116 protein-coding genes, 1 tRNA gene and 2 riboswitches (2 of these 119 cut by a window edge) are annotated in these 112,059 nt (G+C 75.1%); of the genes, 55 read left to right on the top strand and 62 right to left on the bottom strand.

What is annotated here, in order from left to right; translation table 11 throughout:
- The 6 genes from JD78_RS19955 to JD78_RS19980 all read left to right on the top strand — a co-directional run.
- Window positions 1-718, top strand: partial view of a LacI family DNA-binding transcriptional regulator gene (locus tag JD78_RS19955; RefSeq protein ID WP_153360290.1) — the 3' portion only. It extends 305 nt beyond the left edge of the window; only the last 718 of its 1,023 coding nucleotides appear in the window; its start codon lies beyond the left edge, outside the window; it ends in the stop codon at window positions 716-718.
- A 166-nt stretch (window positions 719-884) separates the two neighbouring features.
- Complete coding sequence (locus tag JD78_RS19960; protein ID WP_153360292.1) at window positions 885-2,561, top strand: circularly permuted type 2 ATP-grasp protein; 1,677 nt, start codon at window positions 885-887, stop codon at window positions 2,559-2,561.
- On the top strand, window positions 2,555-3,505 hold the full coding sequence (locus JD78_RS19965) for an alpha-E domain-containing protein (RefSeq protein WP_153360294.1): 951 nt from the start codon (window positions 2,555-2,557) through the stop codon (window positions 3,503-3,505). The genes JD78_RS19960 and JD78_RS19965 overlap by 7 nt, the downstream gene beginning before the upstream one ends.
- 4 nt (window positions 3,506-3,509) lie before the next feature.
- Window positions 3,510-4,400, top strand: a complete 891-nt coding sequence (locus JD78_RS19970) for a transglutaminase family protein (protein WP_153360296.1) — start codon at window positions 3,510-3,512, stop codon at window positions 4,398-4,400.
- Between the two features lie 89 nt (window positions 4,401-4,489).
- Complete coding sequence (locus JD78_RS19975) at window positions 4,490-5,134, top strand: dihydrofolate reductase family protein (RefSeq protein WP_153360298.1); 645 nt, start codon at window positions 4,490-4,492, stop codon at window positions 5,132-5,134.
- Window positions 5,135-5,182: 48 nt separating this feature from the next.
- Window positions 5,183-7,039 carry an ABC-F family ATP-binding cassette domain-containing protein gene (locus JD78_RS19980; protein ID WP_153360300.1) on the top strand — a complete coding sequence of 619 codons (1,857 nt, stop codon included), beginning with the start codon at window positions 5,183-5,185 and terminating at the stop codon, window positions 7,037-7,039.
- A 105-nt stretch (window positions 7,040-7,144) separates the two neighbouring features.
- On the opposite strand, the gene JD78_RS19985 is transcribed toward JD78_RS19980, so the two are convergent.
- On the bottom strand, window positions 7,145-7,855 hold the full coding sequence (locus tag JD78_RS19985) for a hypothetical protein (protein ID WP_153360302.1): 711 nt from the start codon (window positions 7,853-7,855) through the stop codon (window positions 7,145-7,147).
- 187 nt (window positions 7,856-8,042) lie between these two features.
- Here JD78_RS19985 and JD78_RS19990 point away from each other — a divergent pair, with 187 nt between their 5' ends.
- From JD78_RS19990 to JD78_RS20030, 9 genes are all read left to right on the top strand, one after another.
- Entirely contained in the window at window positions 8,043-9,212 is a 1,170-nt protein-coding gene (locus JD78_RS19990; RefSeq protein WP_153360304.1) for a sensor histidine kinase, read from the top strand.
- Window positions 9,209-9,868 (top strand): response regulator, encoded by a 660-nt coding sequence (locus tag JD78_RS19995; protein WP_153360305.1) that lies wholly within the window; start codon window positions 9,209-9,211, stop codon window positions 9,866-9,868. The genes JD78_RS19990 and JD78_RS19995 overlap by 4 nt, the downstream gene beginning before the upstream one ends.
- Before the next feature lie 141 nt (window positions 9,869-10,009).
- On the top strand, window positions 10,010-12,898 hold the full coding sequence (locus JD78_RS20000) for a Na+/H+ antiporter subunit A (RefSeq protein ID WP_153360307.1): 2,889 nt from the start codon (window positions 10,010-10,012) through the stop codon (window positions 12,896-12,898).
- Window positions 12,895-13,422, top strand: coding sequence for a Na(+)/H(+) antiporter subunit C (locus JD78_RS20005; RefSeq protein WP_153360309.1), 528 nt, complete (start codon window positions 12,895-12,897; stop codon window positions 13,420-13,422). The genes JD78_RS20000 and JD78_RS20005 overlap by 4 nt, the downstream gene beginning before the upstream one ends.
- Window positions 13,419-15,212 carry a Na+/H+ antiporter subunit D gene (locus JD78_RS20010; protein WP_153360311.1) on the top strand — a complete coding sequence of 598 codons (1,794 nt, stop codon included), beginning with the start codon at window positions 13,419-13,421 and terminating at the stop codon, window positions 15,210-15,212. The genes JD78_RS20005 and JD78_RS20010 overlap by 4 nt, the downstream gene beginning before the upstream one ends.
- The gene (locus JD78_RS20015) at window positions 15,209-15,793 is read left to right on the top strand and encodes a Na+/H+ antiporter subunit E (protein ID WP_228395155.1); all 585 of its coding nucleotides are present in this window, start codon (window positions 15,209-15,211) and stop codon (window positions 15,791-15,793) included. Before JD78_RS20010 ends, JD78_RS20015 begins: the two co-directional genes overlap by 4 nt.
- Complete coding sequence (locus JD78_RS20020; RefSeq protein WP_153360313.1) at window positions 15,790-16,137, top strand: monovalent cation/H+ antiporter complex subunit F; 348 nt, start codon at window positions 15,790-15,792, stop codon at window positions 16,135-16,137. Before JD78_RS20015 ends, JD78_RS20020 begins: the two co-directional genes overlap by 4 nt.
- Window positions 16,134-16,622 (top strand): monovalent cation/H(+) antiporter subunit G, encoded by a 489-nt coding sequence (gene mnhG / locus JD78_RS20025; protein WP_153360315.1) that lies wholly within the window; start codon window positions 16,134-16,136, stop codon window positions 16,620-16,622. The genes JD78_RS20020 and mnhG overlap by 4 nt, the downstream gene beginning before the upstream one ends.
- Window positions 16,623-16,672: 50 nt before the next feature.
- Entirely contained in the window at window positions 16,673-17,623 is a 951-nt protein-coding gene (locus JD78_RS20030) for a serine hydrolase family protein (RefSeq protein WP_153360317.1), read from the top strand.
- Window positions 17,624-17,641: 18 nt separating this feature from the next.
- Here the strand turns inward: JD78_RS20030 and leuA are convergent, their stop codons facing one another.
- Window positions 17,642-19,375 carry a 2-isopropylmalate synthase gene (gene leuA / locus JD78_RS20035; protein ID WP_153360319.1) on the bottom strand — a complete coding sequence of 578 codons (1,734 nt, stop codon included), beginning with the start codon at window positions 19,373-19,375 and terminating at the stop codon, window positions 17,642-17,644.
- A 204-nt stretch (window positions 19,376-19,579) separates the two neighbouring features.
- Window positions 19,580-20,218: a helix-turn-helix domain-containing protein gene (locus JD78_RS20040; protein WP_166521353.1), complete on the bottom strand. Its 639-nt coding sequence runs from the start codon at window positions 20,216-20,218 to the stop codon at window positions 19,580-19,582.
- Between the two features lie 395 nt (window positions 20,219-20,613).
- On the opposite strand from JD78_RS20040, the gene JD78_RS20045 reads away from it, so the two are divergent.
- Window positions 20,614-21,882, top strand: coding sequence for an aspartate kinase (locus JD78_RS20045; RefSeq protein WP_153360323.1), 1,269 nt, complete (start codon window positions 20,614-20,616; stop codon window positions 21,880-21,882).
- Window positions 21,879-22,910 carry an aspartate-semialdehyde dehydrogenase gene (locus JD78_RS20050; RefSeq protein ID WP_153360325.1) on the top strand — a complete coding sequence of 344 codons (1,032 nt, stop codon included), beginning with the start codon at window positions 21,879-21,881 and terminating at the stop codon, window positions 22,908-22,910. The genes JD78_RS20045 and JD78_RS20050 overlap by 4 nt, the downstream gene beginning before the upstream one ends.
- A gap of 11 nt (window positions 22,911-22,921) precedes the next feature.
- On the opposite strand, the gene JD78_RS20055 is transcribed toward JD78_RS20050, so the two are convergent.
- The 9 genes from JD78_RS20055 to JD78_RS20095 form a co-directional block, all read right to left on the bottom strand.
- Entirely contained in the window at window positions 22,922-23,755 is an 834-nt protein-coding gene (locus tag JD78_RS20055) for an ABC transporter ATP-binding protein (RefSeq protein WP_153360328.1), read from the bottom strand.
- Between the two features lie 79 nt (window positions 23,756-23,834).
- Window positions 23,835-24,887: a FecCD family ABC transporter permease gene (locus JD78_RS20060; RefSeq protein WP_153360330.1), complete on the bottom strand. Its 1,053-nt coding sequence runs from the start codon at window positions 24,885-24,887 to the stop codon at window positions 23,835-23,837.
- Window positions 24,884-25,873: a FecCD family ABC transporter permease gene (locus tag JD78_RS20065; protein WP_208104163.1), complete on the bottom strand. Its 990-nt coding sequence runs from the start codon at window positions 25,871-25,873 to the stop codon at window positions 24,884-24,886. Before JD78_RS20065 ends, JD78_RS20060 begins: the two co-directional genes overlap by 4 nt.
- Before the next feature lie 50 nt (window positions 25,874-25,923).
- Window positions 25,924-26,958 (bottom strand): iron-siderophore ABC transporter substrate-binding protein, encoded by a 1,035-nt coding sequence (locus tag JD78_RS20070; RefSeq protein WP_153360332.1) that lies wholly within the window; start codon window positions 26,956-26,958, stop codon window positions 25,924-25,926.
- A 156-nt stretch (window positions 26,959-27,114) separates the two neighbouring features.
- A complete protein-coding gene (locus JD78_RS20075; RefSeq protein ID WP_153360334.1) occupies window positions 27,115-28,920 on the bottom strand; it encodes a S9 family peptidase in 1,806 nt (601 codons plus the stop codon).
- Between the two features lie 4 nt (window positions 28,921-28,924).
- Entirely contained in the window at window positions 28,925-30,016 is a 1,092-nt protein-coding gene (locus JD78_RS20080; protein ID WP_153360336.1) for a hemolysin family protein, read from the bottom strand.
- Window positions 30,013-31,389 (bottom strand): hemolysin family protein, encoded by a 1,377-nt coding sequence (locus JD78_RS20085; protein ID WP_153360338.1) that lies wholly within the window; start codon window positions 31,387-31,389, stop codon window positions 30,013-30,015. Before JD78_RS20085 ends, JD78_RS20080 begins: the two co-directional genes overlap by 4 nt.
- Window positions 31,390-31,487: 98 nt before the next feature.
- Window positions 31,488-31,564: transfer RNA gene (locus JD78_RS20090), tRNA-Pro, on the bottom strand.
- A 40-nt stretch (window positions 31,565-31,604) separates the two neighbouring features.
- Complete coding sequence (locus JD78_RS20095) at window positions 31,605-32,516, bottom strand: metallophosphoesterase (protein WP_153360340.1); 912 nt, start codon at window positions 32,514-32,516, stop codon at window positions 31,605-31,607.
- A gap of 69 nt (window positions 32,517-32,585) precedes the next feature.
- Here JD78_RS20095 and JD78_RS20100 point away from each other — a divergent pair, with 69 nt between their 5' ends.
- Entirely contained in the window at window positions 32,586-33,038 is a 453-nt protein-coding gene (locus JD78_RS20100; protein ID WP_153360342.1) for a GatB/YqeY domain-containing protein, read from the top strand.
- Window positions 33,039-33,102: 64 nt separating this feature from the next.
- Here JD78_RS20100 and JD78_RS20105 read toward each other — a convergent pair whose 3' ends face one another.
- The 4 genes from JD78_RS20105 to bagA all read right to left on the bottom strand — a co-directional run bounded on the left by JD78_RS20105 (window position 33,103) and on the right by bagA (window position 38,953).
- Complete coding sequence (locus JD78_RS20105) at window positions 33,103-35,328, bottom strand: transglycosylase domain-containing protein (RefSeq protein WP_153360344.1); 2,226 nt, start codon at window positions 35,326-35,328, stop codon at window positions 33,103-33,105.
- A gap of 109 nt (window positions 35,329-35,437) precedes the next feature.
- On the bottom strand, window positions 35,438-36,577 hold the full coding sequence (locus tag JD78_RS20110; RefSeq protein WP_153360346.1) for a fatty acid desaturase: 1,140 nt from the start codon (window positions 36,575-36,577) through the stop codon (window positions 35,438-35,440).
- A gap of 148 nt (window positions 36,578-36,725) precedes the next feature.
- On the bottom strand, window positions 36,726-37,964 hold the full coding sequence (bagB, locus tag JD78_RS20115; protein ID WP_228395156.1) for an ATPase BagB: 1,239 nt from the start codon (window positions 37,962-37,964) through the stop codon (window positions 36,726-36,728).
- A complete protein-coding gene (gene bagA / locus JD78_RS20120; RefSeq protein WP_228395157.1) occupies window positions 37,961-38,953 on the bottom strand; it encodes an ATPase BagA in 993 nt (330 codons plus the stop codon). Before bagA ends, bagB begins: the two co-directional genes overlap by 4 nt.
- Window positions 38,954-39,071: 118 nt before the next feature.
- Between bagA and sp36 the strand changes: the two genes are divergently transcribed.
- The 3 genes from sp36 to JD78_RS20135 all read left to right on the top strand — a co-directional run bounded on the left by sp36 (window position 39,072) and on the right by JD78_RS20135 (window position 40,668).
- The gene (gene sp36, locus JD78_RS20125) at window positions 39,072-39,242 is read left to right on the top strand and encodes a Sp36 family protein (protein WP_166521355.1); all 171 of its coding nucleotides are present in this window, start codon (window positions 39,072-39,074) and stop codon (window positions 39,240-39,242) included.
- A 7-nt stretch (window positions 39,243-39,249) separates the two neighbouring features.
- On the top strand, window positions 39,250-39,717 hold the full coding sequence (locus JD78_RS20130; RefSeq protein ID WP_153360350.1) for a RidA family protein: 468 nt from the start codon (window positions 39,250-39,252) through the stop codon (window positions 39,715-39,717).
- A 147-nt stretch (window positions 39,718-39,864) separates the two neighbouring features.
- The gene (locus JD78_RS20135) at window positions 39,865-40,668 is read left to right on the top strand and encodes an NUDIX hydrolase (RefSeq protein ID WP_153360352.1); all 804 of its coding nucleotides are present in this window, start codon (window positions 39,865-39,867) and stop codon (window positions 40,666-40,668) included.
- Between the two features lie 68 nt (window positions 40,669-40,736).
- On the opposite strand, the gene JD78_RS20140 is transcribed toward JD78_RS20135, so the two are convergent.
- On the bottom strand, window positions 40,737-41,411 hold the full coding sequence (locus JD78_RS20140) for a Crp/Fnr family transcriptional regulator (RefSeq protein WP_153360354.1): 675 nt from the start codon (window positions 41,409-41,411) through the stop codon (window positions 40,737-40,739).
- Window positions 41,412-41,559: 148 nt separating this feature from the next.
- The gene (locus tag JD78_RS20145) at window positions 41,560-41,853 is read right to left on the bottom strand and encodes a hypothetical protein (RefSeq protein WP_228395158.1); all 294 of its coding nucleotides are present in this window, start codon (window positions 41,851-41,853) and stop codon (window positions 41,560-41,562) included.
- Window positions 41,854-42,011: 158 nt separating this feature from the next.
- Between JD78_RS20145 and nth the strand changes: the two genes are divergently transcribed.
- The 5 genes from nth to JD78_RS20170 are packed head-to-tail and all read left to right on the top strand — an operon-like array spanning window position 42,012 to window position 45,787.
- A complete protein-coding gene (nth, locus tag JD78_RS20150; protein WP_153360356.1) occupies window positions 42,012-42,812 on the top strand; it encodes an endonuclease III in 801 nt (266 codons plus the stop codon).
- Window positions 42,809-43,387 (top strand): TlpA family protein disulfide reductase, encoded by a 579-nt coding sequence (locus JD78_RS20155; protein WP_153360358.1) that lies wholly within the window; start codon window positions 42,809-42,811, stop codon window positions 43,385-43,387. Before nth ends, JD78_RS20155 begins: the two co-directional genes overlap by 4 nt.
- A complete protein-coding gene (locus tag JD78_RS20160; RefSeq protein WP_153360360.1) occupies window positions 43,384-44,130 on the top strand; it encodes an NUDIX hydrolase in 747 nt (248 codons plus the stop codon). The genes JD78_RS20155 and JD78_RS20160 overlap by 4 nt, the downstream gene beginning before the upstream one ends.
- Entirely contained in the window at window positions 44,127-44,609 is a 483-nt protein-coding gene (locus JD78_RS20165; RefSeq protein ID WP_153360362.1) for a cupredoxin domain-containing protein, read from the top strand. The genes JD78_RS20160 and JD78_RS20165 overlap by 4 nt, the downstream gene beginning before the upstream one ends.
- Window positions 44,606-45,787, top strand: a complete 1,182-nt coding sequence (locus tag JD78_RS20170; protein ID WP_153360364.1) for a MarP family serine protease — start codon at window positions 44,606-44,608, stop codon at window positions 45,785-45,787. The genes JD78_RS20165 and JD78_RS20170 overlap by 4 nt, the downstream gene beginning before the upstream one ends.
- A 15-nt stretch (window positions 45,788-45,802) precedes the next feature.
- Here the strand turns inward: JD78_RS20170 and JD78_RS20175 are convergent, their stop codons facing one another.
- The 3 genes from JD78_RS20175 to acs form a co-directional block, all read right to left on the bottom strand.
- Window positions 45,803-46,732, bottom strand: a complete 930-nt coding sequence (locus JD78_RS20175) for an alpha/beta fold hydrolase (protein WP_153360366.1) — start codon at window positions 46,730-46,732, stop codon at window positions 45,803-45,805.
- A gap of 4 nt (window positions 46,733-46,736) precedes the next feature.
- Entirely contained in the window at window positions 46,737-47,240 is a 504-nt protein-coding gene (locus JD78_RS20180) for a phage holin family protein (RefSeq protein WP_228395159.1), read from the bottom strand.
- A 225-nt stretch (window positions 47,241-47,465) separates the two neighbouring features.
- A complete protein-coding gene (acs, locus tag JD78_RS20185) occupies window positions 47,466-49,442 on the bottom strand; it encodes an acetate--CoA ligase (protein WP_153360370.1) in 1,977 nt (658 codons plus the stop codon).
- A gap of 151 nt (window positions 49,443-49,593) precedes the next feature.
- Between acs and JD78_RS20190 the strand changes: the two genes are divergently transcribed.
- Complete coding sequence (locus JD78_RS20190; protein ID WP_228395160.1) at window positions 49,594-50,307, top strand: (2Fe-2S)-binding protein; 714 nt, start codon at window positions 49,594-49,596, stop codon at window positions 50,305-50,307.
- Window positions 50,308-50,310: 3 nt separating this feature from the next.
- Here the strand turns inward: JD78_RS20190 and JD78_RS20195 are convergent, their stop codons facing one another.
- The 14 genes from JD78_RS20195 to JD78_RS20260 form a co-directional block, all read right to left on the bottom strand.
- Entirely contained in the window at window positions 50,311-51,534 is a 1,224-nt protein-coding gene (locus tag JD78_RS20195) for a serine hydrolase domain-containing protein (RefSeq protein WP_208104164.1), read from the bottom strand.
- Window positions 51,535-51,664: 130 nt separating this feature from the next.
- On the bottom strand, window positions 51,665-51,925 hold the full coding sequence (locus tag JD78_RS20200; RefSeq protein ID WP_153360374.1) for a helix-turn-helix transcriptional regulator: 261 nt from the start codon (window positions 51,923-51,925) through the stop codon (window positions 51,665-51,667).
- A complete protein-coding gene (locus JD78_RS20205; protein ID WP_153360376.1) occupies window positions 51,922-52,776 on the bottom strand; it encodes an ABC transporter permease in 855 nt (284 codons plus the stop codon). The genes JD78_RS20200 and JD78_RS20205 overlap by 4 nt, the downstream gene beginning before the upstream one ends.
- Window positions 52,773-53,699, bottom strand: a complete 927-nt coding sequence (locus JD78_RS20210; RefSeq protein ID WP_166521356.1) for an ABC transporter ATP-binding protein — start codon at window positions 53,697-53,699, stop codon at window positions 52,773-52,775. Before JD78_RS20210 ends, JD78_RS20205 begins: the two co-directional genes overlap by 4 nt.
- 71 nt (window positions 53,700-53,770) lie before the next feature.
- Window positions 53,771-54,322 carry a dihydrofolate reductase family protein gene (locus tag JD78_RS20215; RefSeq protein WP_153360378.1) on the bottom strand — a complete coding sequence of 184 codons (552 nt, stop codon included), beginning with the start codon at window positions 54,320-54,322 and terminating at the stop codon, window positions 53,771-53,773.
- 82 nt (window positions 54,323-54,404) lie between these two features.
- Entirely contained in the window at window positions 54,405-55,643 is a 1,239-nt protein-coding gene (gene cobA, locus JD78_RS20220) for a uroporphyrinogen-III C-methyltransferase (RefSeq protein WP_153360380.1), read from the bottom strand.
- The gene (cobC, locus tag JD78_RS20225) at window positions 55,640-57,046 is read right to left on the bottom strand and encodes an Rv2231c family histidinol phosphate aminotransferase CobC (protein WP_228395161.1); all 1,407 of its coding nucleotides are present in this window, start codon (window positions 57,044-57,046) and stop codon (window positions 55,640-55,642) included. Before cobC ends, cobA begins: the two co-directional genes overlap by 4 nt.
- Entirely contained in the window at window positions 57,043-57,888 is an 846-nt protein-coding gene (locus tag JD78_RS20230; RefSeq protein ID WP_153360382.1) for an energy-coupling factor ABC transporter ATP-binding protein, read from the bottom strand. The genes cobC and JD78_RS20230 overlap by 4 nt, the downstream gene beginning before the upstream one ends.
- Window positions 57,885-58,616, bottom strand: coding sequence for a cobalt ECF transporter T component CbiQ (gene cbiQ / locus JD78_RS20235; protein ID WP_153360384.1), 732 nt, complete (start codon window positions 58,614-58,616; stop codon window positions 57,885-57,887). Before cbiQ ends, JD78_RS20230 begins: the two co-directional genes overlap by 4 nt.
- Entirely contained in the window at window positions 58,613-58,927 is a 315-nt protein-coding gene (locus JD78_RS20240; protein ID WP_153360386.1) for an energy-coupling factor ABC transporter substrate-binding protein, read from the bottom strand. The genes cbiQ and JD78_RS20240 overlap by 4 nt, the downstream gene beginning before the upstream one ends.
- Window positions 58,924-59,715: an energy-coupling factor ABC transporter permease gene (locus JD78_RS20245; protein ID WP_153360388.1), complete on the bottom strand. Its 792-nt coding sequence runs from the start codon at window positions 59,713-59,715 to the stop codon at window positions 58,924-58,926. The genes JD78_RS20240 and JD78_RS20245 overlap by 4 nt, the downstream gene beginning before the upstream one ends.
- A complete protein-coding gene (locus JD78_RS20250) occupies window positions 59,702-61,099 on the bottom strand; it encodes a cobyrinic acid a,c-diamide synthase CobB (protein ID WP_228395162.1) in 1,398 nt (465 codons plus the stop codon). Before JD78_RS20250 ends, JD78_RS20245 begins: the two co-directional genes overlap by 14 nt.
- Window positions 61,096-61,710 (bottom strand): cob(I)yrinic acid a,c-diamide adenosyltransferase, encoded by a 615-nt coding sequence (gene cobO, locus JD78_RS20255; protein WP_153360392.1) that lies wholly within the window; start codon window positions 61,708-61,710, stop codon window positions 61,096-61,098. The genes JD78_RS20250 and cobO overlap by 4 nt, the downstream gene beginning before the upstream one ends.
- Before the next feature lie 73 nt (window positions 61,711-61,783).
- On the bottom strand, window positions 61,784-63,904 hold the full coding sequence (locus tag JD78_RS20260; RefSeq protein ID WP_153360393.1) for a putative cobaltochelatase: 2,121 nt from the start codon (window positions 63,902-63,904) through the stop codon (window positions 61,784-61,786).
- A 62-nt stretch (window positions 63,905-63,966) separates the two neighbouring features.
- Window positions 63,967-64,039, bottom strand: a riboswitch (cobalamin riboswitch).
- 103 nt (window positions 64,040-64,142) lie between these two features.
- Here JD78_RS20260 and JD78_RS20265 point away from each other — a divergent pair.
- From JD78_RS20265 to JD78_RS20285, 5 genes are all read left to right on the top strand, one after another.
- A complete protein-coding gene (locus tag JD78_RS20265) occupies window positions 64,143-64,604 on the top strand; it encodes a hypothetical protein (RefSeq protein WP_153360395.1) in 462 nt (153 codons plus the stop codon).
- The gene (locus JD78_RS20270) at window positions 64,601-64,894 is read left to right on the top strand and encodes a transcriptional regulator (RefSeq protein WP_153360397.1); all 294 of its coding nucleotides are present in this window, start codon (window positions 64,601-64,603) and stop codon (window positions 64,892-64,894) included. Before JD78_RS20265 ends, JD78_RS20270 begins: the two co-directional genes overlap by 4 nt.
- 34 nt (window positions 64,895-64,928) lie before the next feature.
- Window positions 64,929-65,993: an AbrB family transcriptional regulator gene (locus tag JD78_RS20275; RefSeq protein ID WP_153360399.1), complete on the top strand. Its 1,065-nt coding sequence runs from the start codon at window positions 64,929-64,931 to the stop codon at window positions 65,991-65,993.
- 62 nt (window positions 65,994-66,055) lie between these two features.
- Window positions 66,056-67,120: an AI-2E family transporter gene (locus JD78_RS20280; protein ID WP_166521357.1), complete on the top strand. Its 1,065-nt coding sequence runs from the start codon at window positions 66,056-66,058 to the stop codon at window positions 67,118-67,120.
- Window positions 67,121-67,264: 144 nt separating this feature from the next.
- The gene (locus JD78_RS20285; RefSeq protein ID WP_153360403.1) at window positions 67,265-67,477 is read left to right on the top strand and encodes a hypothetical protein; all 213 of its coding nucleotides are present in this window, start codon (window positions 67,265-67,267) and stop codon (window positions 67,475-67,477) included.
- Window positions 67,478-67,480: 3 nt separating this feature from the next.
- On the opposite strand, the gene JD78_RS20290 is transcribed toward JD78_RS20285, so the two are convergent.
- Window positions 67,481-67,981, bottom strand: a complete 501-nt coding sequence (locus JD78_RS20290) for a type II toxin-antitoxin system PemK/MazF family toxin (protein ID WP_153360404.1) — start codon at window positions 67,979-67,981, stop codon at window positions 67,481-67,483.
- Between the two features lie 228 nt (window positions 67,982-68,209).
- Between JD78_RS20290 and JD78_RS20295 the strand changes: the two genes are divergently transcribed.
- Entirely contained in the window at window positions 68,210-68,407 is a 198-nt protein-coding gene (locus JD78_RS20295; RefSeq protein WP_153360406.1) for a hypothetical protein, read from the top strand.
- 1 nt (window position 68,408) lies between these two features.
- Here JD78_RS20295 and JD78_RS20300 read toward each other — a convergent pair whose 3' ends face one another.
- On the bottom strand, window positions 68,409-69,032 hold the full coding sequence (locus JD78_RS20300; protein WP_153360407.1) for an MSMEG_1061 family FMN-dependent PPOX-type flavoprotein: 624 nt from the start codon (window positions 69,030-69,032) through the stop codon (window positions 68,409-68,411).
- Between the two features lie 24 nt (window positions 69,033-69,056).
- On the opposite strand from JD78_RS20300, the gene JD78_RS20305 reads away from it, so the two are divergent.
- Window positions 69,057-69,434, top strand: a complete 378-nt coding sequence (locus tag JD78_RS20305) for an acyl-CoA thioesterase (protein ID WP_153360409.1) — start codon at window positions 69,057-69,059, stop codon at window positions 69,432-69,434.
- Between the two features lie 51 nt (window positions 69,435-69,485).
- On the opposite strand, the gene JD78_RS20310 is transcribed toward JD78_RS20305, so the two are convergent.
- The 5 genes from JD78_RS20310 to JD78_RS20330 all read right to left on the bottom strand — a co-directional run bounded on the left by JD78_RS20310 (window position 69,486) and on the right by JD78_RS20330 (window position 75,414).
- On the bottom strand, window positions 69,486-71,003 hold the full coding sequence (locus JD78_RS20310) for a cobyric acid synthase (RefSeq protein ID WP_153360411.1): 1,518 nt from the start codon (window positions 71,001-71,003) through the stop codon (window positions 69,486-69,488).
- Window positions 71,000-71,665, bottom strand: coding sequence for a lysophospholipid acyltransferase family protein (locus tag JD78_RS20315; protein WP_153360413.1), 666 nt, complete (start codon window positions 71,663-71,665; stop codon window positions 71,000-71,002). Before JD78_RS20315 ends, JD78_RS20310 begins: the two co-directional genes overlap by 4 nt.
- Before the next feature lie 111 nt (window positions 71,666-71,776).
- Entirely contained in the window at window positions 71,777-72,520 is a 744-nt protein-coding gene (locus JD78_RS20320; protein ID WP_153360415.1) for a PAS and ANTAR domain-containing protein, read from the bottom strand.
- Between the two features lie 219 nt (window positions 72,521-72,739).
- A complete protein-coding gene (gene yczR / locus JD78_RS20325; RefSeq protein ID WP_153360417.1) occupies window positions 72,740-74,188 on the bottom strand; it encodes a MocR-like transcription factor YczR in 1,449 nt (482 codons plus the stop codon).
- 263 nt (window positions 74,189-74,451) lie between these two features.
- Entirely contained in the window at window positions 74,452-75,414 is a 963-nt protein-coding gene (locus tag JD78_RS20330; RefSeq protein WP_153360419.1) for a cobalamin biosynthesis protein, read from the bottom strand.
- A 45-nt stretch (window positions 75,415-75,459) separates the two neighbouring features.
- Here JD78_RS20330 and def point away from each other — a divergent pair, with 45 nt between their 5' ends.
- The 3 genes from def to cobM all read left to right on the top strand — a co-directional run bounded on the left by def (window position 75,460) and on the right by cobM (window position 78,051).
- Window positions 75,460-76,017, top strand: a complete 558-nt coding sequence (def, locus tag JD78_RS20335; RefSeq protein WP_153360421.1) for a peptide deformylase — start codon at window positions 75,460-75,462, stop codon at window positions 76,015-76,017.
- Window positions 76,014-77,216, top strand: coding sequence for a precorrin-6y C5,15-methyltransferase (decarboxylating) subunit CbiE (gene cbiE, locus JD78_RS20340; RefSeq protein ID WP_208104165.1), 1,203 nt, complete (start codon window positions 76,014-76,016; stop codon window positions 77,214-77,216). The genes def and cbiE overlap by 4 nt, the downstream gene beginning before the upstream one ends.
- Window positions 77,217-77,310: 94 nt before the next feature.
- On the top strand, window positions 77,311-78,051 hold the full coding sequence (cobM, locus tag JD78_RS20345; protein ID WP_153360422.1) for a precorrin-4 C(11)-methyltransferase: 741 nt from the start codon (window positions 77,311-77,313) through the stop codon (window positions 78,049-78,051).
- Here the strand turns inward: cobM and JD78_RS20350 are convergent.
- Window positions 78,048-79,130, bottom strand: coding sequence for a cobalt-precorrin-5B (C(1))-methyltransferase (locus tag JD78_RS20350; RefSeq protein ID WP_153360424.1), 1,083 nt, complete (start codon window positions 79,128-79,130; stop codon window positions 78,048-78,050). The two genes, cobM and JD78_RS20350, sit on opposite strands and share 4 nt — an antisense overlap.
- A 17-nt stretch (window positions 79,131-79,147) precedes the next feature.
- Between JD78_RS20350 and JD78_RS20355 the strand changes: the two genes are divergently transcribed.
- Window positions 79,148-79,909, top strand: a complete 762-nt coding sequence (locus JD78_RS20355; RefSeq protein ID WP_153360426.1) for a cobalt-precorrin-6A reductase — start codon at window positions 79,148-79,150, stop codon at window positions 79,907-79,909.
- On the opposite strand, the gene JD78_RS20360 is transcribed toward JD78_RS20355, so the two are convergent.
- Window positions 79,872-80,270, bottom strand: coding sequence for a hypothetical protein (locus JD78_RS20360; protein WP_153360428.1), 399 nt, complete (start codon window positions 80,268-80,270; stop codon window positions 79,872-79,874). The genes JD78_RS20355 and JD78_RS20360 overlap by 38 nt on opposite strands.
- A gap of 30 nt (window positions 80,271-80,300) precedes the next feature.
- Here JD78_RS20360 and JD78_RS20365 point away from each other — a divergent pair, with 30 nt between their 5' ends.
- Window positions 80,301-80,987, top strand: a complete 687-nt coding sequence (locus tag JD78_RS20365; protein WP_153360430.1) for an HAD hydrolase-like protein — start codon at window positions 80,301-80,303, stop codon at window positions 80,985-80,987.
- Window positions 80,988-81,070: 83 nt separating this feature from the next.
- Complete coding sequence (locus JD78_RS20370; RefSeq protein WP_228395163.1) at window positions 81,071-81,721, top strand: maleylpyruvate isomerase family mycothiol-dependent enzyme; 651 nt, start codon at window positions 81,071-81,073, stop codon at window positions 81,719-81,721.
- A gap of 180 nt (window positions 81,722-81,901) precedes the next feature.
- Here the strand turns inward: JD78_RS20370 and JD78_RS20375 are convergent, their stop codons facing one another.
- From JD78_RS20375 to JD78_RS20395, 5 genes are all read right to left on the bottom strand, one after another.
- A complete protein-coding gene (locus tag JD78_RS20375) occupies window positions 81,902-82,492 on the bottom strand; it encodes a TetR/AcrR family transcriptional regulator (protein WP_153360434.1) in 591 nt (196 codons plus the stop codon).
- Between the two features lie 237 nt (window positions 82,493-82,729).
- Window positions 82,730-83,086 carry a putative quinol monooxygenase gene (locus tag JD78_RS20380; protein ID WP_153360436.1) on the bottom strand — a complete coding sequence of 119 codons (357 nt, stop codon included), beginning with the start codon at window positions 83,084-83,086 and terminating at the stop codon, window positions 82,730-82,732.
- A gap of 365 nt (window positions 83,087-83,451) precedes the next feature.
- Window positions 83,452-84,186: a DUF6518 family protein gene (locus tag JD78_RS20385; RefSeq protein WP_166521358.1), complete on the bottom strand. Its 735-nt coding sequence runs from the start codon at window positions 84,184-84,186 to the stop codon at window positions 83,452-83,454.
- Between the two features lie 134 nt (window positions 84,187-84,320).
- Window positions 84,321-84,878, bottom strand: a complete 558-nt coding sequence (locus JD78_RS20390; protein WP_166521359.1) for a DUF6226 family protein — start codon at window positions 84,876-84,878, stop codon at window positions 84,321-84,323.
- A 70-nt stretch (window positions 84,879-84,948) separates the two neighbouring features.
- Window positions 84,949-85,614, bottom strand: a complete 666-nt coding sequence (locus JD78_RS20395; protein ID WP_153360440.1) for an SDR family NAD(P)-dependent oxidoreductase — start codon at window positions 85,612-85,614, stop codon at window positions 84,949-84,951.
- Between the two features lie 53 nt (window positions 85,615-85,667).
- Here JD78_RS20395 and JD78_RS20400 point away from each other — a divergent pair, with 53 nt between their 5' ends.
- From JD78_RS20400 to JD78_RS20410, 3 genes are read left to right on the top strand one after another with little or no spacing between them, the layout of a single operon-like run.
- Window positions 85,668-86,036 carry a VOC family protein gene (locus JD78_RS20400; RefSeq protein ID WP_153360442.1) on the top strand — a complete coding sequence of 123 codons (369 nt, stop codon included), beginning with the start codon at window positions 85,668-85,670 and terminating at the stop codon, window positions 86,034-86,036.
- Window positions 86,037-86,065: 29 nt separating this feature from the next.
- Window positions 86,066-87,751, top strand: a complete 1,686-nt coding sequence (locus JD78_RS20405; RefSeq protein WP_166521360.1) for a GTPase family protein — start codon at window positions 86,066-86,068, stop codon at window positions 87,749-87,751.
- Entirely contained in the window at window positions 87,748-89,334 is a 1,587-nt protein-coding gene (locus JD78_RS20410) for a GTPase (RefSeq protein WP_166521361.1), read from the top strand. The genes JD78_RS20405 and JD78_RS20410 overlap by 4 nt, the downstream gene beginning before the upstream one ends.
- Window positions 89,335-89,397: 63 nt before the next feature.
- Here the strand turns inward: JD78_RS20410 and JD78_RS20415 are convergent, their stop codons facing one another.
- The 6 genes from JD78_RS20415 to JD78_RS20440 form a co-directional block, all read right to left on the bottom strand.
- Complete coding sequence (locus tag JD78_RS20415; protein ID WP_153361352.1) at window positions 89,398-89,796, bottom strand: VOC family protein; 399 nt, start codon at window positions 89,794-89,796, stop codon at window positions 89,398-89,400.
- A gap of 39 nt (window positions 89,797-89,835) precedes the next feature.
- The gene (locus JD78_RS20420; protein ID WP_153361351.1) at window positions 89,836-91,074 is read right to left on the bottom strand and encodes an MFS transporter; all 1,239 of its coding nucleotides are present in this window, start codon (window positions 91,072-91,074) and stop codon (window positions 89,836-89,838) included.
- A gap of 140 nt (window positions 91,075-91,214) precedes the next feature.
- Complete coding sequence (locus JD78_RS20425) at window positions 91,215-92,714, bottom strand: precorrin-2 C(20)-methyltransferase (RefSeq protein ID WP_153361350.1); 1,500 nt, start codon at window positions 92,712-92,714, stop codon at window positions 91,215-91,217.
- A gap of 37 nt (window positions 92,715-92,751) precedes the next feature.
- Window positions 92,752-93,372, bottom strand: a complete 621-nt coding sequence (locus tag JD78_RS20430; RefSeq protein ID WP_153361349.1) for a precorrin-8X methylmutase — start codon at window positions 93,370-93,372, stop codon at window positions 92,752-92,754.
- Window positions 93,372-94,547, bottom strand: a complete 1,176-nt coding sequence (cobG, locus tag JD78_RS20435; protein WP_153361348.1) for a precorrin-3B synthase — start codon at window positions 94,545-94,547, stop codon at window positions 93,372-93,374. Before cobG ends, JD78_RS20430 begins: the two co-directional genes overlap by 1 nt.
- A 74-nt stretch (window positions 94,548-94,621) precedes the next feature.
- Window positions 94,622-95,341, bottom strand: coding sequence for a DUF4383 domain-containing protein (locus tag JD78_RS20440; RefSeq protein ID WP_153361347.1), 720 nt, complete (start codon window positions 95,339-95,341; stop codon window positions 94,622-94,624).
- A 210-nt stretch (window positions 95,342-95,551) separates the two neighbouring features.
- On the opposite strand from JD78_RS20440, the gene JD78_RS20445 reads away from it, so the two are divergent.
- Entirely contained in the window at window positions 95,552-95,899 is a 348-nt protein-coding gene (locus JD78_RS20445) for a tetratricopeptide repeat protein (RefSeq protein ID WP_153361346.1), read from the top strand.
- A gap of 70 nt (window positions 95,900-95,969) precedes the next feature.
- On the opposite strand, the gene JD78_RS20450 is transcribed toward JD78_RS20445, so the two are convergent.
- Window positions 95,970-97,580, bottom strand: a complete 1,611-nt coding sequence (locus tag JD78_RS20450) for an alanine/glycine:cation symporter family protein (RefSeq protein WP_153361345.1) — start codon at window positions 97,578-97,580, stop codon at window positions 95,970-95,972.
- On the bottom strand, window positions 97,580-98,017 hold the full coding sequence (locus JD78_RS20455; protein ID WP_153361344.1) for a universal stress protein: 438 nt from the start codon (window positions 98,015-98,017) through the stop codon (window positions 97,580-97,582). The genes JD78_RS20450 and JD78_RS20455 overlap by 1 nt, the downstream gene beginning before the upstream one ends.
- 223 nt (window positions 98,018-98,240) lie before the next feature.
- Between JD78_RS20455 and JD78_RS20460 the strand changes: the two genes are divergently transcribed.
- From JD78_RS20460 to cobN, 5 genes are all read left to right on the top strand, one after another.
- Window positions 98,241-98,741 (top strand): FKBP-type peptidyl-prolyl cis-trans isomerase, encoded by a 501-nt coding sequence (locus tag JD78_RS20460; RefSeq protein ID WP_153361343.1) that lies wholly within the window; start codon window positions 98,241-98,243, stop codon window positions 98,739-98,741.
- 56 nt (window positions 98,742-98,797) lie between these two features.
- Window positions 98,798-99,181 (top strand): VanZ family protein, encoded by a 384-nt coding sequence (locus tag JD78_RS20465; RefSeq protein WP_228395264.1) that lies wholly within the window; start codon window positions 98,798-98,800, stop codon window positions 99,179-99,181.
- Between the two features lie 90 nt (window positions 99,182-99,271).
- A complete protein-coding gene (locus JD78_RS20470) occupies window positions 99,272-100,012 on the top strand; it encodes a siderophore-interacting protein (RefSeq protein WP_153361341.1) in 741 nt (246 codons plus the stop codon).
- Entirely contained in the window at window positions 100,009-101,253 is a 1,245-nt protein-coding gene (locus JD78_RS20475) for an MFS transporter (RefSeq protein WP_208104166.1), read from the top strand. The genes JD78_RS20470 and JD78_RS20475 overlap by 4 nt, the downstream gene beginning before the upstream one ends.
- 79 nt (window positions 101,254-101,332) lie before the next feature.
- A riboswitch (cobalamin riboswitch) is annotated at window positions 101,333-101,409 on the top strand.
- Between the two features lie 54 nt (window positions 101,410-101,463).
- Window positions 101,464-105,096, top strand: a complete 3,633-nt coding sequence (gene cobN, locus JD78_RS20480) for a cobaltochelatase subunit CobN (protein ID WP_208104167.1) — start codon at window positions 101,464-101,466, stop codon at window positions 105,094-105,096.
- 129 nt (window positions 105,097-105,225) lie between these two features.
- Here cobN and JD78_RS20485 read toward each other — a convergent pair whose 3' ends face one another.
- The gene (locus JD78_RS20485) at window positions 105,226-105,672 is read right to left on the bottom strand and encodes a MarR family winged helix-turn-helix transcriptional regulator (protein ID WP_153361340.1); all 447 of its coding nucleotides are present in this window, start codon (window positions 105,670-105,672) and stop codon (window positions 105,226-105,228) included.
- A 59-nt stretch (window positions 105,673-105,731) separates the two neighbouring features.
- Here JD78_RS20485 and JD78_RS20490 point away from each other — a divergent pair, with 59 nt between their 5' ends.
- The 3 genes from JD78_RS20490 to JD78_RS20500 are packed head-to-tail and all read left to right on the top strand — an operon-like array spanning window position 105,732 to window position 107,520.
- Entirely contained in the window at window positions 105,732-106,106 is a 375-nt protein-coding gene (locus tag JD78_RS20490; RefSeq protein ID WP_153361339.1) for a VOC family protein, read from the top strand.
- A 53-nt stretch (window positions 106,107-106,159) separates the two neighbouring features.
- Entirely contained in the window at window positions 106,160-107,239 is a 1,080-nt protein-coding gene (locus JD78_RS20495; RefSeq protein ID WP_153361338.1) for a WD40/YVTN/BNR-like repeat-containing protein, read from the top strand.
- Window positions 107,236-107,520: a ubiquitin-like small modifier protein 1 gene (locus tag JD78_RS20500; RefSeq protein WP_153361337.1), complete on the top strand. Its 285-nt coding sequence runs from the start codon at window positions 107,236-107,238 to the stop codon at window positions 107,518-107,520. Before JD78_RS20495 ends, JD78_RS20500 begins: the two co-directional genes overlap by 4 nt.
- Before the next feature lie 3 nt (window positions 107,521-107,523).
- Here JD78_RS20500 and JD78_RS20505 read toward each other — a convergent pair whose 3' ends face one another.
- From JD78_RS20505 to JD78_RS20515, 3 genes are read right to left on the bottom strand one after another with little or no spacing between them, the layout of a single operon-like run.
- Complete coding sequence (locus tag JD78_RS20505) at window positions 107,524-108,288, bottom strand: adenosylcobinamide-GDP ribazoletransferase (RefSeq protein WP_153361336.1); 765 nt, start codon at window positions 108,286-108,288, stop codon at window positions 107,524-107,526.
- On the bottom strand, window positions 108,285-108,848 hold the full coding sequence (gene cobU, locus JD78_RS20510) for a bifunctional adenosylcobinamide kinase/adenosylcobinamide-phosphate guanylyltransferase (protein WP_153361335.1): 564 nt from the start codon (window positions 108,846-108,848) through the stop codon (window positions 108,285-108,287). The genes JD78_RS20505 and cobU overlap by 4 nt, the downstream gene beginning before the upstream one ends.
- Complete coding sequence (locus JD78_RS20515; RefSeq protein ID WP_153361334.1) at window positions 108,845-109,408, bottom strand: histidine phosphatase family protein; 564 nt, start codon at window positions 109,406-109,408, stop codon at window positions 108,845-108,847. Before JD78_RS20515 ends, cobU begins: the two co-directional genes overlap by 4 nt.
- A 46-nt stretch (window positions 109,409-109,454) precedes the next feature.
- Here JD78_RS20515 and JD78_RS20520 point away from each other — a divergent pair, with 46 nt between their 5' ends.
- From JD78_RS20520 to JD78_RS20530, 3 genes are read left to right on the top strand one after another with little or no spacing between them, the layout of a single operon-like run.
- The gene (locus JD78_RS20520; protein WP_153361333.1) at window positions 109,455-109,850 is read left to right on the top strand and encodes a cupin domain-containing protein; all 396 of its coding nucleotides are present in this window, start codon (window positions 109,455-109,457) and stop codon (window positions 109,848-109,850) included.
- Window positions 109,851-109,883: 33 nt separating this feature from the next.
- On the top strand, window positions 109,884-110,681 hold the full coding sequence (locus tag JD78_RS20525) for an oxidoreductase (protein WP_153361332.1): 798 nt from the start codon (window positions 109,884-109,886) through the stop codon (window positions 110,679-110,681).
- A 48-nt stretch (window positions 110,682-110,729) separates the two neighbouring features.
- Complete coding sequence (locus JD78_RS20530; protein WP_153361331.1) at window positions 110,730-111,719, top strand: aldo/keto reductase; 990 nt, start codon at window positions 110,730-110,732, stop codon at window positions 111,717-111,719.
- A gap of 22 nt (window positions 111,720-111,741) precedes the next feature.
- Here the strand turns inward: JD78_RS20530 and JD78_RS20535 are convergent, their stop codons facing one another.
- Window positions 111,742-112,059: the end of an HAD family hydrolase gene (locus JD78_RS20535; RefSeq protein WP_153361330.1), read on the bottom strand. The gene runs 537 nt beyond the window's last position; only the last 318 of its 855 coding nucleotides appear in the window; the start codon falls outside the window, past its right edge; the stop codon is at window positions 111,742-111,744.

The following is a 112,059-nucleotide window of genomic DNA, read 5'->3' on the forward strand; positions in this document are numbered from 1 at the left end:
CGACCTCAACCTGGTGCTGCTGACCGCCCGCGACGAGCGTGAGCAGCAGAAGATCGGCCGGTACGCCCGCCAGGGCCACGTCGACGGCGTGATCCTGATGTCGGTGCACAGCAATGACCCGCTGCCGGAGATCCTCGAGGAGGCCGGCATCCCGCTGGTCCTGTGCGGTCGCCCCTTCGACGGCCGGGACCTCGCCTACGTCGACGCCGACAACTCCGGCGGCGCCGAGCTGGCCGCCCGGCACCTGCTCAGCACCGGCCGGCGGCGCATCGGCACGGTCACCGGCCCGCTGGACATGATCGCCGGCGTCGACCGGTTGCACGGCTGGCGCTCGGCGCTGCAGGCCGCCGGCGTGGAGGCCGCACCCCGGATGGTGGCCGAGGGCGACTTCACCGAGGCCGGTGGGGCCCGGGCGATGGCCGAGCTGCTGGAGGATGCCCCCGACCTCGACGCGGTGTTCGTCGCCTCCGACCCGATGGCCGTCGGTGCGCTGCGCACCCTGCGGGCGGCGGGCCGACGGGTGCCCGACGACGTCGCCGTCGTCGGCTTCGACGACGCGGCCGTCGCCGCGGTCTGCGACCCGCCGCTGACCACGGTCGCCCAGCCGCTGGGCGACATGACCCCGCTGCTCACCGAGCTGCTGCTGCGCCAGATCGACGGTGAGCGGGCGGAGTCCCGGATTGTCCCGACCCGGCTGGTCCGCCGCGCCTCCGCCTGACGAAGGACCCCCTCGCCCCCCACCGCTCGCAAGCTCGCGGCGGGCCCCTGCGAGGGGGCCGTTCCATCGAGTCACCTGGCTCGCGGCGGTCCCCGGCGAGGGGTCGTTCCAGCGGGTCACCTCGCGTCGAAACGCGCGGGACACACGCCGTGTCTAGGTTCGTCGCATGGCGGACCTCTTCGACGGCTACCCCCTCGGGCAGCAGTGGGACGAGATGTTCTCGGCCCCGTCGCAGCCACGCCCGCCCTACACCGGGCTCTTCGGCTCGCTGCAGCCGATGTCGGGCGAGGAGCTCGCCGCCCGCGCGGACGTGCTGTCCCAGACCTACCGCGACGCCGGGGTCACCTTCGCGCACGCCGGTGAGGAGCAGCCCTTCCCGCTGGACATCGTGCCGCGGGTGATCGGTGCGGGGGAGTGGTCGCTCATCGAGCGCGGGGTGGCCCAGCGGGTGCACGCGCTGGAGGCGTTCCTGGCCGACGTGTACGGCGCCGGCCAGGTGTTCGCCGACGGGATCGTGCCGCGCAGCGTCGTCACCACCAGCGCCCACTTCCACCGCGCCGCGCACGGGCTGGTGCCGCCCAACGGCGTCCGCCTGCACGTCAGCGGCATCGACCTGGTGCGCGACGAGGCCGGCGACTTCCGGGTGCTGGAGGACAACCTCCGCTCGCCGTCCGGCGTCAGCTACGTGATCACGAACCGGGCGGCGATGAGCCAGGTGCTGCCCGAGCTGTTCGCCGACCACCGGATCCTGCCGGTGTCGGACTACCCGGGCCGGCTGCTGGCCGCGCTGAAGGCCTCCGCCCCGCCGTCGGTCGCCGATCCCACGGTCGTGCTGCTGACCCCCGGCGTCTACAACTCCGCCTACTTCGAGCACGCGCTGCTGGCCCGCCAGATGGGCGTCGAACTCGTCGAGGGCCGGGACCTGGTCTGCTCCGGCGGGCAGGTGAGCATGCGGACGACGGACGGGCAGCAGCGCGTCGACGTCATCTACCGGCGGATCGACGACGAGTTCCTCGACCCCGTGCACTTCCGGTCCGACTCGGTGATCGGCTGCGCCGGGGTGCTCAACGCGGCCCGGGCCGGGCGGGTGACCATCGCCAACGCAGTGGGCAACGGCGTCGCCGACGACAAGCTGCTCTACACCTGGGTGCCCGACCTGATCCGGTACTACCTCGCCGAGGAGCCGGTGCTGGCCAACGCCGAGACGCACCGGCTGGACGACCCCGACGTCGTCGAGTGGGTGCTGGCCAACCTCGACCGGCTGGTGCTGAAGCCGGTCGACGGCTCGGGCGGCAAGGGCATCGTGATCGGCCCGCGGGCCGACGAACGGACCCTCGAGGAGCTGGCGGAGAAGGTGCGCGCCGCCCCGCGGGACTGGATCGCACAGAAGCCGATCGGCCTGTCGACGTCGCCCACGTTGATCAACGGCCGGATCGCCCCGCGCCACGTCGACCTGCGGCCGTTCGCGGTCAACGACGGCTCCGACGTCTGGGTGCTCCCCGGCGGGTTGACCCGGGTGGCGCTGCCGGAGGGCGAGCTGGTGGTCAACTCCAGCCAGGGCGGCGGCTCGAAGGACACCTGGGTGATCACCCCGCCCCGGCGGGTGGCCGAGCCGGCACCCGAGCACGACGTCACCCGGATCGAGTTCACCACCGCCGACCTGCCGGCCGACCCGCCCGCGCAGGACCCGGGGCCACCCAACGACAACGCGCTGGCCCAGTCCCAGCAACAGCAGCAGTCGAAGGACCCCGCACCCCTCAGCCCTCGCGAGCTCGGGCCGAGCCTCTGGGCGGGGCCGACGGCTGGTGGCGCTGCTCCGGGCGGCGGTGGCTGCGCATGCTGAGCCGGATCGCGGAGTCGCTGTTCTGGATCGGCCGGTACATCGAGCGGGCCGACGACACCGCCCGCATCCTCGACGTGCACACCCAGCGGCTGGTCGAGGACCCGTGGATCGACGAACGCCGGGCCTGCGCGAACCTGCTGGCGCTGATGGGCGCGCCCTGCCCGGAGTCCGAGGCGGACACCGAGCGGGTGCTGGCCACCCTGGCGTTCGACCGGGCCAGCCCCAGCTCGATCGTCGGCGCGCTCTCCGCGGCCCGGGAGAACGCCCGCGGCGCTCGGGAGGTGCTGTCGGCGGAGATCTGGGAGTCGCTCAACGTCACCCACAACGCGCTGCCCCAGCAGCGCACCATGGCCCGCCGCTACGGCCCGCACTCGTTGTTCCGGTTCGTCCGCGAGCGCTCGGCGATGGTGTTCGGGCTGGCCGACGCCACGATGAGCCGGGACGAGAGCTGGCTGTTCCTCATCCTCGGCCGGTCGCTGGAGCGCGTCGACATGACCGCGCGGATGCTCTCCACCCGCGTGCTGGCCGGTGACTCGGCGCCGTCCTGGACGCTGGTGCTGCGCTCGACCGGCGCCTACGAGCCCTACCTGCGCACCTACCGCGGTGCGGTGAACTCCAGTCGGGCCGCGGAGTTCCTGCTGCTGGACCGGCTCTTCCCCCGTTCGGTGTTCGCCGCGCTGGAGCAGGCCGAGGGGTGCCTGGCCGAGCTGGAGCGGGCCAACGTGCGGGAGGGCCACCGGATCGGCGTCGCCGGCGAGGCGCACCGGATCGTGGGCCGGGCCCGGACGATGCTGGAGTTCATGCGGACCGACGAGATCCTGGCGACCCTGCCGGCCCGCCTCGACGAGCTGCAGCGGATGAGCTCCTCCGCCAGCGAGGCGGTCACCGGCCGGTTCTTCACCGAGCAGGCGCCCCAGGTGTGGGTGCCCGAGGGGGCGGTCTGAGCCGATGACCCAGTTCCAGACCCAGCACACCGTCCCCAGCCGGGTCGGCGCCGACCGCTGGCGGCTGCAGGTCGTGCACCGCAGCGCCTTCCGCTACGCCGGGCCGGTCCGCTCGTCCTACAACGAGGCACGGATGACGCCGGAGAACAGCACCCGGCAGACGACGCTGCGCTCCCGGGTGGAGATCGAGCCGGCCGCCACGGTGCTGGCCTACCGCGACTACTGGGGCTCGACCGTCACCGCCTTCGACCTGCACGGCCCGCACACCGAGCTGGTGGTCACCGCGACCTCGGTGGTCGAGGCCGGTCCGGAGCCGCACCTGCCCGGTCCGGTGGGCTGGGCGGAGCTGGCGACGCCGGACGTGCTCGACCGGTTCGGGGAGATGCTCCGGCCGACCACGCTGACCGCGATGGACCCCCCGGTGGTCCGGGCGGTACGGGCCGCGGTCGGTGACGCCGGCCCGCGGGAGGCCGGGCACGTGGTGTGCCGGTTCGTCCGCGACCACATCGAGTACCTCTCCGGCGCGACCAGCGTGAAGACCAACGCGATGCAGGCGTGGACGCACGGCAAGGGTGTCTGCCAGGACATCTCGCACGTGTCGATCGGCCTGCTCCGCGCGCTCGGGCTGCCTTCCCGCTACGTCTCCGGGTACCTGCACCCCCGGCCGGACGCCGGCATCGGCGAGGCGGTCACCGGGGAGAGCCACGCCTGGGTGGAGTGGTGGGACGGTGGGTGGTCCGGCTACGACCCGACCAACTCCGTCGAGATCGGGCCGCGGCACGTCGCCCTGGGCCGGGGCCGCGACTACTCCGACGTCCCGCCGCTGAAGGGCATCTTCTCCGGACCCCGGAGCGAGGGATCCACCGTGACCGTGGAGGTCACCCGGCTCGCCTGATGAAGGACCCCCTCGCCCCCCACCACTCGCAGGCTCGCGGTGGGACCCTGCGAGGGGGCCGATCCCGAACGGCCCGCGAGGAGGCTCCCGTGCCGCAACTGCTCAGGGTGCACAACTTCATGCTGTCCAGCGACGGCTTCGGCGCGGGTGAGGGGCAGAGCCTGGCGCGGCCGTTCGGCTCCGCCGACCCGACGGTGCTCGGCGCCTGGGCGTTCGCCACCGCCAGCTGGCCCAACCGCACCGAGCCCGGCGGCACCCGCGGCCTGGACGACCACTTCATGCGCGAGTTCGCCCGCAACATCGGCGCCGAGATCATGGGCCGCAGCAAGTTCGGTCCCCAGCGCGGCCCGTGGACCGACCACGAGTGGCGCGGCTGGTGGGGCGACGAGCCGCCCTTCCACACGCCCGTGTTCGTGCTCACCCACCACCCGCGCCCGTCGTTCTCGCTGTCGGACACCACGTTCCACTTCGTCGGCGGCGAACCGGCCGAGGTGCTCGAGCAGGCGAAGGCAGCGGCCGACGGCCGGGACGTCCGGCTCGGCGGGGGAGCCGCCAGCGTCCGTGAGTTCCTGGACGCCGATCTCGTCGACACCATGCACGTGGCGGTGGCGCCGGTGGAGATCGGCGCCGGCTCACGGCTGTGGACCTCCCCGGACGAGCTGACCGACCGGTTCCACCACGAGGTCGTGCCCAGCCCGAGCGGGGTGACCCACCACCTGTTCTGGCGGCGTTGACCCGGCTGCTCACCGCCGTTCCCGGCGCACCTGGGATGCTGGTCGGCGATGAGCGCACCCCTGAACCTGGTCAACCTGGAACGGGTGTCGAAGGCCCACGGGACGACGGTGATCCTGGACGACGTCTCCCTCGGCGTCGCCGCCGGTGAGCGGATCGGTGTGGTCGGCCGCAACGGTGGCGGCAAGTCCACCCTCCTCGGCGTGCTCACCGGCACCCAGGAGCCCGACTCCGGCCGGGTCACCCGCCGCGGCGACCTGGCCATGGGGGTGCTCGACCAGTCGGGCACCCTGCCGCCGGGGACGACGGTCCGCGACGTCGTGCTGCCCGCCTCCCGGTTCGCCGCCGAGCACGAGTGGGCCGGGGACGCCGCGGTCCGCTCGGTGCTCACCGGCCTGGAGCTGGACCGGATCGGGCTGGACTCCCCGGTCGCCCCGATGTCCGGCGGTGAGCGGCGCCGCGTCTCACTGGCCGCCCAGCTGATCCGCCCGCTGGACCTGCTGGTGCTCGACGAGCCGACCAACCACCTCGACGTCGAGGGCGTGGCCTGGCTGGCCGAGTACGTGAAGGCCCGCACCGGCGGGCTGATCGTCGTGACCCACGACCGCTGGTTCCTCGACGAGGTCTCCACCACGACGTGGGAGGTCGCCGACGGCAGCGTGCACGCCTACGAGGGTGGCTACTCCGCCTACACGCTGGCCCGCGCCGAGCGCGCCCGGATCGCCAACGTCACCGAGGAGCGCCGGCTCAACCTGGTGCGCAAGGAGCTGGCCTGGCTGCGCCGGGGCCCGCCGGCCCGCACCAGCAAGCCGAAGTTCCGGATCGAGGCCGCCCAGGCGCTGATCGCCGACGAGCCGCCCGCCCGGGACACCATGGCGCTGGCCGGCTTCGCCGCCCGGCGGCTGGGCAAGACGGTCTACGACGTCGAGGACGTCACCTTCACGGTGCGCGGCCGTGGCCCGGTGGACGACGCCGCCGACCCGGCCGGGCCGGCCGACCCGGAGGCCCCGCGCGAGCGCACGCTGTTCCGCGACCTGACCTGGCACGTGGGTCCAGGCGACCGGATCGGCGTCGTCGGGGTGAACGGCGCCGGCAAGACCTCGCTGCTCAAGCTGCTGGTGGGCGAGGCGCAGCCGGACGCCGGGGAGGTCGTCACCGGCCAGACGGTGTCGGCGGCCTACCTGTCCCAGCACGTCACCGAGCTCGATCCCCGGCAGCGGGTGCTCGAGGCGGTGCAGGACGTCGCCCGGATCGCCAAGATCGGCAACCAGGAGATCTCCGCGTCCACGCTGGCCGAGCGGTTCGGCTTCGCGGCGAACCGGCAGTGGACGCCGGTGGGCGACCTCTCCGGTGGTGAGCGGAGGCGGCTGCAGCTGCTGCGGCTGCTGATGGCCGAGCCGAACGTGCTGCTGCTCGACGAGCCGACCAACGACCTGGACATCGACACCCTCACCGCGCTGGAGGACCTGCTCGACGGCTTCCCCGGCACGGTGCTGGTGGTCAGCCACGACCGGTACTTCGTCGACCGGGTCTGCGACTCGGTGGTCGCGCTGATGGGCGACGGCTCGCTGGCCGCGCTGCCCGGCGGGGTGGAGGAGTACCTGCGACGCCGCGCCGCCGGGGAGGCCGCGCTGCCCGGGTCCGGCGCCGCGGCCCCGGTGGGCAGCTCCTCCGCGCCCGCGCACAGCGCGGCGGACTCCCGGGCGGCCCGCAAGGAGGCCTCCCGGCTGGAGCGCCGGATGCTCAAGCTCGACGCCGACGAGAAGAAGCTGCACGAGCAGCTCGCGGCGGCCGCCGCCGACTACGGGAAGGCCGCCGAGCTGGACGCGCAGCTGCGGGCGGTGCAGGCGGAGAAGGAGCAGGTGGAGACCGATTGGCTGGCCGCCGCGGAGATCGCCGAGGGCTGACCCACGCCTCCCGGGTTTTCGATCAGGTGACCTGATCACAAGGCGTCCCCCCGCACTAACGTCGGTGCAGGGGGACGCCTTGTGGTGCGGTTGGACGACGGCGCCTCAGACGGCACCGGCCCGCGACCGCTGCAGCAGCCGGATCCCGACCACGACGGTCGGGACGGCGCCGACCAGCGCGAAGCCCGCGAACAGCAGCGGCTGGAACGGGAACGCCATCGACAGCCCGAGGGAGACGACGGCGGGGGCCAGCAGCCACCAGCTGATCACCCCGGCCCGCGCGAGGCCGGCCAGGACCACGACCGGGCCGACCAGCCCGAACAGGGTCAGCAGGCCGACGACGCCCATCCCGGCGGAACCCTCGACCGTGGTGAACAGCGCCTCGGCCGTCGCCGGGTCCAGCTCGCGTCCGACGGCGCCGGTCCAGAAGTCCGACAGCACCAACCCGGTCACGCTCACCAGCCCGAGCGACGACAGCAGGGCGCCGACCAGCGTCAGCCCGCCGCCGCGGCGGCCGCGGACCAGGGTGGGGGCCGCCAGCCAGGCCAGCGCGAGCAGCAGGTTGCCGTAGTGCAGCAGCAGCGCCGAGAGCGCCGTCTGCCCCTCGTCCCGGGCGAGGGAGGCGATGTAGTCGGCCGGGGCCATCGAGTCCGCCGTCGGCGAGGTCGCCATGCCCGCGACGTAGAGTAGCGGGCCGGCGACCAGCGCGGCGCCGGCGATGGGCAGCAGCCGGGCGGCCGCGCTGCGGGCGGGCCGGTCGGCGGCGCTCGCGATGGGCGCCGGCCGGCTGGTGGGGGTGGGGAGCTGGGTGGTCATCGTCCGTCCTCGGATCGGTTCTGCACCGTCTCGTCGCGGTGCTGGGCAGAAAGCTAGGGACGGCGGGCCGCTGGCCACGTCCGTCCGCACGCACCGACCGGGGTCCGCCGCACGGTGGAACGGAGGCCTCGGTGGGTCCGTCGCGCGGGGGATGTCCGGCCCGTCCGCGGCGCCCTACCGTGCTCGCATGCCGCGCTGGGACCCCCGCTCCGCCGGGCGCTGGACGTGGCCCGCGGTGGGGCTGCTGATCGGCGGCATGGCGGTGCTGGAGTCGGCGATCGACACCTTCCTGCGGCAGGACCTGGCGCTGGCCCTGCCGGGCCTGGCGGTGGGGCTGCTGCTGGCCTGCTGCCCGCGCTGGCCGGCGGCGACCGCCCTGCTGGGCTCGTGCACCGTGCTCGGCAACGTCGCGCTGGGCGCACCCGGGCCGGGAGGGGCGCAGCTGATCGGGATGGCCGTCCTGATCGGTCACGCCGCGGCGGTGCTGGCGGTGCGGCGGGGCGTGCTGGTGGCCGCGACGGCGACGCTGGTGGTGCTCGTGGCCGGCGTGCTCTTCACCCCCTCGCCCTGGGAGGGCTTCTTCTACCTGCTGGTCACCGGGGTGGCGTGGGGCGTGGGCCTGCTCGTGCGCCAGTCCCGGCAGCGCTCCCGCGAGCTGGCGGTGCTCGCCGCCCGGCTGGCCGCCCAGCAGGAGACGGTGGCGACGGCGGCGGCGGTGGCCGAGCGGGCCCGCATCGCCCGCGAGGTGCACGACTCGGTGGCCCACTCGGTGAGCGTCATGGTGCTGCAGATGGGCGGCCTGCGCCGCCTGCTGCCCGACCAGCCCGAGGCGCAGCAGGTGCTGCTCGGCCTGGAGCGGCTGGGCCGGGAGGCGGTGGAGGAGATGCGCCGGGTCGTCGGCGTGCTCCGCGAGCCGGCCACCGGCGACCCGGCCCCGCAGCCCTCGCTGACCCGCCTGGACGCGGTGCTGGACGAGCTGCGGGCCGGCGGGGTGCCCGTCGAGCTGCGGGTCGCCGGCGACCCGGTGCCGCTGCCGCAGCTGGTCGACGTCGCCGCGGTCCGGGTGGTGCAGGAGGCGCTGTCCAACGTCGTCCGGCACGCCGGGGCGGCGGCGACCCGGGTGGAGCTCGCCTGGCGGCCCGACCGGGTGACCGTGACGGTCACCGACGACGGCCGGCCACGGGTGAGCGAGCCGGTGGTGGACGCCGCCCCGGGCGGGTTCGGGCAGCTGCACATGCGGGAGCGGGTCGCGGTCGCCGGCGGCAGCCTGGAGGTCGGGCCGGTGCGCGGTGGCGGCTACCGGGTGCGTGCCAGCTTCCCGGTGAGCGCCGTGCGCACCCCGGCGGTGGCCGGGTGACGATCCGGGTGGTGCTGGTCGACGACCAGGCGATGGTGCGCACCGGGCTGCGCATGGTGCTCGCCGCCGAGCCGGACGTCGAGGTGGTGGGGGAGGCGGCCGACGGCGCGGAGGGCCTGCGGGTGGTCACCGCGCTGCGCCCCGACGTCGTCCTGCTCGACGTCCGGATGCCCGGGGTCGACGGGCTGGAGGCGGCCCGCCGGATCATCTCCGCGGGACTGCCCACCCGCGTGGTGGTGCTGACCACGTTCGACGAGGACGAGTACGTGAGCGCCGCGTTGCGGGCCGGGGTGAGCGGGTTCCTGCTCAAGGTCGCCCCGCCGGAGGACCTGGTGGCCGCGGTGCGCACCGTCGCCGACGGTGGGGGTCTGCTCGACCCGGCGGTCACCCTGCGGGTCATCGAGTCCTTCGCGACCGCCCCGGCCCCCGATCCGGTGCGCGCCGCCGCGCTGGCGCAGCTCACCGAGCGGGAGACCGACGTGCTGGCCCTGGTGGCCGCGGGGCTCTCCAACGCGGAGATCGCCGGTCGCCTGTACCTGGGGGAGGCGACGGTGAAGACGCACGTCAGCCGCGTGCTGCTCAAGCTCGGCCTGCGGGACCGGGTGCAGGCCGTCGCGTTCGCCTACGAGAGCGGGCTGGTCACGCCGGGGCGGTGACCCGCCGTGCGGGCGGTGACGAAGATCGCGTCGAGTCGCCGGGACCGGCCCGCCCCGGGAGGATGGGGCGCAACGAATCGATCGCGCCGATCCGAGGTGCGTGCTCTGCACGCCCGGCCGACGACGACCGGAAGGGACCCGTTGGGCCTGCTGCTGATCCTCCACCTCGCCGCCGCGGTCCTCGCCCCGCTGCTCGTGCGCTGGTGGGGACGCCAGGCGTTCCTGGTCCTGGCGCTCGTCCCGGCGACGGCCTTCGGCTGGGTGCTGGCCCAGCTGCGCACGGTGGTCGACGGGGGAGAGGTCCTCGAGACGCTCTCCTGGATCCCGGCGCTGGACCTGCAGATCGCGCTCCGGCTGGACGCCCTGTCGCTCACCTTCGCCGCGCTGGTCACCGGGGTCGGTGCGCTGGTGCTGGTGTACTGCGCCCGCTACTTCGAGCCCGACGACGAGGGCATCGGCCGGTTCGCCGGGGTGATGACCGCCTTCGCCGGCTCGATGCTCGGCCTGGTCCTCGCCGACGACGTGCTGGTGCTCTACGTGTTCTGGGAGCTCACCACCGTCTTCTCCTTCCTGCTGATCGGCGGCTCGGGGGCCAAGCTCGCCGGGCGGCGGGCGGCGAGCCAGGCGCTGCTGCTCACCACCGCCGGCGGCCTGGCCATGCTGGTCGGGCTGCTGATGATCTCCTCGGCCAGCGGCAGCCGGCTGCTGTCGGTGATCGTGGCCGACCCGGGCAGCGGCCCGGTGCTGGTGGCCGGCACGGTCCTCGTGCTGGCCGGTGCGGTGACCAAGTCGGCGATGGTGCCCTTCCACTTCTGGCTGCCGGCCGCGATGGAGGCACCGACCCCGGTCAGCGCCTACCTGCACGCGGCGGCGATGGTGAAGGCCGGCATCTACCTGGTGGCCCGGCTGGCCCCGGGCTTCGCCGACGTCCCCGGCTGGCGGCCGATCGTGCTCGGCCTGGGCGTGGCCACCATGCTGATCGGTGGGTGGCGCTCGCTGCGGCAGAACGACCTGAAACTGCTGCTGGCCTTCAGCACGGTCAGCCAGCTCGGCTTCCTGATCACCATGGTCGGCGCCGGCAGCGAGGAACTGGCGGCGGCCGGGCTCGCGATGACCGTCGCGCACGCGCTCAGCAAGTCCACGCTGTTCCTCACCATCGGGGTGGTCGACCACGCGACCGGCGTCCGCGACCTGCGGCTGCTGTCCGGCCTGGGCCGCCGGATGCCGGTGCTCGCGGGCATCGGCACGCTCGCCGCGGCCAGCCTGGTCGGGCTGCCGCCGTTCCTCGGGTTCGTCGGCAAGGAGGCCGCGTTCACCGCGCTCTGGGAGGGCGGGCTCCCCGACCGGGTCACCGCCGTCGTCGTGCTGGTCGGGCTGGTCCTGGGCTCGGTGTTCACCGCCGCCTACTGCGCCCGCTTCCTCTGGGGCGCGTTCGCGCGCAAGCCGGAGCTGCCGGACACCGCACCCGCCGAGCTGGAGCACCACCCCGGGCCGCTGTTCCTGGCCGCGCCGGCCGTCCTGGCGCTGGCCGGGCTCGCCGCCGGCCCGGCCAGCCCGCTGCTGGACCACCTGGTGGTCCGCTACGCCGAGACGCTCCCGCTGATCGCGCCGGAGTCCGAGCACCTGGCGCTGTGGCACGGCCTGCAGCCCGCGCTCGCGCTCTCGGCGGTCACCCTGCTCGGCGGCGCCGCGATCTTCGCCCTGCGCTCGCAGTTCATGCGGCTGCAGCAGCGGCTGGCCGTCGGCGCCTCGGCCGACGAGGGCTACTGGAACACCCTCCAGGGCCTGGACCGGATCGCCGTCCTGGTCACCGGCACCACCCAGCGCGGGTCGCTGCCCACGTACCTGGGCACGATCCTCGTCGTCGTCCTGGTGCTGCCCGGCTCGGTGCTGTTGGCGCGCACCCCCTGGCCCGACGAGTGGCGCGCCTGGGACACCCCGCTGCAGGCGCTGGTCGGCGCGATCGTGCTGCTCGCCGCGGCGATGACCCTCCGGATCCGGCAGCGGCTGTCGGCGGTGCTCGCCGTCGGGATCACCGGGTACGGCCTGGCCCTGCTGTTCGTGCTGCACGGGGCGCCCGACCTGGCGCTCACCCAGTTCCTGGTCGAGACGCTCAGCCTCGTCGTGTTCGTGCTGGTGCTGCGCAAGCTGCCCAAGGACATCGGCGACCGGCACCGCCCCGCCGAGCGCACGGTGCGCGCGGTCATCGCGGTCTGCGTCGGTCTGGTGATGGCCGGCGTGGGCGCCGCGGCGCTGAGCGCCCGGACCGCCACCCCGGTCTCCGCGGACATCCCCGAACTGGCCCTCGAGGAGGGGCACGGGCAGAACGTGGTCAACGTGATCCTGGTCGACATCCGCGCCTGGGACACCCTGGGCGAGCTGTCGGTGCTGGTCGTGGCCGCCACCGGGGTGGCCAGCCTGGTCTTCCTCCGACGCCGCACCGGCGCCGTCGACCGGGCCGGCGAGGAGCACACGACCGGGGCGGACCCCAGCTCGGCTCGTCGGGCTCCGCGGAGCCGGTGGCTGTCGGCGTCCTCGACCCTGGCGCCGCAGCGCCGGTCGGTGGTGCTGGAGGTGGCGACCCGGTTCCTCTTCCACACCATCGTGGTGTTCTCGCTGTTCCTGCTGTTCTCCGGGCACAACGACCCCGGCGGCGGGTTCGCCGGGGGCCTGGTGGCCGGCCTCGCCCTGGTGCTCCGCTACCTGGCGGGTGGCCGCTACGAGCTCGGCGAGGCCGCGCCGATCGACCCGGGCCTGCTCCTCGGCGCCGGCCTGCTGTTCGCCGGCGGCACCGGGGCCACCGCGCTGCTGCTGGGTGGGCAGGTGCTGGAGTCGGCCTACCTGGAGGCCGACCTCCCGGTGCTGGGCCACGCCAGCCTGCCCACCGCCCTGTTCTTCGACATCGGCGTCTACCTGATCGTGGTCGGCCTGGTGCTGGACATCCTGCGCAGCCTGGGCGCGGAGCAGGACCGCCAGGAGGACGAGCAGGACCCCGTCGACACCGCCCCGGACGAGGTGATCGCCCGATGACCCCCACCGTCGTGCTGCCGGTCGTGATCGGCGGCCTCTACGCCGCCGGCGTCTACCTGCTGCTGGACCGCAGCCTGACCCGGGTGATCCTGGGTTTCATCCTGCTGGGCAACGCCACCAACCTGCTCCTGCTCTCCGCCAGCGGCGCGGCGATGCTGGCGCCGGTCTTCGGGTACGCCGAGGCCGAGGAGATGAGCGACCCGCTCCCGCAGGCGCTGGTGCTCACCGCCATCGTGATCACCTTCGGCGTCACCGCGTTCCTGCTGGCGATGGTGCACCGGTCCTGGCAGCTGGTCCGCCAGGAGGTCATCGAGACCGACGAGGAGGACCGCCGGGTCGCCACCCGGGAGGGCATGGACGCCGACGACATGGACCCCGACGACCTCCCCACCGAGGACCGGCCGGCCGGGAAGGGGAACGCCCTGCACTCCGACGTCGACGTCGAGGAGCGGCTGGCCCAGCGGTACGCCGGGGTGCCCTCCGACGACATCACGCTCCCGCCGACCCGGAGGAGGCGACGGTGATCGACGTCCTCGCACCGCTGCCGGTGCTGCTGCCGCTGCTGGGCGCGGCGGCGGCGTTGCTCGTCGGCGCCCACGCGCGGCTGCAGCGCACGGTCAGCATCGTCGTGCTCACCGCGGTGGTGGCCGTGTCGGTCGCCCTGCTGCTCATCGCCGACGCGAACGGTGCCGCCGCGGTCAACGTCGGCGACTGGCCGGTACCGGTGGCGATCATGCTGGTCGTCGACCGGCTCTCGGCGCTGATGCTCATCGTGGCCAGCACGGTCGGGCTGGGGGTGCTGGTCTTCGCCGTCGGCCAGGGCACCGCCGACGGCGACGACGAGAACACCCCGCTGTCGATCTTCCACCCGACGTTCCTGGTGCTGATCGCCGGTGTCAGCTACGCGTTCCTGGCCGGCGACCTGTTCAACCTCTACGTCGGCTTCGAGGTGCTGCTCACCTCCAGCTACGTGCTGCTAACCATGGGCGGGTCGGCGCCCCGGATCCGGGCCGGGATCACCTACGTGGTGGTCAGCCTGCTCAGCTCGCTGCTGTTCCTGGCCTCGATCGCACTGGTCTACGCCGCGACCGGCACGGTGAACCTGGCGCAGCTGGCCGGCCGGCTCGGCGACCTGCCCGACGGCACCCAGCTGCTGCTGCACAGCCTGCTGCTGATCGCCTTCAGCATCAAGGCGGCGGTGTTCCCGCTCTCGGCCTGGCTGCCCGACAGCTACCCGACGGCGCCGGCGCCGGTCACGGCGGTCTTCGCCGGGCTGCTCACCAAGGTCGGCGTCTACGCGATCATCCGCACCCAGACCCTGCTGTTCCCCGACGGCGCCCTGGACGACGTGCTGATGTGGGCGGCGCTGGCGACCATGGTGATCGGCATCCTCGGCGCGGTCGCGCAGAGCGACATCCGGCGGCTGCTGTCCTTCACCCTGGTCAGCCACATCGGCTACATGGTGTTCGGGATCGCGCTGGCGTCGACGGCGGGGCTGGCCGGCGCGATCTTCTACGTCGTCCACCACATCGCCATCCAGACCACGCTGTTCCTGGTCGCCGGGCTGATCGAGCGACGCGGCGGCACGATGGCGGTCGACCGGCTCGGCGGGCTCGCCACGGCGTCCCCGCTGCTGGCTGTCCTGTTCTTCATCCCGGCGATGAACCTGGCCGGCATCCCGCCGTTCTCCGGCTTCATCGGCAAGGTGGGCCTGCTCGGCGCCGGGATCTCCGACGGCGGCTGGCTGGCGTACGTGCTGGTCGGCGGCGCGGTGGTGACCAGCCTGCTGACCCTGGTGGCGATGTCCCGGGTCTGGACCCGGGCCTTCTGGCGTCCCTCGGCGCAGGCCCCGGCGGCGGACACCGCGGCCGCGGCGGCCCGGGACGCCGGACCCGACGACGGTCCCGACGAGGAACTCCCGGGCGCCGACGGCGAACCCGACGGGACGGACGACGAGGCAGCGGAGGAGCCGGCCGAGGAGGGCCGCACCGACCGGCCCGCCGGCGGTGCGACCTCCACCCTCCGGGCGCGGCAGACCGGACGGCGGGGCGCCTGGGCGCGGCACGTGGCGGTGGCGACCGCCCTCCCGGGGGGTGGTGAGGGCCGGCCCAGCGGTGGCGACGACGACCGGACGCCGTCGGTGCGGCCGCTGCCCGCGGTGATGACCGGCGCCACCGCGGTGATGGTGGCGCTGACCGTCGGGCTCACCGCGATCGCCGGCCCGCTGTACGGGATGACCACCCGCGCCGCCGCCGACCTCCGCGACCGCACGCCCTACATCGAGGCCGTCTACGGCGAGCAGGACCAGCCGTGAGCGGCGCCATGCGGTTGCGGCACCAGCTGCCGGTGCTGACCTGGCTGGTGGTGGTCTGGATCCTGCTGTGGGGCACCTTGTCCTGGGCCAACCTGCTGTCCGGGCTGCTGGTGGCGGTCCTGGTCACCAACGTGCTGCCCCTCCCGGCCGTGATGGCCGGGGCGCGGCTGCACCCGATCGCCCTGCTCGCCTTCGCCGGCTACTTCCTGAAGGACCTGGTCGTCTCCAGCGCGCAGGTGGCGTGGCAGGCGATCCGGCCCGGCAGGATGAAGCAGGGCGCGATCATCGCCGTCCAGCTGCGCACCGACTCCGACCTGCTGCTCACCCTGATCGCGGAGTCGCTGACCCTGGTCCCGGGGTCGATCGTGCTCGACCTCGACCGGCCACGGCGGACGCTCGGCATCCACCTGCTGCTGGTCGAGGACGAGGACGACGTGGAGTCGCAGCGGGCCGGGGTGTTCACCATGGAGGAGCGGGTGGTGCGCGCCTTCGGCACCCGGGAGGACATCGCCCGGCTGGCCGACGACGAGCCCACGGCCGCACGGCCGCCGGAGCCCGGACGCCCGGAGGTGCGACGGTGACGGTCTTCTCGTTCCTGGTCTACGCGATGCTGGGCGCCGGCGCGCTGCTGGCCCTGGTCCGGCTGGCGCTGGGCCCCTCCCTGCTGGACCGGGTGGTGGCCACCGACACTCTGCTGGTGATCATCACGGCGGGTCTGGCGCTGTACGCCGCGCTCATGCGCGACCCCACGATCGTGCCGGTGCTGGTGGTCGTCTCCCTGCTGGCCTTCGTCGGGTCGATCGCGGTCGCGCGCTACGTCGGCGGCATGCTCCTGCGCTCGTCGGTCGACGACGGCGAGGAGTCCGGTCTGGCGCCGCCGGGCGCCGAGCAGGTCGGCCAGCAGGGCGGGGAGGCGGGCCGGTGAACGACTTCGACTCGGTGCCCGACTGGATCGCCGCGGCGTTGCTCTTCGTCGGCGCCTTCCTCTGCCTGACCGCCGGCCTCGGGGTCCTGCGGTTCCCGGACGTGCTCTCCCGGATGCACGCCGGGACCAAGCCGCAGGTGATGGGGGTGCTGCTGATCGTGATCGGCGGCGCCATCCGGCTCACCGGCCTGTCGGCGACCTGGATGCTGCTGCTGGTCGCCGCGTTCCAGCTGATCACCGCCCCGGTCAACGCGCACATGGTCAGCCGGATCGCCTACCGGCGCCGGCACGTGCGCCGGGACCTGCTGCTGGTCGACGAGCTCGTGGACGCCCAGCGCGGGGCGGAGCTGCGTGCCGGTGAGGAGGGGATGACCGGGGACGAGCCCGCCGACGCCCCCGCCGGCACGAGCACCGCCGGTGCCGACGAGCAGCCCGGCGACGACCCCCACCCCGACGACGACCCCCGGCCGACCGGGACCGGCTGACCTTCGACCGCCACCCTGCGCCGGGCAACAAGGTGGCGCACCATCGGAACATGACAGATGCCCGGACCCGGCGGATCCGCGTCGCGCTGGCAGGGGCCGTCGTGGCTCTGCTGGCGGTGGTCGCACTGGTGAGCCCGGTGCTGTGCACCGCCGGATGGGCGGAGGAGCCGGCGCCGGTCGCGGCACCGGACGTGCCGGTGCGCCAGCTCGAGCGGGACGCGGCCGCCAGCGCGCCCGAGCCCCCACTGCCCGGGGCGCGGGTGGCCGACGAGGCCGGGGTGGACGGGGCCGGGGTGCTGGCCGAGCTCGAGGAGATCGCGGCGCCCGCTGCCGTGTCGCTCGACGCCGTGGTGCTCGACGAGGACGGGCGGACCTTGCTGACCAGCCCGTCCGCCGACCGGTCGGTGCCGAGCGCGTCGCTGGTCAAGCTGCTGGTGGTGCAGCAGCTGCTGGCCCGGTCGGCGGCCGGCGAGCTCGCGTTGGGTCCGGCCGACCCGGGGCGGATGGAGCGGGCGATCACCGTCTCCGACGACCGGGCGATGAGCCTGCTCTGGGACGCCCACGACGGAGCCCGCCTGGTCCGGGACGCGGCGACCGCGTTCGGCCTGACCGCCACCGCCCCACCGGAGGTGCCCGGCCAGTGGGGTGAGGCGTCGACCAGCTCCGCCGACGTGGCGCGGTTCCTCGGCCGGGTCAGCGCGGACCCCGGGGCGACTGGGGGCCACGTGCTGCTGCTGTGGATGCGCGGCGCCGTTGGCACCGCGGCCGACGGGTTCGACCAGCGCTTCGGCTTCTTCGCGGCCGGGCCGGAGGCGGGTGCGGCGGTCAAGCAGGGCTGGATGTGCTGCGTGGCCGGTCAGCGGCACCTGCACTCGGTGGGGGTGCTGGGCGACGGCCGGGTCGTCGCCCTGCTGGCCGAGGCGCCGGCGTACGCGACCTGGGCGCAGGTCCGGCGGGCTGTGGACGACGCCGCGGCGGCGCTGGTGGCCGGCACGGCTTGACGGCCGTGCCGGCCCGGGTCAGCGCTGGGCGCGGTTGACCGCGGAGACGATCGCCCGCAGCGAGGCGGTCACGATGTTGGCGTCGATGCCCACGCCCCACAGCACCCGCTCGCCCACGGCGCACTCGACGTAGGAGGCGGCGCGGGCGTCGCCGCCGGCCGAGAGGGCGTGCTCGGCGTAGTCGAGCACCCGGACGTCGACGTCGACGCTGCGCAGCGCGTCGACGAACGCGGCGATCGGGCCGTTGCCCCGGCCCTGCAGGGTGACCGGCACCCCCGCGTCGACCAGGTCGACCCGGATCTCGTCGGGCCCGCCGCCGGAGGCGGTGTGCTCGTGACCGGCGAGGGAGAACCGGCCCCACGGTGCGTCGGCGTCGGGCAGGTACTCGTTCTTGAACGCCGCCCACATCTGCTGGGCGGTGACCTCGCCGCCCTCGTCGTCGGTGTGCCGCTGGACGACCGCGCTGAACTCGATCTGCAGTCGCCGCGGCAGCTCCAGCTGGTTCTCGGTCTTCATGATGTAGGCCACGCCGCCCTTGCCGGACTGGCTGTTCACCCGGATGACCGCCTCGTAGCTGCGGCCGACGTCCTTCGGGTCGATCGGCAGGTACGGCACCGCCCACGGGATCTCGTCGACGCTCTTCCCGGCGGCCGCGGCGTCGGCGGCGAGCGCCGTGAAGCCCTTGTTGATCGCGTCCTGGTGGGAGCCGGAGAAGGCCGTGTAGACCAGGTCGCCGCCGTAGGGGTGCCGCTCGTGCACGCCGAGCTGGTTGCAGTACTCGACGGTGCGGCGGATCTCGTCGATGTCGGAGAAGTCGATCTGCGGGTCGATGCCCTGGCTGAACAGGTTCAGCCCCAGGGTCACCAGGTCGACGTTACCGGTCCGCTCCCCGTTGCCGAACAGGCAGCCCTCGATGCGGTCGGCGCCGGCCCGGTAGCCCAGCTCGGCAGCGGCCACGGCGGTGCCCCGGTCGTTGTGCGGGTGCAGGGAGAGCACGACGGCGTCCCGGCGGCCCAGGTTGCGGTGCATCCACTCGATCTGGTCGGCGTAGACCGTTGGCTCGGCCATCTCCACCGTCGCCGGCAGGTTCAGGATGGTCGGCCGGTCGGCGGTCGGCTCCCACACGTCGGTGACGGCGTTGCAGACCTCGACGGCGAACTCCAGCTCGGTGCCGGTGAACGACTCGGGGGAGTACTCGAACCGGATCTCGGTGTCGCCGGCCTGCTCGGCCAGCTTGCGCACCAGCCGGGCACCGTGGACGGCGATGTCGGTGATCCCGGCGCGGTCGGAGTTGAAGACCACCCGCCGCTGCAGCGTGGAGGTGGAGTTGTACAGGTGGACGATCGCCTGGCGGGCGCCGCGCAGCGAGTCGAACGTCCGCTCGATCAGCTCGTCGCGGGACTGCGTGAGCACCTGGATGGTCACGTCGTCGGGGACGGCGTCGTCCTCGATCAGCTGGCGGATGAAGTCGAAGTCGGTCTGGCTGGCCGCGGGGAAGCCGACCTCGATCTCCTTGTAGCCCATCCGGACCAGCAGCTCGAACATCCGCCGCTTGCGCTCGGGGCTCATCGGGTCGATCAGGGCCTGGTTGCCGTCACGCAGGTCGACCGCGCACCAGCGCGGGGCCTGGGTGGTGACCGTCTCCGGCCAGGTGCGGTCGGGCAGCGGTACCGGGGTGAACGGCGCGTACTTGCCGATCGGCATCCCGGAGGGGCGCTGGGGGTTGCGGGCGTGCGGGTGGGACTCGCTCATCGGGAGGTCTCCTGGTGCGAGGGCTGAGGCGTGCGGGCGGCGCACCAGCTCCGGGGGAGGTCAGCAGGCGCCGGGACGCGCGAACACCGCGGCGAGGGGGCCGACCTAGGAGAGGGCCTCGCCGCGGCGGGTAAGGAGGAGGCTGCCGCGCACGTGGGCCACGGTAGCAGCGCCACCCCTCCCCGGCACCTCTCCGGGCGTCGATCAGCCGACGTCGCACCGGCACGGGCACTCCTCGACGTGGGCCCACCGTTCCCCGGCGGCCAGCAGGACGTCGCAGGCCGGCGGGCAGGTGCAGAGCAGCTCGGGGAGTGGGCGTGGGCGCCACCCCTCCGCCAGCCGGCGCTCCCGCTCAGCCGCGGCCGCGCGGAACGCTGCCCTACGCCGTTCCACGGCCCGCTCCGCGAGGGAGTCCCCGGCGTACGGCACCGGGTGATCGGAGGCGGTGCCCCGTGTCGCGCGCCCCCGGTCGCGCACCGAGCGGTCGCGGTCGAAGGTGAACTCCGGCCGGCGCCGGGTGTACCGGACCTCGTCGGCCCACCAGTCCTCGTCGCCGTGCCGGAGGTCGAGGTGGGCGGGAAACCGGCGCCCGGCCCGGTCGGTGGCCGCGTCGCCGGTCATCGGCGGGAGTTCGGAGCCGTCCGCGTGCAACAGCGCGACCCGGGCTCCCGCGACTGCGGCGATGCGGACCAGCGCACCCACGCCCAGGTCCGACCGGCCGGTCTCGACGCGGGCGATGCGCGCTTGGGTGAGCCCGGTCGCCTGGGCGAGTTCCCGTTGCGACAGGTCTGCCTCGCGGCGCAGCCGGCGCAGCAGCCCGGCAGCCGGCTGGTCGTCGTCCACCCTGCGCAGGGTGCCGCAGCGACGGGGCGGGGTGGGGGGGCGCCGAGGTGTTCTGTGGACAGAGGTGTTCTGTGGACAGAGGTGTTCTGTGGACAGAGGTGTTCTGCGCATAGTCGTGCTCTGAGTCGCTGGGGACGTCAGAGCACGAGCTTCCGGGAGCGGACGACCGGGGGGCGCCGGGAACGGACGACCGGGGGCCGGTGGGGAGGACGACCAGGAGGTCTGGCGCTCGGGGGCCCCGCCGTCCGGAACATGTCGTGCCCGCGCTCGGCGGGCGGGGAGTCCGTGCGGCGGGCGACAGTGTGCGCCGGAATGCTTGCGGCGGGCTACCACGGCAGGCCGTCCGGTGCCCGTGCGGGCGCAGGGACGGGGTGGCGCGCCGGTAGCCTTGCCTCGTGGCCCTGGTCGTGCAGAAGTACGGAGGCTCCTCCGTCGCGAACGCCGAGCGCGTCAAGCGCGTCGCCGAGCGCATCGTCGAGGCGAAGAAGAACGGCGACGACGTCGTCGTGGTCGTGTCCGCCATGGGCGACACGACCGACGAACTGCTGGACCAGGCCAGCCAGATCACCGAGAACCCGCCGGGCCGCGAGCTGGACATGCTGCTCACCGCCGGCGAGCGGATCTCGATGGCGCTGCTGGCCATCGCCATCTCCACGCACGGCTACGAGGCGCGGTCGTTCACCGGCTCCCAGGCGGGGGTGATCACCACCTCCAGCCACGGCCGGGCCCGCATCATCGACGTCACCCCCGGGCGCCTGCGGGACGCCCTCGACGACGGCTCCATCGTCATCGTCGCCGGGTTCCAGGGCGTCAGCCAGGACACCAAGGACGTCACCACCCTGGGCCGCGGCGGGTCCGACACGACCGCCGTCGCCGTCGCGGCCGCGCTGCGGGCCGACGTCTGCGAGATCTACACCGACGTCGACGGCGTCTTCACCGCCGACCCGCGGATCGTCCCCAACGCCAAGCGGCTGGAGACCATCACCTACGAGGAGATGCTCGAGCTCGCCGCCTCCGGGGCGAAGGTGCTCATGCTCCGCTGCGTCGAGTACGCCCGCCGCTACGGCATCCCGGTGCACGTGCGCAGCTCCTACTCACAGCTCCCCGGCACGATCGTGGCCGGCTCGATGGAGGACCTCACCGTGGAACAGGCGATCATCACCGGCGTCGCGCACGACCGGAGCGAGGGCAAGATCACCGTCTCCGGGGTGCCCGACCGCCCGGGCGAGGCCGCGCAGATCTTCCGCGTGCTCGCCGACGCCGAGGTCAACATCGACATGATCGTGCAGAACGTCTCGGCCCAGGCCAGCAAGCTGACCGACATCTCCTTCACCCTGCCGGTGAGCGACGGCCCGACCGCGCTGGCCGCCCTGGAGCGGGTCAAGCACACCGTCGGCTACACCGACGTCAGCTTCGACCAGCACATCGGCAAGGTCTCCCTGGTCGGCGCCGGGATGCGCTCGCACCCCGGCGTCTCGGCCAAGTTCTTCGGCGCGCTCGCCGACGCCGGCGTGAACCTGGAGCTGATCAGCACCTCGGAGATCCGCATCTCCGTGGTCTGCCGCGACACCGACGTCGACCTGGCCGTCCGCGCGGTGCACGACGCCTTCGACCTGGGCTCCGACCAGGCCGAGGCCGTGGTCTACGGAGGGACTGGACGATGAGCCGCCCGCTGCACCTGGGGATCGTCGGCGCGACCGGTCAGGTCGGCGTCGCCATGCGCTCGATCCTGGCCGAGCGCGGCTTCCCGCTGGCCTCCATCCGGTTCTTCGCCTCCGCCCGGTCGGCCGGGCGCACCCTGCCCTGGGGCGACGGGGAGGTCGTCGTCGAGGACGCCGCCACCGCCGACCCGACCGGGCTGGACGTCGCGCTGTTCTCCGCCGGGGCCACCACCTCACGGGCCCAGGCGCCGCGGTTCGCCGCCGCCGGCGTGACCGTCATCGACAACAGCTCCGCGTTCCGCCGCGACCCGGCGATCCCGCTGGTCTGCAGCGAGGTGAACCCCGGTGACATCGCGCTCGCCGCCGAGGGCCGGATCATCGCCAACCCGAACTGCACCACGATGGCCGCGATGCCGGTGCTCAAGCCGCTGCACGACGAGGCCGGGCTGGTGCGCATCGTGGCCAGCACCTACCAGGCGGTCTCCGGCAGCGGTGTCGCCGGCGTCGAGGAGCTGCACGGCCAGGTGAGGGCGGTCGTGGACAAGGCCGACGCGCTGGCCTACGACGGCTCGGCGGTCACCTTCCCCGCACCGGTGAAGTACGTGGCCCCGATCGCCTTCAACGTGCTGCCGATGGCCGGCTCCGTCGTCGACGACGGCTCCTTCGAGACCGACGAGGAGCAGAAGCTCCGCAACGAGAGCCGCAAGATCCTCGGCATCCCCGAGCTGCGGGTCTCCGGCACCTGCGTGCGCGTGCCGGTCTTCACCGGCCACTCGCTGTCGCTGAACGTCGAGTTCGCCGAGCCGCTGTCGGTGGCCCGGGCGACCGAGCTGCTGGCCGGCGCGCCCGGCGTGCAGCTGGCCGACGTGCCGACGCCGCTGCAGGCCGCCGGCACCGACCCCAGCTACGTCGGCCGCATCCGGCAGGACGGCGACCGCGGCCTGGCGCTGTTCGTCAGCAACGACAACCTGCGCAAGGGCGCCGCGCTCAACACCGTGCAGATCGCCGAGCTGATCGCCGCCGCCGGCTGACCGGCCCCCGGTCAGCCGGCGGCGGCGTCCGCTCGCTGGCCGGCGGCGTCGGTGTGGTGCCGGCCCAGCGGCAGCATCAGCGGCTTGCCCGACGTCGGGTCCTCGATGACCCGGCTGTCCAGGCCGAACACCGCGCGCACGCACTCCTCGGTGAGCACCTGCGCCGGCGTGCCACTGGCGTGCACCCGGCCCCCGGCCATCGCCACCAGGTGGTCGGCGTAGCGGGCGGCCAGGTTGAGGTCGTGCAGCACCATGACGACGGTCGTGCCGCGTGCGCGGTTGAGGTCGGTGAGCAGGTCCAGCACCTCGATCTGGTGGCTCACGTCGAGGAACGTCGTCGGCTCGTCCAGCAGCAGCAGGTCGGTCTGCTGGGCCAGGGCCATCGCGATCCACACCCGCTGGCGCTGCCCGCCGGAGAGCTCGTCCACCGCGCGGTCGGCGAGCTCGGTGGTCTGGGTGGCCTCCAGCGCAGCGGCCACCGCCGCGTCGTCCTCGGGCTTCCAGCGGGAGAAGACACCCTGGTGGGGGTTCCGGCCGCGGCCGATCAGGTCGGCGGCGGTGATCCCCTCCGGCGCGATCGGCGACTGGGGCAGCAGACCCAGGGTGCGCGCCAGCTCCTTGGCGGGCATCCGGTGCACCGCCTTGCCGTCGAGCAGCACCCGGCCGGCGCGCGGGGCCAGCAGCCGGGTCATCGACCGCAGCAGGGTGGACTTGCCGCAGGCGTTGGCGCCGACGATCGCGGTGATCCGCCCGGGCGGGACGGCGAGGTCCAGCCCCTCGACGACGGTCCGCTCGCCGTAGCCGAGCGTGAGTTCCTCGGCCGCCAGTGAGTGGGTGGCGGTCACAGTGCTCTCCGTTCGCTCCGGCGGGGCGTTCCGCTCCTCGCTCGCTGGCGCTCGCTGCGATGCTCGCGTCCCTCTCCGCTCACAGGGAACCTCCGGTGCGGTTGCTGCGGACGATCAGGTAGATCAGGTACGGGGCGCCCAGCACGCCGGTGACGACACCGACCGGGTAGCGGGTGTCGAACGCGTACTGGCCGCACAGGTCGGCCACGAGCACGAGCAGCGCCCCGACCAGCGCGGAGGGCACCAGCAGCGAGCCGTTCGGCCCCACGAGCCGGGCCGCGATCGGCCCCGCCAGGAACGACACGAACGCGATCGGACCACATGCGGCGGTGGCGAAGGCGAGCAGGCCGACCGCGGCGACGATCGCGAGGACCCGCGTGCGCTCCACCCGGAACCCCAGCGCGGAGGCGGTGTCGTCACCCAGCTGCAGCGCGGACAGTGCCCGGGTCTGCACCAGCAGGACCGGCCCGAGGACCAGCAGCGCGACCAGGGCCGGCACGGTGGCCTCCCAGGTGCTGCCGTTGAGGCTGCCGGTCAGCCAGCGCAGCGTCTCCGCGTAGTCCCACGCCCCGGCCTTCGACAGCACGTAGGAGGTGGTGCTCGTCCCCATGGCGGCGACACCGATGCCGATCAGGATCAGCCGGGTGCCGGCGACGCCGTCCTTGAACGCCAGGGTGTAGATCAGCAGGGCGACCCCGAGCGCCGACACGATCGCGGTGACCGACACCGCCGTGCCCGACCAGCCCAGGATGACGATCGCGAAGGCCGCCGCAGCGCTGGCACCGGAGGTGATGCCGATGACGTCGGGGCTGGCGAGCGGGTTGCGCAGCATCGTCTGGAAGGTGACGCCGGCCAGGCCGAAGCTGAGCCCGGCCACCACCGCGAGGACGGCGCGCGGCAGCCGCAACGTCCCGACCGTGAAGGACGCCCCGGGGACGTCGGCGCCGAGGACGACGCGGAGCACGTCCCCCGGCGGGTAGAAGGTCCGCCCCACCATCAGGGTCACCGCGAAGGCGGCCAGGACGGCGAGCGCGAGCAGGGTGACCACCAGCCGCCGGCGGGCAGCGCGCCGGACGCGCCCGCGGGCGACGGTGTCGACGGTCGAGGGCGGTGGCGTGCGGACGGCGGTCACAGCTCGCGCACCTTCTGCCGGCGGACGATCGCGATGAAGAACGGGGCCCCGATGATCGCGGTGACGATGCCGACGTCCAGCTCGGTCGGGCGGGCCACGATCCGGCCGAGCACGTCGGCGCCAGTGAGCAGGCACGCGCCGGCGAGCGCGGAGAAGGGCAGCAGCCAGCGGTGGTCCACGCCCACCAGCAGGCGGCACAGGTGCGGGACGACGAGCCCGACGAACCCGATGGGCCCGGCGACCGCGGTGGCCGCACCGCACAGCAGGACCGACCCCAGCGCGGCCACGCCGCGGACGAGGGCGACCCGCTCGCCGAGGCCGGCGGCGAGCTCGTCGCCCAGCGCGAGGGAGTTCAGGCTGCGGGCGGACAGCAGGCTGATCGCCAGCCCCACCAGGAGGAACGGTGCCACGGTGCCGATGCCGGTGAAGGTGGCGCCACCGACGCCGCCGATCTCCCAGGACACGACGCTCTCGGCGATGTCGCCGCGCGGCAGGGCCACCGCGGTGATGAACGAGGTGAGCGCAGCGGCGGTCGCCGCCCCGGCGAGGGCCAGCTTGAGCGGGGTCGCCCCGCCCCGGCCCAGCGAGCCGACGACGTAGACGAAGACGGCGGCGACGCCGGCGCCCACGATCGCCGTCCAGACGATGCTGGTCGCCGAGAACAGGCCGAACCAGGCGATCCCGGCCACGACCGCCAGCGAGGCGCCCATGTTGATGCCGAGCACCCCTGGGTCGGCCAGCGGGTTGCGGGTGACGCCCTGCATGACGGCGCCGGAGAGGCCCAGCGCGGCACCGACGACGACCGCCAGGACGGTGCGCGGGATCCGCTTGGTCACCGCCGCCTGCTCGATGGTGTCCGTCGACCCGCCGAGTGCGGCGACGATGTCGGACCAGCCGACCCCGCGGGAGCCGATCGCGACCGAGGCGGCCATCAGCAGGACCAGCAGGGCGGTGACCGCCGACAACCACAGCAGACGGACCGGCACCGGACGCCGCACGGGTGCGGCGTCCGGTGCCGGACGGGTGCCGATCGAGGTCACGGCGCCTTGGCGGCGGCCTCGGCGAGCATCGAGACGTAGTCCTCGAGCACGTAGTTGATCGCCAGCGGGGTCGGGTTCGCCGCGGTGCCCAGCGGGGTGTTGGGCAGCAGCACGATCGAGTCGTTGGCCACCGCGGGGATCTTCGACAGCAGCGGGTCGGCGTTCAGGGCGTCGACCAGGGCCTGGTCGCCGTAGGTCACGATGACGTCGACGTCGTTGAACTGGTCGACCCGCTCGGCGCTGACCGTGCCGGAGAACTGGGTCTCGTCGTTCGACGCGGCCTGGATGCTGGCCGGCGTCGTCAGCCCGAGGTCCTCGAAGAAGGCGCTGCGGGTGTCGTAGGGGGTGTAGAAGCTGACCTCGCTGAGGTCGGTGGTGTCGACGTGGGTGAGGAACATGGCCGACGCGCCCTCGAGCTCGGGGTGCTCGGCCACGGCGTCGGCGATGTCCTGCTCGAGGTCGGCGACCAGCTCCTCGCCCTCCGCGGCCATGCCCATGCCGGCGGAGTTGACCTCGATCATCTCCCGCCACGGGGTCGCCCACGGGGCCTCCGGGTAGGCGACGACCGGCGCGATCTCGCTGAGCGTGTCGTAGTCCTCCTGGGTCAGGCCCGAGTAGCCGGCGAGGATGACGTCGGGGTCGGTGTCCGCGACCGCCTCGAAGTCGATGCCGTCGGTCTCGTCGAAGAGCACGGGCGTCTCGGCGTCCAGCTCCTCGAGCCGCTCCTCGACCCAGGGGAGCAGGCCGTTGCCGTCGTCGTCACCGAAGTTGGCGGCGGCCATGCCGACCGGGACGACGCCGAGGGCCAGCGGCACCTCGTGGTTGGCCCACTGCACGGTGGCCACGCGCTCGGGCTTCTCGTCCAGCGTCGTCGTGCCGAACGCGTGCTCAATCGTCACCGGGGTGAAGTCCCCGCCGTCCCCGCCCTGGCCGGCCGCGGCGGTGTCCGGGGAGTCCGACCCGCAGGCGGCGAGCCCGCCGGTCAGCAGGGCGACGGTGGTGAGCGCGACGAGTCGCGGTGCGCGGCGCATGGTGTCCTTCCGGTTCGGGGGCCGCGCCCGGGAGGGGCGCAGTCGGCGGCTCGCCGTATGAGGCTTGCCTAACCGAACTTAGGGTGCACTACGGTCCGCTGTCGATCACGGGCGGGTCACGGACCTGCGGGACGGTCCGTGACACCGCTCACACGATCAAGGTGCGACGTGCCGCATCGCGAAGCCGAGCGCGACCTCGACCTGGCGGATCGTCTCCTCGATGACCAGCGAACCGTGGCCGGCGTCGAAGCGGTACACCTCGTGGGCCTTCCCGCTCCCGGTCAGCGCGTCGACGTAGTTGTCGATCTGCCGGATGGGGCAGCGCGGGTCGTTGGCCCCGGCGACCACCAGGACCGGTGCGGTGACCGCGTCGACGTAGGTGATCGGCGAGGACCGCACGTAGACGTCGCGGACCTCCTCCGGTGACCCGCCGAACAGGGCTCGGTCGTAGGCGCGCAGCCCTTCCATCTCGTCCTCGTAGGCGGCCAGGTAGTCCGCGACCGGCACCTCGGCGATGCCGGCGGCCCAGCGCTCCGGCTGGGTGCCCAGCCCGAGCAGGGTGAGGAAGCCGCCCCACGAGCCGCCGCTCAGGATCGCCCGCGCCGGGTCGACCACGCCCTCGGCGACCAGCGCGTCGTACACCACGGCGACGTCCTCGAGCTCGGTCAGCCCGGGGCGGCCGGTCAGCGCGTCGCGCCACTGGCTGCCGTAGCCGGTGGAGCCCCGGTAGTTCACGTGCACCACCGCGTACCCGGCGTCGACGTAGGCCGCCCGCCGGGCGCGGTAGGAGTCGTCGTCCTGGGCCTCCGGCCCGCCGTGCACCAGGAACGCGGTGGCGTGCGGGCCCTCGCCGGCCGGGCGGACCAGCAACGCGTGCACGTCCCCACCCGGGCCGGGCACCCAGCGGTCCTCCACCGGGTACGCGGCCGGCGGCTCCTCGCCCGGCGCGGCGAGCACCACCGGGCCGTCGGCCCGGCGGATCACCGGCGGGTGCGCCGAGGAGGACCAGGCGAGCTCGACCGTGCCGTCGGGCCGCACGGTGGCCCCGCGGACGACGCCCGGCGGGGTCTCCAGCTGGGTCAGGGCGCCGCTGGCCAGGTCGTAGCGGTACAGCTCGCTGCGCGCGGCCTGGTCGTGGCCGACCAGCAGCGCCGAACCGTCGGGGTACCAGCCGGCGGTCACGTCGCCGGGCAGGTCCAGGACCAGCTCGGTCTCGGTGTCGGCGGCGACGTCCCAGATCAGCAGCTCCTCCCGGCCGCGGCGCTCGTGCCCGACCAGCAGCCGCTGGTCGCCGGCGACGGGGGAGAAGCTCAGCGCGTGCAGCCCCCGGCCCTCGCCGTCCCACTTCTCGGCGACCACGGACAGGTCGCCGGTGCGCAGCGCCCGCAGCGCGGGGTAGCGCGGGTCGCCGTGCTCGGAGTGCGAGTACACGAGCAGCGCGTCGTCGCGGGACAGCGCGTCGACCGACGCCGGGTCCGGTGAGGTGTAGAAGACCGCGGGCGAGCCACCGGACGGTGCGACCCACAGCTCGCTGCCGTCGTCGGTGGAGCGGCCGATGGCCACGACGCTGCGGCCGATCTCCAGACCCGCCGGGTAGGCCGGGCCGACCTCGGGGACGGCGACCTCGTCCGGGCCGCCGGCGAAGGGCTGGACGCGCCACACGCCGAACTCGTCGCCGTCGGTGTCGGCGAACCACCAGATCCGCTCGCCGTCGGGGCTGATCGTGGCCGCCAGCGTGCCGTTGGGCCGGTCGGTGACCTGCCGGTGGCCGTCGGTCTCCCGGTCCCAGGCGTACTGCTCCACGACACCGCTGACGTCGGAGGCGTAGACGTTCCGGTGCGGCGCGTCCTCGGCCCAGTCCGGCAGGCTGATCCGCGGCGCCCGGAACCGGGCCTGCCAGCGGGCGGTGACCTCCGGCGGCAGCGCGGGGGCGGGAGTGGCGGTGTTCGGCTCGGCGGTCACCGGGTCATCTTCCCCCTGCGCCGGCGCCGGCCTCCGCGCCGGGAGACCGGCCGGCAGCCGGGCCCTCCACCGCCGCGTCGCGGACGTCGCCGATCAGCTGCTCCAGCACGTCCTCCAGGGCCACCACGCCGAGCACCCGGTCGCCGTCGCGCACCAGACCCAGGTGCCCGCCGCTGCGCCGCATCGTCTGCAGCACCTCGGGCAGCGGCTCGTCGGGCGCCAGCTGCACGAAGGCCTTCACGGCACGGTCGGGGATCGCCTGGTCCCGGTGCGACGGCCCGGCGTCCAGCACGTCCTTGACGTGCACGTAGCCGGCCAGCGCGCCGTCGGGCCGGCTCATCGGGTAGCGGGAGAAGCCGTGCTCGGCCACCACCGCCTCCAGCTGACGCGGGGTGGTCGACCGCGGCACGGTGACCAGGTCCGCCACCGGCAGCAGCACCGTCCGGGCGTCGTTCTGCTCGAAGGTCAGCGCCCCGGCGGCCAGCTCGCTGACCTCGGTGCCCAGCAGGCCCTCCCGCCGGGACTGGGTGATCATCGACCGGATCTCGCCGGCGTCGAAGCTGGCCGAGACCTCGTCGGTCGGGGTGACCCCGAACAACCGCACGAAGCCGTTGGCCACGGTGTTGAAGAACCAGATGAAGGGCTTGAGCACCCGCACCAGCAGGGCCAGCGGCGGCCCGAGGGCGATCGCCGCCCGGTCCGGCCCGGCGATGGTGATGTTCTTGGGCACCATCTCGCCCAGCACCATGTGCAGCACGGTGACCAGGGACAGCGCGATGACCAGCGCGATCGGGTGCAGCAGCGCCTCCGGCACCCCGGCGGCCTCGAGCGGGGCCTCGATGAGGTGCGCGACGGCGGGCTCGCCGACGGCGCCGAGGCCCAGCGAGCACAGCGTGATGCCGAGCTGGGCGCCGGCCATCATCTGGCTGACGTTGCGCATCGCGGTCAGGGTCTTCTGCGCCCGCACCGAGCCGGCCTCCGCGCGTGGCTCGATCTGGTCGGCGCGGGCGGAGACCAGGGCGAACTCGGCGGCGACGAAGAAGGCGTTGCCCAGCAGCAGGACGACGAGGACGAGCAGGGCCAGACCGTCGCTCACGCCTGCGCCACCTCTCGCTCGGGGCGGACGGCGGTGGCGCCGGCCGGCAGTGCGACGTCGGCATCAGGGGAGCCGTCGTCCGGGACCGGCGCGGGCGAGGCCCGCAGCCGGGCGACGCGTCGCCCCTCCACCGTCTCGACGGTGAGCCGCCAGCCCTCGATCTCCACCGACTCGCCCTCCTCGGGCAGATGGGCCAGCCGCTCGACGACGAACCCGGCCACGGTCTCGTAGCGGCCCTCGGGCACGGCGATGCCGGTGCGCTCCCGCAGCTCGTCGGGGCGCAGCAGGCCGGAGACCAGCCAGTCGTCCGCCTCGCGGCGCAGCTGGCGCAGCGGCCGGTCGGTCTCGTCGGTGATCTCCCCGACCAGCTCCTCGACGATGTCCTCCAGGGTGACGATGCCGTGGGTGGCGCCCCACTCGTCGACCACCAGGGCCAGCTGCAGCCCCTGGTCGCGCAGCAGGTCCAGCAGCGGGTCCAGGCGCAGCGACGACGGGACGGCGAGCACCGGCTCGGCCAGCTCCCCGGCGGTGCGCTCGAGCCGCTCGTCGGCGGGGACGGCGACGGCATGCTTGACGTGCACCACGCCGGTGACCTCGTCGAGGTCGGCGCCGTAGACCGGGAAGCGGGAGTTACCCGAGCGGACGGCGGCGTCGATGACGTCGGCCGCGGTCGCCGCCGAGCTCAGCGTCCACAGCCGGGTGCGCGGGGTCATCACGTCGGTGGCGAACTTCTCGCGCAGCCCCAGGGAGCGGGCCAGCAGACGGGCGGCGACGGGGGAGAGGTCGCCCTCCTCGGCGGAGCGCCGCGCGACCGAGGCCAGCCCCTGGGCGTCACGGGTGTCGTCGAGCTCCTCCCGCGGCTCGAACCCCAGCCGGCGGACGATCACGTTCGCCAGCCCCTGGAGGGTGCGCACGACCGGACCGGCCACCGTGGTGAACAGCCGCATCCCCGGGGCGACGACCGACGCGGTGGGCAGCGGGCGGGCGATCGCCAGGTTCTTCGGGCCCAGCTCGCCGATGATCATCTGCAGGAACGTGGCCAGGAAGATGGCCAGCACGATCGAGATCGGCGTCGTGGTGCTCTCCGGCAGCCCGGCGGCCTCGAGCACCGGCTCCAGCAGGCCGCCCAGCGCCGGCTCGGCGAGGAACCCGACGATCAGCGTGGTCAGCGTGATGCCCAGCTGGGCCGCGGACAGCTGGGTGGACAGCCCGCGCAGCGCCGTGACGACGCCGGCGGCGCCCGGGGTGCCGGCCTCGGCGGCCTCGGCGGCCTTGCCCCGGTCGACGGTGGTGAGGGAGAACTCCGCCGCGACGAAGAACCCGGTGAGCGCGGTCAGCAGCACGGCTGCCAGCAGGAGCAGCCATTCGGTCACCCGGACGTGGGTGCCCTGTGCAACCGGTCGGGAAACGGTGTGCCGTGTCACCGACCCGGAACGCACTCAGGGACCGCCGTCGGCGGTCCCTGAGTGGCTGGTCGGGGTGACAGGATTTGAACCTGCGGCCTCGTCGTCCCGAACGACGCGCGCTACCAAGCTGCGCCACACCCCGAGGTGCGTCGAGAACTGTACTCGACGCTGCGCGGCCGCCGTCAGCGGGTCCGGGCGGTGAGGGTGAGCAGCGTGGCCTCGGGCGGGCAGGCGAAGCGGACCGGGGCGTACGGGCTCGTGCCCAGGCCGGCGGAGACGTGCAGCCAGGTGCCGGCCGGGTGCGCCGGGGTCGGCTCGGCCCAGCGGTGCAGCCAGCGCACGCGCGCCCGGTCGATGCCGCAGTTGGTGACCAGAGCACCGTAGAACGGCACCCGCAGCTGACCGCCGTGGGTGTGCCCGCAGAGCAGCAGGTCGTAGCCGTCGGCGGCGAACCGGTCGAGCACCCGCGGCTCGGGGGAGTGGCTCAGCCCGAGCCGCAGGTCGGCGTCCCGGTCGGCCGGCCCGGCCACCGCGTCGTACCGGTCGCGCTTCAGGTGGGAGTCGTCCACCCCGGCGAACACGATCCGGCGGCCGGCCACGGTGAGCTCGCCGGCGGCGTTGGTGAGGTCGAGCCACCCGCGCGCGGTCATCCCGTCGCGCAGGTCGCGCCAGGGCAGCTCGTCACCGTGCACCCGCTTGTGCTCGGTCCGGAAGTACTTCAGCGGGTTCTTCGGGCGCGGGGCGTAGTAGTCGTTGCTGGCCAGCACGAAGACGCCGGGCAGGTCCAGCAGCGGCTCCATCGCGCGCAGCGTGCCGGGGACGGCGTCCATCCCGGCCAGGTTGTCGCCGGTGTTCACGACCAGGTCCGGCTGCAGCGCGGCCAGCCCGGCGACCCACTCCTGCTTGCCGCGCTGACCGGCGGTCATGTGCAGGTCGGACAGCTGGAGCACGCGCAGCGGCGCGGACCCCGGGGCCAGCGCCGGCACGTCGAAGCGGCGCAGCGTCCACCGGGTGCGCTCGACCAGGCCCGCGTAGGCGACGGTGGCCGCGCCGGTGGCGAGCACGGCGGTGGGGACGGCGGTGGCGGCGCGCATGGGGCGAGATTAGGGGGCCGCCGGGAACTGCGTCGCCGTGGTGGCGCCGCGGGTGGCAGGCTCGGTGGCGTGGCTGAGCTGAAGGAACGACTGCGCACCGACCTGACCACCGCGATGAAGGGCCGCGACGAGCTGCGCACCGCGACGCTGCGGATGGTGCTGGCCGCCGTCTCCGCGGAGGAGGTGTCGGGCAAGGAGGCCCGGGAGCTGTCCGACGACGAGGTGCTGGCGGTCCTGCGCCGGGAGGCGAAGAAGCGCCGCGAGGCGGCCGAGGCGTTCGCCGGTGCCGGCCGGACCGAGCAGGCCGAGCGCGAGCGGGCCGAGGAGGGCGTCGTCGCCACCTACCTGCCCGCCCAGCTGGGCGACGCGGACCTGACCGCGCTGGTGGCCGACGTGATCACCCGCACCGGCGCCTCCGGCATGAAGGACATGGGGAAGGTGATGGGCGCCGCGAACCAGGAGGTCGCCGGGCGGGCCGAGGGCGGCCGGGTGGCCGCCGAGGTGCGCCGCCAGCTGGGCTGAGCCATCGGCCCCGTCCCGCCCATGACGGCGGGGCCGGGCCCGCAGGCCCGGCCCCGCCGGTCGTTCAGTCCGTGGGTGCTCCGCCGGTCTCCGCCGGCGGGGCCGCCGGCGTCTCCGGCGGAGGTGCCGGCTGCGACGGCGCGGAGGGCGACGACGGAGGCTGGCTGCTGGAGGACGACGGAGGCCGCCCGCGGTCGTCGGAGTCGTCACGTGACTCGGTCCGCTGCGGCCGCGGCGGGGCGGGGACCATGCCGGCGCCCTTGGTCCCGGCGGCGACCGCCGGGTCGGCCGGCGGGAACTCGCGGGTGGGGCCCTGGGCGAGGATCGGCTCCATCGCGTCGTGCCAGATCTGCGCCGGGCGCCCACCGCCGTAGCTGCCGGCGTCCTGCTTCTCCTTGGGGTTGAAGATCATGACGCTGGCCGTGTACTCGGGCAGGAAGCCGACGAACGCGACCGAGTCGCGGTCCTGCGAGGTGCCGGTCTTGCCCGCGATGTCGTGCCCGGGCACGTTGGCCCGGGTGCCGGTGCCGATGTTGCTCTGCACGTCGGCGGTGAGCGCGTCGGCCAGGGTGTTGGCGACGGCCGGGCGGATGGCCGCGGGGGTGCAGTTGTCGTCGCGGACCACGGGCCGGCCCTCGTCGTCGGTCACCGGCTCGCCGTTGCGGTCGAGGATCGCCACGACCGGCGTCGGGTCGCACTGGGTGCCCTCTGCGGCGAGCGTGGAGTAGGCGCTGGCCAGGTAGAGCGGGCTGGTCTCGAACGGGCCGAGGGTGAACGACGCCATCTCCCCCTCGATGATGTCGTCGACCTTGTCGTCGAGGGAGCGCAGGCCCATGCGCTGCGCCATGCTCGCCGGGCCGCGGATGCTCCCGAGGGTGTCCTCCATCGCGATGAAGTACGTGTTCGAGGAGCGGGCCAGCGCGTCGTGCATGGTCAGGTTGGTCGGCAGCGTCCCGACGTTCTGGATCGGGCCGTAGGGCTCGCCGCGGGTGGTGCCGCCGTTCTTCTTGAAGACCCGGGAGTAGTACGGGTCACTGGTGGTGAGCCGGTAGTTGATGCCGTAGCCCGCGTCGAGCGCGGCGGCGGCGGTGAACACCTTGTAGGTCGAGCCGGAGCCCTTGCTGGCCACGACGTTGAGGTTCACCGACTCGCAGGCGGCGTCGGCGGTGCGGTCGCAGCCGTACTTGCGGTTCGCGCTCATCGCCAGCACCTTGCCGGTGCCCGGCTCGACGGCGGTGTAGACCGCAGCGAGGGAGTCGCCCATCGGCACGCTGTTGAGCACGGCCTGGTCGCCTGCGGCCTGCATGTCCGGCCGCAGGGTGGTCTGGATGGTCCACCCGCCGTTGTTGATCTCGGTCGGGGACAGCCCGAGCGTGCCGGTCAGGTAGGTGTACAGGTAGTCGCAGAAGAAGCCGCCGATGGTCGCGTTGGCACAGCCGTTGGGCGGGTTGCCGCCCTGGACGACCGGGATCGGCGAGGCCGTGACGTCGGCCAGCTCCTGGTCGGTGATGTGGCCGAGCTGGTGCATCCGGGCGAGCACCTGGTCGCGGCGCTGCTGGGCGAGCTCGGGGTAGTCGACCGGGTTGTTCCGCGGGGTCTGCACCAGGCCGGCGAGCACGGCGGCCTGCGGCAGCTGCAGGTCGACGGCGTTCATGCTGAAGTACTCCTGCGCCGCGGCCTGGATGCCGTACGCCCCGCGCCCGAAGTAGGCGATGTTCAGGTAGCGGGTGAGGATCTCGTCCTTGGAGTACTCCTCCTCCAGGGCGAGGGCCAGCCGCGCCTCGCGCAGCTTGCGGCCCACCGTCTCGTCGAGCGCGGCGTCCCGCTCCTCCTGGGTCTCCGCCGTCTCCACCAGCGTCTGCTTCACCAGCTGCTGGGTGAGCGTGGACCCGCCCTCGAGCACCTCACCGGCGGCGAGGTTCTTCATCAGCGCACGGGTGGTGCCCTCCACGTCGAGTCCGCGGTGCTCGTAGAAGCGCGAGTCCTCGATGTCGACGATCGCCTGCTTCATCACGTCGGAGATCTGGTCCGGGGCCACCGGCGTCCGGTTGTTCTCGTAGAACTCGGTGATCACCTGGCCGTCGGCGGCCAGCACCGTCGTGTTGCCGTTGGGCGTCTTGTCGGTGAGCTCGACCGGCAGCGCGTCGAGCAGGCTCGCCGAGTTGCGGGCGACCAGACCGGGCCCGCCGACCCAGGGCAGGAGCATGGCGGCGACCAGGGCACCGGCGACGACGACGGTCGCCGCGAGCTTGACCAGGGCGCCCAGACGTGGGTTCGCAGACTCGGACATCGCAGGCCAAGGTACCTGTCCGGAGCGGGCCCGTGGGGGGCTCGAGCGGCGACGCGCGGACGTCGGGCGTGGCGTCCGCGCGCCGCCGGACCGGGCGGTCGATCGGTGGTCAGGCCTGCTGGTAGCGGTTGGCCCGGGCGAAGGTGCCCATGTCGTTGAACCGGACGCCGTTGGCGGCCAGCACCGGGTGGATGTCGCGCTCCATCAGCTGCCGCACGTAGAAGGGGTCGGCCACGTAGAAGTGGTGGATCGGGTGGGTGCTGCCGAAGTTCAGGCAGAAGACCTGGAACGGCACCAGGTACCACTTGTTGAACACCTGCGTCTGCTGCAGGACGTTCCCCTGCTCGACGTCGCCCTGGTAGTGCATGTTGCTGCTGATGAAGTGCAGGCAGAAGCCGCGCCACACGTTCGGGCCCACCCAGACGACGGTGAGCACGGTGAGGGTGTGCAGCAGCCCGGCCGGGACGGCGGCGCCGGCCCAGGCGGCCACGTGCAGGGCGAGGAAGCCGTACCAGATGGTGATCGCCACCGGGGTCAGCCCGATGCTGGCCTTGAGGATGGTGCGCCGCCACAGCGCGTCCTCGGCGTCGGCGGGCCGGGTCGTGACGATCCGGATCAGCGCCGGCACGTAGGGGTCGAGCAGGCTGTACAGCCGGACCAGGCCCCACGGCTTGCCGTTGGTGATCGACACCTCCTCGATGTCGTCGGGGAGCCCGGAGTACGCGTGGTGCCGCAGGTGCAGGCGGATCCGGTAGACCGGGTTGATCGTGTACGGGCGGATCGCCCAGACGCCGAAGAGCAGCGCGTACCGCACGGCCTTGCGGCGGCGGAAGTACAGGGCGTGGATCAGGTCGTGCTCGACCTCGTGACCGACCGCGGCGAAGGCCGCGGACAGCAGCACCGTCACGTACCAGGGCAGCACGCCGGTCAGGTAGAGCGCGCCGGAGCCGACGAACCCGGCGACGGCGACGGCGAAGGCGGCCAGGCCGAGCGCGTCCTGGTGCCGCAGCACCGGGTGGTCGCGCCGCAGCTCCTGCGACCGCCGCCGGATCGCCGCGGTGATGATCTTCGTGCGAGCCCGGTCGTCGGCGTCCATGCCGGTGAGGTCGACCGGGATCTCCACGGGCAGCTCCGCGGCGGTGGGGACCACCGTGGGGACGGTCGTCCCGGTGCCGAAGAGCCCGATGTCGGGAGTCGTCGGCCGCGGCTGGTCGGCGTCGGGGACGTCGACCCCTGGGGCTGTGGTCATGCGGCTGCCTCACTCCTCCGGCTGATGGGTCGCGGCGGACCGTAACGGAGTGTGAGGGGAGAGTGGAGCCGTTCGGGTTGCGAGCGGGCCACGTCCGGGTTAAGAGTGCCCGCGGTTCACCCCGGAGCGTGACCCGCGGGGTCGGTGGTCAGGCCGCTGGGCGCCGGACCGGCAGCACCCGGCTGCGCGGGGTGCCCGTGCCGGTGTCGTCCTCGTCGGCGAGCAGGGCGGACGCCATGACGCGCAGCCCGTCCAGGTCGTGCACGTCGCCGGCCGCGGCCGGGACGGTGCGCACCGGCACCTCCGGGTGTGCGCTGGTGAACCGGTCGGCCAGCCGCTGCTCCCGGGCGGCCTGGGTCATCCGCTCGGCGTGCACCCGCAGTGCCCCGGCGGCCAGCGCGGCCTCCGGCCCGCCCGCCTCGGTGACCGCCTCGGCCGCGGCCGCCGCGCGGGTGGCCGAGAGCCCGGTGGTCGCCGGCGGGTGGGTGCGGTTGAGCACCAGCCCGGCCAGCGGCATCCCCTCGGTGGAGAGCCGGTCGACGAAGTAGGAGGCCTCGCGCAGCGCGTCCGGCTCCGGGGCGGCGACGACGACGAAGGCGGTGCCCGGCTGGCGCAGCAGCTCGTAGGTGGCGGTGGCCCGCTCCCGGAAACCGCCGAACATGGTGTCCAGCGCGGAGACGAACGCGGAGATGTCGTTGAGCAGCTGCCCACCGAGGATCTTGCTGATGATCCGGCTGAACAGGCTGAAGCCGGCGCCGAACAGTCGGACCCCGGCCCGCCCGCCGGCCCGCGCCGGCGCGGTGAGCAGCCGGATCATCGTGCCGTCGAGGAAGCGGCTCATCCGGTTCGGTGCGTCCAGGAAGTCCAGCGCCGATCGGGACGGCGGGGTGTCGACGATCACCAGGTCCCAGCGGTCGCTGGCGCGCAGCTGGCCCAGCTTCTCCATCGCCATGTACTCCTGCGTGCCGGCGAAGGAGGAGGACAGCGCCTGGTAGAAGGGGTTCTCGAAGATCACCTGCGCCCGCTCGGGCGTGGAGTGGGCGGACACGACGTCGTCGAACGTCCGCTTCATGTCCAGCATCATCGCGTTCAGCTCGCCCGCGGCGCCGGGCACCTCGACCCGGCGGGGCTCGTTGTCCAGCTCGACCAGGCCGAGCGACTGGGCCAGCCGCCGGGCCGGGTCGATCGTGAGGACGACGACCTGCCGGCCGGCCTCCGCCGCCGCCAGGGCCAGCGCCGCCGACGTCGTCGTCTTGCCCACGCCGCCGGAGCCGCAGCAGACCACGATCCGGGTGGCCGGGTCACCGACCAGGGCGGCCAGGTCCATCGCCGGGGCATGGTGTTGCGGGGTGTGGTGTTGCGGGGTGTGGTGCTGGGGGGTGCTCACGCGGCGGCCTCCGTGCTCAGGTGCCCCTCGAGGCGCTCGGCCAGCTCGAACAGGCAGCCGAGGTCGATCGGGCCGACCGACAGCGGCAGCTCGACGGTGGGCCGGCCCAGCGCCTCGACGTCGTCGCGCAGCGCGTCCTGCGCCGTCCAGCGGCGGGCGTGCTCCACCGCCTCGGCGACGAGCCCCTCGGCCAGCTGGTCACCGCCGGGCAGCTCCGCGGCGGACAGCGCCGAGGTGAGGTCCGCCGCGGTCAGCCCGCCGTCGGCCGCCCGGGCCAGCGCCGCGGCCGGCAACAGCGGCTCGCTGGCCATGTTGACGATCACCGAGCCGACCGGCAGGCCGGCCTCGCGCAGGTCCGCGATCGCGTCGGCGGTCTCCTGCACGGGCATGTCCTCCAGCAGCGTGACCAGGTGGACGGCGGTCTGCGGTGAGCGGAAGACGGCCATCACCCCGTCGCTCTGGGTCTTGATCGGGCCGGAGCGGGCGAGGCCGGCGACCTCGTTGGTGACGTTGAGGAACCGGGTGATCCGCCCGGTCGGCGGGGCGTCGACGACGACGGCGTCGTACACCGGCCGACCGTGCTCGCGGCGGGTGACCGCCTCCTTGATCTTCCCGGTCAGGAGCACGTCGCGCAGCCCGGGGGCGATCGCGGTGGCGAAGTCGATCGCGCCCATCTTGCGCAGCGCGTACCCGGCCCGCTTGAGGTTGTAGAACATGTCGAGGTACTCCAGGAACGCCGCCTCGACGTCGATGGCCAGCGCCTTCACCTCGCCCCCACCGCGGGCGACGGCGACCCGGCGCTCCTCGTAGGGCAGCGGCGGGGTGTCGAACAGCTGGGCGATGCCCTGCCGGCCCTCGGTCTCGATCAGCAGCACGTGGTGCCCGTCGGCGGCCAGGGCCAGGGCGAGCGCGGCGGCGACCGTCGTCTTCCCGGTGCCGCCCTTCCCGGTGACGACGTGGCAGCGCACGGAGCGGGGATCGGGCGTCACCGGCTCAGCGTACGAGTCGGCGGACCCCCCTGCCCCCCAGCGCTCGCAGGCCCGCACCGGGCCGCTGCACGGGGGCCGTTCCATCCTGTCGCGGTCGGGGCTGCGCTAGCGTCGCGGCATGAGCGAAGCCCGCCGTACCTGGGAGTACGCCACCATCCCGCTGCTGATCCACAACACGAAGGCGATCCTGGACTCGTGGGGCGTCGACGGCTGGGAGCTGGTCACCGTCCTCCAGGGCCCCGGCGGCGGCGACCAGCTGGTGGCCTACCTCAAGCGCCCGACGAGCTGAGGCCGGCATGACCGCCCCGCAGAGCTGGCACGCCCGGCTGCAGGAGCTCGGGGTCCGGCTGCCCCCGGTGGCCGCGCCCGTGGCCGCCTACGTCCCGGCCGTCCGCACCGGCCAGCTGGTCTTCACCTCCGGGCAGCTGCCCTTCGTCGACGGCGGGCTGCGTCGCACCGGCAAGGTGGGCGGGTCGGTCGACGTCGAGGACGCCGCGGCCGACGCCAAGGTCTGCGCCCTCAACGCGCTGGCCGCCGTCGACGACCTGGTCGGCCTGGACCAGGTGGCGCGGATCGTGCGGGTCGTGGGGTACGTCGCCAGCGCGGAGGGCTTCAGCGCCCAGCCGCGAGTGGTCAACGGCGCCAGCGAGTTCCTCGGCCGGGTCTTCGGCGACGCCGGGCAGCACGCCCGCAGCGCCGTCGGTGTCGCCGAGCTGCCGATGAACGCCCCCGTCGAGGTGGAACTCACCGTCGAGCTGCGATGACACTGCGATCCTCCGGATCGCCGCGCGGCCAGGTGCCGGTGCCGGTGGCGACGAGCGCGTCCCCGTGTCCCCGGCGGGGAGCCTCCGGCCCCCGCGCCGGGGCCACCGCCTCCTTCGTCGGCGTCCGTCCCGGTGGGTCCCGGTCCGATGACTGATGTGGTCCCGATCCGGCAGGCGGCGACCGTGTTGCTGGTGCGGGACGGTGCTGCCGGGCTGGAGGTGCACCTGCTGCGCCGGGTCCGGGGCATGCCCGCCGCCGGGGGGATGACCGCCTACCCCGGCGGCGGGGTCGACGAGCGCGACGGGGAGGTCGAGACCGCCTGGGTCGGGCCGCCGCCGGCCGAGTGGGCGGCCACCTGGGGCTGCGACGAGCGGCTGGCGCGGGAACTGGTGTGCGCCGCCGTCCGGGAGACCTTCGAGGAGGCCGGCGTGCTGCTCGCCGGCCCGCCCGGGGGCGCCGCCGTCGTCCCGGACGTCTCCGGTGCGGACTGGGAGGCCCAGCGACAGGCGCTGGTCGCCCGGGAGCTGTCCCTCGCCGAGCTGCTGGCCGCCCGCGGCCTGGCGGTGCGCGCCGACCTGCTGCGTCCCTTCGCGCACTGGATCACCCCGCCGGCCGAGCGCCGGCGGTACGACACCAAGTTCTTCCTCGCGCTGCTGCCCGCGGGCCAGGAGGCCCGGGACGTCTCCGGCGAGGCCGACGAGGCCGGCTGGGCCACCCCGGCCGCCGCGCTCGAGGCGTACGCCGCGGGCACCCGGCCGATGCTGCCGCCGACCGTGCACACCCTCGGCCAGCTGGGCGCCTTCCCCGACGCGGCGGCCGCGCTGGCCGGGTCCCCGCCGGAGCCGGTGGTGCCGATCAGCCCGCGGTTCGTGCGCACGCCCGGCGGCCTGGTCGCCGTGCTGCCCGACGGCACCCGCATCCCGATGGTGCGGCCGCCGCAGCAGCCTTGAACCCGGGGCGCCGAACGCGAGGGGCCCAGGACCGGGTCGGTCCTGGGCCCCTCGCGTTCAGTCCTGGCTCAGCGGGCGCGGCGGCGCAGCCGTTCCTCGTCCAGGACGACGACGGACTTGCCCTGCAGCTGGATCCAGCCGCGGTGCACGAAGTCGGCCAGCGCCTTGTTCACCGTCTCGCGGGAGGCGCCGACCAGCTGGGCCAGCTCCTCCTGGGTGAGGTCGTGCTTGACCCGCAGGCCCTCGTTCTCCCGGCTGCCGAAGCGGTCGGCCATCTGCAGCAGCGCCTTGGCCACCCGGCCGGGGACGTCGGTGAAGATCAGGTCGGCGACCGAGTCGTTGGTGCGGCGCAGCCGGCGGGCCAGCACGCGCAGCAGCTGCTCACCGATCTCCGGGTGCGCGGTGATCCACGGGCGCAGCATCGTGTTCGGCATCTTCGCCAGCCGCACGTCGGTGACCGCCGTCGCGGTGGCCGTGCGCGGGCCGGGGTCGAACACCGACAGCTCACCGAACTGGTCGGAGGGGCCCATGACGGCCAGCACGTTCTCGCGGCCGTCGGGCGCCCGGCGGGAGAGCTTGATCTTGCCGGACAGCACGACGTAGAGGCTGTCGCCCGACTCGCCCTCGTTGAAGACCACGCGGCCACGGGGCAGCGTCACCGTCTCCAGCGCGCTGGCCACCGGTTCGGCGGCCTCCTCCGACAGCCCCTGGAAGAGCCCGGACTGGGCAAGTACGTCGTCCACGTGCACCTCTCGCAACGTCCTCGCGGGAGCGATGGCGACCCGCGTTCCCGCAGAGTCTAGGCCCTGTGGCCAGCCTCACCCGTGCGGTCAGTCACCGACCTGCCCACTCAGAGTGGGGTCGAACCGTCGGTGCGCGCCCCGGTCGGGGTCAGTCGGGGTCGCGGTCCTCCTCGCCGTGGGTGCTGTCGAAGTCCAGCACCGCCGGCTGCGCAGGCGGCGTCATGTTCCGCGGACGGCGCCGGCGGCGGGCCCGCCAGCGGCTCATCGCCCGCCGGATGCCGGAGGAGGCCAGGGTGCCCACCTCACCCGGGGTCGCCGTGTCGAGGAAGGCCTCGACCTCGCGCGGCGAGGTCTGCCGGCGCAGCGGCTCCTCGACCCGCTCCATGACGAGCAGGAACGCGATCAGCAACGGCGGGAACAGGATGACGATGAGGGCGACCACGAGCACCTCCTCGGCGGCGTCTCCGGGCGGGGAGGCCCGGGCGGAGAGACGACGTCCGTCGTGCGGTCGGGGTGTGCGCCGGGCTGGCTGCCGGACGGTGCACCAGCAGCGAGTATGACGGTCGCTGCCTGTCGGTGCCGACGCCTACCCTCGGTCGCGTGTCCGAGCCCGTGACCCCGCCGGCCTACACCCGGCCCGCCGCACCCCGTCGTCCGGCGCGCGCCGCCCGGCTGGGCGTCCCGCCCTTCGACCCGGAGGAGAGCCCGCTGGCCCGCACCCGCCGGGCCCGGCGGACCAACCGGGAGCTGGCGCTGATCCACCCCGATGCGCACTGCGAGCTCGACTTCACCACCCCGCTGGAGCTGCTGGTCGCCACCGTCCTGTCCGCGCAGACGACGGACAAGACGGTGAACAAGGTGACGCCGACGCTGTTCGCCCGGTACCCGGACGCCGCCGCCTACGCCGGCGCCGACCGGGCCGAGCTGGAAGAGATCCTCAAGCCCACCGGGTTCTTCCGCGCCAAGGCCAACTCGGTGCTCGGCCTCGGCCAGGCGCTGGTCGAGCGCTTCGACGGCGAGGTGCCGGCCCGGCTGGAGGACCTGGTGACGCTGCCCGGCGTCGGGCGCAAGACCGCCAACGTGGTGCTCGGCAACGCCTTCGGGGTGCCCGGGCTGACCGTCGACACCCACTTCGGCCGGCTGGTGCGCCGGTTCGGGTGGACCGGGGAGGAGGACCCGGTCAAGGTCGAGACCGAGATCGCCGAGCTGATCCCGAAGAAGGAGTGGACGATCTTCTCCCACCGGGTGATCTTCCACGGCCGGCGCGTCTGCCACGCGAAGAAGCCGGCCTGTGGCGCGTGCGGGCTCGCCTCGTGGTGCCCGTCCTACGGGATCGGCCCGGTCGACCCGCAGGTCGCGGAGAAGCTGGTGAAGACGCCGGCCGCCTCGGACACCGAGTGACCGGCCGCCTCCTCGTCGTCCTCGCCGCGGCACTGCTGGTGACCGGCTGCACCGCCGACGACGACGCCGCACCGGAGCAGCCGGCCCCGGCCGCGGCCCCCGACGTGCGGACCGACCTGACGGCCTGTCCCGAGCAGCCCGACGAGCCGGCGCCGGACGGCGAGCTGACCGGGCTGTCCTTCTCGTGCTTCACCGGGGGCAGCCTGGACCTCGGCCGGGCCCAGGGGACGCCCACCGTGGTGAACCTCTGGGCCAGCTGGTGCCCGCCCTGCCGGGAGGAGCTGCCGGTGGTGCAGGAGCTGGCCGACGCGGCCGGTGACCGGCTGCGCGTGCTGAGCATCGACAGCCAGGACCGGGCCGCCGCCGGTGCCTCCTTCGCCGACGACGCCGGGGTCACCCTGCCCACCGCCTTCGACGAGGACGGCGAGGTGACCGCGGCGCTCGGGCTGCGCAGCCTCCCGCACACCCTCTTCCTCGCCGCCGACGGCTCGGTGGCCCACGTGCAGGTCGGCCAGGTCCCGTCCCTGGCCGAGTTCGAGCAGCTGGTGGCCGAGCACCTGGGCGTGCAGCTGTGACCGTCGCGCCCGAGGACCTGGCCGACCTCCCCGAGCACGTCCGGCGGCTCGTCGCGACGGCCGGCGAGCTGTCGCTGTGGCACCGGCACGACCCCCGCGCCGCCCGCTCGGCCACCGCCCGCCGCTCCGCGGTGCTGCTGCTCCTCGGGGAGGGGCCCGGCGGCCCGGACGTGCTGCTCATCGAGAAGTCCGCGCACCTGCGCCGGCACGCCGGCCAGCCGGCCTTCCCCGGCGGTGGCGCCGACCCGGGGGAGGAGTACCCGGTGGCCACCGCGCTGCGCGAGGCGCACGAGGAGGCGGGGGTCGACCCGGCCGGGGTGCGGGTGCTGACCACCCTGCCGGCGCTCTTCCTCGGGCCGTCGGACAACCTGGTCGTCCCGGTGGTCGGCTGGTGGGACGACCCGCGGGACGTCACGGTCGGCGACCCGTTCGAGGTGGCCCGGGTGGCCCGGGTCCCGCTGGCCGAGCTCGCCGATCCGGCCAACCGCTTCCGGGTGGGCCACCCCAGCGGCTACGTCGGCCCGGCGTTCGACGTCGCCGGGATGGTCGTCTGGGGGTTCACCGCCGCGCTGCTGGACGCCGTGCTCGAGGCCGCGGGGCTGGCCCGTCCCTGGGACGAAGGCGACGTCCGGCCGCTGCCGGTCCCGCCGCCGCCGGCCGGGGAGCTCGACGACCGCGCCGCGCCGACGGCGGCCGACGACGCCCGGCGCACAGCCGGTCCGCGTACCGTCCCGGGACCATGAGCGCAGCCCAGGCCCGCGCGCGAGCGCGGCGGAGCCCTCGCCCACCGGCACCGGTGCTGCTGGTGGTGCTCGCCCTGCTCGGCGTCGTGCTGGCCGGGTGCTCCAACCAGCAGCCGGTGCTGCCCGAGGCCACCCGCACCGCCGGCGGCGACGTCGGCACGGTGACGACCACGGCCGACGGCGTGCAGGAGATCACCCTGACCACCGGCGACGACTACGTGTTCACGCCGGACACCTTCACCGTCGAGCCGGGCACCGTGCGGGTGACCGTGCGCAACGTGGCGGACCAGCTGACGCACAACTTCCGCTTCACCCCGGACACCGGCCCCGTGCCGATCGAGCCGGCCATCCCGGTGCTCGGCCCCGGGGAGGAGGACACGATCGAGTTCGAGGTGACCGAGCCGGGGGAGTACCCCTTCGAGTGCAGCTTCCACATCGCGCTCGGGCAGGTCGGGACGATGACGGTGCGCGCTCCGTGAGCCTGGTCGACGTGGCGCTGATCGTCCTCGCGATGGTCTTCGCGCTCTCCGGCTTCCGGCAGGGCCTGATCGTGTCGGCCACCTCGTTCGTGGGCTTCTTCGGCGGCGCGGTCATCGGCGCCCAGCTGTCCGGGCCGATCGCCGACGAGCTGGCCGGGTCCTCGGTCACCCGGGTGTTCGTGGCGCTGGTCGTCGTCCTCGCCGGTGCGCTGCTCGGTCAGCTGCTGGCCGGGGTGGTGGGGCGCGCGGTGCGCACCCGGGTCACCTGGGAGCCGGCCAAGGTGCTCGACTCGGTCGCCGGGGCGGTGGTCTCCGCCGCGGCCGTGCTGCTGGTGGCCTGGATGGTCGCGATCCCGCTGGCCAGCTCCCCGTTCCCCGGGGTCGCCGCGCAGGTGCGCGAGTCGAGCCTGGTGCAGTCGGTCGACCGGGCGGTCCCCGAGCAGGTGCGCTCGCTCTACGAGTCGCTGCGCGACGCGATCGACCGGCAGGGGCTGCCCGACGTCCTGGACCCCCTCACGCCCACCCAGGCGCGGGACGTCCCGGCGCCGGACCAGGCGCTGCTGGCCAGCCCGGTCGTCACCCAGGTGCGGGGCTCGGTGGTGCAGATCCGGGGGATCGCCGGGTCGTGCGCCCGGCAGATCGACGGGTCGGGGTTCGTCTACGCCGACGAGCGGGTGATGACGAACGCACACGTGCTGGCCGGGGTCGACCGGCCCACCGTCAGCGCCGAGGGGCAGACCTACGACGCCACGCCGGTGTACGTCGACGAGGAGACCGACGTCGCGGTGCTGGCCGTCCCCGGGCTCCCGCAGGTGCCCCTGCGGTTCACGCCGACGCCCGCGGACACCGGCGACGACGCCATCGTCATGGGCTACCCGGGCGGTGGGGGCCTCTACGTCGGCCCGGCGCGGGTGCGCGACCGCGGCCCGATCAGCGGACCGGACTTCCGCGCGGTGCGCACCGTCGAGCGCGACGTCTACGCGCTCTACGGCCAGGTGCGCGCGGGCAACTCCGGCGGCCCGCTGCTGGCGCCCGACGGCACGGTGCTCGGCGTCGTCTTCGCCTCGGCGATCGACGACCCCGACACCGGCTACGCGCTCACCTACGACCAGGTCGAGACGGCAGCCGTCGAGGGCCAGCGCGCGGTCGCCGCGGTGGACACCGGCGCCTGCGAGTGAGCGCGGCGCGCCCGCTCAGGCGGTGGCCCAGTCGGCGATGGCCGCGGTGACCTCGTCCGGGGCCTCCTCGTGCGGGAAGTGCCCGACCCCGGGCAGCTCCAGCCAGCGGTGGGCGCCGGCCACGTAGCGGTCCGACCCGCGGGCGGTGGCCGGCAGGACGTGCGGGTCCTGGGCGCCGTGCACCTGCAGGGTCGGCGCGGTGACGGGCGCGGCCATCCGCCGGGCGAACCGCAGGCCGTCCGGCCGGAGCTGGGAGCGGCCGGCCCAGCGGTAGTACTCCATCGCCCCGTAGGCGGCCTGCGGGATCCGGGCGGCGGAACGGTAGCGCTCGACCGCCTCGGCGAAGTCCGCGGTGTGCACCCACGACGGCCCCGACCAGCGGCGCATCAGCTCGGCCACCGGGTCGTCGTCGGCGCGGGTGAGGCGCCGCTCGGGCAGCCGGGGCAGCTGGAAGCGCACGGCGTAGGCCATCGCGCGGCGCTGCTGGGCGTTCGACATGCCCGCGCGCAACAGGCGGGGGTGGGCCGCGGAGACGACCACGAGCCGGCGGACGGTCCGCGGGTGCAGGGCCGCCATCGTCCAGCCGACCAGCCCGCCCCAGTCCGAGCCGACGACCACGGCCTCGGTCTCCCCGAGCGAGCGGATGACCGCAGCGGCGTCGGCTGCCGCGGTGGGCAGGTCGTAGCCGCGGGGTGGCTTGTCGCTGGCCCCGTAGCCGCGCAGGTCCGGGGCGACCACCCGCAACCCGGCCGCGGCCAGCCCGGTGAGCTGGGACCGCCAGGCCCACCAGAACTCCGGGAAGCCGTGCAGCAGCAGGACCAGCGGTCCTTCCCCGGCCTCCGCGGCGTGCAGCCGGACGCCGTTGGCGGAGACGTCGCGGTGCGACCACGGGCCGGGCAGCAGGGCACTGGTGGCGTCGGGCAGCCCTTCGCCGGGCAGCGTCACCGGATCAGCGCAGGCGGGCGTGCGCGTCCTGCCGGACGACCTGGCCGTCGCGGACGGTGGGCAGGTCGTGCGTGCGCTGGCCGGGCGCCTCGCGCCGCATCACGTCGGGCAGGTCCTGCAGCGTCTCGATGGTGCGCTCGGGCTTCTTGATCTTCTTGACCAGTCGCCAGCCCACGAACCCGACGACCGCGGCCAGCAGCACCAGCAGGGCGAACACGATCAGGAAGGCCGCCCAGCGGGGGAGCCAGACCGCCAGCAGCTCGGCGAGGAAGAAGAAGAAGAAGAAGCCGGCGAAGGCGAGCATCGCGCCGGCGGCGGCGAACGCCCCGGCCCCGGCCCCGCCCCGCTTCACGGACGCCCCGATCTCGGCCTTGGCCAGCTCGATCTCCGAGCGGACCAGCGTGGAGACGTCGGTCATCGCGCTCTTGGCCAGCGTGCCGACCGAGGGCTCGGTGGCGCCGGCGGCGGTCGATCCCGTCAGCGGGGGCGTCGGCACACTCTGGGCCACGGGTGGCTCCTCACTCATCGGCGCCAGGCGGACTCCCGGCGCGTCGGACTGCCGTTGATCGTGCCGCATCCGCGCGCTCGTCGCCGTCCGGGGTCACCCGGGGGAGGGGGAGGCCCGTGCGGCCGGGCCGCGCGGGCGGCCGCCGGGGGACTGGGCAGCAGGGGGTGTGGAGCTCGTGCTCTGCTCGCCGGGGCGAGAAGAGCACGAGCTCCGGGAGTGCCCTCGTCAGTCGTCGGAGCCGCTGGAGGGCAGCTTCGAGCTGATCAGCTCCATCACCGAGGAGTCGGTCAGCGTGGTGACGTCGCCCAGCTCCCGGTTCTCGGCCACGTCGCGGAGCAGGCGGCGCATGATCTTGCCCGAACGGGTCTTGGGCAGCTCCTGCACGACCATGATCTGCCGCGGGCTGGCGATCGGCCCGATCTCCTTGCGCACGTGCAGCCGCAGCTCCTTGACCAGCTCCTCACCCCGGTCGACGGCGTCGCCGCGCAGGATGACGAACGCGACGATGCCCTGGCCGGTGGTCGGGTCGGTCGCGCCGACCACGGCCGCCTCGGCGACGGTCGGGTGGCTGACCAGCGCCGACTCCACCTCGGTGGTCGAGATCCGGTGCCCGGACACGTTCATCACGTCGTCGACCCGGCCGAGCAGCCAGATGTTGCCGTCGGCGTCCTTCTTGGCCCCGTCACCGGCGAAGTAGACGTTCTTGCCGAAGCGGGACCAGTAGGTGTCGACGTAGCGGTCGTCGTCGCCCCAGATGGTGCGCAGCATCGACGGCCACGGCTCGGTGAGCACCAGCAGCCCGGTGGAGTCGTCGGCGAGCTCGTTGCCCTCGTCGTCGACCACCTTGGCGGAGATGCCGGGGAACGGGTGCTGGGCCGATCCGGGCACCAGCTTCGTGACGCCCGGCAGCGGGGTGATCATGTGGCCGCCGGTCTCGGTCTGCCACCAGGTGTCCACGATCGGGCAGCGGCCGCCGCCGATGTTCTTGTGGTACCAGAGCCACGCCTCGGGGTTGATCGGCTCACCGACCGACCCGAGCAGCCGCAGCGAGGAGAGGTCGAACCCGGCCGGGACGTCGTCGCCCCACTTCATGAAGGTGCGGATGGTGGTCGGCGCCGTGTACAGGATGGTCACCCCGTACTCCTGCACGATCTCCCACCAGCGGCCGCGGTGCGGCGTCTCCGGGGTGCCCTCGTACATCACCGACGTCGCCCGGTTGGAGAGCGGTCCGTAGACGATGTAGCTGTGGCCGGTGACCCAGCCGACGTCGGCCGCGGTCCAGTAGACGTCGGTGTCCGGCTTGAGGTCGAACGTGGCCCAGTGGGTGTAGCTGACCTGGGTCAGGTAGCCGCCGGAGGTGTGCAGGATGCCCTTGGGCTTCGCCGTCGTGCCCGAGGTGTACATGATGTAGAGCGGGTGCTCGGCGTCGAACGCCTCGGCCGTGTGCTCGGTCGACTGCCGCTCGACCAGGTCGGACCACCAGACGTCGCGGCCCTCGGTCATCTCGACGTCCTGGCCGGTGCGGTTCACGACCAGCACGCTGCGGACCCCGTCCGTCTTGGTCAGCGCCTCGTCGACGTTGGGCTTGAGCCCGCTGGGGGCGCCGCGGCGGTAGCCGCCGTCGGCGGTGACGACGACCTTGGCGTCGGCGTCGGTGATCCGGCTGGCCAGCGCGTCGGGGGAGAAGCCGCCGAAGACGACCATGTGCACCGCGCCGATGCGGGCGCAGGCCAGCATGGTGAAGATCGTCTCCGGGATCATCGGCAGGTAGATGGCGACCCGGTCACCGGACTGCACGCCCAGCTCGATCAGCGCGTTGGCGGTCTTGCAGACCTCGTCCTTGAGCTGGGCGTAGGTGATCGTGCGGGTGTCGCCGGGCTCACCGATCCAGTGGTAGGCGACCTGGCTGCCGTGGCCGGCGTCGACGTGCCGGTCGACGCAGTTGGCCGCCACGTTCAGCTTCCCGCCGACGAACCACTTCGCGAACGGCGGGTTGCTCCAGTCCAGCGCTTGCTCCCACGGCTGGTCCCAGTCGAGCCGGCGGGCGGCGTCCTCCCAGAAGCCGACCCGGTCGGCCGCGGCCCGCTCGTAGGTGTCCGGCCCCGCGTTGGCGGCGGCGGCCAGCGCCTCCGGCGGCGGGAACCCGCCCTCGGGCAGCTGGCTGGACAGGCCCTGGGCGTCGTTCGTCTGGGTCTCGCTCATGCGCCACCTCCGGATCCGGGCGCCGCCCTCCCGGCGAGGCGGCGCTGTCTCTGCTGCACAACCTATGGCCCCGGTCACCTCCCCGTCAGGTGCCCCCGCACGTCGGGTGGGAACGGGGCCGGGCGAAACTGTCGGGGTGGATGCCGGCGCGATGCGGTTCGCCCTGCTGCCCGGTGCGGCGGGGCTGGGGCTGGTACCCCCGCCCTCGGCGGACGCCGTCCCCGCGACCGTGCTGGCCGACCCGGCCTGGACCGGCGAGGTGCTGACGGCGCGGGCGCCGCGGCAGGGCACCGGCGACCGGCGGGTGCTGGCCACGGTGTGGTGGTACTCGGCCTCCACCGTGCTGATCGGGCCGTTCCTGGCCGGGCTGGTCACCGGGGCGCCGGTGTCGGCCCGGCTCGCCGACACCACGCTGCACCTGCTCGCCGGGCGCACCCCGGTCGCGGCGACCGCCGGTGACCCGGCCGTCGGTGGTGCCCCGGCCGGTGACCTGCGCGCGTCCCTGGCGGCGGTGGTCGCCGCGGTGGCCGCGGCCGGTGGGCTGCGGGAGCGCCCGCTGTGGGCGATCGCCACCGACTCGATCGCCAACCGGCTGCTCACGCTCGGCCGGGCCACCGGCGACGTCGCCGCGGCGACCGCCCTGGCCGGCCCACTGGCTGCGGAGATCGGCGCGCCGCTCCCTGCGCCGCGCTTCGCCGACGTCGCCCGGCCCGGTGGAGGGGCGGTGCGGTTCACCCGGCGGGTCTCGTGCTGCCTGCTGTACCGGGTGCCGCACGAGGCCACCTGCACCGCGTGCCCGCGGCGCCCCCCGGCGCACCGCGAGGTGCTGCTGGAGGACGCCGCGAGCCGGTTCCCGCCCGACTGACCGTCAGCCGCAGATCGCGGTGTCGATCGTCTCCTCGAGCCGGACGGCCTGCTCCTCGGTGGTCGGCTCGCCGGTGACGACGACGACGGCCCCGCGCCCGTCGCTGGTCACGGCGTTGCGGGTGTGCGCCCCCGGGATGTCGCCGCCGTGGCCCCAGGCGACGCCGCCGCAGCTGAGCGTGTAGGTCTGCAGCCCCAGCCCGTACTCCTCCTGCCCGCGCAGCACGGTGCCGTCGGCGGGCACGGTGTCCTGCATCTCCGCGAGCAGGTCCGGGGTGAGCAGCTCGCCGTCCACCAGCGCCTGGTCGAACCGCAGCAGGTCGCGCGGGCTGGAGACCAGCGCCCCGGCCGCCCAGCCCATCGACACGTCCTGGTCGGTGACGTCGGTCAGCGGCGTCCCGGGGTCGACCGGGAGCGGGTTCTCGCGGTCGAGCGGGAAGTAGGTGTGCGGGTGCCGACCGCGGATCTCCTGCTCGCCCTCGCCCGGCCAGTAGGTGGCGCGCAGCCCCAGCGGCTCGATGATCCGGCGGGTGATCTCCTCGCCGACCGGCCGGCCGGTGACCTGCTGCACGACCAGTCCGGCCAGCGTGTAGTTGGTGTTGCTGTACTCGAAGTCGGTGCCGGGCGGGAACAGCGCCGGCCGGCTCAGCCCCAGGGCCAGGGCGTCGTGCGGCTCGTAGAAGCGGGTGAGACCGCTGGCCAGCCACTCCGGGACGAGGAGCTCGTCGTAGTCGGGGATCCCGCTGGTGTGCTGCAGCAGCTGGCGGACGGTGATCTGCCGCCCGTCGATGCCCTCGCCGCGGACCAGGCCGGGGAGGTACGTCTCGACCGGCTCGTCCAGGCCGACGCGCCCCTCGCCGACCAGCTGCAGGACGACGGTGGCGGTGAACGTCTTGGTGTTGCTGGCGATCCGCACCTGCCCGTCCCGCGGCACCGGGGCACCGGTGGCGAGGTCACCGACCCCGGCGGTCAGGTCCCGGACCCGGCCGTGGACGTCGCTGACCGCGGCCAGCGCCCCGGGGTAGCCGTCGTCGCGGACCAGGGCGTCGAGCTCCTGCTGCAGCGCGGTGACCGGGGAGTGCGGGGCCGGGGTCGGGGTGTGCTCGGGTGGGCCGGCGGTGGCGGACGGCGCGAGCAGGCCGGCGGCGAGCAGACCGCTGAGCGCGGTCCCGGCGACGGCGACGACGCCGACGCGGTGGGCGGTGGACGGGCGGGCGGTTCCGGTCACGAGGGCTCCTCGAGGGGTGGCTGGAGGGGTGGCTGACGGACACCACCGACCCTCGCCGTCCCGGCCGGCCGGTTCGATCCCGCTGGCACGACAGCCGGGGTACCCCTGGCACCACCTCAGGCCGTGCACCTCATGCGCTGGACGCCTCGCCCGGGTCGGCGCGGTGCAGGTCGGTGACCCGGGGGAACGGCGCCAGCGAGAAGACCGCCTCGACCGGCACCTGGAAGAACTCCGCGATGCGCAGCGCGATCGCCAGGCTGGGGCTGTACTCGCCCCGCTCCAGGTAGCCGACGGTCTGGTAGTGCACCCCCAGGGCGTCGGCCAGCTCCCGCCGGGTGACCCCCTGCTCGGCGCGCAGCAGCGCGATCCGGTTGTGGACGCCCTCGGTCACCTGACCCACTGCAGCGCCGCCTCCCGCGCGGCCTGCACCTGCGAGCCGGACTGCCGCCGGGCCATCCGGCGCAGCACCCGCGGCGCGACGAGACAGCCTGCCACCGCCCACGCGACGAGCACGAGCAGGCCCAGGCCGGGCCGCCACACGTCGCCGAGCTCGCCCGCCGCGGCTGCCTCCGGCAGGAACGCCCAGCGCAGCACGTGCCCGATCCAGTAGACGGGGAAGACCTGCGCGACCGCCTGCACCCACCCCCAGACGGCCTGGATCGGCACGACGATCCCGGAGATGCCCAGCAGGGTGAGCACCGGCAGCATGCCCCAGGTGCCCACCTTCTGGACGCTGGGCACGATCGAGCCGAGCACCATGCCCCAGGGCAGGACGGCGAACAGACCGACGGCGATCAGCCCGACGGTGACCGCCCAACCCGTCGCGCCCCGCTGCATGAGGTCGTCGAACAGGAGCAGGCTGGGCACCAGCACCACCAGCAGGGTGGGCACCAGGGTGAGCGACTGCAGGGTGAGCTGCCCGGTCACGTACCCCGGCATGCCGTGCGGCAGGGCCTTGTGCCGCAGCAGGGTCCCGTCCTCCCGCTCCATCGCGAGGGAGTACGCCGGGCCGATGACCACGCCGAAGGCGAGCAGCCCACCGAGGATGCTGGGCAGCGCGAACGAGGGGTAGAGCAGCCCGGTGTCGCCCACCTCGTTGTCCCGGTTCGCCCACAGCACGGCCAGCGTCACCACCCCGATGAACAGGTAGAAGCCCTGGTCCTGGGGGCTGCGCAGGCTCTGGACGAACTCGGTCCAGCCGCGGCGCGCGCCGAGGCCGATCGCGTGCCGGGTGGCGTTCACCGGGTCACCTCCACCAGCTCGGGGGAACGCGGGGTCGACTCCGACCGGTGCACCATCGCCAGGTAGGTGTCCTCCAGGTCGGCGCGGCGCACCTCCAGGTCGCTGATGTCGTCGTGCTGCGCGAGCAGCTCCCGGACGAAGGGCACCGGCTCGTCGGTGGCGTGCACGAAGACCTCGCCGGCGCAGGTCCACCGCACCTCGGCGCGGCCGGCGACCTGACGGGCCAGGGCGTCCGGGCTGCCGTCGGCGACGATCCGGCCCTCGTTGAGGATGAGGATCCGGTCGGCCAGCCGCTCCGCCTCGCCCAGGTCGTGGGTGGTGAGCAGGATGCTGGTGCCCTCCAGGTCCGACAGCCGGTGCACCAGGTCGTGGAAGTCCCGTCGCGCCTCCGGGTCGAACCCGGCCGTCGGCTCGTCCAGGAACAGCAGCTCCGGCCGGCCGATGACGCCCACGGCGACGTCGAGCCGACGGCGCTGCCCACCGGAGAGGGTGGCGATCTTGCGGTCGGCGCCGTCGGTCAGGCCGACGGTGGTGAGCAGCCAGTCGACCTCGTAGGGGCGGGGGTGGTCCGGCGTCGCGTAGGGCGCGTAGTAGCCGCCCAGGTAGGACAGCAGCCGGCGCGGTGTCCAGCGCGGGTGGTCCCGCCAGGACTGGAGCACCACCCCGATCCGGGCCCGCCAGGCGTCGTCGCCGGTGGCCGGATCGCCACCCAGCACCCGGACGGTGCCGGCCGAGGGGAGCCGGAAGCCCTCCAGGATCTCGATCGTGGTGGTCTTGCCGGCGCCGTTGGGGCCGAGCAGGCAGACCACCTCGCCGCGGTGGACGTCGAGGTCGACGCCGGTGAGGACCGCGCGCGGCCCGTAGCTCATCTGCAGGTCACGCACCTGGACGACGGGTTCGTCGGTGATCGGGGACGAGGGCATCGGACACCACTCCCGGAGGGCATCAGCTGGGTGGCGGCGATAGTAGGAGTGCTACATCCGCCGCACAAGTGTTATCCGCGCAGCACCCGGAACCGGAGAGAGGTCCGCGCCGTCAGCTCATCGACGCGCAGCTTCTCCAGCTGCTGCGGTGGCGCGCCGTCGAACAGCCGCCGGCCCCGGCCGAGCAGCACCGGCATCACGTCGACCCACAGCTCGTCGACCAGGCCGGCGGCGAGCAGCTGCTGGTTGAGGTCGGCGCCACCGATCACGGTCACCGCCCTGTCGCCGGCCAGCACGGCCGCGCAGGCGACGGCCGCCTCGACCCCCTCGGTCACGAAGGTGAAGAGGAGCCGGTCGTTGCGCTTGGGCTGCTTCGCCGGCGGGGTGTGGGTCAGCACCACGATCGGCACCTGGAACTCGTAGCCGTCGGCGTACCCGTCGGGGTCCTCGGCGCCGTCGAAGGTCCGCCGCCCCATCAGCGCCGCGCCCGTGACCTCGCGGGCCTCGGCCATGTACGGCCCCTCCAGCTCGGCGAAGTCGGAGTACAGCATCCCGTAGTCGCCGTGCTCGTCGGCGACGAAGCCGTCCAGCGAGATGGTCATGCCGGCGATCACCGTGGCCATGGGTCCTCCTGCGGTCCGCGCCCCGGCGGGGCGTCCGCAGCAGGGACCGGCCGGCACGGCCGGACTCATCGGTGCGGTCGGGTCAGCGCTCCGCGCCGAGCCCCACGACGTCGCCGACCACCCAGACCGCCGGCGGGCGGATGCCCTCGTCGGCGATCGCCTGGCCCAGGCCGGCCAGGGTGGTGCGCACCGTGCGCTGACCGGGGGTCGCCCCGTCGGAGACCACGGCGACCGGCGTCTGCGGGTCGCGCCCGTGTTCGACCAGGGCCGCGGCGATCCGTGCCGCGGTGTCCACGCCCATCAGGACGACGACGGTGCCGCGCAACCGGCCCAGCGCGGCCCAGTCGACCAGCGACGCCGGGTGCCCGGGCGGCACGTGCCCGGAGACGACGACGAACTCGTGGGTCATGCCGCGGTGGGTGACCGGCACCCCGGCGAGCCCCGGGACGGCGATGGCGCTGGTGACGCCCGGCACGACCTCGACCGGCACCCCGGCGGCCGCGCAGGCCTCGAGCTCCTCCCAGCCGCGGCCGAAGACGAACGGGTCGCCGCCCTTGAGCCGCACCACCCGCTTGCCGGCCAGCGCCCGGGAGACCAGGAACTCGTTGATCTGCTCCTGCGCCATCGACCGCCCGCGCGGCAGCTTGGAGGCGTCGATCACCTCGACCTCGGCCGGCAGCGAGGCGAGCAGCCCCTGCGGGGCCAGGTGGTCGGCGACGACGACGTCCGCCGTCGCCACCGCGTGCCGGCCGCGGACGGTGACCAGCCCCGGGTCGCCGGGGCCGCCCCCGACGAGCACGACGCTGCCCCCGGACCCCTCGGCGGGGCGGGCAGCGCGGTCGGAGATCGAGCCGTCGGTGATCCCGGCCAGCACCGCGTCCCGCACCCCGATGGCCCGCTGCGGGTCGCCGCCGCCGTGCACGCCGACGACGAGGTCGCCCTGCCGGCCGACCGCGGGGGTCCAGGCGCTGGACGCCGACCGGTCGTCGGCGCGGGCGCAGAACACCCGGGCCTGCTCCGCCTCCTCGGCGATCGCGGCGTTGACGTCGCGGTCGTCGGTGGCGGCGACGGCGTACCAGGCGCCGGCCAGGTCGCCACGCACGTACCGGCGGGGGTGCCAGGTCACCGAGCCGGGGGCGACCAGGGCCTCCAGCGCCGGGGTGACCTCGGGGCTGACCACGGTGACCAGGGCGCGGGCATCGAGCAGCCCGGCCACCCGGCGGTGGGCCACCTGGCCGCCGCCGACCACCACGACACGGCGTCCGGCCAGGCGCAGCCCGACCGGGTAGACGGCGGCCGGGGCGGGGTCAGTCGCGGTCATCGGCTCTCTTCTGCCAGGGCGTGCAGGGCGGGGAGGTCGGCGCTGACCCCGCCCAGGATCGCAGCCAGCGCCGTCGCGAAGGCACCCGAGGTCCCCGGATCGCGCACCGCGACCCGCAGGTGGTCGCCGGTCAGGCCCGGGAAGGTGTCCCCGCGGCGCACCGCCCAGCCCTCCGCGCGAAGCCGTCCGCGCACCCGCGCGCCGCCGGGCACGTGCAGCAGCACGAACGCCGACGCCGGGTCGCCGACGACGGTGACGCCGGCCGGCAGCGCGTCGATCAGGGCGCGCCGGTGCACGGCCAGCTGCCGGGCGACCGCGTCGGCCTCGGCCCGGGCGCGGTCGGTGCTGCACGCGACCAGCGCGGCCAGCGCCGGGGTGGAGACCGGCCAGTGCGGCTGCTGCGCGGCGAGTGCTGCGACCAGGTCGGCGGGGCCCAGGGCGTAGCCGACCCGCAGCCCGGCGAGCCCCCAGGTCTTGGTCAGGCTGCGCACCACCAGCACGCCGGGCAGGTCGGCGCGGTGCGCCAGGGACGCCGGCTCGCCGGGCACCGAGTCGGCGAACGCCTCGTCGACCACCAGCACCCGCCCCGGCCGGGCCAGCGCGGCGACCGTGTCCGCGGGGTGCAGCACCGACGTCGGGTTGGTCGGGTTGCCGAGCACCACCAGGTCGGCGTCGTCCGGCACGGCGGCGGGGTCCAGCCGGTAGGCGGGGGCGGTCAGCAGCAGCCGCTCGACCGGGTGGCCCGCGGCCCGCAGCGCCGCCTCCGGCTCGGTGAACGAGGGGTGCACGACGACGGCCCGCCGCGGGGTGAGCGCCCGGGCGAGCAGGGTGAAGGTCTCGGCGGCGCCCGCGGTGAGGAGCACCTGCGCGGGGTCGCGGCCGTGCGCGGCGGCGACGGCGACCCGGGCGGGGCGGGGGTCGGGGTAGCCGGCGCTGGCGTCCAGCGCCTCGTGCAGCACCGCGCGCAGCCAGGCCGGCGGGGCGTCGGCGCGCACGTTCACCGCCAGGTCGACCAGCCCCGGGCCGACCTCGGCGTCCCCGTGATGACGCAGATCGACGTCCTCCGCCACCGCCACCGTCACCCGGCCGCGCACCGTCTTGCCGACGACGAGCCGCCCCCCGCCGAGCAGCGCGGCGGCCTCGGCGACCGACCCGGTGCCGACGGCGGCGGCGACCCGAGCCGAGGACGCCGGCACGGGGACCGCCGCCAGCACCGGCGCCGGGTGCCCGGTCAGCGGCCAGCCCCGCAGTGCGGCGGCCTCCCGCAGACCGGGCTCCGCGGCGCGGGCGTCCAGCGTGGCCAGCTCGACCGGGCCGGCGTCCGGCGGGAGCACCGCGTCGACGGCGGCCAGCACCTCCTCGGCGCTCACCCCGGTGGACGCGCCGACGCCGACGGTGATCACGTGCGCACGCCGGGGGAGTCGGGCAGCGCGGCGAGCAGCGCGTCGGCGTCCCGGGGGAGGGCGCCGTCGGGCAGCAGGCCGAGCGCGCGCAGCCGGGCGCCCACGGTCAGCGCCCAGGGCCGGTCCAGCCGGGCCCGGGCCAGCAGCGCGTCGTCGCCGAGCACGGTCTCCGGCGTCCCCTGCACCACCCGGCCGTCGACGACGACGGCGACCTCGTCGGCCCACCGCAGCGCCAGGTCGACGTCGTGGGTGCTCATCACCACCGTCGAGTCGGCCTCCTGCAGCCGGGCCAGCGCGGCGAGCGCCTCCCCGACCGCGGTGGGGTCGAGGCCGGCGGTCGGCTCGTCGAGCAGCAGCACGCACGGGCGCATCGCGACCGCACCGGCCATCGCCACCCGCTTGCGCTCGCCGTAGGAGAGCTGGTGGGTGGGGCGCTCGGCCAGGTGGGTGACGGCGAGCAGCGCCAGCGCCTCGGCGACCCGGGCACGCACCTCGTCCTCGGTCAGGCCGAGGTTGACCGGCCCGAAGGAGACGTCCTGCGCGACCGAGGCGCTGAACAGCTGGTCGTCGGGGTCCTGCAGCACGAGCTGCACCTCCTGGCGGTGGGCACGAAGGCCCGCCCGGGTGTGCCGCAGCTCGGCGCCGTCCAGGGTGACCCGGCCGCGGGCGGGCGCCAGCGCGCCGGACAGGCAGCGCAGCAGCGTCGTCTTCCCCGAGCCGTTGGCGCCCAGCACCGCCAGCCGGCGGCCGGCCGGGACGGTGAGCGAGGCGCCGTCGAGCACCGGCCGGCGGCGGTCGTAGCCGGCGGTCAGCCCGCTCGCGGCGAGCGTCAGGTGACTCATGCCAGCACCCCGACGGTGACGAGCGCGGCCAGCCCGGCCACCGTGAGCGCTTCGAACCGGCGGGAACTCGGCAGCGTCTCGGGCAGCACCCGCAGCCCGGTCTCCATGCCCCGGCCGGCCAGCCCGTCCTGCAGCCGCCGCGCCCGGTCCCACGACCGGGTGAGCACCGCGGCGGCGAGCACCCCGCTGGAGCGGTAGGACCGGCGGACGGTGGAGTGCCCCATCCGGGCGGTCTGCGCCTCCCGGATGGTGGTCAGGCTGGTCAGCAGCACGAACAGCAGGCGGTAGGTGACCGAGGCGACCTCGATGACCGCGTCGGGCACCCGCAGCCGCTGCAGCGCGGGCAGCAGGTCCGACATCGGCGTGGTCGTCGCCAGCAGCAGCACCGCAGCGCTGCCGGCCAGCGCGTGCCCGACCAGCTCCCCGGCCCGCGTGGCCGCGTCCGGGGCCCAGCCGATGCCGTCGCCGACCTGCACCACCGCGGTCAGCGCGCCGATGGTGATGAACGCCAGCGGCAGGCGGATGGCCCGGCCGAAGGTGAGCGCGGGCACCCGGGCCGGGCCGAGCGCCAGGACGACGGCGGTCAGCGCGACCAGCACGCTGCCCGGCCACGCCGGCAGCACCAGGGCGCCGACCACCAGCCCGCCGGACAGCAGCAGCTTGTCGGCCGGGGAGCGCCGTCGCCAGGCGCTGGCCCAGGCGGCGTCGTCGATCGCGAGCCCGGTCACGGGCCCGGGGTGGGGCTCTCCGCCGCCGCCCGTTGCGCCGTCCGCCGGCCGCGCAGCCGGCCGATCGCGTAGCCGAGCACGCCGCCGCCCAGCGCGGCCTGCAGCGCGAAGAGGCCCGACTCGATCTCCGAGGAGCCGGGGGAGAAGACCGACTCGAACCACGGCTCGTAGCCCGGGTCGGACTCCTGCACCAGCTCGGTGGCCTGGCTGTCGGTGCCGGCGTACTCGCTGTCCCGGTCCAGCAGCAGCGGGGTGGCGAACAGCGCGATCACGGCCAGCACGAGCAGCGCGGTGACCAGGTGCCGCCTCATCGCAGCTCCTCCCGCTCCGCCGTCCCGGTTCCCGCGCCGGATCCCGGCCGGTTCTCGGCGCCGGATGCCGGCCGGGTTTCGGCGCCGGATGCCGGGCGGGGTTCGGCGCCGAAACCCGGTTCGGGCGCGGGGCGGAGGACGCCGAGGCGCTCCAGCTCGGGGCGGGCGTTGACCGTCAGCACCCGGAACAGCAGGACGCCGAGCAGCCCCTCGCCGACCGCCAGCGGCACCTGGGTGACCGCGAAGACGCCGAGGTACTTCAGCGCCGCGCCGACCAGGCCGCTCTCGGCGTCCGGGAAGGCCAGCGCCAGCTGCAGCGACGTCGTCACGTAGGTGGCCAGGTCGGCCAGCGCCATCGCCGCGAACACCCCGGGCAGCAGCCCGCCACCGACGCGGCGCACCAGCCGGTAGGCCCCGTAGCCCACCCACGGCCCGACCACCGCCATCGAGAAGGCGTTGGCGCCCAGCGTGGTCAGCCCGCCGTGGGCGAGCAGCAGCGCCTGGAACAGCAGCACCACCGTGCCGAGCAGCGCCATCACCGGCGGCCGGAACAGGACGGCGCCGAGCCCGGTGCCCGTGGGGTGGCTGGAGCTGCCGTTGAACGAGGGCAGCTTGATCGCGCTCAGCACGAAGGTGAACGCGCCGGCCGCGCCCAGCAGCAGCGTCGACTCGGGGTGCTCGCGCACCTCCTTGACCACGCACCGGGCGCCGTGGACGACGAACGGGGCGGCGGCGACGGTCCAGCCGATGGCGTGCGCCGGCGGGAGGAACCCCTCAGCGATGTGCATGGTGCGCCCTCTCGGGGAGCCGCGCGGCGGCGGCGACGAAGCGGGAGGCCATCCCAGGGGAACCGGCCCAGTTCAGGTGCAGGTACGAGGCGTGCACGCCGTCGCTGACGAAGCCCTCGGGGCCGTCGGCGTTCCACTGCCATGCCGGTGACGCTGCCGGCGTCGCCCCGGCGGCCGGGCCGGCGGTGGTGCGGTGGAACTCGTGCCCGCGCACCCGGGTGCCGGCCGGGGCGAGCACGCTGTCGGTGAGCGCGACCGCGGCCCGGTAGCCGAGCGTGAGCCGCGGGTGCATCGCCGTCGTCGTGGGCAGCACGCCGCACATCGGCTCGCCGTCCAGCTCCTGCGACAGGTACAGCAGCCCGGCGCACTCGGCGGCGATCGGTGCACCGGACCGGGCGAGCTCGGCGATCGCCGTCCGCAGCCCGACGTTGGCGCTGAGCGCGCTGGCGTGCACCTCGGGGAAGCCCCCGCCGACGACCAGCGCGCGGGTGCCCTCCGGGAGGGCGTCGTCCCGCAGCGGGTCGACGGTCACCACCTCGGCGCCGGCCGCGGCGAGCAGCTCGGCGGTCTCGGCGTAGCCGAAGGTGAACGCCGGCCCACCGGCGACGGCGACCACCGGCCGGCCCTCGACCCGGGTGACCTCGGCGGCCGGGTCCCAGGCCTCCCCGGACAGGTCGGGTGCGGTGCGGGCCAGCCGGAGGACGGCGTCCAGGTCGACGCTGGACTCCACGACCGCGCCCAGCGCGCGCACCGTGCGCACCGCCTCGGCCGACCGCTCGGCCGCCGGCACCAGCCCGAGGTGGCGGGAGGGGGTGTGCAAGTCCTCGATCCGGCGCACCGCGCCGAGCACCGGTACCCCGGCGGCGCCGAGCGCCTCGCGGAGGATCGCCTCGTGCCGGTCGCTGCCGACCCGGTTGAGGACGACGCCGCCGATGCGCACCGTCGGGTCGAAGGTGGCGAACCCGTGCACCAGCGCGGCCACGCTGCGGGCCTGTGAGGCGGCGTCCACGACGAGCACCACGGGGGCCTGCAGGTGCGCGGCGACCTGCGCGGTCGAGCCGTAGCCGGGCTCGACGCTGGCGTGCGCGGCGCCGTCGAACAGCCCCATCACGCCCTCGACGACCGCGACGTCGGCGCCCCGGGCCCCGTGCAGGAACAGCGGGGTGATCCGGTCGTCGCCGACCAGCCACTTGTCCAGGTTGCGGCCCGGGCGGCCGGCGGCGAGGCCGTGGTAGCCGGGGTCGATGTAGTCGGGGCCGACCTTGTGCGGGCTCACGGTGAGCCCGCGGGCGGTCAGCGCGGCGACCAGGCCGGTGGTGATCGACGTCTTGCCGGCGTTCGACGACGGCGCGGCCACCACGATCCGCGGGATGCGGGTGCTCACCACTCGATCCCCCGTTGGCCCTTCTGGCCGGCGTCCATCGGGTGCTTGACCTTGGTCATCTGCACGACCAGGTCGGCGGCCTCGACCAACGCCGGCGGGGCGTCGCGGCCGGTGATGACGACGTGCTGGCTGCCCGGTCGGTGCGTCAGGGTCTCGACGACGTCGTCGACGTCGACCCAGCCCCACTTCAGCGGGTAGGTGAACTCGTCGAGCACGTAGAACCGGTGCGCCTCGACGGCCAGGTCACGCTTGATCTGCGCCCAGCCCTCGGCGGCGTCGGCGGCGTGGTCGGTCTCGTCGCCGTGCTTGCGCGACCACGACCAGCCCGAGCCCATCTTGTGCCAGACCACCGGGCCGCCCTCACCGGTGGTCTCGTGCACCCGGCCGAGCGCGGTCAGCGCGTTCTCCTCGCCGACCTTCCACTTGGCGCTCTTGACGAACTGGTAGACCGCGATCGACCAGCCCTGGTTCCACGCCCGCATCGCCATCCCGAAGGCGGCGGTGGACTTGCCCTTCATCTCCCCGGTGTGCACGGCGAGCAGCGGCCGGTTGCGGCGCTGCCGGGTGGTCAGCCCGTCGACCGGGACGGCGGTCACCTGTCCCTGCGGCACTGGTCCTCCTCGCTGGCGCTCGTCGGAACACTGCCGGGCACTGTGCTCATCGGTGAGCTCGCGAGCTCGCTCACTAGGCAGCCCTGCTCTCGCGGACGACGCCGGCGAGCTGGTCGGCGCCGAGCTCCTCCAGCCGCAGCGTCTGCGCGCCCAGCTGGAGGCCCAGGGCGGCGGCCAGCCCGAGCCGCACCGGCCCGGACTCGCAGTCGACGACGACGCTCGCGACGTCCGCGGTCGCCAGCAGCCCGGCGGCCCGGCGGGCGTCGCCGAGGTGGTCGCCGCCGCGAGCACCGGTGGCCCGGCCGTCGGTGACGAGGACGAGCAACGGCCGGCGCCGCGGATCGCGCACCCGCTCCAGCCGCAGCGTCTCGTGCGCCCGCAGCAGCCCCGCGGCCAGCGGGGTGCGGCCACCGGTGGGCAGGCTGGTCAGCCGGGCGGCCGCCGCCTCGACCGACCAGGTGGGCGGCAGGGTCAGCTCGGCGTCGCCGCCGCGGAAGGTGATCAGGCCGACCTTGTCCCGGCGCTGGTAGGCGTCCATCAGCAGGGAGAGGACGGCGCCCTTCACCGCGGCCATCCGCGAGCGGGCGCCCATCGAGCCGCTGGCGTCGACGACGAAGAGGACCAGGTTGCCCTCGCGCCCCTCGAGCGTGGCCTGGCGCAGGTCGGCGCGCTCGACCCGCAGGCCGGTGCCGGTGCGGCCGCGAGCGTGCTGGTGCGGCGCCGCGGCGAGCACGGTGTCGACCAGGTGCAGCCGGGTCACGCTGCCCTCGGGCCGGCGGGAGCCGACCACCCGGCCGCGCTCGCTGCGCGCCCGGGACCGCCGGCCGGCCGCGCCCGCGCCGGTGCCGGGCACCTCCAGCCGCTGCACCCGGAACGGCGCATCGGGGGTGACGGCCGCCTTCTCCGGTGCCGGGGCGGCGTCGGTGTGCCCACCGCCCTCACCCCGCGGCGCCGTCGTCGGCTCGCCGTCCCCGGGGTTCGGCGCCGAACCCCGGCCGGGTTCCGGCGCCGAATCCCGGCCGGGTTCCGGCGCGGAATCCTGGCCGGGTTCCGGCGCCGGATCCTGGCCGGTGGAGTCCGGGCCGCCGGACGGCGGTGGGGGAGGGCCGCCACCGTCGCCGTCGGGGCCGCCGTCGGTCGGGTCGGTGCCCTCGGGCGGGGTCGGGTCGTCGTCCGGTGCCGTGTCGGGCCGGGAGTCCTCGAGTGCCTGCTCCAGCGTGTCCTCGTCCAGCCCAGGGGCGTCGAAGGGGTTGCGCCGCCGGCGGTGCGGGAGGGCGAGCCGGGCGGCGACCCGGACGTCGTCCTCGGTGACGTCGGTGCGCCCCGCCCAGGCGGCGTGCGCGATCGCGGCGCGGGCGGTGACCAGGTCGGCGCGCAGCCCGTCGACGTCGAAGGCGGCGCAGACGCTGGTCACCTGGCGCAGCGCGGCGTCGCTCAGCACCACCTGCGGCAGCAGGGCGCGGGCCGCGGCGATCTGGCCGGCCAGCTCCCGCTCGGAGGAGGCCCAGGCGGCGGCGAAGCCGGCCGGGTCGGCGTCGTAGCCGAACCGGCGGCGGACCACCTCGGCGCGCAGGTCGGCGTCCCGCGGGGCGGCGACCTCGACGGTGAGGCCGAACCGGTCCAGCAGCTGGGGGCGGAGCTCGCCCTCCTCCGGGTTCATGGTGCCGACCAGCAGGAACCGCGCCGCGTGCTGCACCGAGACGCCCTCGCGCTCGACGTAGGCCCGGCCCAGTGCCGCGGCGTCGAGCAGCAGGTCGACCAGGTGGTCGTGCAGCAGGTTGACCTCGTCCACGTACAGGACGCCGCGGTGCGCCCCGGCCAGCAGCCCGGGCTCGAAGGACTTCACGCCCTCGGTGAGTGCACGCTCCAGGTCCAACGACCCGACCAGCCGGTCCTCCGAGGCGCCGACCGGCAGCTCGACGAGCTTCGCGGGCCGGGTCACCGACGGGGAGGCGGGGTCGTGCGGGCCGTCCGGGCACTCCGGGTCGGGGGCGGCGGGGTCGCAGGCGAAGCGGCAGCCGGCGACGACGTCGACCGGCGGCAGGACGGCGGCCAGGGCGCGCACCGTCGTCGACTTCGCCGTGCCCTTCTCGCCGCGCACCAGCACCCCGCCGACGGCGGGGGAGACGGCGTTGAGCAGCAGCGCCAGTCGCATGTCGTCCATGCCGACGACGGCGCCGAAGGGATAGGTCATGAGCAGACCACGGGTCCTCTCCCCGGGTGTCCACGCCCGGAGGTGGCAGGAGGCGACGGCGGGAGTTCCTGACTCACCGGCTCGGGAGCCGGCTCACAGTGGCGGGACCGCGCCGGAGTCGCACCGGGCTTCCTCCACTGCCGTCGCAGTTGGAGCGCCATTCGACCACGGGCACCCGGGCTGGGGACAGGGGCGTGTCTCTTGACGAAGTGGAAAGTGATGCGCCACTCTTTCCGTCATGGAAAGCAACGGGATCGGTCGGGACGACGCCGTCGCCCAGCTGGCCGCACTGCAGGCCGACCGGGATGCGCTGGCCGACCGGGCCATGCAGCCCTGGTGGTACGACGCCCTGCTCGGTGGGTGCGTCTTCGTGCTGCTGGGCGCCCAGGCGCTCGACCACCCGGTGGCCACGGTCGCCGGCGTACTGCTCGGGTGCGCCGGTCTGGGCTGGCTGGTGTCGACCTACCAGCGCCTCACCGGCACCTGGGTCAACGGTTTCCGCGCGGGTCGCACGCGCAAGGCGATCGCCGTCTGGCTGGTGGTCTACGTGCTCGTCGTCGTCCCCGCGTTCGTGCTGCACCTCGGGTACGACCAGCACTGGGCGATGGCCGTCGCGGGCGCCGTGCTGGGCGTGTCGATCGCGCTGGTCAGCCGCTGGTGGAGCGGCATCTACATCGCCGAGCTGCGCGGGGAGCGGTGACCGCCGTCGAGCCGCGGTTCGACGCGGTCGTCCACGCCCCGCCCCGGCTGCAGGTCTGCGGGTTGCTCGCCGCCGTCGACACGATGGAGTTCGCCGCCGTCCGGGACGCCGTCGGGGTCAGCGACTCGGTGCTCTCCAAGCACGTCAAGCAGTTGGAGGAGGCCGGGTACGTGACCGTGAAGAAGGCGACCGTCGCCTCCCGGCAGCGCACCAGCCTCGCGCTGACCAGGGCCGGCCGGGCAGCCTTCGACGCGCACGTCGCCGAGCTGCGCCGCATCGCCGGCCTCTGAGGCGCTGAGCCGCGCCTGCGGCAGAGTGCACGGCGTGCAGCGGGGACGAGGGCGGTTGCTGGCCGACTGGGCCGTCGTCCTCGTCGCGGCGGTGCTGCTGGCGCTGGTCATGGACCGGCTCTCGGTGCCCTCCCCGGCGTTGTTCGGCGGGCTGGCCGCGGGGCTGGGCCGGGCGCTGGTCGGCCGCACCCGGCTGGCGCTGCCCCGCCCGGCGTTGACCGGCGCGCAGGCGCTGATCGGGGTCTCGGCCGGGGCGCTGGTGCAGCCGGAGACCCTCCGTGTCGTCGCCGACCACTGGCTGCCGGTGCTCGGCATCACCGTGGCGACCCTGCTGGTCAGCCTGGCGGCCGGGCAGCTGATGCGCCTGCAGCGGGGCATCAGCTCGGTCACCGGCGCCTTCGCCATGATCGCCGGCGGCGCCTCCGGGATCACCGCGATGGCCCGCGACCTCGGCGCCGACGCCCAGCTGGTCGGTGTGCTGCAGTACCTGCGCGTGGTGGTGATCGTGGTGGCGATGCCGGTCGTGGCGACGACGGTCTACGGCGCGGACGCCACGGGTGCGCCGGCGCCGGCCGACGACGGCCCGGGCTGGGCCGCGGGGCTGCTGTTCACCGCGGTCTGCGTGGCGGTGGGGCTGGTGCTGGGCCGGGTGGCGCGCATCCCGGTCGGTGCGCTGCTCGGGCCGCTGCTGGTGGCCGCGGCGCTCGACCTCACCGGCGTCGCGCAGGGCGCCGACGTGCCCGGGCCGGTGGAGTCGGCCGCGTTCCTGGCGATCGGGCTGCAGGTCGGCATCGGACTCACCCGGCAGAGCCTGCGGGTGGTCGGCCGGGCGCTGCCGCTGGCGGTCGCGCTGATCGTCGGCGTCATCGGAGCCTGCGCCGGGCTCGGGCTGCTGCTGTCGGCGACGGCCGGGGTCAGCCGGCTGGAGGGCTACCTGGCCACCACCCCCGGTGGGCTGTACGCGGTGCTGGCCACCGCGAGCGGCAGCGGGGCGGACGCGACGTTCGTGCTCGCCGTCCAGGTGCTGCGCTTGTTCGTCATGCTCTTCACCGCACCCCTGCTGGCCCGCTGGCTCCGCCGGGGGCGGTCACCGGCGTGACGACCCGGCCGTGACCCTGGATCGTCATGTGTCAGGCGGCCCTGGTGTGGCATCCCCCGGGCATGGCAGCCGAGGAACTGCGCTCTGATCCCGATGGCCGGGCGGCCCCCGCCTGGCTGGTCCGCGCCGCCGATGTCGGCGGGCGGCTGCTCGTGCTCGCGGTGCTGGTCTGGCTGGTCGCCGCGCTGGCCGTGGAGCTCACCCTGGTGCTCGTCGCCGCGCTGACCGCGTTGCTGCTGGCCGGGGTGGCCGCGCCGGCGGTGCGCTGGGCGAGCGGCAAGGGGGTGCCGCGCTGGGTGTCGGCCGGGGCGGCGGTGCTGCTGCTCCTGCTGGTGGTGGCGGGCATCGCGCTCGGCCTGGCCGCCCGCATCTCGGCCCAGCTGCCGCAGCTCCGCGACGCCCTGGACCGGGTGTCCACCCAGCTGTCGGAGCGCTTCGGCGTCTCGATGCCCTCCCTCGGCGACCTGGCGGGGAGCGGCGGGCAGGGCGGCTCCGGTGTGGGGCAGCTGGTCGGGCCGGCCCAGACGCTGCTGGAGGCCGTGCTGGGCGTCTTCCTGGCGCTGGCCCTGGCCTTCCTGTTCCTGACCAGCGGGCCGGGCATGTGGCAGTGGCTGCTGGGCAAGTTCGGCGGCCGGCTGCGGGAGGACGTCGACGCCGGTGGCCGGGCGGCGTGGGGCACGGTCGGCGCCTACGTGCGGGGGCTGACCGTGGTGGCCCTGTTCGACGCGGTCGGCATCGGGGTCGGCCTGCTGCTGCTCGGCGTCCCGCTCGCGCTCAGCCTCGCGGTGCTGCAGTTCGTCGCCTCCTACATCCCCACCATCGGGGCCTTCGTCGCCGGCGGGCTGGCGGTCCTGGTGGCCTACGGCGCGTCGGGGCCGGGCACCGCCGCGCTCGTGCTGGCGCTGGTCGTGGTCGTCCAGCAGATCGGCAACGACGTGATCGAGCCCTACGTGATGAAGAGCCGCCTGCCGATCAACGCCGCGGTGGTGCTCATCGCCGTGACGGCGGGCGGGCTGCTGTGGGGCATCGCGGGCGCGCTGCTGTTCGTGCCGCTGGTGGCGGCGGCCTCGGCCGCCGGCCACGAGGTCTGGGCGCGGCACGGATCACGTCCGGTCGCCGGCGGCTGAACGCCGGTACCGCGGGACGAACCGCCCGTCCGTGCCTACCCTGGTCGGGGCCGCCACCCGGCGGGGCACTGGCACCGAGCGAGGAGGACCGCGCTGTCCGAGGACGACACGACCGCGACCGGCGCCCCCGAGGACGAGGGCGCCGTGCTGCTGTTCGTGGGCGGGCCGCTCGACGGCCGGGTGGAGGTCCGCGAGGCCCGGCACGGTGACCCCCTGCCCACCGTCACGCACGTACACCTGCACGGCGGGCCGAAGGTCGTGCACCGGTACGACCTGCAGAGCCTGACCGCCGGCGCCGGCGTCTACCACCTGCGGCCCCGCGTGCCCGCCCACGAGAGCGAGCCCTCGGCCGACTGACCGTCAGCGCCGGCGGCGGACCTCGGCGACGACCCGGTCGAACCGCGCCCGGTCCAGGGTGGCCCCCTCGCGGCGGACGTCGTCGGCGGACAGGCGCAGCACCCGGTCGACCCGCACCTCGCTGGGCCGGCCGCGCCGGTCCCAGGCGCCGGTGCCGATGTCGACCCAGTACCGGCCGTGCCGCGCCTCGTCGGCGGCGTCCCGGTCGTGGTCCCGGCTGGTGAGCATCAGGCCCAGCAGCGCGTCGCCGTCCCGCCCGACCACCAGCACCGGGCGGTCCTTGCCGCGGCCGTCGGCCTCCTCGAAGGGCACCCACGCCCAGACGATCTCCCCCGGGTCGGGGCGGCCGTCGTCCCGTGGGCGGTAGTCCAGCTCCAGCGGGCCCCCGTGGTCGGTGACCGCCCGCGTCGCCGCCGGGCGGCCGGGCCGGGGGCCTGCCGTCCGCGTCGTCGTCCGCACCGCCGTCGTCAGCCGGCCCAGCAGTCCGCGCCATCCGCTCGCCATGCCCGGACGGTAGGCGACCAGCCACGCGGCGTGCCCCTCGGGGACACGCCGGACTCGGATCGAAACCTCGCGTCGGTCGTTCCACCCGAACGACAACGGTGTGATCCTCGCGACGAACGGTGCCTGTTCGACTGCAGAGTGGTCACATCGACGGTTGGGACGACCAACGGTGGGCCACTACAGGACGACGGCGGCGATTCCGCCGCCAGTGGGGGAGAGGGGCATGTGATGACCACAGCCCAGCCGGCGCAGCCGGTGACCGTCGCCGGGTCCGCCACGGTCCGGGCCAGCGCCCTGGCTGCCTGGCAACTGGTCGAGGACGCGCGCTACCGCCCCGAACGCCGGGCGCGCGCCGACCGGATGCGGCTGCTCGCCCAGCGCGCGGTGGCCGCCCGCAGAGCCGAGCGGGAGGAGCTCGCCGGCTGAGCTACAGCTCCTGGGCCAGCTCGGCGCGGATCGTCGCGTCGTCGGGGAGCGGGGTCTCCAGCCGGCAGTGCTCCCGCAGCACCTCGCCGAACGGCGTCATGGTGGACCGGTCGACGTGCGTGCTCGGGTCCCACAACCCCGAACGCATGACCGCCTTGCCGCACTGGAAGTAGGCGCGGGTCACCTCGATCACCAGCACCGACCTCGGCGCCCGGCCGAACTCGGTGAGGTCGACGCCGAGGTCGTCGGGGCCGGCGAGCGACGTCGTCCCGAACACCTTGAGCGTCTCCTCGGCGCCGGGCACGAAGAACAGCAGCGCGGCGCGGGGGTTCTCGGCCAGCCGGCGGAGGCTGTCCACGCGGTTGTTCCCGGTGCGGTCGGGCAGCGCGAGGTGCTGCTCGTCGAGCACGCGCACGAAGCCCGGGTCGCCGCCGCGCGGGCTGGTCTCCGGCCAGCCGTCGGCCCCGGCCGTGGAGAGCGTGGCGAAGGGGGAGAGCCCGATGAACGCCGCGCAGTGCCGGTCGATCCGGTCGATCTCCTTGTCCAGCACCAGCTGGCTGGGCGGGCGGTAGCCGGCGAGCACCTCCTGGTCGGAGCGGGCGGTGCCGGCGAGGCTGCTGTCCACGCCCCGACGGTAGCTTGGCGCCTCGTGCCCGAGGTGTGGAGTGCCCCCGTCCGCTTCGCCGAGTGCGACCCGCAGGGCGTGGTCTTCAACGGCCACTACCTGACCTGGGCCGACGAGGCGGTCGCCGCCTGGTGGCGGTCCGTCGGGCTCCCGTTCGCCGAGACCGGCGTCGAGCAGCTGGTGAAGGCCGCGCAGCTGGAGTGGCGCAGCCCGGCCCGGCACGGGGACACGGTGAGCGTCGACGCCGAGCTGGAGCGGCTGGGCCGCACCAGCCTCACCGTCGCGCTCACCGTCCGGGTGCGGGAGCGGGTGAGCTGCCGGGTGCGGATGACCTACGTCGCGGTCGCCGACGGCGTCGCCGTCCCGTGGCCGGACCAGGTGCGGGCACTGCTCGACCGGTGAGTTCTGCGACGTCGTGGCCTCCCGGCCGGGGAGACCACGAGACCGCAGACGTCAGCCGCCGAGGCCCGCGGGGAGCACCGGGAGGCCGGCCGGGGCGCCGTCCTCGATCAGCCGCCACAGCGCGTCGGTGTCGGCGTGCTCGGCGACCAGGTCGCCCAGCGCGTCCAACCGGGCCTCCCGGACCGCGGCGAAGTCGGTGTCCGGCGCGGCGGTGAAGCGGCGGCCGGCGATCGCGGCGACCTCGGTCAGGAACGCCCGGCGGAAGCCGTCGTTCTCCAGCGCGCCGTGCCACGTCGTCCCGAACACCGACCCGGCCCGGGCACCGTCGAGGAACGGTTCCGCAGAGCCGTCGACCGTCACCTGGCCGTGGTGGATCTCGTAGCCGCGCACCGGCTGGCCGAGGGCGGCGCCGACCGGGCGGGCCAGGGTCTTCTCCCGCGCGAACCGCACCTGGGTGGGCAGCAGGCCGAGCCCGGGGACGACGCCGGCGCGCGACTCGACGTCGTCGGTGATCGTGCGGGCGAGCATCTGGTGGCCACCGCAGATGCCGAGCACCGCCCCGCCCGCGGCGGCCCGGCGGGCGACGGCGTCGGCCAGCCCGGTCTCCCGCAGCCAGCCCAGGTCGGCCACGGTCGCGCGGGAGCCGGGCAGCACGACCAGGTCGGCGTCGGCGAGCTCCTCCGGGCGGGTGGCCCAGCGCACCAGCACGCCCGGCTCGGCGGCGAGGGCGTCGAGGTCGGTGAAGTTCGACAGCCGCGGCAGCCGGGCCACCGAGACCCGCAGCACGTCCTCCCCGTGGGGTGGCCCGGCCGGTTCGCGGGGAGCGTCGACGCCGAGGGAGTCCTCGACGTCCAGGTGCAGGCCGGTCTGCCAGGGGAGCACGCCCAGCGTCGGCCGGCCGGTCAGCGCCTGCAGCCGGTCGAGCCCGGGGGCGAGCAGCCGGGCGTCGCCGCGGAACTTGTTCACCAGGAAGCCCGCGACGAGCGCCTGGTCGCCCGGCGGCATCAGCGCGACGGTGCCGTAGAGGGCGGCGAACACCCCGCCGCGGTCGATGTCGCCGACCACGACCACCGGCAGCTGCGCCGCGGTGGCCAGGCCCATGTTGGCGATGTCGTCGGCGCGCAGGTTGATCTCGGTGGGGGAGCCGGCGCCCTCGCAGACCACGACGTCGAACCGGGAGCGCAGGTCGGCCAGGCACTCCAGGGCCTGCTCCAGGAGGGCGGCCTTCATCGGCCGGTAGCTCAGCGCGGTCACGTCGGCGACGGGCCTGCCGAGGACGACGACCTGGCTGGCGTTCTCCCCGCCGGGCTTGAGCAGCACCGGGTTCATCGCCGACTCGGGCTCGACCCGGGCCGCGGCGGCCTGCATGACCTGCGCCCGGCCGATCTCCGCGCCGTCGGCGGTGACCATCGAGTTGTTGCTCATGTTCTGCGCCTTGAAGGGCGCGACCGAGACCCCCTGGCGGACCAGCCAGCGGCAGATGCCGGCGGTCACCACGGACTTGCCGGCGTCGGAGGTGGTGCCGGCGACGAGGAGCGCTCCGTGCGCGCGGCTGCGCGGGGTGGTCACGCGGCGGTCGGGGTGGCGCCCCACCCGGCCTTCTCCTGGCCGGACAGCTCGGCGATCGCCTCCATCACCTGGTCGGTGACCGCACGGCGGGCCTTCCCCTTCCCGGCCAGGCCGCGGTGCTCGGGGAAGGTCAGCGGCTCGCCGAAGGTGACCCGGATCCGGTGCGGCCGCGGCCAGCGCGCGTCGATCGGTTGCACCCGGTCGGTGCCGTGCACGGCGACCGGCACCACCGGGCAGTCGGCGGTGAGCGCCAGCCAGGCGACGCCGGTCTTGCCCCGCGCCAGCCGGCCGTCCCGGGACCGGGTGCCCTCGGGGTAGATGCCGAACGCCTCGCCGGCGCGGAGCACGCCCATCGCGGTGTCCAGCGCGGCCTGGGCCGCCCGGGAGGAGGTCCGCTCCACCGGGAGCGCGCCCAGCGCGGTGAACAGCGTCCGGGTCAGCCAGCCCCCGAGGCCCGAGCCCTGCCAGTACTCGGCCTTGGCCAGGTAGCCGACCTTGCGCGGGGCCATCAGCGGGATGGCGATGCTGTCGATGAAGGAGAGGTGGTTGCTGGCCAGGATGACCGGGCCGGTGGCCGGCACGTTCTCCCGGCCGAGCACGGTGGGCCGGAAGGCCAGCAGGAACAGCGGCCGCAGCACGAACCGGGCGAGCAGGTAGAACACGCGCCGGCCTCCCCTCGTTCGTCCCGCACCCGGACCGGGACTCCGGTGCCGGGGGTCCCGGCATCTTCTCCGACGGGCACCGGCGCAGGACGAGCGGGGGCGGCCCCCCGGTCAGATCCTGCGGCCGGGCGGGCAGGCGTCGTGCAGGATGTCGCGGACGTCGGCCGGCAGGGGCTGCCGCCCGCTGGCCGAGTCGATGATCGACACCGCGACGTCGCGCACCTTCCGGTGGGTGTGGCTGGAGATGTGCGCGAGCAGGTCGAACGCCACCTGGTCACCGCAGCCCATCAGCAGCATCAGGATGCCCTTGGCCTGCTCGATCGCCGCCCGGCTGGCCATCGCGGTGCGGAGCTGCTCGACCTCGGTCTCTAGCCGGTGCACCGGGTCCGTGGACGCGGCGGCCGCTGGGTGGGCGGGTCCGCCGGAGAGGTGCACGACCAGCCCGGCGAGGACGACGACCCTGCCGTTCCGGTCGGCCTCGGGTTCGCACACCAGGAGGGCGCGGCGCGGGTGCCCGTCCGGGTGGACCAGCCGGTGCTCCCGGGTGAAGGGCGTGCCGGTTGTGCCGGCGACGCCGAGCGCCTCCCGGACGGCCGCTCGGTCGTCCTGGTGGACGTGCGCCAGGAGCAGCTGGGCCGACGGCTGGACGGCGGCCGGGTCCAGCCCCTGGAGGGCGAACAGCTCCGGCGACCACCACCACTGGCCGGTGACCAGGTCGCCGTTGAACCGCCCGGTCAGCCGGCGCGGGGACGGCTCGGGCGCGGGGGCGGGCTGCTGACCGGCCGGGCGCGCGGCGACGGCCGGGTGCGGGACGACGGTGTCAGCAGTCCGGGTGCTGGCCATGGTGGAGGGCATCGCATCGACCGATCTCGACAGCGCGACCGGGGTTCTGCCGGTGGGGCTCTCCACGCGCCGTGTTCTCGACGGAGAGGGCCCATCGCCCTGTGCGGGCGACCGCTCCTGGACGCTATCGACCAGCACCGTGCCGCGCTCGGCGGGATCGGGGCGTGGCCACCACTGCCCCGGCGGCGTCGTCACCCGGCGTGCCGGTCCGGGCACGCCGAGGGCGTGGTCTCAGACGACGGTGCGTGGCGCAGGCGTCCGGCCGAGGTCGGAACGGAGCTCCGCGGCGAGTCCGGCCAGCACGTCGACGGCGGTGCGCAGATCCTCGGCGGGCCGCGTGAAGGGCAGCCGGAGGTGGTCGTCGAAGGCGTGCCCGGTGCCGAAGACCCGCCCCTCGGCGAGCAGCACCCCGCGCGGCGCGGCGGCGGCGGCGAGGGCGGCGGAGCTGAGCCCCGGGGGCAGCGCGCACCAGACCGAGAGCCCGCCGGCCGGTGGGTGCACCCGCCACTCCGGCAGCCGGTCGGCGAGGGCGGTCAGCAGCGCGGCGCGCTGGGCGATCAGCTGTGCCCGGCGTTCGGCGAGCACCGCGTCCAGGTCGCGCACGAGCACGGTCGCGGCCAGCTGGTCGAGCAGGCCGACGGAGAGCTGGCGGCGGCCGAACACCGTGGCCAGCCGGGCGGCCAGGGCGGCGTCGGTGCGCAGCCAGCCGATCCGCAGCCCACCCCAGACCGCCTTGGCCAGCCCGCCGATGGTGACCGTGGCGGCGTCCGGCAGGCCGGCGGCGTACGGCGGCAGCGGGCCGTCGTCCAGGTACAGCTCGGCGCAGACCTCGTCGACGACGGTGACCACGCCCTGCTGCCACAGGGTGGCGGCCAGCCGGCGCCGCCCGGCCGCCGACATCCGCGCCCCCGTCGGGTTGGTGAAGTCCGGCATCAGGTAGGCCAGCCGGGGACCGCTCTGCCGGACCGCCAGGTGTGCGGCCTCGACCAGGGCGTCCGGGTGCGCCGGGTCGACCGCGACCGGCACCAGCCGGGCGCCGGCGCCCTCGACGACGCGCAGCGCGCCGGGGTAGCTGGGGTGCTCGACGAGCACCCGGTCGCCGGGCTCCAGCACCGCCTCGGCGACGACGGCGGCGGCGTCGCCCACCCCGGCGGTGACCACGACCTGGTCCGGGTCGGTGGGCAGCCCGCGGGCGGTGAACCGGTCCGCGATCGCCGCCCGCAGCTCGGGCAGCCCGCCGGGGGCGTAGCCGTGCCCGGTGGTGAGCGCGGGCAGTCGCTCCAGGGCCGTCCGGTAGGCGGGCTCGAGCTGGGAGGTCGCCGCGGGCGCGGCGTGGGCGAGGTCGATGTGGCCGGGTGCGTCGGTGGGCAGCCAGTCGCGGGCGGGCGCGCCACCGGGGGGCTCCAGGACCGTGCCCGAGCCGTGCCGGGTCCGGGCCCAGCCCTCCTCGCGCAGCACCCGGTAGGCGGAGGCGACGGTCACCCGGCTGGTGGCCAGCGCGGTGGCCAGGTCGCGCTCGGCGGGCAGGCGTGACCCGGCCGGGAGCCGGCCGGCGTCGACCAGTTCGCGGATGCGCCGGGCCAGCCCGGCATAGCGGGGTGCAGGGAGGGCGGTGACCGCACCGATCAGGGTGGCCAGCTCCTGCGCGGGAGTGGACTGCTCGACGACGGCCGGTGGCATGGGGCCACCATGCCGGATTGGACCGCTCTGCGCCAGGATGGGCAGTGCCACTGTTCGGGCATGAGCCCCTCTGGTGGACTGATCGTCCTCGTCGTCCTGTTCCTGGCGCTGGGTGTGCTGGCCGGGCACACCCTGCGGGTCACCCTGCGCGGCGGGCTGGGCCCCGCCGACCCGCCGGCCAGCCACCCGCGCGTCGACCCGGCCGGCTTCCCGGTGCTGCCGGAGCCGCGGGGCGCGCTGCCCCGGCACCCGGCCCAGCCGCGTCAGCCGCGCGGTCCCCGGCGGACTCGGCCGGGCAGGGCCCGGCTGGCCGCGGCCAGGATCGCCGCCGTCGTCCACACCGCCCGGGAGAGCCGGGCCGCCCGGCGGATGTCGGCCCGGGTCGGGGGCTGACCGTCGCCGAGGGGAGGCCGCTCCTCGACCCGGCTGCCGTAGACGTTCCGCCCGCCCAGGCGCAGGTCCAGGGCGCCGGCCAGCGCCGCCTCGCACCGGCCGGCGTTCGGGCTGGGGTGGGCCGCACCGTCGCGCCGCCAGGCCCGCCACGCACCGGCGGCCGACCCGCCCGCGGCCGGGGCCGCGGCGACCGTGAGCGCGGCGGTCAGCCGGGCCGGCACCCAGTTCAGGACGTCGTCCAGCCGGGCCGACGCCCAGCCGAAGCGCGCGTACCGGGCCGACCGGTAGCCGACCATCGCGTCCAGGGTGTTGGCCGCGCGGTAGCCGAGCAGCCCGGGCAACCCGGCCACCGCGCCCCAGAACAGCGGGGCGACGGCGGCGTCGGAGGTGTTCTCCGCGACCGACTCCACGGTGGCCCGCACCAGCTCGGGCTCGCCCAGCGCGCTCGGGTCCCGGCCGGCCAGGGTGGGCAGGTGCCCGCGGGCCGCGGCCAGGTCGCCGGCCTCGAGGTGCTGCGCCATCGTGGCGGCGGCCCGGTCCAGCGAGGTGCCGCCGAGCACCGCCCAGGTGGCCAGCGCGGTGACCGCCGTCCGAGCGGACGGGGAGCCGGCGGTCACCCGGGCCAGGGCGGCGCCCAGCGCCGTCGCCGTCCCGACGCAGACCGCGGTGTAGGCGGCCCCGGTGGCGCGGTCGTCCCGCCAGATGCGGCGCTCCAGCGCGCCGGCCGCCCGGCCGAAGCCGGCGACCGGGTGGCCGCGGCGCGGGTCGGCGAGCAGCAGGTCGGCGATCGAACCCAGCGCGAGCCCGACGGCGGTGGCGCGGCTGGCGGACATCGCGGCCACTGTAGGGAACGCGGCGCCCCCTTAGGATCGACGGTCATGCGCCTGCCCGGCCGTTACGACGGCGTCGCCCGGCCGATCGTCACCTACGGCAGCAACCCCGTGCTGCACCGACCCTGCGTCCCGGTCACCGTGTTCGACCGGGCGCTGCGGCACCTGGTGCTGGACATGTTCGCCAGCATGCAGGCCGCCGACGGCGTGGGCCTGGCGGCCAACCAGATCGGGGTCGACGCGCGGGTCTTCGTCATCGACTGCCCGGACGCGCACGGTGAGGACGTCGCCGGCTACGTGGTCAACCCGGAGCTGACCGTCCTGCCGCCGGGCGACGACGAGCCGGCGACGGAGACCACCGAGGAGGGCTGCCTGTCGGTGCCCGGCCCCTACGCCGAGCTGCCGCGCGCCTTCCGGGCGCGGGTCGACGGCGTCGACGTGCACGGCCAGCCCACCTCGATCGAGGCGACCGGGATGGCCGCGCGCTGCCTGCAGCACGAGGTCGACCACCTCAACGGCACGGTCTACGTCGACCTGCTGCCCGAGGAGCTGCGCGAGCGGCTGCTGGCCGAGGCCGCCGGCCCGGAGGGCGAGCTCCCGGCGTGACCGTGACCGTCGTCGGGGTCGGCGCGGACGGCTGGGAGGGGCTCTCCCCGGCGGCGCAGCGGGCCGTCGCGGCCGCCCAGGTGCTGCGCGGCAGCGCCCGGCAGCTCGACCTCGTGCCGCCGTCGGTCGCCGCCGAGCGGGTGCCCTGGCCCTCGCCGATGGCGCCGGCGCTCGCCGCGCTGATCGCCGACCACCCCGGCCGGCGGGTCGTGGTGCTGGCCAGCGGCGACCCGATGCTCTCCGGCGTCGGCACCTCGCTGGTGCGGCTGTTCGGCGCGGACGCCGTCGAGGTGGTGCCGCACCCGTCGTCGGTGACGCTGGCCTGCGCCCGGCTGGGCTGGGCGCTGGAGGAGACCACCGTCGTCTCCGTCGTCGGCCGGCCGGTGTCGCTCGTCCTCCCGCACGCCACGCCGGGCCGGCGGCTGCTGGTGCTCGGCTCGGACACCCGGACGCCGGCCGACGTCGCCGCGCTGCTGGCCGGAGCCGGGTACGGCGGCAGCCGGCTCACCGCGCTGGCCCAGCTCGGCGGCCCGGCCGAGCGCCGGTTCACCGGCACGGCCGCCGGATGGTCGCACCCGGAGACCGACCCGCTGGTGCTCACCGCGGTCGAGGTGGGCGCCGACCCGGGCACCGTGCCGCTGCCCACCGTGCCGGGCCTGCCCGACGAGGCCTACGCCTCCGACGGGCAGCTGACCAAGCGCGACGTCCGGGCGGTGACGCTCGCCCGGCTCGCCCCGCTGCCCGGCCAGCTGCTCTGGGACGTCGGGGCGGGAGCCGGCTCGATCGGCATCGAGTGGATGCGTGTGCACCCCACGTGCCGGGCGGTCGCCGTGGAGGCCGACCCGGTGCGCGCGGCCCGGATCGCGGAGAACGCGGAGCGGCTCGGCGTCCCCGACCTGCGGGTCGTGCACGGCCCGGCACCCGACGCGCTGGTCGACCTGCCCGGTCCGGACGCCGTCTTCGTCGGTGGCGGGGCGACCACCCCGCTGCTGCTGGATGCGGTCTGGGCGGCGCTGCCCCCCGGCGGCCGGCTGGTGGTGAACGCGGTGACGGTGCAGAGCGAGGCGGTGCTCGCCGAGTGGCACGGCCGCGTCGGCGGCTCGCTGACCCGGCTCTCGGTGGCGCACGCTCAGCCGGTCGGCGGCTTCACCGGCTGGAAGTCCGCCATGCCCGTGACGATCTGGAGCGTGACCCGATGACCCCCCTCCCGGCTTTCGGCGCCGAACCCCGGCCGGGTTTCCGCGCCGAAACCCGGCCGGGTTTCCGCGCCGAAACCCGGTGTGGGGGAGCCGCATGACCATCCACTTCATCGGGGCGGGGCCCGGTGCCGCGGACCTGGTCACCGTGCGGGCGGCGCGGATCATCGCGGCGAGCCCGGTCTGCCTGTACGCCGGTGCCCTCGTGCCCCGCGAGCTGCTGGCCACCGCGCCGGCCGGTGCCCGGCTGGTGGACACCGCCGACCTGGACCTCGACCAGATCACCGCCGAACTGGTCGCCGCGCACGAGGCCGGGCTGGACGTCGCCCGGCTGCACTCCGGCGACCCGTCGGTCTACAGCGCGATGGCCGAGCAGATGCGCCGGCTGGACGCGGCGGGGGTGCCCTACGACGTCGTCCCGGGCGTGCCGGCGTTCGCGGCCGCGTCGGCCAGCCTGAAGCGGGAGCTCACGGTGCCGGGGGTGGCGCAGACCGTCGTGCTGACCCGGACGTCGGCCCGCTCGACGCCGATGCCGCCGGGGGAGGAGCTGGCCGCCTACGCCGCCACCGGGGCGACGCTGGTGCTGCACCTGGCCGTGCAGCGCATGGACGCCCTCGCCCCGGAGCTGGCCGCGCACTACGGCGGCGACTGCCCGGTCGCGGTGGTCGCCAAGGCCAGCCGGGACGACGAGCTGGTGCTGCGCGGCACGCTCGCCGACATCGCCCAGCAGGTCACCGACGCCGGGGTGCGGCGCACCGCCGTCGTCATCGTCGGCCGGGTGCTGACCGCCGGGGAGTTCCCGGACAGCCACCTCTACTCGACGACCCGATGCCGTTAGCCGCGCCCCACGATCACCCCGGCCCGGTCGATGACCACGACGTCGACCTCGACCGGGGCGCCGCGCAGCACGCCCTCCGCCGTCCGGCGGGCGCCGGCGGCGACCAGGTCGCCCAGGGGCAGCCCGGCGGCCTGGCACTGCCGCAGCGCGTCCAGTGCGGTGTTGGCGCTCCGCACGCCCTCGACCAGTGCGGCGTCCGCGCCGGCCTCGGCGACCAGCTGCGCCAGGGCGGTGAAGGAGACCTGGGAGCGGGCCGAGTGCAGGTCCAGGTGTCCCTCGGCCAGCTTGGCGAGCTTGCCGATGCCACCGGCGACGGTCAGCCGCGGCACCGGGTGGCGGCGCAGGTACTTCAGCACCGCGCCGGCGAAGTCACCCATGTCCAGCAGGGCGTCCTCGGGCAGCCCGTACAGCTCCTGCGCGACCCGCTCGCTCGTCGAGCCGGTGCAGCCGGCCACGTGCTCCCGGCCGGCCGCACGGGCGACGTCGATGCCGCGGCGGATCGAGTCGATCCACGACGAGCAGGAGTACGGGACGACGACGCCGGTCGTGCCGAGCACCGACAGGCCGCCGAGGATGCCCAGCCGCGGGTTCCAGGTCTTGCGCGCCAGCTCGGCGCCGTTCTCGATCGACACCTCGACGACGACGTCGCCGGTGCCGCCGTGCGCGGCAGCCACCGCGGCCACGTGCTCGCGGATGAACTGGCGTGGCATCGGGTTGATCGCCGGCTCGCCGACCGCCAGCGGCAGGCCCGGCTTGGTCACCGTGCCCACGCCGTCCCCGGCGCGGAACAGCACCCCGCTGCCCGGCTCGCCCCGGGTCACGCGCGCGGACACCAGCGCGCCGTGGGTGACGTCGGGGTCGTCGCCGGCGTCCTTGACGACGGCGGCCCAGGCGGCGTCGGGTTCGAGCTGCTCGCGAGCCAGGGCGAAGGCGGGGTGCCGGTCGTTCGGCAGGTCGATCGACACCGGGTCGGGGAACTCGCCGGTGAGCAGCGCGGTGTAGGCGGCGGTGGTGGCCGCGGTCGCGCAGGCGCCCGTCGTCCAGCCGTGCCGCAGCCCGCTGGCACCGTCCCTGCTCACAGGCACATGGTGCACCGGTGAGCGATCAGGTCCTGGTGCTGGGCGGCACCGGCGAGGCGCGGCGGCTCGCGGCGGCGCTGCTCGCGGACGGCGTCGACGTGCTCTCCTCGCTGGCCGGCCGGGTCGCCGACCCGGTGCTGCCGGAGGGTCCGGTGCGGATCGGCGGGTTCGGCGGCGCCGACGGGCTGGCGGCGTGGCTGGCCGAGCACGCGCCCCGCGCCGTCGTCGACGCCACCCACCCGTTCGCGGCGCGGATCACCGCGCACGCAGCGCAGGCGGCGGCGGTGCACGGCACCCCGCTGCTGCGGCTGCAGCGCCCGGGCTGGACGGCGCAGCCCGGGGACTCCTGGCGACGTGTCGACTCGCTGGCCGCCGCCGCGGAGGCGGTGACCGGCTACCGCAGCGTCTTCCTGACCACCGGCCGGCAGGGGATCGGGGCGTTCGCGGCGCTGCCCGGCCGGGTGCTGGTGCGCTCGGTCGACCCGCCGGACGAGCCGCTGCCGGCCGGGGCGACGCTGCTGCTGGACCGCGGGCCGTTCAGCGTCGCCGACGAGCTGGCGCTGATGGGCGAGCACGCGGTCGACGTGGTGGTCACCAAGGACTCCGGCGGGCACCTCACCGAGGCGAAGCTGACCGCCGCCCGGGAGCTCGGCATCCCGGTGGTGCTGGTCCGCCGGCCGCCGCTGCCGGCCGGCGTCGAGACGGTGGCGACCGTCGAGGAGGCGCTGGACTGGCTGCGGCTCAGGCCGCCGGCTGCCGGCGGAAGGCCCAGGCGGTGAGCCAGACGACGCCGACCGTGACCACCAGGGCGCCGGGCACGTGCGCGGCCATGTTGCCGTCGGAGCCGACGGCCGCCTGCACGAACGTCGCGACGAAGACGGCGGCCGCCAGGACGGCCGGCCACCGGGCACCGCCGGCACGAACGTGCAGCACGGTGGCGATCAGCAGGAGCCCGGTGGCGATGTGCAGGGCGATGGCCCCGGCGCCGTGCAGGGCCGGGTCCTGGGGCTCGGTGAGCAGCTGGCCGGCGGTGACCGACTGCCAGAGCAGGGCGAGCACGGAGAGCGCGGCCGTCGCCTGGACGGCGCGGACGATGCCGGTGGGCCCGGTGCGGGTCGGCACGGGCTGGGTTCGGGTCATGGCGCGTACCTCCGACGGACGGGCAGGTCGTTGAGCGCTCACTCAAGCAGTCGCGCGGTCCGCCGGGAAGGGGGTCCGCGCCTGGTCCTGTTCGACCTCGACGGCACGCTGGTCGACTCCACGCCCGGCATCTGGGCCTCGATCCGGTTCGCCGCGGCCGAGCTGCGGCTGCCCGAGCCGACGGAGACCCAGCTCCGGTCGATGGTGGGGCCGCCGCTGTGGGAGGGGTTCGCGGGCGCCTTCGGGCTCACCGGGGACGACGTCGACCGGGCGGTCGCCGCCTACCGGGCGCACTACACGGCCGGCGCGATCCTGGACGCCCTCGTCTACCCGGGCATCCCCGAGCTGCTGACCGCACTGGCCGACGGCGGGGCGCGGCTGGCGGTGGCCACCAGCAAGCCCGAGCCGTTCGCGGCGCGGATCCTGTCGCACGTGGGGTTGTCGCCCCGGTTCGCGAGCGTGCACGGCGCGACGCTGGACGGGCGGGTGCGGCACAAGGAACAGGTGGTCGCCGCGGCGCTCGCCGCCCACCCGGACGGCGAGCGGCCGGTGCTGGTGGGCGACCGGTCGCACGACGTGCTCGGGGCTCGGGTGCACGGGCTGCCCTGCGTCGGTGCCGGCTGGGGGCCGGCACCGCCGGGGGAGCTGGCCGCCGCCGGCGCGGCCGCGATCGCGGACACCCCGGCCGAGGTCCCGGCGGCCCTGGCCGGCCTCTGACCCGTCCGCAGCGGTCACCGATGAGTTCGGCGGTCCGGCGCGGTCTCCCTCGCGACACCGACCGATCCGACCGGAAGGACCCCGTGCGCGACTCCACGCTCACCACCGATGACCTGTGGGCCGCCGTCCACGCCGAACGCGCTGCCCTGGCGGACGACCTGGCCGACCTGACCGCGGAGCAGTGGGCCCGGCCGTCGCTGTGCGGGCGCTGGACCGTCGAGGAGGTGCTCGCCCACCTGACCGCCGCGGCCAGCACCGGGCGCGGTCGTTGGCTGGCCAGCATGCTGGCCGCGCGCTTCGACACCGACGTGCACAACGACCGGCGCCTGGCCGAGCAGCGGGGCGCCGACCCCGCCGCCACCCTGGCCCGGTTCCGGGCGGTCGTGCCCAGCACGACCGCGCCCACCGGGCACACCGCCGCGTGGCTCGGCGAGGTGGTCGTGCACGCCCAGGACGTTCGCCGCCCGCTCGGGCTGCCCGGTGCGCCGCCGGTGCCGGTGGTCACCGCGGTGGCGCGGTTCTACGCCGCCCGCGACTTCGCCGTGAACAGCCGGACCGCGGCCCGGGGGCTGCGCTTGGAGGCCACTGACGGTCCGTTCACCGCCGGCGACGGACCACTGGTCAGAGGCACCACGCTGGCGCTGACCATGGCGATGGCCGGTCGCGCGACCTTCTGCGACGACCTGACCGGGCCGGGCGTGCCCGACTTGCGTGAACGGTGCGCTCCCGGCTGAGCGGACCGTGGGTCTGCGGCGCGGGCGACCTGGTGCCGGAAGCGGTCGCGCGTAGTGGGCTGGCTCCACGGCAGGTCAGCGAGCACCGCCGGGTTCCGTTTCGGGGCTGCTGGGCCTCGGTGGCCGTGAGCTGGTCGACGTGTGATCGGGCTCAGCGGGTCGGAGCTGGGTGGAGCCGTCTCACTTGCTCGAGGTGAGCAGGCTGAATGCGGCCCGGCCGATGCCCTGGAGCACGTCGTGGCTGACGCCGGCGCTGCCGAGGACCTCCATGCCGCGGGTGACCGCTACGTAGTAGGTGGCGAGCGCCCTCGCATCCAGGTCCGTGGCGACGTGCCCGGACGCCTGCGCCTGCTGGATGCAGGTGGCGTACTCGTCTTCGAGTCGCCGGTAAGCCTGCAGCGCGGCCTCGGCGATCTCTGGGTCGTGGTCGGCGAGCTCGACGGTGGCTTTGGTGAACAGCGAGTCCAGCGGGCCTTCGGAGCTGAAGGTGACGGCGAGCGCGTCCAGGTGCGCCCCGATCAGCTCCAGTGGGGAGGCGTCGCGTGCGGCCAGTTGCTCGGTGAGCCGCTGCACATGGGCGGAGGCGCTCGCGGCGAGTGCGCGCAGGAAGAGTTCCCGCTTGCCGCCGAAGGTGTTGTAGATGCTCTGCTTCCCGAGCCCCGTCGCGCGGCTGAGGTCCTCCATCGTGGTGCCGCCGTAGCCGCCGGCTGCGAATGCGCGGGCGGCCAGTTCGATGACGTCGTCCTCTTCGAACTTCCGAGGTCGGGGCATGACGCGAGCCTAGGACGGGCCTCTTGCGTCGGGCTCGGGTGCTGGACGGGACGGGTGCGGACGAAGCCCTGGTGGGAGCGGGATCGTCCGCACCACCAGCAGCTCCGTGCGCTGCTCCACCCCGGGGACCACCTGTGTCCGCCCGCACTGTGCGATCGCTCGGTCGGGCGCCGCGGAACCTGCGGTCGAGGGTGCCGGCGCACCCGCTCGAACCACAGGGCCTGAGTGGTGTCGGAGTCAGTTCTCGTCGGCACCCGGGAGTGCGCCGGCGACCTGTTCCGCGACGTCGTAGCACTCCGCCTGGTAGTCGAGGATGCGGACACCGCCGAGGACGGCGCCCACGGCTGCGAGGAAGTCCTCGTCGGCGAAGTGCGCGTCGATGGCGGCCTGGTCGCGCCACGCCTCGGTGAGGTGGATGGTGTTCGGGTCGGTGAGGTCCTGGGCGAACACGTAGTAGGTGCAGCCGTCCTGCTGGGCGGTGGTGGTCAGGTGAGGGATGACCGCGTCGATGAAGGTCTGCCGGTCCTCGGGGTGGACGGTGTAGTACGCGCTGATGACCTTGCCGGTCGGCTCGTGCTTGGTGTGGGCGATCATCGTCTGCCTGCGTCCTCGGTGTTGTGCGGACTGGCCGCGATCGCGGTCGTGGTGCCACCGTACGACATTCTTGTCGAATGAGTCAAAAACTTGCCGTGTAGCTCAGTCGACGTGCCGTACGGGCTGACCTGCCTGCTCTTTCACGGAGTCCGCGGTCGAGTCGACGAGTCCCAGCTCAGGACGCGCCGCTGGTGAGCCGTCCCGTCGGGGCGGGTTCTCGGGGCGCGCAGAGGTCGCCGTGGGGTCGTCCCGGCTCGACAGCAACGCGCCGCGTTGGGTATCGGGCCGCCCGTCAGCCGGCGGTCGTGGGTCGCCAGACCGTTCACCCGCGCATCGAGAGATGCAAGGTCCGCGCCAGGGGCTGCTCAGGTCACCACTGCGTGCAGCAGCGCCTCACCGGCAGCACCCAGCGGGAAGACCACCAGCAGCCAGGCCAGGGCGGTGCCGATGCCTCGCCCAGGTGTTCGAGCCGTGCGTGCCGCCGGTGCAGTGGCTCCCAGGGCCACCGCGAGCAGAGCCCCGATGGTGCAGAACACGACGGCGTCACCGGTGTAGTGCAGGTAGACCCCGTATCCGATGGCGCCTTCGGCGAGGAAGACCCCACCCAGCAGTGCCGCACTCAGTCCTGCCCAGCGCAGCGACTCCATGTGACGCCAGCACCAGCCCGCCGCGCCGAACACCGGTCCGCCGATCACGCCGGTGGCCGCCCACAGCACGACCGTGGCGGGGTTGACGCCGAAGTCGCGCACCAGGGAGAGGAGGTAGTAGCCGCCGACCTCGCCGAAGCAGACGAGGACCCCAGCTGCGGCAGCGACCTGCGGCCGCTTGATCAGGGCACCGACGGCGAACGCGGGGGCGACCCAGGGGGCGACGGCGTTGGCGAGCCCGGCGAAGGGCGAGGGCAGCACCGTCTGCAGGAGGGACGTCGCCGCTCCCCACAGCAGGCCGACCAGCACGGCCACGCCGAGCGCCGCCGCGGTACCCAGCCCAGGTCGCCGCTCCGGATCTCCGGCGAGGGGGAGACCGGCACCGCCGTCCCGGTCGAGCGCGGTGTGCGAGGCGCCGGGTGGTGGAGTCGCAGCAGGACTGGGGGTGCTCACCGGCAGACCCTGGCAGCCGACGGGCCGCGGGTCATCAGGCCACGCACGGACATCGGCGAGCGTGCCTCATCCCCGGGTCTGACCCCGCACCCGGTCGATCTGGCCGCAGCAGGTGGACGCCGACCTGCTCGGTGTCAGGCGGAGTCGACGGGTCGATCGTGCGCGCCTGTCGGGTGCTCCGGCCACGGCGCCCAGTCGAACCTCCCCGGCTCGCCGTGAGCGCTGGCCTCAGCGGGGGTCAGGTAGGCCGTGCTGCTGCTCCCTGCCCGCCAGGTGTGGAGTTCTCGGGGGCCTGGCCCGGCGGTCAACTCCTCCCCGAACCGTCCGCCGGCCACGTCGCCGACGAACTCCACGAGGCTCTCGATCGCGTCGTCGACCTGCTCGTCGCACGCGTCGCAGCCGCATGCCGGGAACGAGGCCCGGGCCCAGCGGCCGGCGCGGAGGTGGACGCCCGGGAAGTCGGTCCGGACGACGACCAGATCGGCCCCGGCACCCGTAGCCGGGCTCAGTCGAACGGCAGACAACTCGCCGCGGCCGGCCACGGGCTCGTCGCTGACCATGACGTCGAACCGGCGCCGCAGACCGGCCACCAGGTCGTCGGCCGCGCCGAGCAGTGGCAGGAACCGCTGCGGGTCGCTGACCCGGCTGTACGCCTCGGCCGGCGGCTCCTCGTCGCCCCAGCGCCCGCCCACGACGCGATGGTAGGGCTCCACCGTCGGGACTCCGCCCGAGAAGGCGCCAGCTGCTGCGCCGGGCGGCGGATCAGTCGACGCCGATGTGGTGGCGGAAGCGGTCCCGCTTCGTGTGCAGGCCCCACAGCAGGTCGGCGAGCACGGCCGGGTCCTTGTCCGGGCTGCCCGGCTCGATCTTGCCCGGGATGACCAGCTGCGAGACCTGGATGCCCTCCTCGCCGAGCGCCTCGTGCAGCAGCTGCGCGTAGGCGGCCTGACCGGCGAACGCGACCGACGTCCCGGTGACGTTGCGGCCGGGGGTGACCGCGGAACCGCCGTTGACGAACAGGATCGTGCCGCGGTCCTCACCCAGGAAGCGCATGCCGGGCAGCACCTGGTGCACCGCGGCGACCGGGCCGTAGATCGAGAACTCGACCGGGCCGACCAGGTCGGCTGGGGTGGTCTCCAGCACCGGCCGCATGAAGTCCTTCTGCGGCAGCGGGCTGTACTGCAGCACCTCGATCGGGCCGAGGGCCTCCGTCGCCTGCTCCAGCGCGACCGCCAGCGAGGCCGGGTCCCGGACGTCGGCCGCGAAGCCACGCGCCTGCACGCCCTCGGCCGCCAGCTCCTCGGCCAGCGCGTCGAGCTTCGCCTGGGAGCGGGAGAGCAGCGCCACGGCGAAGCCCTCCGCGCCGAACCTGCGGGCCACTGCCGCGCCGAGCCCGCGGCCGGCACCGATGATCGCGATCGTCGTCATGCCGGGTGCAAGTCGGCGGGGCGTCGATCTGTTTCGCCCGGCAGGATCCCGGCATGACCAGCCGCATCGCCGTCCTCGCCCTCGACGCCGGCGATCCCCGCGTCGTCGCCGACTTCTGGGGTGCCGTGCTGGGCTGGTCGGTGCTCGAGGAGGACGACGACGTGATCAGCATCGGCGACGGCGCGGGTGGGCAGATCGACGTCTGCCGTGTGCCGGGCGCCAAGACGGTCAAGAACCGGCTGCATCTGGACCTGCGCGCTGACGGGTCGAGCACCGCCGAGGAGCTGGACCGGTTGCTGGCGCTCGGCGCCCGGCGGGTGGACGTCGGCCAGGCCGACGACGTGAGCTGGACCGTGCTGGCCGACCCGGAGGGCAACGAGTTCTGCCTGCTCTCGCGCACGGTGCAGGAGGCGGAGGAGTGACCGGTGCCCCGGCGGGCTAGACACCACCGGTGACGAGCCCCCCGCTGACCGATGCGCTGCAGGCGCTGCGTGACGAGGTCGCCGCCGCGCCGCTCGGGCTGGCCACCCCGGGCCGTGACGCCGCCGCTCGCACCGCCGCCGAGGTCGTGCACCAGGTCGACGACTACCTGCTGCCCCGGCTGCGCGACCTGGACGCCCCGCTGCTGGCCGTCGTCGGCGGCTCCACCGGCGCCGGGAAGTCGACCCTGGTCAACAGCCTGCTGCGGGCGCACGTCACCGCCCCCGGCGTGCTGCGCCCGACCACGCGCGCGCCCGTGCTCGTCTGCGCTCCCGAGGACCGGGCGGCCTTCGCCGGTGACCGGGTGCTGCCCGGCCTGGCCCGCACCACCGGCGGCGTGGCCGGGCCAGGTGGGCTGCAGCTGGTGACGCACGAGGGTCTGCCCGCCGGCCTGGCGCTGGTCGACGCCCCCGACGTCGACTCGGTGGTGGAGGCCAACCGCGACCTCGCCGGCCAGCTGCTCGCCGCCGCCGACCTGTGGGTCTTCGTGACGACGGCGGCCCGCTACGCCGACGCCGTCCCCTGGGACCTGCTGCGGACGGCGCAGGAGCGGGGCACCGCGCTGGCGGTCGTGCTGGACCGGGTGCCCACCGAGGCCGTGGCGGAGGTGGCCGGCGACCTCGCCGGCATGCTCGCGCGCGGCGGGCTGGGCGCGGCCCGGCTGTTCGTGGTGGAGGAGCGGCCGCTGACCGACGGGTTCCTGCCCGAGGACCAGGTCGGCCCGCTGCGCGCCTGGTTGCACGGGCTCGCCGCCGACGCAGAGCAGCGCGCCGCCGTCGTCCGGCAGACCCTCGCCGGGGCGCTGGCCAGCCTGGACGAGCGGGTCGCCGACGTCGAGGCCGGGGTGGTCGAGCAGGCCACCGCCGCCGAGGCGCTGGAGACCGCCGCCGACGCCAGCTACGCCCGCGCCCGCGCCGCGGTCGACGAGGGGGTGGGCAACGGCAGCCTGCTGCGCGGGGAGGTGCTCTCCCGCTGGCAGGAGTTCGTCGGCACGGGGGAGTGGATGCGCTCCCTGCAGGGCTCGGTGGGCCGGGTGCGCGACCGGCTCACCGCCTCGCTGACCGGCCGGCCCACCCCCGCCGACTCGCTGCAGGGCGCCCTGGAGTCGGGGGTCGAGCTGCTGCTGCGCGCGGAGGCCGACGCCGCGGCCGAGCGCACGGTCACCAGCTGGCGGACGCTGCCCGGCGGTCCGGCGCTGCTCGCCGGCCGGGCGGCCGAGCTGGAGGGCGTCTCCCCGGGCTTCACCGGCGCGGCCGCCGATGCCGTCCGCGACTGGCAGGGCGCGGTGCTCGAGCTGGTGCGCGCCGAGGGGGCCGGCAAGCGGTCGCGCGCCCGCCTGCTGTCCTGGGGCGTCAACGGCGCCGGTGCGGTGGTGATGGTCGCGGTGTTCGCCTCGACCGCGGGCCTGTCCGGCGCCGAGGTCGCCATCGCCGGCGGCACCACGGCGCTGGGGCAGCGGGTGCTGGAGGCGGTGTTCGGCGACGCCGCCGTCCGGGAGCTCGCCGCCCGGGCCCGCGCCGACCTCGATGCCCGCGCCGACGCGCTGCTCCGTGACGAGCAGGCTCGCTTCGCCGAGCTGCTCGCCGGCGCCGCGCCCGCGCCGGGTGCGGCCGGGCGGCTGCACACCGCCGTCGCCGCCCTGGCGGCTGCCCGGTGAGGCGCCGGGAGACCCCGCTCGCCGACCGGCTCGGTGCGCTGCGCGAGGCGGTCGAGGTCGCCGAGGGGCGGCTGGAGGTGCCCGAGGTCGGCGCCGCGCGGGCACTGCTGGCCAAGGCCGGCGCGCGGGAGGCGCTCGGCGACGCCACCGTCGTCGCGCTCGCCGGCGCGACCGGCAGCGGCAAGTCGACGCTGTTCAACGCGCTCACCGGCGCCGAGGTGAGCACCCCGGGCGTGCGCCGGCCGACCACCGGCATCGCGCACGCCAGCGTCTGGGGCGCCGAGGGCGCCGACCGGCTGCTGGACTGGCTGGAGGTGCCCCGCCGGCACCGGGTCGACGGCGGTGACCCGGCGCTGGACGGCCTGGTGCTCCTCGACCTCCCCGACCACGACAGCGTGCGGGTCGAGCACCGGCTGGAGGTCGACCGGCTGGTGCAGCTGGTCGACGTGCTGGTCTGGGTGCTCGACCCGCAGAAGTACGCCGACGCCGCCGTCCACTCCCGCTACCTGGCGCCGCTGGCCGGGCACGCCGGGGTGCTCGTCGTCGTCCTCAACCAGGTCGACCGGCTCGACGACGCCGCCGCCCGCGCCTGCCTCGCCGACCTGCGCGGCCTGCTGGACGCCGAGGGGCTCACCGGCACGCCGCTGCTGGCCACCGCCGCACGCACCGGGTACGGCCTGCCGGAGGTGCGCGCGGAGCTCGCCCGCCGGGTCGGTGCCCGCCGCGCCGCCACCGACCGGCTGGCCGCCGACGCCCGCGGTGCCGCCGCGGCGCTCGCCGCGCACTGCGCGCCGGACGCCGGCCCCGACCGCAGCCGTGACCGGGACGAGCGGGACGGGCTGGTCGGGGCGCTCGCCGACGCGGCCGGGGTGCCCGCGGTGACCACGGCCGTGGAGCTGTCCGCCCGCCGCCGCGGCGCGGAGCACACCGGCTGGCCGGTGCTGCGCTGGACGTCGAAGCTGCGCGCCGACCCGCTGCGCCGGCTGCACCTGGGCTCCGAGGCCGCCCGCAGCTCGCTCCCGCCGGCCGGCGCCGTGCAGCAGGCGGCGCTGGGCGCGGCGCTGCGCCGGGCCCGCGACGAGGCCGGCGCCGGGCTGCCGCAGGCGTGGCGCGACGAGCTGCGCCGCACCGCGGAGCTGTCCCAGGAGCGGCTGGCCGACCGGCTGGACCGCGCGGTGGCCGGTACCGACTTCGGCCCGCAGCGGACGCCGCTGTGGCAACGCGCCGTCGGCGGGCTGCAGTGGGTGCTGGCGTTGGTGGCCCTCGCCGGGGCGCTGTGGCTGCTCGGCCTGGTCGGACTGGGTCTGCTGCAGCTGGACGACGTCGTGCCGCTGCCCCGGGTGGAGGGCATCCCGCTGCCGACCCTGCTGCTGGTCGGTGGGCTGCTGTCGGGGTTGCTGCTCGCGCTGGTGGCCCGGCCGCTGGTGCGCGCCGGGGCGCGGCGACGCGGCCGGCTGGCCCGGCGGCGGCTGCTGGACCGGGTGGCCGAGGTCGCCGACGACGAGGTGCTCGGACCGCTGGGGGAGGCGCGCGCCGACCACGACCGGTTCTGCGCCGCCGTCGGCCGCGCCGGCGCCGGCTGAGCAGCACTCCCAGCTTTCGGCGCCGAAACCCGGACAGCTTTCGGCGCCGAAACCCGGAGGGGGTCAGTTCGTCGGGGGCAGCCGGGACGGCGGGTGCTCGGCCAGGCAGAAGAGGTTGCCCTCCGGGTCGGCGAGCGTCGTCCACTGGGCCCAGGGCAGCTCGTCGAGCACGTCCCACCGGTGGGTGGCGCCCAGGGTCACTGCCCGGGCGACCTCCTCCTCGCGGCACCCCCAGGGCACGGTGAGGTCCAGGTGCTGGGTCTGCCGCTCCGGGCGGGGGCCGGTGCGCCGCCGGAAGAACATGCCGAAGCCGTCGGGCTCCCGGGCGGACACGAAGACGAGGCCGCCCTGCTCACCGACCACTGTGCCACCGAGCAGGTCGGCCCAGAACGACGCCAGTGCCCGTGGTGAGGCCGCCTCGACGTTCACCGAACCCAGGCTGATCGAGGTCCCGGCAGGCACAGACCCGAAGCTACGTTCGTGCGTCTGGGGGGACAACCGTCATCTGTCGTGGACCGGCTGCAGCTGCCCGTCCGGTGCCGGTGCGCTGCCTGCGGCGGAGCGGCGGCGGTGCAGGGTGAGGCCGGCCACGGCAGTGAGCGCCAGGACGATGACCACCGCGCCGTAGACCTCGGCGGTCGTCTCCAGGCCCACGGAGTTTGCGGCGACCCCGGCCGCGATCGCCGGCAGGCTGAACGCCAGGTAGCTGACGGTGAAGACCGCGGAGATGAGCGCCGCGCGCTGGCCCGGGTCGACGCCGGCGGTCACCGTGGCCATCGCACCGAGGAAGGCACCGCCGAAGCCGAACCCGGAGACCACCGCGGCCACGAAGAACAGCGCCAGCGACCCGGTCCACAGCGCGGTGATCGTGCCGGCGACGCCGGTGGCGAAGACGAGCGCGCCCACGGTCATCCCCCGGGCGGGGGCGAGCGACCGCATGGTCAGGGACCCGATCACCCCGGTGCCGTTGAGCGCCAGGATCGGCAGCGCGCCGGTGACGTGGTCGGTGACCCCGAAGACGGTGGCGGCCAGCGAGGGGCTGAGGGATGCGTAGAGCCCGCCGAGCGACCAGGTGGCGATGAGGCAGGGGAGCACCAGCAGGAACGCCCGCCGCTGCGACGGGGGCACGTGCACGCTCGGCACCAGCGACGCCGCCAGCCCCGGCCGCCGGGGGGAGGTCTCGGGCAGGAACACCACCCAGGCGGCGGCGGCCAGACACAGCACGGTGAGCACCCCGAACACCCAGTCGGTGGGGGAGGGGACGAACTGCACGGCCAGGCCCGCGCCCACCGCGCCGAGGGAGAGGCCCAGCCCCGGCCCCGCGGAGTTGACCAGCGGGCCCAGCGGCCGGTCCGCGCGCTGGGTGTCCAGCAGCGCCGCGCCGAACGCGGCGGTCAGCGCGCCGGTGGCGAACCCCTGCACGACCCGGGCGACCAGCAGCCACCCGACGCCGTCGGCGGCCCAGAACAGCACCATCGACGCCGCCTCGACCAGCAGCGCCACCGCCAGCACCGGCCGCCGCCCGACGTGGTCGGACAGCCCGCCGACGACGAGCAGGGAGAGCAGCAGCGCGAAGGCGTAGACACCGAAGACGACGGTGAGCGTGCCCGAGCCGAAGCCGAACTCCTCCGCGTACACCCGGTACAGCGGTGAGGGGACGCCCGAGGCCGCCAGCATGAGGATCAGCAGGACGGCGACCGACCAGAAGGCGGCCGGGCGGGCGAGCGTTCCTCGGGGCACGAACCGGTGCAAGGCCCGACCAGCCGGTCCTGTTCCCGGGGTCACCCGGTCAGCACGCCGATCTCGGTGCACCCGCCCACGGAGGACCCGCACCCGGTCAGCACCGTCCCGAGCGTCAGCAGCAGGACGGCGCGCACGACTCAGCCCGGGTAGCGGCGGCTGGTGAACACCCGGCCGGACGGCGTCACCCGGGTCTGGGTCGAGCCGATCAGCAGCAGGCAGCGCATGTCGACCGTCTCCGGGTCCAGGTCGGCCAGGGTCGTCACCCGCACCGACTCCTCCGCACCCCCGACGTCCCGGCCGACGACTACCACGGTGTCGGGGTCGCGGACGTCCAGCAGCGCCTTCTGGGCCTCGGCCAGCTGGTGCGGCCGGGCCTTGGAGCGCGGGTTGTAGAGGGCCAGCACCAGGTCGGCCGACGCGGCCGCGCGCAGCCGGTCGAGCACGACGTCCCAGGGCTTGAGGACGTCGGAGAGGCTGATCACCGCGAAGTCGTGCCCGAGCGGGGCGCCCACCCTCGACGCGACCGCCTGTGCCGCGGTGAGCCCGGGCAGCACCCGCACCTCGACGTCCGGGAAGCTCTCCGCCGCCACCTCCAGCACCGCCGCGGCCATCGCGAAAACCCCGGGGTCGCCGCTGGAGACCACCGCCACGCGGCGGCCGTCCCGGGCCAGCTGCAGGGCCGCGGCGGCGCGCTCGACCTCGACCCGGTTGTCGCTGGGGTGCTTCACCTGCCGCGGGTTGGCCGGCACGCGGTCCAGGTAGGGGCCGTAGCCGACCAGGTCGTCGGCCTCGGCCAGCGCCTCGGCGACCTCCGGCGTCGTCCAGGCGCGCTTGCCCGGGCCGAGCCCGACGACGGCGACCTCACCCGCCGTGCCAGGTTTCGGCGCCGAAACCTGGCCGGGTTCCGGCGCCGAAACCGGGGAGAGGAGGCTGGGCAGCAGGGCGAGGGAGAAGTACGGCACCGTCTCGGGGTCGACGTCGGCCAGCGGGGCGACCCGTTGCCGGTCGGTGGTGGCCCGCTCCACGTAGTACGCCCGGTCGAGCACCCCGGCGGCGTCGAACGCCTCCCGGACGTTGCCGAACGTGCGGCCGAGCTTCAGCACCGCCGCGGAGTCGGTGGTGGCCAGCCACTCGGCGAGCTCGTCGGCGGGCAGCGTGCCGGGCAGCACGGTGAGCACCTCGTCGCGCTCGACCAGCGGCCGGCCGAGCACCGCGGCGGCACCGCTGACGCTGGTCACGCCCGGCACCACCTCGGTCGGGTAGCGGTGCGCGAGCCGCTTGTGCATGTGCATGTAGGAGCCGTAGAAGAACGGATCGCCCTCGGCCAGCACGACGACGTCCCGGCCGGCGTCCAGGTGCGCGGCCAGCCGCGCGGCGGCGGCCTCGTAGAACTCGTCGATCGCGCCCTGGTAGCCGCCGGGGTGGTCGGTGGTCTCGGTGGTGACCGGGTAGACCAGCAGCTCCTCGACCTGCCCGGGGCGCAGGTAGGGCGCGGCCAGCCCGCGGGCCACCGACCGGCCGTGCTGCGCGGCGTGGAACGCGACGACGTCCGCGGCGCCGATCAGCCGGGCCGCCTTGACCGTCACCAGCTCCGGGTCGCCGGGCCCCAGCCCGACCCCGTACAGCCGCCCGTTCATGCCGTGCCCCCGAGGGCAGAAGTGGCCATGTCCGCCCTCATTCGACCGTGCTCGCGATCGCGTTGACCGCCGCCGCCGTGATGGCGCTGCCGCCACGCCGGCCGCGGACGACCAGGAAGTCCAGGTCCGAGGCGGCCAGCGCCTCCTTCGACTCGACCGCGCCGATGAAGCCCACCGGGATGCCGATCACCGCGGCCGGCCGCGGGGCGCCGGCGGCGACCATCTCCAGCAGGTGGAACAGCGCGGTGGGCGCGTTGCCGATCGCGACGACGGCGCCGTCGAGCCGCTCGCCCCACAGCTCGAGGGCCGCGGCGGTGCGCGTGGTGCCGAGGTCGGCCGCGAGGGCCGGGGTGCGCGGGTCGTTGAGCGTGCAGACGACGTCGTTGTCCTTCGGCAGCCGCCGGCGGGTGACGCCGGAGGCGACCATCTGCGCGTCGCAGAGCACCGGGGCGCCGGCGTGGAGCGCCTCCCGCGCCCGCCCGACGACGTCGTCGGACCAGGCCACGTCGGCCACCAGGTCGACCTGACCGCAGGCGTGGATCATCCGCACCGCCACCTGGGCGACGTCGGCGGGCAGCCCGGAGAGGTCGGCCTCGGCGCGGATCGTGGCGAAGGACTGCCGGTAGATCTCGGCGCCGTCGTGCTCGTAGGAGTACATCAGTCCTTCTCGATCAGGTATCCGGTCGGCGTCGCGACCACGTCGACCACGCGGCCGGTCGGCCGGCCGCAGCGGCGGGCGCAGCCGGCCCAGTGCTGGCGGGAGCCGTCGGCCGGCAGCGTGCCGGCGGCCACGGCGGCGGTGGCGTCGGCCCGCACGTCGGCCAGCGACTTCGCGCAGCCCGGCCGCCCGGCGCAGGCGGTGACCAGTCGCCACGGGCTGGCCGGCTCGGTCACCAGGCCGGCGGCGGTGAGCGCCTCGACGGCGGGGGCGGCGTCGGCGAGGTCGGGGACGACGACGGTGCGCCAGGGGGTCACCTCGAGCTCGGGGCCGAGGTCGGCGAGCAGCTCGGCCTGCCCGGCGGAGAGCCGGCCCAGTGGTACGACGACGGCGAGCGCCGTGCGGCCGTCGTCCTGGGCCAGTTCGCCGGCCGGTCCGGTCACCGGGGCGGACACCCGCTCGCGGCCGGGGGCGTCGGGTCGCCGGCCGGTGAGCCGTTCGGCCACCCGCGCCCAGCCGTCGGTCAGCTCGGTCAGCCGCCAGGCGGTGCCGCCCTGGGCCGCGCGCTCGGCGAGGAAGGCCGCGCCGGCGGCGAGGGCCAGGGCGACGGCGTCACCGGGCCGGGCCCGGACGCCGGAGTCGGTGCCGCCGAGCAGCAGGGCGACGACGTCGGGGGCGAGGGCGAGCAGGGTGACGTCGGCGCCGAGGCCGGCGACGTCACCGCGGCCGTCGTCGAAGGCGACCAGGAACCGGCCGGGCAGCTCGGCGAGCGCCGGGTCGGCGAGCAGTGCGGCGTCGAAGGCGCGCACCCAGGGCCGGACGTCGAGGTGGCCGCCCCACCGGCCGGAGAGGCTGCTGGCCAGCACATTCCGCACCCGCTCGTGGGTGTCGCTGGGCAGCAGGCCCACCGCGGCCAGTCGCTCGCCCAGTTCGGTCTCGGCGCCGGCGGGCAGGCCGCGCAGCTGGAGGTTCCCCCGGCTGGTCAGCTCCAGGTGGCCGTCGCCGAGGTCGCGGGCGGCAGCGGCGAGCGTGCGCAGCTGACCCGCGCTCAGCGCACCGCCGGGGATGCGCACCCGGGCCAGCGCGCCGTCGGCGGCGGCGTGGGTCTGCAGCGCGCCGGGGCAGGCGTCGGACCGGTCCCGCGGCGGGGGGAGGGGGGTCTGCACGGAGGACATGGCGGAGCCGAGGCTACTTCCCCGGCCGGAGGGCCCTGCCGGACAGTCGGGGGCCCGTCCGGCAGGGCGGCTGGTCACCGCAGTGCGCGACCGTCCATCTCCATCCAGACCCGGCGGCGGTCGGCGCGGGTGCGCACCTGGGCCATGGCGGCCACCCGGCGCTGCTGCTCCGGGGTGGCCCGGTGCTCGACGACGGCGAGCTCCGCGTCGCGCATGGCCCGCTCGGCGGCGACCTCCGCCGGGGTGGTGGGGAGCCCCTGGTCGGTGTCGTCGTCCTCGTCGGTGTCCGGCCGGTCGGCGCGGTAGGGCGAGTCCGCGGGCAGGTTGCCGCTGACCCGGCCGTAGGCGCCCAGGGTGAGCAGCACCAGGCCGGCGCAGATGGAGAAGATGACGTTGGCCATGGAGAAGGCCAGGAAGTTCCAGTCGGTCTCCAGCACCGCGAGGTTGGCCAGCGCGGAGACCAGGAACAGCGTCCCCACCGCGATCATCACGGTGGAGGCGGTGCGGTGGCTGTGCAGCGCCGCGGCGACCAGCACCGCCGCGGTGACCAGCGAGATGGTCGAGAGCAGACCGTTGGACGACAGGCCGAGGATGCGCTCGCCGTCGGTGGAGAAGTAGGCCAGCCCGTCGAGCAGTCCGAGGACACCGAACGTCGCGATCACCAGCGCGACGACGACGGCGCCGATCCGGTGCACGGCGGGCACGACCCGGGCGGCACCCGTGGCCGGGGGCTCGGCTCCGGGGTGGTCCCCGGTCTGCGGGGCGGACGGGCGGTGGCGGAGGGAGAGGGCCATGCGTGACTCCGTGAGGTGCAGGGCGTCGGACCGGGCCGGGTCGGCCTCGGCGAGGGGTTCATACCCAGGCGATCGCGGACGATCCGGTCGTGCGCGTTCTTTTTAGTTTCCGCGCGTTCTTTTTAGTTTCGTTGCGTGATGAACCCAGTGCGCAGCGTGGTGGGGAAGGGGTGGCCAGGTGTCGGCGTTGTGCCCGCCGGAGGGAGAACCATGACCGAGCCGTTCGACATCACCCAGCCGTCCGAGATCGACCTGCACTCCGAGTACCTGCGCGCGGACCTGTTCTTCGCCATGGGCCAGTCCACCGAGGCCGCCCGGGTGCTGCAGCCGGTGGTGGACGCCGAGCCGGGCAACCAGGCCGCGCTGGAGCTGCTCGCCCGCAGCTACTACGGCGCGGCCCAGCTGGCCCGCGCCGAGGACTGCCTCACCCGCCTGGTGGAGCTCGCGCCGGCCAACGGGTGGGCCCGCCGCGCGCTGGCCCGCACCCTGGAGCGGCAGAGCCGTGGCGCCGACGCCGCCGTCCACCACCGGGTGGCCGACGCGCTCGGCGCGGCCTGAGCCGACATCCGTCCCACGGGGGCGCACCCGGACCCGGGTGCGCCCCCGTGGGGTCGGTGGGGGTGGTCGTTCAGCGCGGGTCGGCCGTCGGCGGCGGGGTCGGGTTGGTGCCGTCGAGGCCGGTGGTGGCCGCGGTGCTGCCCCCCTGCGGGCGGGGCGTGATGCCCCGTTCGGCGACCGGCACGAGCGCCCCGTGGGCCAGCCGCTCCCGGTAGCCGAAGAGCTCCCGCTTCACCACCCGGCTCAGGATGTACAGCCCGATGATGTTCGGCAGCGACATCAGGAAGATCATGCTGTCGGAGAAGCCGATCACCGCGTCGAGGGTCGACGAGGCCCCGATGACGACGAAGACGCAGAAGATCAGCTTCCACACCCGGTCCACCACCATCGACTCGCCGAACAGGTAGGTCGACGCCTTCAGCCCGTAGTAGCTCCAGGCGAGCATGGTCGAGTAGGCGAACAGGATCACCGCCACCGCCAGGATGATGGGGAACCAGCCCGCCACCGTCTCGAAGGCGGCCGAGGTGGTCTCCACGCCGGCGGCGCTGGACTCGTCGGCCCAGGTGCCGGTGATGACGATGGCCAGCGCGGTCATGGTGCAGATGACGACGGTGTCGATGAACGGCTCCAGGACGGCCACGTGTCCCTCGGTCGCCGGCTCGTTGGTCTTCACCGCGGAGTGCGCGATCGCGGCCGACCCGAGACCGGCCTCGTTGCTGAACGCCGCCCGCCGGAAGCCCTGGATGAGCACGCCGACGACGCCGCCGAAGCCGGCCTCGGGGCTGAACGCCGTCCGGAGGATCTCCCAGAGCGCGCTCGGGATCTCCGTGGCGTTGGCGAAGAGCACGGAGAGGCAGGCGATCACGTAGAAGACGGCCATGAAGGGGACGAGCTTGTCGGTGACCCGGGCGATGCTCCGGATCCCGCCGATGATCACCGCGCCGACGAGGAGGGCGAGCACCACGCCGAAGACGGCGCCGGCGGCGCCGAACCCGAGCCAGCCGTCCGCGCCGCCGGTCACCGACTGGGCCTGGGCGAAGGCCTGGTTGGCCTGGAACATGTTCCCGCCGCCGACGGCGCCGCCCAGGGTGAAGACGCAGAACAGCACCGCGAGGACCTTGCCCAGCGTGCCCTTGCCCTTCTCCTTGAGGCCCTGGCTCAGGTAGTACATCGGCCCACCGGAGACCCGGCCGTCGTCGTAGACCCGGCGGTACTTGACGCCGAGGGTGCACTCGACTCCCTTGGTGCACATGCCGACCAGGCCCGCGACGATCATCCACAGCGTGGCACCGGGCCCGCCGAGGGAGATGGCCACCGCGACCCCGGCGATGTTGCCGAGGCCCACCGTGCCGGAGACGGCGGTCGCCAGCGCCTGGAAGTGGGTGACCTCGCCGGCGTCCTCGGGATCGTCGTACTTGCCCTTGATCAGCTGGATCGCGTGGCCGAAGGCCCGGAACTGGAAGCCCTTCAGGTAGATGGTGAAGAAGATCCCGGCGACGACCAGCCAGACGACGATCAGGGGTAGCTCGACGCCCTCGTCGATGAAGTCCAGCGGGACGGCGGCGAAGACGATCCCGGTGATGAAGTCCGAGATCGGCGCGAAGACGTCGTTGACCTGCTCGTCGAACGTGGCGGCCAGCACGTCCGGGGCAGGGACGTCGGGGGAGGCGAGCACGGTCATCACGGCACCACCAGGACGGGGACGGGGGAGAGCTGGATGAGGCTGCTCGGGGTCGAGCCGAACAGCAGCGTGCGGACCCGGCTCTGACCGACCCGGCCGACGATGATCCAGGCGGCGTCGTGCTCGCGGGCGAGGGCGACCAGGGTCTCGGCCGGGTGCCCGTGCCGCACGACGCCCTCGATGCTCAGGTCGCCCGTGGCGGACAGCCGGGCGATGGCCGGGTCCAGCACCCGTTCGCGGGCCGACTTCGCCTCGCGTTCCTTGTCGATCGTCCGGCGCTCGTTCTCCTCGGCCGTGGAGAACGAGTAGGGCGACCAGGGGACGACGCAGGCCAGCACCAGCCGCAGGTCGTGCCTTCGCGCCGCGTCGGCCGCGGCGTCCGCTGCCCGTCCGCTCGCCTCGCTCCCGTCGAGCCCCACGATGATCGAAGCGGACATCGGGTGAACCCCCAGCCGTCGCGGACGTTGCGGGAAAGCTAGTGGCAGTCCGCGGTGACCCGCACCTCCAACCGGAACTGTCACCGGAACGACACACGCGACGCACGGGTGCGTGTCCGGGCCGCTCCGCCGGGTGACGCCACGGCGCCGTCGCGGACGGCTCCGTACCGTGGAGGGACTGCTTCGCCGACCCCGAGCGGGAGCTCGGACAGGAGGACCCTGGATGGACCGCCGCACCGCCCCACGCCTGCTCGCCACGCTGGCCCTCACCGCCTCGCTGGCCGCCTGCGGGGGCACCGACGACGAGGCGGCGGGCACCTTGGCCGACCAGATCAGCACGGACCTGAGCGTCGAGCCGGACGTGCCGCCGTCGGAGGAGCCGGCCCCGGAGGAGCTGGTGGTCGGCGACGTCGTCGCCGGCGACGGTGCGGAGGCGACCGACGGGACCACCGCGCAGGTCAAGTACGTCGGGGCGCTCTACGAGAACGGCGAGGAGTTCGACTCGTCCTGGAGCCGCGGGGAGGACTCGACGTATCCCGTCACGCTGGGGGAGGGCGGGGTCATCCCGGGCTTCGAGCAGGGCATCGAGGGCATGCAGGTCGGCGGCCGGCGGGTCGTCACCATCCCCAGCGACCTGGGCTACGGCCCGGCGGGGGCCGGGGACGCGATCCCCGGTGACGCGACCCTGGTGTTCGTCATCGACCTGGTCGAGGTGACCGACTGACCACCGGCCTGCGGGCGGGCGACCGGCGCGACCGCGAAGCCCGGTGGGCGCGCGTCCTGCTCGCCGGGTACCTCGCGGCCGGGGCCTGGCTGACGCTGCGCCCGTCGCCCATGGGCCGGGTGCAGGGGTTCGGCACCCGGCTGGTGCACGACCTGACCGGTACCTCCTGGCACGTCAGCGCGCGGCTGGCCGAGCGGGGCGGCAACGTGCTGCTGTTCGTCCCGCTGGGCCTGCTGCTGTGCGCGGCGCTGCCCCGGGTGCCCCGCTGGGTGGTCTGGGCGATCTGCGTCGCCGGTTCGCTGGGGATCGAGGCGACCCAGGCGCTGTTCCTGCCCAACCGGTTCCCCTCGGTGGTCGACGTGGTCACCAACAGCACCGGGGCCGCGATCGGCGTCGGCCTGCACTGGCTGCTCACCCGGGGGCGCCGCACCCCCGGCTGAGGCCGGCTCCGCGACCCGGATCGACCACGGTCAGGTGAGGCTCCCCTAACCTGACCGTCGACGAGGTGGACGACGAGAGGAGCCGGGGTCGTGCAGCACGGCTGGGAGGGCGTGGTCCTGCGGGCCATGCGAGGCAAGGACTTCGTGCTCACCGTGCGCGGCAGCGAGCGCGTCGGCGAGCGGTACCAGCGGATCACGGTGACCGACGGGGGGCTGCTCACCGCCTGCCCGCCGCACCCCGCGATGTGGATCCGGCTCTGGTTCGCGCACGAGGGCCGACCGCACCAGCGGGCCTACACGCTGGTCGACCCCGACCCGGTCGCGGGCACCTTCGGCCTGGAGTTCGCGCTGCACGACGGCCCCGCGGCCGACTGGTCGGTCGCGGTCTGGCCCGGCAGCACGATCGACGCGACGGTGCAGGGAACCCGCGCCGAGCAGGCGCCGCCCGGCACGCGCGCGATGCACCTGGTCGGGGACCCGGCATCGCTGCCCGCCGTGAACTCGCTGCTCGACGCACACCCGACCACGCCCGCCCGGGTCTGGCTCGAGGCCGGACACCCGGCCGACCGGGAGTTGCCGGTGCGGGCCGGTGACGGGCACGAGGTGGTCTGGGTCGACCGCGACGGCGCGCCCGGCCGTGCGGTCCGTGACGCGGTCACCGCCGCCTGGGCGGGCCGATCGGCGGGGGAGCCGGCGGCCGACCCGGCGCGGGACTGGTTCTGGGTGGCCTGCGAGGCCGCGGCCAGCCGGGAGCTGGGCCGGCACCTGCGCCGCGACCTCGGTGTGACCAAGGAGCGTGTCTCGGCGCTCGGCTACTGGCGCACGGCGTGACCGCGCCGGTCGCCCCCGCCGTCGACACGTCCGCCCCCGTGGCGGCCGGCGCGCCACCGTGGGGTCTGCTCTCGGTCCTGTGGGTCAGCCAGAACCTCGGCATCGGCTTCCTCACCGTCGGGCTGGTCGCGATCCTGCGGTCCGACGGCGCGTCCCTCGAGGAGCTGTCACTCGTCTCGCTGCTGGGCCTCGCGTGGCCGCTGAAGCTGCTCTGGGCCCCGCTCCTGGACCGGTACGGCTCCCGCCGGCTCGGACACCACCGCTCCTGGCTGCTCGTGCTCCAGCCCGCCATGGTGGTGGCGTTGCTCGCCCTGCTGCCCTTCGGTGACCCGGCCGCCGCGCTCGGCCCGCTCGTCGCCGTCTGCGCCCTGTACGTGCTGCTGTCGGCGACCCAGGACGTCGCGACCGACGCCCTGGGGGTGCGGCTGCTGCGCCCGCAGGACCGCGGTCTCGGCAACGGTGTGCAGGTCGGCGCCAGCTACGTGGGCACGGTGCTCGGCGGCGGCCTCTGCGTGCTGGTCTACGACCGTGCCGGGTGGGCGGCTGCGGTGCTGCTGCTCGCCGCGCTCACCCTGATCGCGCTCGCGGTGGTGCTCCGGTTCCGTGAGCCCGAGCGTGACCCCCGGGTGCCCGGGAGTGCGGCCTGGGGCGCGTTGATCGGTGTCTTCCGCCGTCCCGGCGTCCCGCGATGGGCGCTGGGCGTCGTGCCGCTCGTGTACGGCGGCGCGGCCGGGGTGTACGCCCTGCCCAGCGCGGCGCTCGTCGACGCCGGGTGGTCGCTCACCCGGATCGGCGTCGTCACCGGCGTCGTCGTCAGCGTGCCGGCGGCGCTGGCCGGCCCGCTCGCCGGGTGGCTGGTCCGCCGGTGGGGCCGGGCCGTGGTGCTGGCCGCCGGCGGCGTCGGCCTGGCGGCGGCGACCGCCGGGCTGGTGCCGCTGCTCCGCGGTGCCGTGCCCCTCGCCGGCACGGTGGCCGCGCTCGGCGGTTTCCTCGTCGCCTACACCGCGCTCAACGTCGTGGTCTACACGGTGAGCATGGACCTGTGCCGCCCTGCCACGGCGGGCACCGACTTCACCACGCTGACCACCGTGCCGCTCATCGCCGCATTCCTCACCGCCTCGGCCGCGCTGGCCACGGCGGCGCTCGTCGGGTACGTGGCGTCGGCCGCCCTCTGGTGTGTCGTGGCACTGGCAGGGGTCGTCCTGGGCGTCGGCTGGCTGCGGGCCGCGCCGCTCCGGTGACCGCTGTCGCGCCCGTGCTCCCGGGGTGGCGGCAGCCGGCGGCCCGGTAGCGTCTGCGGCACATCACGGCAGTGCGCGCGGAAGCCGGTGCGAACCCGGCGCGGTCCCGCCACTGTGAGCCCCCGTCGCGCTGGTCGGCGGGGGTGAGCCAGACACCGCGGCTGCCGTGTCCGACGACCCGGGGCGCGGACCCCGAGGGAGGCACACACGTTGCGCACCTTCACCCTGCTCTCCACCTCCGACACCGACCTGCTGTCGGCCCGCACCAGCGACTCGGAGTGGCGGCTGGGCAACCCCTACCGCGTCGGCGACCTGGCCGAGTTCGCCGCCGGCACCGACCTGGTCGTGGTGCGCATCCTCGGTTCCCGCCGGAAGTACGAGGACATGGTCGCGCCGCTGCTGGGCCTGGGTGTGCCGGTCGTCGTGCTGGGCGGGGAGCAGCTGCCCGACGCCGAGCTGATGGGGCTCTCGACCGTGCCGATGGGCGTGGCCACCGAGGCGCACGCCTACCTGGCCCAGGGCGGCCCGGACAACATCGTGCAGCTGCACCGCTTCCTGGCCGACACCGTGCTGCTGGACGGCGAGGGCTTCGAGGCCCCGGCCGTGGCGCCCGACTGGGGCCTGCTGGAGCGGGAGACCACCGCGACCGGCCCGCGGGTCGCCGTCCTGTACTACCGGGCCCACCACCTCGCCGGGAACACCGCGTTCGTGCACACGCTGTGCGCGGCGATCGAGGCGTGCGGCGGCGTGCCGGTGCCGATCTTCACCGCGTCGCTGCGGTCGGTGGAGCCGGCGATGCTCGACGTGCTGCGCACCGTCGACGCGATGGTGGTCACCGTGCTGGCGGCCGGCGGCTCGAAGCCCGCCACCGCGTCGGCCGGCGGGGACGACGGCGCCTGGGACGTCGGCGAGCTCGCCCGCCTCGACGTCCCGGTGATCCAGGGCCTGGTGCTCGGCACCCCGCGGGAGACCTGGGCGGCCAACGACGACGGGCTCTCCCCGCTCGACGTCGGCAACCAGGTCGCCATCCCCGAGTTCGACGGCCGGATCATCAGCGTGCCGTTCTCCTTCAAGGAGGTCGACGACGAGGGCCTGACCTCCTACGTGCCCGACCCGGAGCGGGCCGCCCGGGTGGCCGGCACCGCCGTCGCGCACGCCCGGCTCCGGCACACCGCCCCGGCCGACCGCAAGATCGTGGTGATGCTGTCGGCGTACCCGACGAAGCACTCGCGGATCGGCAACGCGGTCGGCCTGGACACCCCGGCCTCGGTGGTCCGGCTGCTGGCCGCGATGGCCGGGCAGGGCTACGACATCGGCCCGTTCGACGGCGAGGGCTCGCTGCCCGGCGTCGCGGACCTGGACGGCGACCGGCTGGTGCACGCGCTGATCGAGGCCGGCGGCCAGGACCCGGACTGGCTGACCGCCGAGCAGCTGTCCGGCAACCCGGTGCGCATCCCGGCGGCGGAGTACCGCCGGTTCTTCGACACCCTCCCCGCCGAGCTGACCGACCGGATGGTGGAGCACTGGGGTCCGCCGCCCGGCGAGCTGTTCGTCGACCCGACCGACGACTGCATCGTGTTCGCCGCGCTGCGCGCCGGCAACGTCGTGGTGATGGTGCAGCCGCCGCGCGGCTTCGGGGAGAACCCGATCGCGATCTACCACGACCCGGACCTGCCGCCGTCGCACCACTACCTGGCCGCCTACCACTGGCTGCGCTCGTCGTTCGGCGCGCACGCGGTCGTGCACGTGGGCAAGCACGGCAACCTGGAGTGGATGCCCGGCAAGACCGTCGGGCTGTCGGCGTCCTGCGCGCCGGACGCCGCGCTGGGCGACCTGCCGATGGTCTACCCGTTCCTGGTCAACGACCCGGGCGAGGGCAGCCAGGCCAAGCGCCGCGCGCACGCGGTGCTGGTCGACCACATGGTGCCGCCGATGGCCCGCGCGGACACCTACGGCGACATCGCCCGGCTGGAGCAGCTGCTCGACGAGCACGCCAACATCGCCGCGATGGACCCGCCGAAGCTGCCCGCCGTCCGGCAGCAGATCTGGACGCTGATCCAGGCCGCGAAGCTCGACCACGACCTGGGCCTGGACGACCGGCCGCACGACGCCGAGTTCGACGAGATGATCCTGCACGTCGACGGCTGGCTGTGCGCCATCAAGGACAGCCAGATCCGCGACGGGCTGCACGTCTTCGGTTCCCCGCCGGAGGGCGACGCGCGCGTGGGCCTGGTGCTGGCGATCCTGCGGGCCCGGCAGATCTGGGGCGGTTCGGTCGCGATGCCCGGTCTGCGCGAGGCGCTCGGCCTGGTCGAGGACGGCTCGGCCGGGCTGCACGAGACCGACGAGGTCGAGGCGCGGGCGCTGGCCCTGGTCACCGCGATGGAGGCGGCCGGCTGGACCGCCGACGCCGTCGAGCCCACCGTGGCCGACGTGCTGGGCGGGCCGCACGCGGAGGTGTCCCGGGTGCTGCACTTCGCCGTCGCCGAGGTCGTGCCGCGGCTGGCGAAGACCACGGACGAGATCGACATGGCGCTGCACGCCCTGGACGGCGGGTACGTGCCCGCCGGGCCGTCGGGCTCGCCGCTGCGCGGGCTGGTCAACGTGCTGCCGACCGGGCGCAACTTCTACTCCGTCGACCCGCGGGCGGTGCCCTCCCGGCTGGCCTGGGAGACCGGGCAGGGCCTGGCCGAGTCGCTGGTCGAGCGGTACGTCGCCGAGACCGGTTCCTTCCCGGCGTCGGTCGGCCTGTCGGTGTGGGGCACCTCGGCGATGCGCACCTCCGGGGACGACGTCGCGCAGGTGCTGGCGCTGCTCGGCGTCCGGCCGGTCTGGGACGAGGCCTCCCGCCGCGTGACCAAGCTGGAGCCGATCCCGCTCGGTGAGCTGGGCCGGCCGCGGATCGACGTCACCGTGCGCATCTCCGGGTTCTTCCGGGACGCCTTCCCGCACGTGGTGACCATGCTCGACGACGCCGTCACCCTGGCCGCGGGGCTGGACGAGACGCCGGAGCAGAACTACGTCAAGGCCCACGTGGAGGCCGACGTCGCCGAGCACGGCGACCGCCGGCGCGCCACCACCCGGGTGTTCGGCTCCAAGCCCGGCGCCTACGGGGCCGGGCTGCTGTCGCTGATCGACAGCCGGGACTGGCGCACCGACGCCGACCTGGCCGAGGTCTACGCGGTGTGGGGCGGCTACGCCTACGGCCGCGACCTCGACGGGGTGCAGGCCCGCCCGGACATGGAGACCGCCTACCGGCGGATCGCGGTGGCGGCCAAGAACATCGACACCCGCGAGCACGACATCGCCGACTCCGACGACTACTTCCAGTACCACGGCGGGATGGTCGCCACGGTGCGCGCGCTGACCGGCAGCTCCCCGAAGGCCTACATCGGCGACTCGACCCGGCCCGAGCACGTGCGCACCCGGTCGCTGGTCGAGGAGACCTCGCGGGTGTTCCGGGCCCGGGTGGTCAACCCGAAGTGGCTGGCCGCGATGCGCCGGCACGGCTACAAGGGCGCGTTCGAGATGGCCGCCACCGTCGACTACCTGTTCGGCTACGACGCCACCACCGGCGTCGTCGCCGACTGGATGTACGAGAAGCTCGCCCAGTCCTACGTGCTCGACCCGGAGAACCGGGCGTTCATGGAGGAGTCGAACCCCTGGGCGCTGCACGGCATCGCCGAGCGGCTGCTGGAGGCGGTCGACCGGAAGATGTGGGCGGAGCCGGACCCGGCGCTGCTGGCCGAGCTGCAGCAGGCCTACCTGGACACCGAGGGCGACCTCGAGGGCGGCGAGACCCCGGCGCAGCAGCCCGGCGCCGGCGCCGGCGCCCAGGCCTGAGCTCGCGGGCGCCGCGTTTCGATCAGGTTCCCTGATCGAGCGGCGTCCCCCTGCACCAATGCTGGTGCAGGGGGACGCCCTCTGGTGCGGGGGGTGCCGTCGATCGGCGGCTGTCCTCGGCGCGAGCGGTCAGCGCGCCTGGGCCTCCAGCGCGGCGACGCAGGCGAGCAGGTCCTGCTGCAGGCGGGCGGCGGCAGGGGCCGACAGCGCGGTCAGCATCCGCTGCTCGACCTCGGCCACGGCCCGGCTGGCCCGGTCGAGCAGCGAGGCGCCCGCCGTGGTCAGCTCGGTGGGCAGAGCGCGCCCGGCCGGTGCGGTCGCCGGCCGGGTCAGCAGGCCCCGCTCCTGCAGGCCCTGGAGCACCGCGTGCATCGACTGCCGGGTGACGAACGTGGCCCGGGCGAGCTCCGCGGCGGACAGCCCCGGCCGGTGCCGCAGCTGCTCCAGGCACGCGTACTGGGACACGCCGAGGTCCAGGGGGCGCAGCGCGGCGTCCATCGCCGTACGCAGCGCCGCGGCGGCCTGCTTGAGCGCCAGCCCGACGGAGGTCTCGAGGTGGACGGCGGGTTGCGTCATGTCAGGAGTCTGACATAGCGTCTCGATGTCAGGAACCTGACAATACTCGAGGAGATGCCATGCCGCACGTCACCGGACCCGACTTCATCGCCCTGCAGGTGCGCGACGTCGCGGCCTCCGCCGCGTTCTACGAGCAGCACCTGGGGCTGCGCCGCGCCCCGGCCGGACCGCCGCACGGGGTGGTCTTCGCCACCAGCCCGATCGCCTTCGCGGTGCGCGAGCCGCTGCCCGGCGTCGACCTGGACGCCGCGTCCCCGCGGCCGGGTCTGGGCGTGGCGGTGTGGCTGCACGCCGACGACGCGCAGGGGCTGCACGACGCCCTCGCCGCCGCCGGGGTGCCCATCGTTACCGCGCCGGTCGACGGGCCGTTCGGCCGCACGTTCACCTTCGCCGACCCCGACGGCTATGCGGTCACCGTGCACGACCGGGCGTGAGGTCCGGCGCCGGGCACCGATGACTTCGTCGGTGCCCGGCGGTCTACTGCTGCATGACCACCACGCTGCTGGCGATCGGCACCCGCAAGGGGCTCTGGCTCGCGACGAGCGAGGACCGGCGCGCCTGGTCGCTCTCCGCACCGCACTTCCTGATGACCGAGGTGCCCAGCGTCGGCATCGACGTCCGCGACGGGCGCACCCGGGTGCTGCTCGGCATCCGTTCGGAGCACTTCGGCCCGACCGTCGTCCACTCCGACGACCTGGGCACCACCTGGACCGAGCCCGAGGGCGGCGCGATCCGGTTCCCCACCGACGCCGGCGCCGCCGTCGAGCGGGTCTGGCAGCTGCACCCGGACTCCGCCGACCGGCCCGGCGTGGTCTGGGCCGGCGCCGAGCCGATCTCGGTCTGGCGCTCGGACGACGGCGGCGAGCACTTCGAGCTGTGCCGCGGGCTCTGGGACCACCCGCACCGCGCCGAGTGGGGCGCCGGCTACGGCGGGGCCGCGGCGCACTCCGTCGTCCCCGGGCCCGACGGCACGGTGCACGTCGCGATGAGCACCGGCGGCGTCTACCGCACGCGCGACGGCGGGGCGTCCTGGCAGCCGCGCAACGCCGGCATCTCCGCCTACTTCCTGCCCGGCCCGGCGCCGGAGTTCGGCCAGTGCGTGCACAAGATCGCCCGGGACGCCGCCGACCCGCGGCGGCTCTACGCGCAGAACCACCACGGCGTGCACCGCTCCGACGACGACGGCGACACCTGGACGTCCATCGCCGACGGGCTGCCCTCGGACTTCGGCTTCGTGATGCTCGCCGACCCGCGCCGGGGCGGGCGGATCTGGGTGGTGCCGCTGGTCGCCGACGGGCAGCGCATCCCACCGGACGGTCGGCTGGCGGTGCACCGCAGCGACGACGCGGGGGAGACCTGGCAGCGGCTGGACGCCGGGCTGCCGACCGACGAGTACAACGCGGTGCTGCGCGACGCCGCCTGCGTGGACGCCGGCGACCCGGTGGGCGTGTACGTGGGCACCCGCGGCGGGGAGGTGTACGCCAGCGCCGACGCGGGGGAGTCGTTCACCCAGGTCGCCGGCCACCTGCCCGACGTGCTCTGCGTGCGCGCGGCGGTCCTGCCGTGACCGTGCGGGTGCTGCTGCCCCGCCTGCTCGCCGACTGCACCGGCGGCCGCTCCTCGGTGGCGCTCGACCTCCCCGGCGAGGCCACCGTGGGCGCGGTGCTGGACGCGCTCGCCGCCGACCACCCGGTGCTCGACCGCCGGGTGCGCGACGAGACGGGGGCGCTGCGCCGGCACGTGAACGTCTACGTCGACGGCGACGAGGTGCGCCGGCTGCGCGGGCTGGCGACGGTGGTCCCACCCGGGGCCGAGGTCATGGTCGTGCAGTCCGTCGCCGGCGGCTGAGCCTCACGCCAGCAGCAGCGCCGCGGTGAGCAGGGCCGCCGTCGCGGCCGCCTCGCCCATCGCGCCCATGACGTCGCCGTTGACCCCGCCCAGCCGGTCGACGGCCCGGGCGAGGAGCCCCTCGGAGCAGCCCAGCCCGACGGCGACGGCGGCCGCCAGCACCAGGGCGGTGCCGGGGTCGACCAGCAGCCCGGCCCCCGCCGCCGCGGCCAGGGTGAGCAGGGCGACGCCGGCCAGCCAGCCCCGGGACACGGTGCCTGCCACCGCCGATCCGAGCGACGAGCCCTCGGCGATCGGCACGTCGGCCAGCCCCGTCCGGGCCATCGCCACCCGGGCGGTGACCGCGGCCACCGGAAGGGCCAGCCAGCCGCCGTCCAGGGTCAGCAGCTGGGCCAGGCACGCCACCTGCAGCAGCAGGGTGAGCACCAGCGTGGCGACGCCGAACGGGCCGACGTCGCCCGCGCGCATCACCGCCAGCGCCTTCTCCCGCCCGCGCAGCGGCCCGAGCCCGTCGGCGGTGTCGGCCAGCCCGTCCAGGTGCAGCCCCCGGGTGGCCACGGCCAGGACGGCGATCCCGAGCACGGCACCCACCAGCGGGCTCGCGGCGCGGCCGGCGGCCCAGGCGACCGCGGTGGCCGCCGCGCCCAGCACCAGCCCGACCAGCGGCGCCCACGGCAGCGCGCCCCGCACCGACCCGACCGCCGGCATCCGCACCGCGGACAGCAGGGAGAACGCCTCCACCGGCCCGGACCACCAGCGGCGGCTCATCGCAGCCGCTGCGGCAGCCCCGCCACCACGAACCACACCTCGTCCGCGGTGGCCGCCAGCCGCTGGTTGACCGTGCCCAGGGTGTCCCGGAACAGCCGCCCGGCGCGGGTCTCGGGCACGACGCCCAGGCCGACCTCGTCGCTGACCGCCACCACGTGCGCCGGGCTCATCACCCAGTTGGTGACCAGCGCGTCGCAGCGGTCGGCGAGCCTGGCGAGGGCGGCCTCGGCGTCGCCGCCCGCCCCGGCCGCGTGCGCGCCCCCGTCGTCGACGGCGTCCCACACGCCGGCCTCGTCCATCAGCGCCGCCACCCAGGTGGTCACGCTGTCGACCAGCACGGCGCCCGGGCGCACCAGCTCCGAGGGAGCGGTCGACTCGATCGTCGTCCAGCTCACCGGGCGGCGCGCACGGTGCGCGGACACCCGCGCCGCCCACTCCGCGTCGCCGTCCACGACCGGCGAGGTGGCCAGGTACGTGACCTCCAGCCAGCTGTCCAGCAGCTGCTCCGCGTAGGCGGACTTGCCCGAGCGGGAACCGCCCAGCACCAGGATGCGGCTCACTGCAGCTCCAGGACCGTCACGGTGCCGTTGTGCGGGGTGACCACGGGCATCTCCGCCGGCCCCAGCCCGGCGGCCACCGCCTGCGCGGCCCGGATGGTGTCGCCGTGCGTGACCAGCGCGACCACCTCCGCCGGCGGGTCCGCGGCGAGCCGGCCGAGGAAGGCCGCCACCCGGGCGTGCAGCTGGGCGAGGCTCTCCCCGCCCTCGGCGGCCCAGTGCACGTCGGTCCAGTCCACGACGTCCCACAGCTCGCGCGAGGGGCGGCCCTCCAGCACGCCGTAGCCCTGCTCGCGCAGCTCCGCGGTCGTGGTGACCGGCAGCCCGGTGGCCGTGGCGCAGTGCTCGGCGGTCTGCACCGCGCGCAGCAGGTCGCTGGAGAGCAGCGCACCGGGTCCGGTGCCGGCGGCGGTGCGCGCGGCCAGCTCGGCGGCGGCTGTGGCGGCCTGCTGGTGGCCGAGCTCGGTGAGCGGCACGTGCGGCGTCTGGCCCTGCATCAGGCCCGCGGCGTTCCACTCGCTCTGGCCGTGCCGGACGAGGAGGAGGGTGAGGGGTCGGACCATCGTGGGGGAGAGCCTAGGTGGGGCCCGGTGCGGCATCCTGGCCGGCATGACCCCCGCCGAACCGGTCAACGTCACCGACGCCCTCGCCCGCTTCACCGACGTCTACAGCCCGCGCATCGTGGCCCGGGTCAACGACTACGACGTCCGGATCGCGCACACCCTCGGTGAGCACGTGTGGCACACCCACGAGCACACCGACGAGTTCTTCCTCGTCCTCGACGGCCGCTTCGACGTCGCCGTCCGGCAGCCCGACGGCTCGGAGGTGACCGTGCACCTGCAGCGCGGGGACACCTACGTGGTGCCGAAGGGCGTCGAGCACAAGCCCTCGTCGACCGGCGGGTCGATCCTGATGTTCGAGCCCACCGGCACCGTGACCACCGGCGACGACGAGGGCGTCGCGATCCCCGAGCACGTCGACCGCACCGTGGGCCGCCCGCTCTGAGCCGCCTCGGGGGCGACTCGTACCGTCGGCGGCGTGACGATCCCGCTGCGCCCCGGCGCCGGCCGCGCCGCCCGGCCGGCCGCGCGCGCTCCCGGCCCCGACCCGCTGGCACCGCTGCTGGACCTGCCCGGCGTCCGGGACGCGGCGGAGTCGGCGCGCGCCGCCGTCGACCGGCTGCTGGCCCACCGGCTGATGCGCAACCGCTCGGCCGAGGTGAGCACCGAGTCGGCGCTGCGCGGCGCCCGGGCGTCCGCGGCGCTCGAGGGGGTCGATGTGCCGCTCGCCGACCTGCGGGCCGGCGCGTTCGACCACCCGGTCCTGCAGGGCTCGCTGCGCGTCTCCGCCGGCCTGGGCGCGACGGTCGAGACCTGGGAGCGGGCGCCGGGGCAGGTGCTCGCCCGGTTGCACGTCCTCGCGGCTACCGATCTGGCCGATCGTGAGGCGCTGGGCCGGCCCGCGGCCGGCGCCGGGCCGCGGCTGACCGGGCTGTTCTCGCTGGTCACCGCGGGCAGCACCGTCCCCGCGGTGCTCGTCGCCGCCGTCGTGCACGGGGAGCTGGCCGCGCTCGCTCCCTTCGGCACCCAGGACGGCGTGGTGGCGCGCGCGGCCGGCCGGTTGACCGGCATCACCCGGGGGCTGGACCCGAAGGCGGTCTCGGTGCCCGAGGTGGGCTTCGTCGAGCTGGGCGCGCCGGCGTACGCCGCCGCGGTGGAGGGCTACCGGTCCGGCGGCCCGGACGGCGTCGCCGGCTGGCTGGTGCACTGCTGCCGGGCCACCGAACTCGGGGCCGCCGAGGGGCTGGCGATCGCGGAGAGCCTGCTCCGCGGCTGAGCGGGCGGCGGGACTGCGGCGACCGCGCCGGGCGTCGAGACTGGGTCCATGCGATCTCTCGAGGTGGACGGTCTGGGGCAGGTCAGCCGGATCGGGCTGGGCACGTGGCAGTTCGGCTCACGGGAGTGGGGCTACGGCGGGGACTACGCCGGCGGCACCGCCGGCCGGATCGTGCAGCGCGCGCTGGAGCTCGGCGTCACCTTCTTCGACACCGCCGAGGTGTACGGCTTCGGCAAGAGCGAGCGGATCCTGGCCGAGGCGCTCGGCGACCGCCGGTCCGACGTCGTGGTGGCCAGCAAGCTCTTCCCGGTGGCGCCGTTCCCGCCGGTGGTGCGCAACCGGGCGTCCGGCAGTGCCTCCCGCCTCCAGCTGGACCGCATCCCGCTCTACCAGGTGCACCAGCCCAACCCGCTGGTGCCCGACTCGGTGATCATGCCCGGGCTGCGGACCCTGCAGGAGGAGGGCCGGGTCGGCGCGGTGGGGGTCTCCAACTACTCGCTGGAGCGGTGGCAGGCCGCCGACCGCGCGCTCGGCTCCCCGGTGGTCAGCAACCAGGTGCAGTTCTCCCTGGCGCACGCCGGGCCGCTGGCGGACCTGGTGCCCTTCGCCGAGCGGGAGGACCGGGTGGTCATCGCCTACAGCCCGCTGGCCCAGGGGCTGCTCGGGGGCAGGTACTCGGCCGACCACCGCCCCGGCGGCGTGCGGGCGGCGAACCCGTTGTTCGGCACCGAGAACCTCCACCGGGCCGAGCCGCTGCTCGACGTCCTGCGCGAGGTCGCGGCCGCGCACGACGCCCGGCCGGCGCAGGTGGCCCTGGCCTGGCTGATCGCCCAGCCGCGGGTCGTGGTCATCCCCGGTGCGTCCAGCGTCGAGCAGCTGGAGGCCAACGTGGCGGCCGCCGAGCTGGAGCTGGCGGCCGACGAGGTCACCGCGCTCACCGACGCCGCCCGTGCGTTCCGGCCGGTCTCCGGCGTGCGCACCGTCACCGACACGGTGCGGGAGAAGGTCGACCAGCTGCGGGAGCGGTTCGCCGGCTGATCCGGCGGTTCCCCGCCGGCGGTCAGGCGCCGCGGCGCCGGCCGCGGCCGTCCGGCGGGGGCACCACCGGCAGGGCGGTCTCGCCGGGGGAGAGGGCGCGCAGCGCCCGCCGGCGGGCGTACCAGGCCAGCCCGGCCACGGCGGCGCCGACGCCCACCCCGACGCCGGTCACGACCGGCGTCCGCCCGCCGAACCGCGAGCGCAGCGTCACCGGGCGGGTGAACTCCAGCACCGGCCAGCCGCGCTCGACCGCGGCCCGGCGCAGGCCCCGGTCGGGGTTGACCGCGGTCGGGTGGCCGACCGCGGACAGCATCGGCAGGTCGGTGACCGAGTCGCTGTA

It is taken from the genome of Modestobacter roseus, assembly GCF_007994135.1.
Classification (GTDB): domain Bacteria; phylum Actinomycetota; class Actinomycetes; order Mycobacteriales; family Geodermatophilaceae; genus Modestobacter; species Modestobacter roseus.

Bases quoted from the DNA above. Each gene is read 5' to 3' on its own strand.
- JD78_RS20290 (WP_153360404.1), bottom strand. From the start codon at position 67,981: ATGGCGAGCGGATGGCGCGGACTGCTGGGCCGGCTGACGACGGCGGTG.
- JD78_RS20440 (WP_153361347.1), bottom strand. From the start codon at position 95,341: ATGGCCCTCTCCCTCCGCCACCGCCCGTCCGCCCCGCAGACCGGGGAC.
- JD78_RS20485 (WP_153361340.1), bottom strand. From the start codon at position 105,672: ATGACGCAACCCGCCGTCCACCTCGAGACCTCCGTCGGGCTGGCGCTC.
- JD78_RS20360 (WP_153360428.1), bottom strand. From the start codon at position 80,270: ATGACCCGAACCCAGCCCGTGCCGACCCGCACCGGGCCCACCGGCATC.
- JD78_RS20460 (WP_153361343.1), top strand. From the start codon at position 98,241: ATGGACCGCCGCACCGCCCCACGCCTGCTCGCCACGCTGGCCCTCACC.
- JD78_RS20050 (WP_153360325.1), top strand. From the start codon at position 21,879: ATGAGCCGCCCGCTGCACCTGGGGATCGTCGGCGCGACCGGTCAGGTC.
- JD78_RS19970 (WP_153360296.1), top strand. From the start codon at position 3,510: ATGACCCAGTTCCAGACCCAGCACACCGTCCCCAGCCGGGTCGGCGCC.
- JD78_RS20230 (WP_153360382.1), bottom strand. From the start codon at position 57,888: ATGAGTCACCTGACGCTCGCCGCGAGCGGGCTGACCGCCGGCTACGAC.
- JD78_RS20095 (WP_153360340.1), bottom strand. From the start codon at position 32,516: ATGCGCGCCGCCACCGCCGTCCCCACCGCCGTGCTCGCCACCGGCGCG.
- JD78_RS20190 (WP_228395160.1), top strand. From the start codon at position 49,594: ATGCGGTTCGCCCTGCTGCCCGGTGCGGCGGGGCTGGGGCTGGTACCC.
- cobG (WP_153361348.1), bottom strand. From the start codon at position 94,547: ATGTCCTCCGTGCAGACCCCCCTCCCCCCGCCGCGGGACCGGTCCGAC.
- JD78_RS20425 (WP_153361350.1), bottom strand. From the start codon at position 92,714: ATGAACGGGCGGCTGTACGGGGTCGGGCTGGGGCCCGGCGACCCGGAG.
- JD78_RS20450 (WP_153361345.1), bottom strand. From the start codon at position 97,580: ATGACCGTGCTCGCCTCCCCCGACGTCCCTGCCCCGGACGTGCTGGCC.
- JD78_RS20445 (WP_153361346.1), top strand. From the start codon at position 95,552: ATGACCGAGCCGTTCGACATCACCCAGCCGTCCGAGATCGACCTGCAC.
- JD78_RS20430 (WP_153361349.1), bottom strand. From the start codon at position 93,372: ATGTACTCCTACGAGCACGACGGCGCCGAGATCTACCGGCAGTCCTTC.
- JD78_RS20130 (WP_153360350.1), top strand. From the start codon at position 39,250: ATGACCGCCCCGCAGAGCTGGCACGCCCGGCTGCAGGAGCTCGGGGTC.
- JD78_RS20490 (WP_153361339.1), top strand. From the start codon at position 105,732: ATGCCGCACGTCACCGGACCCGACTTCATCGCCCTGCAGGTGCGCGAC.
- JD78_RS20005 (WP_153360309.1), top strand. From the start codon at position 12,895: ATGACCCCCACCGTCGTGCTGCCGGTCGTGATCGGCGGCCTCTACGCC.
- JD78_RS19990 (WP_153360304.1), top strand. From the start codon at position 8,043: ATGCCGCGCTGGGACCCCCGCTCCGCCGGGCGCTGGACGTGGCCCGCG.
- JD78_RS20070 (WP_153360332.1), bottom strand. From the start codon at position 26,958: ATGCGCCGCGCACCGCGACTCGTCGCGCTCACCACCGTCGCCCTGCTG.
- JD78_RS20135 (WP_153360352.1), top strand. From the start codon at position 39,865: ATGACTGATGTGGTCCCGATCCGGCAGGCGGCGACCGTGTTGCTGGTG.
- JD78_RS20520 (WP_153361333.1), top strand. From the start codon at position 109,455: ATGACCCCCGCCGAACCGGTCAACGTCACCGACGCCCTCGCCCGCTTC.
- def (WP_153360421.1), top strand. From the start codon at position 75,460: ATGCGCCTGCCCGGCCGTTACGACGGCGTCGCCCGGCCGATCGTCACC.
- JD78_RS19980 (WP_153360300.1), top strand. From the start codon at position 5,183: ATGAGCGCACCCCTGAACCTGGTCAACCTGGAACGGGTGTCGAAGGCC.
- JD78_RS20280 (WP_166521357.1), top strand. From the start codon at position 66,056: ATGGCAGCCGAGGAACTGCGCTCTGATCCCGATGGCCGGGCGGCCCCC.
- JD78_RS20530 (WP_153361331.1), top strand. From the start codon at position 110,730: ATGCGATCTCTCGAGGTGGACGGTCTGGGGCAGGTCAGCCGGATCGGG.
- JD78_RS20495 (WP_153361338.1), top strand. From the start codon at position 106,160: ATGACCACCACGCTGCTGGCGATCGGCACCCGCAAGGGGCTCTGGCTC.
- JD78_RS20395 (WP_153360440.1), bottom strand. From the start codon at position 85,614: ATGACGACGATCGCGATCATCGGTGCCGGCCGCGGGCTCGGCGCGGCA.
- JD78_RS19960 (WP_153360292.1), top strand. From the start codon at position 885: ATGGCGGACCTCTTCGACGGCTACCCCCTCGGGCAGCAGTGGGACGAG.
- JD78_RS20265 (WP_153360395.1), top strand. From the start codon at position 64,143: ATGGAAAGCAACGGGATCGGTCGGGACGACGCCGTCGCCCAGCTGGCC.
- JD78_RS20295 (WP_153360406.1), top strand. From the start codon at position 68,210: ATGACCACAGCCCAGCCGGCGCAGCCGGTGACCGTCGCCGGGTCCGCC.
- JD78_RS20030 (WP_153360317.1), top strand. From the start codon at position 16,673: ATGACAGATGCCCGGACCCGGCGGATCCGCGTCGCGCTGGCAGGGGCC.
- JD78_RS20455 (WP_153361344.1), bottom strand. From the start codon at position 98,017: ATGTCCGCTTCGATCATCGTGGGGCTCGACGGGAGCGAGGCGAGCGGA.
- JD78_RS19985 (WP_153360302.1), bottom strand. From the start codon at position 7,855: ATGACCACCCAGCTCCCCACCCCCACCAGCCGGCCGGCGCCCATCGCG.
- JD78_RS20105 (WP_153360344.1), bottom strand. From the start codon at position 35,328: ATGTCCGAGTCTGCGAACCCACGTCTGGGCGCCCTGGTCAAGCTCGCG.
- JD78_RS20260 (WP_153360393.1), bottom strand. From the start codon at position 63,904: ATGACCTATCCCTTCGGCGCCGTCGTCGGCATGGACGACATGCGACTG.
- JD78_RS20240 (WP_153360386.1), bottom strand. From the start codon at position 58,927: ATGAGGCGGCACCTGGTCACCGCGCTGCTCGTGCTGGCCGTGATCGCG.
- JD78_RS20215 (WP_153360378.1), bottom strand. From the start codon at position 54,322: ATGGCCACGGTGATCGCCGGCATGACCATCTCGCTGGACGGCTTCGTC.
- JD78_RS19965 (WP_153360294.1), top strand. From the start codon at position 2,555: ATGCTGAGCCGGATCGCGGAGTCGCTGTTCTGGATCGGCCGGTACATC.
- JD78_RS20400 (WP_153360442.1), top strand. From the start codon at position 85,668: ATGACCAGCCGCATCGCCGTCCTCGCCCTCGACGCCGGCGATCCCCGC.
- sp36 (WP_166521355.1), top strand. From the start codon at position 39,072: ATGAGCGAAGCCCGCCGTACCTGGGAGTACGCCACCATCCCGCTGCTG.
- JD78_RS20505 (WP_153361336.1), bottom strand. From the start codon at position 108,288: ATGAGCCGCCGCTGGTGGTCCGGGCCGGTGGAGGCGTTCTCCCTGCTG.
- JD78_RS20380 (WP_153360436.1), bottom strand. From the start codon at position 83,086: ATGATCGCCCACACCAAGCACGAGCCGACCGGCAAGGTCATCAGCGCG.
- leuA (WP_153360319.1), bottom strand. From the start codon at position 19,375: ATGAGCGAGTCCCACCCGCACGCCCGCAACCCCCAGCGCCCCTCCGGG.
- JD78_RS20245 (WP_153360388.1), bottom strand. From the start codon at position 59,715: ATGCACATCGCTGAGGGGTTCCTCCCGCCGGCGCACGCCATCGGCTGG.
- cobA (WP_153360380.1), bottom strand. From the start codon at position 55,643: ATGACCGCGACTGACCCCGCCCCGGCCGCCGTCTACCCGGTCGGGCTG.
- JD78_RS20165 (WP_153360362.1), top strand. From the start codon at position 44,127: ATGAGCGCAGCCCAGGCCCGCGCGCGAGCGCGGCGGAGCCCTCGCCCA.
- JD78_RS20320 (WP_153360415.1), bottom strand. From the start codon at position 72,520: ATGCCCTCCACCATGGCCAGCACCCGGACTGCTGACACCGTCGTCCCG.
- JD78_RS20330 (WP_153360419.1), bottom strand. From the start codon at position 75,414: ATGTCCGCCAGCCGCGCCACCGCCGTCGGGCTCGCGCTGGGTTCGATC.
- acs (WP_153360370.1), bottom strand. From the start codon at position 49,442: ATGAGCGAGACCCAGACGAACGACGCCCAGGGCCTGTCCAGCCAGCTG.
- yczR (WP_153360417.1), bottom strand. From the start codon at position 74,188: ATGCCACCGGCCGTCGTCGAGCAGTCCACTCCCGCGCAGGAGCTGGCC.
- JD78_RS20375 (WP_153360434.1), bottom strand. From the start codon at position 82,492: ATGCCCCGACCTCGGAAGTTCGAAGAGGACGACGTCATCGAACTGGCC.
- JD78_RS20210 (WP_166521356.1), bottom strand. From the start codon at position 53,699: ATGCCCTCGTCCCCGATCACCGACGAACCCGTCGTCCAGGTGCGTGAC.
- cobM (WP_153360422.1), top strand. From the start codon at position 77,311: ATGACCATCCACTTCATCGGGGCGGGGCCCGGTGCCGCGGACCTGGTC.
- JD78_RS20110 (WP_153360346.1), bottom strand. From the start codon at position 36,577: ATGACCACAGCCCCAGGGGTCGACGTCCCCGACGCCGACCAGCCGCGG.
- JD78_RS20515 (WP_153361334.1), bottom strand. From the start codon at position 109,408: ATGGTCCGACCCCTCACCCTCCTCCTCGTCCGGCACGGCCAGAGCGAG.